Source organism: Pseudomonas sp. BR20, from assembly GCF_050780135.1.
Taxonomy (GTDB): Bacteria; Pseudomonadota; Gammaproteobacteria; order Pseudomonadales; family Pseudomonadaceae; genus Aquipseudomonas.
In genome coordinates this window covers 4,197,336-4,312,013 of record NZ_CP172012.1, presented here as the reverse complement: position 1 = coordinate 4,312,013, position 114,678 = coordinate 4,197,336, and the positions used below count along the sequence as shown (strand labels likewise).

General features: G+C 61.6%; 96 protein-coding genes, 4 tRNA genes and 1 pseudogene (2 of these 101 running past the window's edge). 52 read left to right on the top strand and 49 right to left on the bottom strand.

The window, feature by feature from the left end; all coding sequences use genetic code 11:
- Together ACHPFG_RS19630 and ACHPFG_RS19625 are read right to left on the bottom strand one after the other, a co-directional pair.
- Positions 1–499, bottom strand: partial view of an efflux RND transporter periplasmic adaptor subunit gene (locus tag ACHPFG_RS19630; RefSeq protein WP_431700208.1) — the beginning only. The gene continues 668 nt to the left of window position 1, outside the view; the window shows 499 of its 1,167 coding nt (coding positions 1–499); its start codon is at positions 497–499; its stop codon lies beyond the left edge, outside the window.
- Positions 489–3,710, bottom strand: a complete 3,222-nt coding sequence (locus ACHPFG_RS19625; RefSeq protein WP_431700207.1) for an efflux RND transporter permease subunit — start codon at positions 3,708–3,710, stop codon at positions 489–491. Before ACHPFG_RS19625 ends, ACHPFG_RS19630 begins: the two co-directional genes overlap by 11 nt.
- A 207-nt stretch (positions 3,711–3,917) precedes the next feature.
- Here ACHPFG_RS19625 and ACHPFG_RS19620 point away from each other — a divergent pair, with 207 nt between their 5' ends.
- On the top strand, positions 3,918–4,328 hold the full coding sequence (locus tag ACHPFG_RS19620) for a hypothetical protein (RefSeq protein WP_431700206.1): 411 nt from the start codon (positions 3,918–3,920) through the stop codon (positions 4,326–4,328).
- Here the strand turns inward: ACHPFG_RS19620 and ACHPFG_RS19615 are convergent.
- Positions 4,325–4,486: a hypothetical protein gene (locus ACHPFG_RS19615; protein WP_162844269.1), complete on the bottom strand. Its 162-nt coding sequence runs from the start codon at positions 4,484–4,486 to the stop codon at positions 4,325–4,327. The genes ACHPFG_RS19620 and ACHPFG_RS19615 overlap by 4 nt on opposite strands.
- A 211-nt stretch (positions 4,487–4,697) precedes the next feature.
- Between ACHPFG_RS19615 and ACHPFG_RS19610 the strand changes: the two genes are divergently transcribed.
- Positions 4,698–5,360, top strand: coding sequence for a C39 family peptidase (locus ACHPFG_RS19610; RefSeq protein ID WP_431700205.1), 663 nt, complete (start codon positions 4,698–4,700; stop codon positions 5,358–5,360).
- 65 nt (positions 5,361–5,425) lie between these two features.
- On the opposite strand, the pseudogene ACHPFG_RS19605 reads toward ACHPFG_RS19610, so the two are convergent.
- The 5 genes and pseudogenes from ACHPFG_RS19605 to ACHPFG_RS19585 form a co-directional block, all read right to left on the bottom strand.
- Positions 5,426–5,599: pseudogene (locus ACHPFG_RS19605) on the bottom strand (VIT1/CCC1 transporter family protein); the annotation flags it as partial.
- Between the two features lie 13 nt (positions 5,600–5,612).
- Positions 5,613–6,602: an FAD:protein FMN transferase gene (locus ACHPFG_RS19600; protein WP_431703499.1), complete on the bottom strand. Its 990-nt coding sequence runs from the start codon at positions 6,600–6,602 to the stop codon at positions 5,613–5,615.
- On the bottom strand, positions 6,592–8,772 hold the full coding sequence (locus ACHPFG_RS19595; RefSeq protein WP_431700204.1) for a PepSY domain-containing protein: 2,181 nt from the start codon (positions 8,770–8,772) through the stop codon (positions 6,592–6,594). The genes ACHPFG_RS19600 and ACHPFG_RS19595 overlap by 11 nt, the downstream gene beginning before the upstream one ends.
- 25 nt (positions 8,773–8,797) lie before the next feature.
- A complete protein-coding gene (locus tag ACHPFG_RS19590; RefSeq protein ID WP_431700203.1) occupies positions 8,798–9,268 on the bottom strand; it encodes a DUF2271 domain-containing protein in 471 nt (156 codons plus the stop codon).
- Positions 9,269–9,351: 83 nt separating this feature from the next.
- Positions 9,352–9,675, bottom strand: coding sequence for a PepSY domain-containing protein (locus ACHPFG_RS19585; RefSeq protein ID WP_431700202.1), 324 nt, complete (start codon positions 9,673–9,675; stop codon positions 9,352–9,354).
- Positions 9,676–9,806: 131 nt separating this feature from the next.
- Here ACHPFG_RS19585 and ACHPFG_RS19580 point away from each other — a divergent pair, with 131 nt between their 5' ends.
- From ACHPFG_RS19580 to ACHPFG_RS19570, 3 genes are all read left to right on the top strand, one after another.
- Positions 9,807–10,472 carry a response regulator transcription factor gene (locus ACHPFG_RS19580; protein ID WP_431700201.1) on the top strand — a complete coding sequence of 222 codons (666 nt, stop codon included), beginning with the start codon at positions 9,807–9,809 and terminating at the stop codon, positions 10,470–10,472.
- A 445-nt stretch (positions 10,473–10,917) separates the two neighbouring features.
- Positions 10,918–12,348 carry an IS1182 family transposase gene (locus ACHPFG_RS19575; protein WP_431700200.1) on the top strand — a complete coding sequence of 477 codons (1,431 nt, stop codon included), beginning with the start codon at positions 10,918–10,920 and terminating at the stop codon, positions 12,346–12,348.
- A 164-nt stretch (positions 12,349–12,512) separates the two neighbouring features.
- Positions 12,513–13,853, top strand: a complete 1,341-nt coding sequence (locus ACHPFG_RS19570) for an ATP-binding protein (protein ID WP_431700199.1) — start codon at positions 12,513–12,515, stop codon at positions 13,851–13,853.
- A gap of 156 nt (positions 13,854–14,009) precedes the next feature.
- Here ACHPFG_RS19570 and pbpG read toward each other — a convergent pair whose 3' ends face one another.
- Positions 14,010–14,933 carry a D-alanyl-D-alanine endopeptidase gene (gene pbpG, locus ACHPFG_RS19565; protein WP_431700198.1) on the bottom strand — a complete coding sequence of 308 codons (924 nt, stop codon included), beginning with the start codon at positions 14,931–14,933 and terminating at the stop codon, positions 14,010–14,012.
- A 207-nt stretch (positions 14,934–15,140) separates the two neighbouring features.
- Entirely contained in the window at positions 15,141–15,995 is an 855-nt protein-coding gene (gene folD / locus ACHPFG_RS19560; RefSeq protein ID WP_090402619.1) for a bifunctional methylenetetrahydrofolate dehydrogenase/methenyltetrahydrofolate cyclohydrolase FolD, read from the bottom strand.
- A 275-nt stretch (positions 15,996–16,270) separates the two neighbouring features.
- On the opposite strand from folD, the gene ACHPFG_RS19555 reads away from it, so the two are divergent.
- From ACHPFG_RS19555 to ACHPFG_RS19505, 11 genes are all read left to right on the top strand, one after another.
- Positions 16,271–16,347 (top strand) — tRNA-Arg (locus ACHPFG_RS19555).
- 32 nt (positions 16,348–16,379) lie between these two features.
- Positions 16,380–16,455, top strand: a tRNA-His gene (locus tag ACHPFG_RS19550).
- A gap of 56 nt (positions 16,456–16,511) precedes the next feature.
- Positions 16,512–16,596 (top strand) — tRNA-Leu (locus tag ACHPFG_RS19545).
- A gap of 77 nt (positions 16,597–16,673) precedes the next feature.
- Positions 16,674–16,749 (top strand) — tRNA-His (locus tag ACHPFG_RS19540).
- A gap of 398 nt (positions 16,750–17,147) precedes the next feature.
- Positions 17,148–18,458 carry a trigger factor gene (gene tig / locus ACHPFG_RS19535; RefSeq protein WP_431700197.1) on the top strand — a complete coding sequence of 437 codons (1,311 nt, stop codon included), beginning with the start codon at positions 17,148–17,150 and terminating at the stop codon, positions 18,456–18,458.
- 91 nt (positions 18,459–18,549) lie between these two features.
- Complete coding sequence (gene clpP, locus ACHPFG_RS19530) at positions 18,550–19,185, top strand: ATP-dependent Clp endopeptidase proteolytic subunit ClpP (protein ID WP_003174822.1); 636 nt, start codon at positions 18,550–18,552, stop codon at positions 19,183–19,185.
- Between the two features lie 112 nt (positions 19,186–19,297).
- Positions 19,298–20,581 carry an ATP-dependent Clp protease ATP-binding subunit ClpX gene (clpX, locus tag ACHPFG_RS19525; RefSeq protein WP_003238279.1) on the top strand — a complete coding sequence of 428 codons (1,284 nt, stop codon included), beginning with the start codon at positions 19,298–19,300 and terminating at the stop codon, positions 20,579–20,581.
- Positions 20,582–20,743: 162 nt separating this feature from the next.
- The gene (gene lon, locus ACHPFG_RS19520; protein ID WP_431700196.1) at positions 20,744–23,140 is read left to right on the top strand and encodes an endopeptidase La; all 2,397 of its coding nucleotides are present in this window, start codon (positions 20,744–20,746) and stop codon (positions 23,138–23,140) included.
- A 149-nt stretch (positions 23,141–23,289) separates the two neighbouring features.
- Positions 23,290–23,562, top strand: coding sequence for an HU family DNA-binding protein (locus ACHPFG_RS19515; RefSeq protein WP_003174819.1), 273 nt, complete (start codon positions 23,290–23,292; stop codon positions 23,560–23,562).
- 230 nt (positions 23,563–23,792) lie between these two features.
- Positions 23,793–25,667 (top strand): SurA N-terminal domain-containing protein, encoded by a 1,875-nt coding sequence (locus tag ACHPFG_RS19510; protein ID WP_431700195.1) that lies wholly within the window; start codon positions 23,793–23,795, stop codon positions 25,665–25,667.
- Positions 25,668–25,766: 99 nt separating this feature from the next.
- Positions 25,767–26,291, top strand: coding sequence for an N-acetyltransferase family protein (locus tag ACHPFG_RS19505; protein WP_431700194.1), 525 nt, complete (start codon positions 25,767–25,769; stop codon positions 26,289–26,291).
- On the opposite strand, the gene ACHPFG_RS19500 is transcribed toward ACHPFG_RS19505, so the two are convergent.
- On the bottom strand, positions 26,238–27,443 hold the full coding sequence (locus ACHPFG_RS19500; RefSeq protein ID WP_431700193.1) for an MFS transporter: 1,206 nt from the start codon (positions 27,441–27,443) through the stop codon (positions 26,238–26,240). The genes ACHPFG_RS19505 and ACHPFG_RS19500 overlap by 54 nt on opposite strands.
- 119 nt (positions 27,444–27,562) lie before the next feature.
- Here ACHPFG_RS19500 and ACHPFG_RS19495 point away from each other — a divergent pair, with 119 nt between their 5' ends.
- Both ACHPFG_RS19495 and ACHPFG_RS19490 read left to right on the top strand, forming a co-directional pair.
- On the top strand, positions 27,563–28,459 hold the full coding sequence (locus ACHPFG_RS19495) for a LysR family transcriptional regulator (RefSeq protein WP_431700192.1): 897 nt from the start codon (positions 27,563–27,565) through the stop codon (positions 28,457–28,459).
- A gap of 89 nt (positions 28,460–28,548) precedes the next feature.
- Positions 28,549–29,331 carry a DUF2242 domain-containing protein gene (locus tag ACHPFG_RS19490; RefSeq protein ID WP_431700191.1) on the top strand — a complete coding sequence of 261 codons (783 nt, stop codon included), beginning with the start codon at positions 28,549–28,551 and terminating at the stop codon, positions 29,329–29,331.
- Position 29,332: 1 nt separating this feature from the next.
- Here ACHPFG_RS19490 and aceE read toward each other — a convergent pair whose 3' ends face one another.
- Positions 29,333–31,993, bottom strand: a complete 2,661-nt coding sequence (gene aceE, locus ACHPFG_RS19485) for a pyruvate dehydrogenase (acetyl-transferring), homodimeric type (RefSeq protein WP_431700190.1) — start codon at positions 31,991–31,993, stop codon at positions 29,333–29,335.
- A gap of 145 nt (positions 31,994–32,138) precedes the next feature.
- Here aceE and ACHPFG_RS19480 point away from each other — a divergent pair, with 145 nt between their 5' ends.
- Both ACHPFG_RS19480 and ACHPFG_RS19475 read left to right on the top strand, forming a co-directional pair.
- Positions 32,139–32,615, top strand: coding sequence for a MarR family winged helix-turn-helix transcriptional regulator (locus ACHPFG_RS19480; RefSeq protein WP_431700189.1), 477 nt, complete (start codon positions 32,139–32,141; stop codon positions 32,613–32,615).
- Between the two features lie 76 nt (positions 32,616–32,691).
- Positions 32,692–32,949 carry a hypothetical protein gene (locus ACHPFG_RS19475; RefSeq protein ID WP_431700188.1) on the top strand — a complete coding sequence of 86 codons (258 nt, stop codon included), beginning with the start codon at positions 32,692–32,694 and terminating at the stop codon, positions 32,947–32,949.
- 8 nt (positions 32,950–32,957) lie between these two features.
- Here the strand turns inward: ACHPFG_RS19475 and ACHPFG_RS19470 are convergent, their stop codons facing one another.
- Complete coding sequence (locus tag ACHPFG_RS19470; protein ID WP_431700187.1) at positions 32,958–33,992, bottom strand: AraC family transcriptional regulator; 1,035 nt, start codon at positions 33,990–33,992, stop codon at positions 32,958–32,960.
- 4 nt (positions 33,993–33,996) lie between these two features.
- Positions 33,997–35,127, bottom strand: a complete 1,131-nt coding sequence (locus ACHPFG_RS19465) for a carbon-nitrogen hydrolase family protein (protein ID WP_431700186.1) — start codon at positions 35,125–35,127, stop codon at positions 33,997–33,999.
- 211 nt (positions 35,128–35,338) lie between these two features.
- On the opposite strand from ACHPFG_RS19465, the gene ACHPFG_RS19460 reads away from it, so the two are divergent.
- Together ACHPFG_RS19460 and ACHPFG_RS19455 are read left to right on the top strand one after the other, a co-directional pair.
- Entirely contained in the window at positions 35,339–37,378 is a 2,040-nt protein-coding gene (locus tag ACHPFG_RS19460) for an FAD-dependent oxidoreductase (RefSeq protein WP_431700185.1), read from the top strand.
- Positions 37,379–37,435: 57 nt separating this feature from the next.
- On the top strand, positions 37,436–38,326 hold the full coding sequence (locus ACHPFG_RS19455) for a 1-aminocyclopropane-1-carboxylate deaminase/D-cysteine desulfhydrase (protein WP_431700184.1): 891 nt from the start codon (positions 37,436–37,438) through the stop codon (positions 38,324–38,326).
- On the opposite strand, the gene ACHPFG_RS19450 is transcribed toward ACHPFG_RS19455, so the two are convergent.
- From ACHPFG_RS19450 to ACHPFG_RS19440, 3 genes are all read right to left on the bottom strand, one after another.
- Positions 38,316–38,873: a cytochrome b gene (locus ACHPFG_RS19450; RefSeq protein WP_431700183.1), complete on the bottom strand. Its 558-nt coding sequence runs from the start codon at positions 38,871–38,873 to the stop codon at positions 38,316–38,318. The genes ACHPFG_RS19455 and ACHPFG_RS19450 overlap by 11 nt on opposite strands.
- A gap of 113 nt (positions 38,874–38,986) precedes the next feature.
- Positions 38,987–39,814 carry a phosphonoacetaldehyde hydrolase gene (phnX, locus tag ACHPFG_RS19445; protein WP_431700182.1) on the bottom strand — a complete coding sequence of 276 codons (828 nt, stop codon included), beginning with the start codon at positions 39,812–39,814 and terminating at the stop codon, positions 38,987–38,989.
- Between the two features lie 27 nt (positions 39,815–39,841).
- Positions 39,842–40,951, bottom strand: coding sequence for a 2-aminoethylphosphonate--pyruvate transaminase (locus tag ACHPFG_RS19440; protein WP_431700181.1), 1,110 nt, complete (start codon positions 40,949–40,951; stop codon positions 39,842–39,844).
- 113 nt (positions 40,952–41,064) lie between these two features.
- Between ACHPFG_RS19440 and ACHPFG_RS19435 the strand changes: the two genes are divergently transcribed.
- Both ACHPFG_RS19435 and ACHPFG_RS19430 read left to right on the top strand, forming a co-directional pair.
- Entirely contained in the window at positions 41,065–41,922 is an 858-nt protein-coding gene (locus tag ACHPFG_RS19435) for a LysR substrate-binding domain-containing protein (RefSeq protein WP_431700180.1), read from the top strand.
- 99 nt (positions 41,923–42,021) lie between these two features.
- A complete protein-coding gene (locus tag ACHPFG_RS19430; RefSeq protein ID WP_131698122.1) occupies positions 42,022–42,729 on the top strand; it encodes a YebC/PmpR family DNA-binding transcriptional regulator in 708 nt (235 codons plus the stop codon).
- A gap of 74 nt (positions 42,730–42,803) precedes the next feature.
- On the opposite strand, the gene ACHPFG_RS19425 is transcribed toward ACHPFG_RS19430, so the two are convergent.
- The 4 genes from ACHPFG_RS19425 to ACHPFG_RS19410 all read right to left on the bottom strand — a co-directional run bounded on the left by ACHPFG_RS19425 (position 42,804) and on the right by ACHPFG_RS19410 (position 46,546).
- Positions 42,804–44,108, bottom strand: coding sequence for a protein kinase (locus ACHPFG_RS19425; protein WP_431700179.1), 1,305 nt, complete (start codon positions 44,106–44,108; stop codon positions 42,804–42,806).
- 40 nt (positions 44,109–44,148) lie between these two features.
- Complete coding sequence (zapE, locus tag ACHPFG_RS19420; protein ID WP_431700178.1) at positions 44,149–45,243, bottom strand: cell division protein ZapE; 1,095 nt, start codon at positions 45,241–45,243, stop codon at positions 44,149–44,151.
- Positions 45,244–45,305: 62 nt separating this feature from the next.
- Complete coding sequence (locus ACHPFG_RS19415; protein WP_431700177.1) at positions 45,306–46,043, bottom strand: anti-sigma factor family protein; 738 nt, start codon at positions 46,041–46,043, stop codon at positions 45,306–45,308.
- The gene (locus ACHPFG_RS19410) at positions 46,040–46,546 is read right to left on the bottom strand and encodes an RNA polymerase sigma factor (protein ID WP_431703498.1); all 507 of its coding nucleotides are present in this window, start codon (positions 46,544–46,546) and stop codon (positions 46,040–46,042) included. The genes ACHPFG_RS19415 and ACHPFG_RS19410 overlap by 4 nt, the downstream gene beginning before the upstream one ends.
- 168 nt (positions 46,547–46,714) lie before the next feature.
- On the opposite strand from ACHPFG_RS19410, the gene ACHPFG_RS19405 reads away from it, so the two are divergent.
- On the top strand, positions 46,715–47,797 hold the full coding sequence (locus ACHPFG_RS19405) for a catalase family peroxidase (RefSeq protein WP_431700176.1): 1,083 nt from the start codon (positions 46,715–46,717) through the stop codon (positions 47,795–47,797).
- On the top strand, positions 47,794–48,333 hold the full coding sequence (locus tag ACHPFG_RS19400; protein WP_065940125.1) for a cytochrome b: 540 nt from the start codon (positions 47,794–47,796) through the stop codon (positions 48,331–48,333). The genes ACHPFG_RS19405 and ACHPFG_RS19400 overlap by 4 nt, the downstream gene beginning before the upstream one ends.
- Positions 48,334–48,351: 18 nt before the next feature.
- Here the strand turns inward: ACHPFG_RS19400 and ACHPFG_RS19395 are convergent, their stop codons facing one another.
- Entirely contained in the window at positions 48,352–49,503 is a 1,152-nt protein-coding gene (locus tag ACHPFG_RS19395) for a M14 family metallopeptidase (protein WP_431700175.1), read from the bottom strand.
- Positions 49,504–49,970: 467 nt separating this feature from the next.
- Entirely contained in the window at positions 49,971–50,321 is a 351-nt protein-coding gene (locus tag ACHPFG_RS19390) for a DUF6124 family protein (RefSeq protein WP_431700174.1), read from the bottom strand.
- 131 nt (positions 50,322–50,452) lie between these two features.
- On the opposite strand from ACHPFG_RS19390, the gene ACHPFG_RS19385 reads away from it, so the two are divergent.
- Positions 50,453–51,088, top strand: coding sequence for a LexA family protein (locus tag ACHPFG_RS19385; RefSeq protein WP_431700173.1), 636 nt, complete (start codon positions 50,453–50,455; stop codon positions 51,086–51,088).
- Here the strand turns inward: ACHPFG_RS19385 and ACHPFG_RS19380 are convergent.
- From ACHPFG_RS19380 to ACHPFG_RS19365, 4 genes are read right to left on the bottom strand one after another with little or no spacing between them, the layout of a single operon-like run.
- Entirely contained in the window at positions 51,085–53,010 is a 1,926-nt protein-coding gene (locus tag ACHPFG_RS19380) for an acetyl/propionyl/methylcrotonyl-CoA carboxylase subunit alpha (protein ID WP_431700172.1), read from the bottom strand. The genes ACHPFG_RS19385 and ACHPFG_RS19380 overlap by 4 nt on opposite strands.
- Complete coding sequence (locus tag ACHPFG_RS19375; RefSeq protein WP_431700171.1) at positions 53,007–53,813, bottom strand: gamma-carboxygeranoyl-CoA hydratase; 807 nt, start codon at positions 53,811–53,813, stop codon at positions 53,007–53,009. Before ACHPFG_RS19375 ends, ACHPFG_RS19380 begins: the two co-directional genes overlap by 4 nt.
- A gap of 15 nt (positions 53,814–53,828) precedes the next feature.
- Positions 53,829–55,436 carry a carboxyl transferase domain-containing protein gene (locus ACHPFG_RS19370; protein WP_431700170.1) on the bottom strand — a complete coding sequence of 536 codons (1,608 nt, stop codon included), beginning with the start codon at positions 55,434–55,436 and terminating at the stop codon, positions 53,829–53,831.
- Positions 55,437–55,447: 11 nt separating this feature from the next.
- Entirely contained in the window at positions 55,448–56,611 is a 1,164-nt protein-coding gene (locus tag ACHPFG_RS19365) for an isovaleryl-CoA dehydrogenase (RefSeq protein WP_431700169.1), read from the bottom strand.
- A 150-nt stretch (positions 56,612–56,761) separates the two neighbouring features.
- On the opposite strand from ACHPFG_RS19365, the gene ACHPFG_RS19360 reads away from it, so the two are divergent.
- The gene (locus ACHPFG_RS19360; protein WP_431700168.1) at positions 56,762–58,399 is read left to right on the top strand and encodes an AMP-binding protein; all 1,638 of its coding nucleotides are present in this window, start codon (positions 56,762–56,764) and stop codon (positions 58,397–58,399) included.
- A 542-nt stretch (positions 58,400–58,941) separates the two neighbouring features.
- Here the strand turns inward: ACHPFG_RS19360 and ACHPFG_RS19355 are convergent.
- The 3 genes from ACHPFG_RS19355 to ACHPFG_RS19345 form a co-directional block, all read right to left on the bottom strand.
- Positions 58,942–59,841, bottom strand: coding sequence for a hydroxymethylglutaryl-CoA lyase (locus ACHPFG_RS19355; RefSeq protein ID WP_431700167.1), 900 nt, complete (start codon positions 59,839–59,841; stop codon positions 58,942–58,944).
- A gap of 16 nt (positions 59,842–59,857) precedes the next feature.
- Positions 59,858–60,250, bottom strand: coding sequence for a MerR family transcriptional regulator (locus ACHPFG_RS19350; protein ID WP_090402693.1), 393 nt, complete (start codon positions 60,248–60,250; stop codon positions 59,858–59,860).
- Between the two features lie 115 nt (positions 60,251–60,365).
- Positions 60,366–61,301 carry a LysR family transcriptional regulator gene (locus ACHPFG_RS19345; RefSeq protein ID WP_027606275.1) on the bottom strand — a complete coding sequence of 312 codons (936 nt, stop codon included), beginning with the start codon at positions 61,299–61,301 and terminating at the stop codon, positions 60,366–60,368.
- Positions 61,302–61,467: 166 nt separating this feature from the next.
- Between ACHPFG_RS19345 and ACHPFG_RS19340 the strand changes: the two genes are divergently transcribed.
- Positions 61,468–62,697: an acyl-CoA dehydrogenase gene (locus ACHPFG_RS19340; protein ID WP_259193298.1), complete on the top strand. Its 1,230-nt coding sequence runs from the start codon at positions 61,468–61,470 to the stop codon at positions 62,695–62,697.
- A 97-nt stretch (positions 62,698–62,794) separates the two neighbouring features.
- Positions 62,795–63,787 (top strand): hypothetical protein, encoded by a 993-nt coding sequence (locus tag ACHPFG_RS19335; protein WP_431700166.1) that lies wholly within the window; start codon positions 62,795–62,797, stop codon positions 63,785–63,787.
- Here ACHPFG_RS19335 and ACHPFG_RS19330 read toward each other — a convergent pair.
- Positions 63,753–65,087, bottom strand: coding sequence for a substrate-binding domain-containing protein (locus ACHPFG_RS19330; RefSeq protein ID WP_431700165.1), 1,335 nt, complete (start codon positions 65,085–65,087; stop codon positions 63,753–63,755). The genes ACHPFG_RS19335 and ACHPFG_RS19330 overlap by 35 nt on opposite strands.
- Positions 65,088–65,242: 155 nt before the next feature.
- On the bottom strand, positions 65,243–66,055 hold the full coding sequence (xthA, locus tag ACHPFG_RS19325) for an exodeoxyribonuclease III (RefSeq protein WP_145337632.1): 813 nt from the start codon (positions 66,053–66,055) through the stop codon (positions 65,243–65,245).
- A gap of 168 nt (positions 66,056–66,223) precedes the next feature.
- Here xthA and ACHPFG_RS19320 point away from each other — a divergent pair, with 168 nt between their 5' ends.
- From ACHPFG_RS19320 to ACHPFG_RS19290, 7 genes are all read left to right on the top strand, one after another.
- Positions 66,224–66,868 (top strand): GNAT family N-acetyltransferase, encoded by a 645-nt coding sequence (locus ACHPFG_RS19320; protein WP_053138360.1) that lies wholly within the window; start codon positions 66,224–66,226, stop codon positions 66,866–66,868.
- A gap of 64 nt (positions 66,869–66,932) precedes the next feature.
- Positions 66,933–68,660: an autotransporter assembly complex protein TamA gene (locus ACHPFG_RS19315; protein ID WP_431700164.1), complete on the top strand. Its 1,728-nt coding sequence runs from the start codon at positions 66,933–66,935 to the stop codon at positions 68,658–68,660.
- Positions 68,660–72,331: a translocation/assembly module TamB domain-containing protein gene (locus ACHPFG_RS19310; protein ID WP_431700163.1), complete on the top strand. Its 3,672-nt coding sequence runs from the start codon at positions 68,660–68,662 to the stop codon at positions 72,329–72,331. Before ACHPFG_RS19315 ends, ACHPFG_RS19310 begins: the two co-directional genes overlap by 1 nt.
- Positions 72,332–72,536: 205 nt before the next feature.
- Positions 72,537–73,010: a MarR family winged helix-turn-helix transcriptional regulator gene (locus ACHPFG_RS19305; RefSeq protein ID WP_431700162.1), complete on the top strand. Its 474-nt coding sequence runs from the start codon at positions 72,537–72,539 to the stop codon at positions 73,008–73,010.
- Positions 73,007–74,458, top strand: coding sequence for an efflux transporter outer membrane subunit (locus tag ACHPFG_RS19300; protein WP_431700161.1), 1,452 nt, complete (start codon positions 73,007–73,009; stop codon positions 74,456–74,458). The genes ACHPFG_RS19305 and ACHPFG_RS19300 overlap by 4 nt, the downstream gene beginning before the upstream one ends.
- A 15-nt stretch (positions 74,459–74,473) precedes the next feature.
- A complete protein-coding gene (locus tag ACHPFG_RS19295) occupies positions 74,474–75,673 on the top strand; it encodes an efflux RND transporter periplasmic adaptor subunit (protein WP_431700160.1) in 1,200 nt (399 codons plus the stop codon).
- Complete coding sequence (locus tag ACHPFG_RS19290) at positions 75,673–77,202, top strand: DHA2 family efflux MFS transporter permease subunit (protein WP_131698098.1); 1,530 nt, start codon at positions 75,673–75,675, stop codon at positions 77,200–77,202. The genes ACHPFG_RS19295 and ACHPFG_RS19290 overlap by 1 nt, the downstream gene beginning before the upstream one ends.
- 94 nt (positions 77,203–77,296) lie before the next feature.
- On the opposite strand, the gene lpxH is transcribed toward ACHPFG_RS19290, so the two are convergent.
- Together lpxH and ACHPFG_RS19280 are read right to left on the bottom strand one after the other, a co-directional pair.
- On the bottom strand, positions 77,297–78,046 hold the full coding sequence (gene lpxH, locus ACHPFG_RS19285) for a UDP-2,3-diacylglucosamine diphosphatase (RefSeq protein ID WP_027606286.1): 750 nt from the start codon (positions 78,044–78,046) through the stop codon (positions 77,297–77,299).
- Positions 78,043–78,546 carry a peptidylprolyl isomerase gene (locus tag ACHPFG_RS19280; RefSeq protein WP_065927032.1) on the bottom strand — a complete coding sequence of 168 codons (504 nt, stop codon included), beginning with the start codon at positions 78,544–78,546 and terminating at the stop codon, positions 78,043–78,045. The genes lpxH and ACHPFG_RS19280 overlap by 4 nt, the downstream gene beginning before the upstream one ends.
- Positions 78,547–78,795: 249 nt before the next feature.
- On the opposite strand from ACHPFG_RS19280, the gene ACHPFG_RS19275 reads away from it, so the two are divergent.
- On the top strand, positions 78,796–80,496 hold the full coding sequence (locus ACHPFG_RS19275; RefSeq protein WP_131698096.1) for a glutamine--tRNA ligase/YqeY domain fusion protein: 1,701 nt from the start codon (positions 78,796–78,798) through the stop codon (positions 80,494–80,496).
- A 20-nt stretch (positions 80,497–80,516) separates the two neighbouring features.
- Entirely contained in the window at positions 80,517–81,905 is a 1,389-nt protein-coding gene (gene cysS, locus ACHPFG_RS19270; RefSeq protein ID WP_431700159.1) for a cysteine--tRNA ligase, read from the top strand.
- Between the two features lie 199 nt (positions 81,906–82,104).
- On the opposite strand, the gene ACHPFG_RS19265 is transcribed toward cysS, so the two are convergent.
- From ACHPFG_RS19265 to ACHPFG_RS19235, 7 genes are all read right to left on the bottom strand, one after another.
- On the bottom strand, positions 82,105–82,443 hold the full coding sequence (locus ACHPFG_RS19265) for a Na+/H+ antiporter subunit G (protein ID WP_431700158.1): 339 nt from the start codon (positions 82,441–82,443) through the stop codon (positions 82,105–82,107).
- A complete protein-coding gene (locus tag ACHPFG_RS19260) occupies positions 82,440–82,718 on the bottom strand; it encodes a K+/H+ antiporter subunit F (RefSeq protein ID WP_005789171.1) in 279 nt (92 codons plus the stop codon). The genes ACHPFG_RS19265 and ACHPFG_RS19260 overlap by 4 nt, the downstream gene beginning before the upstream one ends.
- Positions 82,715–83,203 carry a Na+/H+ antiporter subunit E gene (locus ACHPFG_RS19255; RefSeq protein ID WP_431700157.1) on the bottom strand — a complete coding sequence of 163 codons (489 nt, stop codon included), beginning with the start codon at positions 83,201–83,203 and terminating at the stop codon, positions 82,715–82,717. The genes ACHPFG_RS19260 and ACHPFG_RS19255 overlap by 4 nt, the downstream gene beginning before the upstream one ends.
- Entirely contained in the window at positions 83,200–84,882 is a 1,683-nt protein-coding gene (locus tag ACHPFG_RS19250) for a monovalent cation/H+ antiporter subunit D (RefSeq protein ID WP_167655684.1), read from the bottom strand. Before ACHPFG_RS19250 ends, ACHPFG_RS19255 begins: the two co-directional genes overlap by 4 nt.
- Entirely contained in the window at positions 84,879–85,223 is a 345-nt protein-coding gene (locus ACHPFG_RS19245; RefSeq protein WP_003192163.1) for a Na+/H+ antiporter subunit C, read from the bottom strand. The genes ACHPFG_RS19250 and ACHPFG_RS19245 overlap by 4 nt, the downstream gene beginning before the upstream one ends.
- A complete protein-coding gene (locus tag ACHPFG_RS19240) occupies positions 85,223–88,144 on the bottom strand; it encodes a monovalent cation/H+ antiporter subunit A (protein ID WP_431700156.1) in 2,922 nt (973 codons plus the stop codon). Before ACHPFG_RS19240 ends, ACHPFG_RS19245 begins: the two co-directional genes overlap by 1 nt.
- Positions 88,145–88,268: 124 nt before the next feature.
- Positions 88,269–89,198, bottom strand: coding sequence for a DMT family transporter (locus ACHPFG_RS19235; RefSeq protein WP_131698090.1), 930 nt, complete (start codon positions 89,196–89,198; stop codon positions 88,269–88,271).
- Positions 89,199–89,291: 93 nt separating this feature from the next.
- Here ACHPFG_RS19235 and ACHPFG_RS19230 point away from each other — a divergent pair, with 93 nt between their 5' ends.
- From ACHPFG_RS19230 to ACHPFG_RS19180, 11 genes are all read left to right on the top strand, one after another.
- The gene (locus ACHPFG_RS19230) at positions 89,292–89,855 is read left to right on the top strand and encodes a helix-turn-helix domain-containing protein (protein WP_431700155.1); all 564 of its coding nucleotides are present in this window, start codon (positions 89,292–89,294) and stop codon (positions 89,853–89,855) included.
- Between the two features lie 154 nt (positions 89,856–90,009).
- Positions 90,010–91,206 (top strand): SfnB family sulfur acquisition oxidoreductase, encoded by a 1,197-nt coding sequence (locus tag ACHPFG_RS19225; protein ID WP_145337645.1) that lies wholly within the window; start codon positions 90,010–90,012, stop codon positions 91,204–91,206.
- A 12-nt stretch (positions 91,207–91,218) separates the two neighbouring features.
- Entirely contained in the window at positions 91,219–91,545 is a 327-nt protein-coding gene (locus ACHPFG_RS19220; RefSeq protein ID WP_431700154.1) for an acyl-CoA dehydrogenase, read from the top strand.
- Complete coding sequence (locus tag ACHPFG_RS19215; RefSeq protein WP_431700153.1) at positions 91,545–92,978, top strand: LLM class flavin-dependent oxidoreductase; 1,434 nt, start codon at positions 91,545–91,547, stop codon at positions 92,976–92,978. The genes ACHPFG_RS19220 and ACHPFG_RS19215 overlap by 1 nt, the downstream gene beginning before the upstream one ends.
- Before the next feature lie 126 nt (positions 92,979–93,104).
- The gene (locus tag ACHPFG_RS19210) at positions 93,105–93,953 is read left to right on the top strand and encodes an AMP-binding protein (protein ID WP_431700152.1); all 849 of its coding nucleotides are present in this window, start codon (positions 93,105–93,107) and stop codon (positions 93,951–93,953) included.
- Complete coding sequence (locus ACHPFG_RS19205) at positions 93,950–94,720, top strand: ABC transporter ATP-binding protein (RefSeq protein WP_431700151.1); 771 nt, start codon at positions 93,950–93,952, stop codon at positions 94,718–94,720. The genes ACHPFG_RS19210 and ACHPFG_RS19205 overlap by 4 nt, the downstream gene beginning before the upstream one ends.
- Positions 94,720–95,601, top strand: coding sequence for a branched-chain amino acid ABC transporter permease (locus tag ACHPFG_RS19200; RefSeq protein WP_027606301.1), 882 nt, complete (start codon positions 94,720–94,722; stop codon positions 95,599–95,601). Before ACHPFG_RS19205 ends, ACHPFG_RS19200 begins: the two co-directional genes overlap by 1 nt.
- Before the next feature lie 4 nt (positions 95,602–95,605).
- Complete coding sequence (locus ACHPFG_RS19195) at positions 95,606–96,655, top strand: branched-chain amino acid ABC transporter permease (protein WP_431700150.1); 1,050 nt, start codon at positions 95,606–95,608, stop codon at positions 96,653–96,655.
- Positions 96,656–96,673: 18 nt separating this feature from the next.
- Positions 96,674–98,014: an ABC transporter substrate-binding protein gene (locus tag ACHPFG_RS19190; protein ID WP_431700149.1), complete on the top strand. Its 1,341-nt coding sequence runs from the start codon at positions 96,674–96,676 to the stop codon at positions 98,012–98,014.
- A gap of 3 nt (positions 98,015–98,017) precedes the next feature.
- Complete coding sequence (locus ACHPFG_RS19185) at positions 98,018–98,785, top strand: ABC transporter ATP-binding protein (protein WP_090402747.1); 768 nt, start codon at positions 98,018–98,020, stop codon at positions 98,783–98,785.
- Positions 98,786–98,797: 12 nt separating this feature from the next.
- On the top strand, positions 98,798–100,192 hold the full coding sequence (locus ACHPFG_RS19180; RefSeq protein ID WP_431700148.1) for an FAD/NAD(P)-binding protein: 1,395 nt from the start codon (positions 98,798–98,800) through the stop codon (positions 100,190–100,192).
- Between the two features lie 20 nt (positions 100,193–100,212).
- Here the strand turns inward: ACHPFG_RS19180 and ACHPFG_RS19175 are convergent, their stop codons facing one another.
- The 4 genes from ACHPFG_RS19175 to ACHPFG_RS19160 are packed head-to-tail and all read right to left on the bottom strand — an operon-like array spanning position 100,213 to position 104,818.
- Complete coding sequence (locus ACHPFG_RS19175; protein WP_431700147.1) at positions 100,213–101,457, bottom strand: efflux RND transporter periplasmic adaptor subunit; 1,245 nt, start codon at positions 101,455–101,457, stop codon at positions 100,213–100,215.
- Entirely contained in the window at positions 101,447–102,925 is a 1,479-nt protein-coding gene (locus tag ACHPFG_RS19170; RefSeq protein WP_184742783.1) for a TolC family protein, read from the bottom strand. The genes ACHPFG_RS19175 and ACHPFG_RS19170 overlap by 11 nt, the downstream gene beginning before the upstream one ends.
- Positions 102,918–104,117 (bottom strand): ABC transporter permease, encoded by a 1,200-nt coding sequence (locus ACHPFG_RS19165; RefSeq protein ID WP_431700146.1) that lies wholly within the window; start codon positions 104,115–104,117, stop codon positions 102,918–102,920. Before ACHPFG_RS19165 ends, ACHPFG_RS19170 begins: the two co-directional genes overlap by 8 nt.
- The gene (locus ACHPFG_RS19160; protein ID WP_431700145.1) at positions 104,114–104,818 is read right to left on the bottom strand and encodes an ABC transporter ATP-binding protein; all 705 of its coding nucleotides are present in this window, start codon (positions 104,816–104,818) and stop codon (positions 104,114–104,116) included. Before ACHPFG_RS19160 ends, ACHPFG_RS19165 begins: the two co-directional genes overlap by 4 nt.
- 362 nt (positions 104,819–105,180) lie before the next feature.
- Between ACHPFG_RS19160 and ACHPFG_RS19155 the strand changes: the two genes are divergently transcribed.
- Complete coding sequence (locus ACHPFG_RS19155) at positions 105,181–105,939, top strand: TetR/AcrR family transcriptional regulator (RefSeq protein ID WP_131698079.1); 759 nt, start codon at positions 105,181–105,183, stop codon at positions 105,937–105,939.
- A gap of 299 nt (positions 105,940–106,238) precedes the next feature.
- Positions 106,239–110,810, top strand: a complete 4,572-nt coding sequence (locus tag ACHPFG_RS19150; protein ID WP_431700144.1) for an Ig-like domain-containing protein — start codon at positions 106,239–106,241, stop codon at positions 110,808–110,810.
- A 183-nt stretch (positions 110,811–110,993) separates the two neighbouring features.
- Here ACHPFG_RS19150 and ACHPFG_RS19145 read toward each other — a convergent pair whose 3' ends face one another.
- From ACHPFG_RS19145 to ACHPFG_RS19130, 4 genes are all read right to left on the bottom strand, one after another.
- Positions 110,994–111,593 carry a helix-turn-helix transcriptional regulator gene (locus ACHPFG_RS19145; RefSeq protein WP_431703497.1) on the bottom strand — a complete coding sequence of 200 codons (600 nt, stop codon included), beginning with the start codon at positions 111,591–111,593 and terminating at the stop codon, positions 110,994–110,996.
- Between the two features lie 26 nt (positions 111,594–111,619).
- Positions 111,620–112,753: an NAD(P)/FAD-dependent oxidoreductase gene (locus ACHPFG_RS19140; protein WP_431700143.1), complete on the bottom strand. Its 1,134-nt coding sequence runs from the start codon at positions 112,751–112,753 to the stop codon at positions 111,620–111,622.
- Positions 112,750–113,685, bottom strand: a complete 936-nt coding sequence (locus ACHPFG_RS19135; RefSeq protein ID WP_431700142.1) for an ornithine cyclodeaminase family protein — start codon at positions 113,683–113,685, stop codon at positions 112,750–112,752. The genes ACHPFG_RS19140 and ACHPFG_RS19135 overlap by 4 nt, the downstream gene beginning before the upstream one ends.
- Positions 113,686–113,754: 69 nt before the next feature.
- On the bottom strand, positions 113,755–114,678 hold the 3' portion of the coding sequence (locus tag ACHPFG_RS19130; RefSeq protein ID WP_431700141.1) for a LysR family transcriptional regulator. 15 nt of this gene lie beyond the right edge of the window; only the last 924 of its 939 coding nucleotides appear in the window; its start codon lies off the right edge, out of view; the stop codon is at positions 113,755–113,757.

Genomic DNA, 114,678 nt, shown 5'->3' with positions numbered 1-114,678 from the left:
TGGCGGCAGCGGCATTGGAGGTTTTTTCATCGGCCTCCTGGCGCGAGACCGAATGGCTGGCCAGCAGGTTTTGCCAACGCGTGGCGGTGGTTTCGGCCAGGCGTGCGTTGGCCTGTTCCTGCACCAGGCGTGCATGGGTCTGCGCCAGCTGTTGATCAAGGTCGGGGCTGTCGATTTCCGCGAGGACTTGCCCGGCGCTGACGTGGCTGCCGATATCGACTTTCCAATCCTTCAGGTAACCGCTGACCCGGGCATGGATCGGCGCCTTGCTCCACGCCTCAAGGTGCGCCGGCAGGCGCAAGGTATCGCCGGCCACATTCTGCTTGGGCTGGAACACCATCACGTGCGGAATGGCGGCGGTCTCGGTCCAGGCGGTGACCGATTGTTCGTGCAGCGTGCGGGCATGCAGGCCGTTGGCGACCAGCAGGGCGGCCAGGGTCAGGCCGCCGACACCCATGAGCATCAGACGCTTGCGCGAGGGTTTGTGATCAGACGACATGTGGGGTTTCTCCTGCAACTGCGCGAGTAGGGTGACGACCGTGGACCAGGCTGAAGACCACGGGAACAAACAACAACGTGGCGAGAGTGGCGAAGATCAAACCGCCGATAACGGCGCGCCCGAGCGGGGCGTTCTGCTCCTCGGAAATCGCCAGGGGCAACATGCCGATGATCATCGCCAGGGCGGTCATGCACACCGGGCGGAAGCGCGTGTAACCGGCCTCCATGGCGGCCTTCAACGCATCACCATGTTCGGCCAGGCGCTCACGGCAGAAGCTCACCACCAGGATCGAGTTGGCCGTGGCTACGCCCATGCACAAGATGGCGCCGGTGAGCGCCGGCACCGACAATGAGGTACCGCTGAGGAACAGCATCCACACGATCCCCGCGAGCGCCGCCGGCAACGCGGTGATGATTACGAATGGGTCGGCCCACGACTGGAAGTTGACCACGATCAGCAGGTAGATCAGCACCACCGCACCCAGCAGGCCAAAGCTCAAGCCGCTGAAGGCTTCATGCAGCGCATCGATCTGCCCGTGCAGGCTGATCGTCGCGCCTTTGGGGCGCATATGCGCGGTGTCATCCAGCACTTTTTGCACGTCGCGGGCCACGCCGCCGAGGTCGCGGCCCTGCACGTTGGCGTACAGGTCCAGGGTCGGTTCGATGTTGTAGTGCGTCACCACTGCCGGGCTTTGCACGCGGGAGATGGTTGCCACGCCGCCGAGGATCTGCGACTGCCCATCGGCGCCGGTAACGGGCAGGGCTTCCAGTGACGGCAGACTGTCGAGGCGGTATTGCGGGGTGGCGGCGACGATGGAATAGGACACGCCGTTGGCCGGGTTGAGCCAGAAGGTCGGCGCGGTCTGCGAACTGCCGGCGAGGGAGGCAACCATGCTGTTGGTCACGTCGCGCTCGGTAATGCCCAGGCCGTTGGCGCGCATGCGGTCGACATTCACCTGCAGCGACGGGTAGCCGGTGGACTGCTGGATGCGCAGGTCGGCGATGCCGGGTACGTGTTGCAGGCGACGTTCCAGCTCGACGGCATAGGCGCGGTTTTCTGCATCGCTGCGCCCGGAGATTTTCACGTCCAGCGGCGCCGGCGCGCCGAAGTTGAGGATCTGGCTGCTGATGTCCGCCGGCAGGAACGCGAAGTGGCTGCCGGGGAAGCTTTGCGGCAGCGCTTCACGCAGTTTTTTCACGTAGTCGGCGGTGGGCGCGTGGTGTTTTTTCAGGCTGACCTGAATGTCGCCATCCTGCGGGCCGATGGTGCCGCTGCTGCTGTAGGCCATGTCGATGCCGCTGAGCGGGATGCCAATGTTATCGACGATGGTGTCCAGTTCCTCGGCAGGGATGACCTCACGGATCCGCGCTTCGATGCGGTCGAAGGCGGCGGCGCTTTCTTCGATGCGCGTGCCCAGCGGCAGGCGCACATGCAGGGCCAGCGCACCGGCATCCGTTGCCGGGAAGAAGTCCTGGCCAAGGCTGGGCAACAGCAGGAATGAGGCGAGCACACAGGCCAGAAAGCCCACGATAAAGCGCTTGCGATGACCCAGGGCCAACGTCAGCAAGCCATGGTAGGTGTCGCGGATATTCGAGAAGTGGCGCTCGAAACCTTGCTGGAAATTCAGCACGGCTTGCAGCGCGGCATTGCGCGGTTTCGTGTGCTGCTCGCCCTCATGGTGGTTGATGAATGCATCTTCAGGATGATGCCCGGCACCTGGCTCCGGTATATGTGGCTTGAGCAGGAACATCGCCAGCGTCGGCACCAGGGTGCGCGAAAGGATGAATGAGCTGGCCATGGCAAAGATCACCGCCAGCGCCATCGGTCGGAACAGATACCCGGCGATGCCTTGCAGCAGGAACATCGGCACGAACACGATGCAAATGCACAGCAGCGAGACGAACGCCGGGCCGACAATTTGCGCGGCGCCGTCGAGGATCGCGGTCTTCACCGCCTTGCCTTGTTCCAGGTGCCAGTTGATGTTTTCGATGGTCACCGTGGCGTCGTCCACCAGGATCCCCACCGCCAACGCCAGCCCGCCGAGGGTCATGACGTTGAGGGTTTGCCCGCTGACCGCCAGCAGCGCAATGGCCGACAGCACCGCCAGGGGAATTGACGCCGCGATAATGAGCGTGGAGCGCCAGCTGCCGAGGAACAGCAGGATCATCGCACTGGTCAGCAGCGCGGCGATGATGCCTTCCTGGGCCACGCTGCCCACCGATTGCTTGACGAATACCGAGGCGTCGCCCAGCAGCGAGGTCTTCAGTGACGGCGGCAGGGTTTCGTTGATGCGCGGCAGCATCTGGCGGATACCGTCGATGATCGACAGGGTGGAAATGCTGCCGTTTTTCAACGCCGGCATCAGCACCGCGCGATGGCCGTCGACGCGCACGATGTTGGTCTGCGGCGGCGAGCCGTCGCGCACGTGGGCGACCTGGCCGATGGTGATCAGCGCGCCGTCGACGGTCTTGATCGGCAGGTCGTTGAGCTCATCGATGGCCTTGGGGCTGTTGTTGAGCAGGATCGTGTATTCGTTGGGGCCGAGTTTGGCGGTGCCCACCGGAATGATCTGGTTTTGCAGCGCCAGGGCATTGCCCACGTCCTGGGCCGACAAGCCTTTGGCGGCCAGCGCCTGGGGGTCGAGGTCGAGGGTGATCTGCCGCTGTTTGCCGCCCATTGGCGTGGGCATGGCCAGGCCGGGCAGGGCGCTGAGAGGCAGGCGGATATTGTTCTGCACCAGGTCGCGAATCCTGGCTTCCGACAGCGTCGGGCTGGAGAACGCCATTTGCAGGATCGGCACCGTGGAGGCGCTGTAGTTGAGGATCAGCGGCGGCGTGATGCCCGGTGGCATCTGCTTGAGCACAGTTTGTGACACGGCGGTCACTTGGGCGTTGGCGGTGCGGATGTCGACGCCGGGCTGGAAGAAAATCTTCACGATGCCCATGCCGGGCAGGGATTGCGATTCGATATGTTCGATGTCGTTGACGGTAGTGCTCAGGGAGCGTTCGTAGGTGTAGATCACCCGACCGGCCATGGCGTCCGGTGACAGGCCGTTGTACTGCCAGACCACGGCGACCACAGGGATGCCGATATCGGGAAACACGTCGGTGGGGGTTCGCAGGGCCGCCATCGGCCCGATGATGCAGATGAATATGGCCAACACGATAAACGTGTACGGCTTTTGCAGTGCGGTCTTTACCAGCCCGAGCATGCGTGAACCTCCGAGGGAGCAGGATTGCAAACCCCGGCAGTCTCGTCCGACCCACCTAACACGCGCCTTTCAGCCAGGTGAAGGAACATTTAGTTAAGGGCTGAAGATCGTTTCATATGCATTCATTTGTTCTGCAACACGTGGTTGCCCAAGCTTGCACCCCATCGGACGACTTGTCTTTTTACTGATGTTCTTTGGAGCCCTGCCATGTCACTCAAACCTTTATTGTTGATCCCCGCCCTGGGTGCTGTTTTGTTGTTGTCGGCCTGTGCCGGCCCGATCCCCAAGGCGGACCCCAGCGAAGCCTGGATCGGCTTGAAAGAAGAAGCGCCGAACGACCTGATGGCCGAACGTGTGGACGGCAAGCGTGTAGATGACGGGCGCTTTTTCGAAGTGACCCCCGGGGATCACCGCTTGGACGTGACGTTATTCGAGGAAGAGGCAGGCGACGACAACCAGCAGGACTGCCAGGGCCGGGTCGAGTACAAGGATTTCAAGGCGGGTGAGCATTACACCCTGGTGGAGTCGAGCCTGGGCACCACCGTGCGCGCATCCCTGAGGGATGGGCACGGTAAGGAAGTTGCGGCGACTCAGGATTTCAATTGCATGCCTGGCTAGGCGTGGTGCACCGCCGCTCTATGGGGCTTGGCAGGTGCCGCAGGTTTGACGTGGGGGTGGTGGTGCCGACGGGTAATGCGCAACACCCCCCACAACATGGCGCCGGCTACCGCCAGCCATCCGCAGATCAACAGGAAAATCGTTGTTGCAAGGCTCATTTTGGCCTCCTTTCGCCCCGCAGGGGGCACACACAGTCTTCTCAATGGACAGTCTAGCTACCCGGTGGTTGCCTGCTATTGACCAATGGTCGTGTTCGTCCAACTCGTTTGCTCTATCCGCGACGCTTTACTGAGCCTATGGGCTATACCCGCGTGGCAGAGCGTCCTATGATCAGGGCCCTCACCGGCAGTTGATCAAGAGAGTAAAAAATTGCGGTTACGGTCGAACCTTAAAACATCCTTGTTGCTGGCCTGTGCCCTGGGGCTCGCGGCCTGTTCCGGGCACCCGTCGAAACTTCCGGGCCTGCCGGAACGTGTCGAACTCAATGGTGTGCCGACCTTTCGCAGCGAGGCTTATCAGAGCGGTCCTACAGCGTTAGCCAGCATGCTGTCGCAACAAGGCATTGTGATGACACCGGGCTTGCTGGATAAGCCGTTGCATTTGCCGGGCGGTGAAGCGGACCTGGAGCGCAACATGCAGGTGCTGGCCCGTGAGTACGGGCTGATGGTGTACCCGCTGGATGCCAAGCTGACCGCGGTACTGGCGCAGGTGGCGGCGGGTTACCCGGTGATGGCGCGGATTGGCGGAGGCCTGTTGTCTGACGCGCACTACGTGGTCGTGGTGGGTTTCAACCAGCAGAAAAGCACGGTGCTGTTGCGCTCAGGCATGGACCGACGCCTGCTGATGAGCTTCAGCGACTTTGAGTCGAAGTGGAATAGCGCCGGGCACTGGGCCATCCTCACCCAGCGCCCGAGCCAATTGCCAGCCAATGTGGATGCACAGCGCTGGCGGGATTCGGCGAACGCAACGGCCCAGGCCGGGCAGGAGCGGGCGGCGGCGCAGGCGCTTAAAGTGTTGGCCGAAAGAAAGTAAAACCAACTGCGTCCACTCCATGGGGCGCGGGTTTTGCGCTAGGCCACGGTGCATATAAATGTGGGCAGGCTCGCTGTGCCGGTGACGATCAGCGAGGCATGGCTGGCGTTGGCGGCGGCTACGCCGATCAGCAGGCTGGCGGTTGGAACGATACCGTCATTGGCCCCCAGGACTGCGGCGCGCAGCCAGCCGATACGGTCACTGCGGTGGTATTCGGTGTGCCGGTGCATGAATTTCATGGCGGTGCGGGACTCACGTTCGTGGGTGGGCTTGGGGCGGACGGCTTTCAATCTGCGCCTGCAAAATGCCGCCGACAATGGATATCTCTTTGAGCTGGTCACCCTCGCGCAGCACGAATAGTGCGTCCAGCCCGCGTACCTGGGCCAGGCGGGGGCCTTCGATCTCGCCCAGTACCATCAATGCCGTGGCCCAGGCATCGGCGAGCATGCACGAGGTTGCTACCACCGTGACGGCCGCGACCGTATTGCACAACGGTGCGCCGGTGGCCGGGTTCATGGTGTGGGCATACTGTCGTCCCTTGACGTCAATCCAGTGCCGGTAGTCGCCGGAAGTGGCGATGGCCGCATCGCTGAGTTCTATGACCCCCATCACTTCACGCTGGCCCCGGCACGGTTTTTCTACGGCCACGACCCAGGGTTGAGCATCCGGCTTGACGCCTCGCGCACGCATCTCGCCATCGATGCCGACCAGGTAACGGGTCAGCCCTAAGCCATCCAGGCAGCGTGCCAGTTCGTCCACGCCAAAGCCTTTGGCGATACCGTTGAGGTTGAGCTTGAGCGGCGCGCGTTTACACACCAGATGGCGTTGCGGGTCCACCGTCAACGCCCCATTGGCCGACAGAATTTGGCGTGGCGGCGAGGCGTCGATGGTCTGCTCGGTGACTGATGGTGCGCCGGGCCCGAAGCCCCAGGCGTCAACCAGATCACCGACGGCAATGTCGAAAGCCCCGCCGGATTGCTCGCTGACTCGGAGCGCGGTGGTCAGCACCGTAGCCAGCTCTTTGGGCACCGGTACCCATGCCCCCTCGGAAGCGGCGTTGAGGCGATTGAGGTCGGAGTCGGGCTTCCAGGTGGACATCTGCTGGTCCACCCGGCTCACGGCCTGGGTCAGGCTGCGGTTGATCGCGTCGGTGTCGATGCCGGGTTCGGCATAGAACACGGCGGTGTAGCGGGTGCCCATGGTCTCGCCGTTCAGGCTGTAGCGTTGGGTCTCAGTACACATCTTCACGGTAGCGTCCTTGTGTCTTGAGGGTTTGCACACTCAGGTTAAGCGGCATGAGCACTTCATCCAGGGCGTGCATCACGCCTTTGGCCATGTCGCGGCTGCCACACACCAGCACCTGGGCGCCTTTTTCAATCAACCGCCGCAATGCCAGGGCATCGCTGATCAATCGGTCTTGCACATAGCTGCCGTCTTGCACCTGGGAAAACGCGGCGCGCAACGTGGTCAGGCGGCGGTCGGCCAGGTAATGCTTGAGCTCTGGTTCATAGAGGAAGTCCGAGGCCGGATTACGCCCGCCCCAATACAGGTGCATCGGGTGTCGGGCTTTGTTGTTGCGAATAAAACCGGCCAGGGGGCCAATGCCGGTGCCCGCACCAATCAGGATCACCGGGTGCGCGCCCGATGCCGGACGAAATTGCGGGTTGGGCTGGATAAAGGCATCGATCGACGCGCCGATCGCCAAGCCATGCAGGAAGCCTGAGCACAGGCCGTCCTCGTGTTTGCGCACGCAAATCTCCAGCACCCCGTCGTCGCTGCTGCTGGCCAGCGAGTAAAAGCGTGGCAGCGGACTACTGGGTGGGTAGATGCCGACCAGGTCGCCGGCCTGGAAGCGCGGCAGTTTGCCGCGCGCCTTGAACCGCAGGACGTGGGTCGGGGCCTGCACTTGCTCGCCATAGACGGTGCGTTCCGCCAGCATCAGTTGATGGGTGTGCCGACGTTCGGGGCTGTGGACCAGTTTCAACGGCTGCCCCAGGACTTCGCCCAGGTCCAGGCCCCAGCGCGCGAACGCTTGAGAAGACTGGCGGTTGATGGTTTCCAGTGGCAATAACGCCACGCCGCTGGCCTGCTCCATGGCGGCCTGTACCGTGTGAGCGTACTGACAGAATTGCGCGAACTGTCGATCGCCAAAACCCAAGACGGCAAAGGGCAGGTCGGGTTTGATCCCACAGTGCGCCAGCAGCTTCAGGAACTGTGTGGCAGAGGCGGGCGCGTCGCCGTCGCCGTGGGTTGCCGTGAGGATTACCACCCGCTGCGCGCTGCGGTAATCCCCCTGCCATTCATTCATCGCTGCGCTGTGCACCTGATGACCGGCCTGGTGCAGCGCGTCATGCAAGGCACTGGCAAAGCCCCAGGTGGAGTTGTTTTCACTGCCGACCAGAATCACGCTGTCGGCGCAGTGGGCGGGGCTGTTATGGCGAATGTGCGGGCCGGCCTTGCGGCGACGCCACCACAGCAGAACACCGGTCACGCTCATTAACGGTACGCTCAGGGCGCTGAGGCCAAGGAGCAAGCCCAGCCACCAAAGGCTTTCTCCGGTATGCAACTGATAGATCAATTGATAAAGGTTGTGCAGTGGGTCATGGGCTTGATACGACAACAGCGCGCCGCTGATCGGGTCCACGTAGCCGTCGCCCTGGGCCGTGCGCAGGGAAAACACATCCTGGGGGTTGCCGGGGCTCGGGTACACCAGCTCGCGCAAGTCATTCAGGTCGGTGGCCTGCAACGCCTGCAGGTTGGCCACGGGCTGTGCCGTGCCCGCGCTGGTGCTGGCCGGGAAGGCTGGTTCAGACTGACTGCCGTCGGCGATCAAACCAAAGGTCGTGGCCGACATGTAGAACCCACTCAAGGCCGAGAGCAGCAGCCCGAGCAGGGCCAGGCGCCCGATTTCGGCATGCCAGCGCTGGCTGAATGTGCCGCGCAGCGGCCGCAACAGGTTGCGCAGGCCACCCAGGCGGCGGGCCAGCAACAATGCGCCGGACACTGAAAGCATCAACATGAAGAGTGCGCCGACACCGCTGACCCCATGACCTGCGGTGCCCATGAACAGCGAACGGTGCAGGTCTTTTACCCAGCGCGAAAATGCCGATGGCTCATAGGGGCCGAGCCCTAGCCCGGTGAGTGGGTCGACTGTTTGCGCACCAGCCTGGCCGTCCTGGTTGTAGTAGATGGTCAGCGTCCCGGAGGGGCTGCGCTGGATCTGCTCCACCCCCGGAAAGTGCTTGGCAATGCGTCCTGCCAACTGGCCGACATTGAGCTGCCCGGTCGCAGTCGATGTGCTGTGCAGGCGTTCCAAAGCCGGATTGACGGACAAAACCGCACCGCTGATGGCCAATATCATGACCAAGAGGGCGGCGATCAGACCGGGCAGTGAATGGAACTGGCGAAGCATGTTCAGCCTCCAGAAAGCGCAATGGCTACAGGTCGTAGGTAAAGGACTCGACATAGATGTTGCCGCTGACCGGCTTGCCCGAGCCGCTCGATGTCAGGGGAACACTGACGTCGGCACGGCTATCGCGTTTGTCTTCCACGGCGCTGTCGATACGGATCTGATACCCGGCGTCGATCAAGGTGTCGGCCAGTTCCACGCTGACGTTGAGGGTGCGGCCGCTGCCCACACTGGCGCCGCTGAGCCCGTCAAACTCACTTGGCTTCATGCCGCTGCCGCGCGCCCAGTCGCTCAGGTGCCGGTAGTACTTGGCCTTCTTGCCGGCGACCCACAGGGTCTTCTGGTATTGGCCGTTGGCATCGGTGAGATAAATCGCCAGGTACGCACCGTTGCCGCTGTAGTCCTTGAGCTGGGTGGTCAGGGTCACTTCGCGGGCCTGGGCCAACCCCGGCAGGGCAATGGCGCCGGCGAGGCAGGTTGCAGCGATTAGCTTTTTCATAAAATTCTCCTGATTGAGCAGTGTGGCGAGAGCCTGGACCTGCTGGCTGACAGCAACCTGAAAGCCGTGGGAAAACGTGAAGATCAGTGCGCTTCAGGGCGGTTGAGGTAGTCCCGGGCGTCGCCGCTGTCGCCAAAATGGATTTCCAGTTTGCGCAGACGAAGGGAGGCCGGTGTATAGCTGGCTTCGATTGCATTGCCTTTACGGTCGGTGCCCTTGAGCTCGTAACAGCCGTCGTCGACCTTGATGCGCTGCACGCTCCAGCCATATTGCTGCTCCACTTGCTGGCGCAGGGTTTCGCGTGGTTGCCAGTCGCTGACCGGCTCGCTGCAATCATCATCGGCCAAGGCGTATCCACCGAGCAGGACGCTCAACAATGCGGTGCTGGTAATAAAAGCTGATTTCATGATCTGTCTCCGACCGAGTTGGCATGTACGGCATACCCTAAGTCGCATTCCTGACAACCAGCTGAATCTTCAGATTCACGTCAGGTAAGGCCGCTAGGGTGCTGCACGACAACCATCAGAGGAGGTGACAGATGCGGGTTTTATTGGTGGAGGACGCGCCAGGATTGGGGGAGGCGGTGCGCGAACAGATCGCCGATGACGGCCACGCGGTCGACTGGGTGCAGCTACTGGATCACGCCAGAGCCAGCGTGCGCACCACGCCGTATGACCTGATCCTGCTGGACCTGATGCTACCCGACGGTCGCGGGCTGGACTTTTTGCGCGAACAACGTTCGGCCGGCAATGTGACCCCGGTGATAATCCTCACGGCCCAGGACCAGATATCCGATCGCATCGCCGGCCTCAATGTCGGTGCCGACGATTACTTGGTCAAACCATTCGACCTGTTTGAGCTTTCGGCCCGGGCGGCCGCTGTGGCCCGGCGTTACAGCGGAAACCCCAACCCGCAGATCAAGCTCGGTGAGCTACAGATTGACCTGAGCGCGCGCACCGTACAGCGCGCCGGCGTCACCATCGACCTGACGGCGCGCGAATGGGCGTTGTTCGAGGCGTTTGTGCAGCGCCCTACGGCGTTGCTGTCGAAGGGCCAGCTCGAAGAGCGCTTGTATGCCTTTGGCGCGGAAATCGAGAGTAATACCATTGAGGTCTATATCAGCCGCCTGCGTAAAAAGCTGGGACGCGAGCTGGTGGAAACCGTGCGCGGCATGGGGTATCGGTTGATGGCCCAGAGTGTGTAAAAACGTATTCGATCAGCAGCATCGTAAGGCGCGGGGTCAAACCACGTTCTGTGTAGATGCCCGACAGACCGAAAACCATCGAACGATGGGGTCGTCTAAAACCAGTGCTCGTTCATTTTCGAAAGAAACTCTGGGTTAACCGGCGCGCTGGATGCTGAGCCGATGACCGCGTCAATCCCACACTTCGGACACAAAGCGGTGGTATCCAGATCGACCCACTCTGTGATTTCTGCGGACGAAAACACACTTAAGCAGTAAAAACAGCCACAACGATCACTTGCTTCAATTTGGGCTCGGTGATTTTTACAAAATCGGTGCGCTGAAATTACATCCATGGGTAAGCCCTTCAACTTCAAATTCAGTAGCATATCGTGCTTACGTCAGAGTACGTGAAGACCCGGCTAACGTTGCTATGATTACCCAAAGTGTTAACGCAGGATTGCCCATGAAACGTTTCATTCAAGGTGAGCATCGCGGACAAAGCACTTTGCTTCCCGAAAGCCTTGACGACTACGTCAGTGACACAAATCCGGTGCGAGTAGTCGACGTTTTCGTCGACGAACTCGACCTGGTCAATCTACGTTTTGAAGGCGTCATTCCAGCTGATACCGGCCGACCTGCTTACCACCCCGCAATCTTGCTGAAGATCTACATCTACGGCTATCTCAACCGCATTCAATCGAGCCGGCGTCTTGAACGAGAAGCCCAACGCAACGTCGAGTTGATGTGGCTGACAGGGCGTTTGATGCCCGATTTCAAGACCATCGCCAACTTCCGAAAAGACAACAGCAAGGCCATCCGAGGCGTCTGCCGCCATTTCGTGGTGCTGTGCCAGCAGTTGGGACTGTTCGGAGAAAATCTGGTTGCCATTGACGGCAGTAAATTCAAGGCCGTCAACAACCGCGACCGCAATTTCACCAGCGCCAAGCTGAAGCGGCGGATGGAAGAAATTGAATCGAGTATCAATCGGTACCTGAATGCGCTCGACGAAGCCGATCGGCAAGAACCCTCGATTGCTCAGCCCACGGCTGCTCGTCTGCAAGAGAAAATCGACAAGCTCAAAGCTCAGATGAAAGAGTTACGGGTCATTGAAACTCAGCTCAACGAATCGTCGGATAAACAGGTCTCACTGACCGATCCAGACGCCCGCTCCATGATGACTCGCGGCACGGGCATCGTCGGTTACAACGTGCAGACAGCGGTCGATACCCAGCACCATTTGATCGTTGCGCATGAGGTGACCAACGTCGGTTACGACCGCGACCAACTCAGCTCGATGGCCAAGCAGGCCCGCGAGGCGATGGCGTCAGAAACGCTGTCGGTAGTGGCTGACCGAGGTTACTTCAAAAGCGAAGAAATCTTGGCTTGTCACGATGCAGGAATCACTGCCTATGTGCCTAAGCCGATGACCTCTGGAGCCAAGGCAGACGGGCGCTTTAATAACGATGCCTTCATCTATGACGCGGCAAAAAACGAATACATTTGCCCGGCTGGAGAAACACTGATCTGGCGCTATACCAACGTTGAAAAAGGCCTGACGTTGCACCGTTACTGGAGTTCGAAATGCCGGGGCTGCGTAATGAAACCGCAGTGCACACCGAGCACGGAACGACGGGTTCGGCGCTGGGAGCATGAAGCCGTACTGGAGGAAATGCAGAATAGGCTGAGCAACGCGCCGGAAATGATGCGGATCCGAAAACGAACGGTTGAGCATCCCTTCGGGACGCTCAAGCAATGGATGGGCGCGACGCACTTCCTGACCCGAAAGCTTAACGGGGTGAGTGCAGAGATGAGCCTGAATGTGCTCGCCTACAACCTGAAACGGGTGATGAAAATCATCGGCACCACTGGCTTGATGAAAGCGTTAACGGCGTAAAAACCGGTCTTTTTTACCCCATCCGAAGGACCTTAAGAGGCTACTGAGCCGTTTTAACTGTTCTTGAAAACGTCGTGGCCTTGATCAGTTTGCAAAACCCGAGCACGGTCTCCTGGCGTCGCTATAGAAAACCCGATTTAGCGTTTTTACACACCCTGGGCCGTATGAAGTCGTCGATCAGCCTGCAAAAGCGTCTGGGCTTGGGGTTGACCCTGGGCATGACCGTGCTCTGGCTGGGGGCGACCGTCGCGGCTTGGCAGGTGGTGCAACATGAACTCAACGAGACATTCGACAGTGCGCTGGAAGAGACCGCGCAACGGATCCTGCCCTTGGCCGTGCTGGAAATCAGCAATCGTGAAGAGCCCCGGACCGCGCAGCATGTTGCCACCCTGAAAATGCACAAGGAATACCTGGCGTACGTGGTGCGCGACGCCCAGGGCCAGATTCTGATGCAATCCCATGACGCCAACCCGAAGATCTTCAACGAACACCCGCGCGAGGGGTTCTCCACCACGCGAAAATACCGGCTGTATGGCGCGAGTGCACTGCGCAGCAGCCTGTTCATCGAAATCGCCGAGCCGCTGAAGCATCGCCATGAAGCCGCGCGGGAAGCCTTGTTGGCGTTGCTGGTGCCGTTACTGGCGCTGATCCCCATCAGCCTGCTGGGCACTTGGTTGTTTATACGCCTCAGTCTGCGCAGCGTATTGGCCTATCGCCGTGCCGTAGAAGCTCGTGGTGCAGGGGATTTGTCGCCGATCCGCGTGGCGCGCCTGCCGGCTGAAATCGACCCGTTGGCCGACGCGGTCAACCGCCTGCTGGAGCGCTTGCGCAAGGCATTGGAGGCCGAGCGCAGTTTCACCGCCAACAGCGCACATGAGTTGCGCACGCCGCTGGCGGCGACGTTGGCGCAGATTCAGCGCTTGCGCCAGGAAGCGCCGGAAGGCCCGTTGCGCGTGCGAGCGCTAAAGATCGAACACTCCCTGCGCGAGTTGGCGCGGCTATCGGAGAAGCTTATGCAGTTGGCCAAGGCTGAGGGCGGCGGGCTGCTGTCCGAGGCACCCCAGGATCTGATTCCCTTGCTGGCCCATGGGGTCGATGAGTGGAATCGCAGCAGCGGGCAGCGCATTCGCTTGCACCTGCCCACTGAGTGCAGCGTGTACTGCGCGATCGACCCAGACGCGTTCGGGATTCTGCTGCGCAACTTGATCGAGAACGCCTTGAAGTACGGCGCTACTGACCAACCTATCGACGTCAGCCTCACGGACCAGGCGTTGCTGCGTGTAGTCAATGGCGGACCCGCCGTCCCGGGAGCGGTGCTGCGGCGCCTCACTGAACGCTTTGTACGCGGCAGCAGCGAAGCCAGCGGCACAGGGCTGGGTTTGGCAATTGCCCAGGCGATCGTGCAGGGGATCAAGGCGCGTATGACCCTGGCGTCGCCAGCGACCGACAGGCAGGACGGATTTGAGGTGGGTATTCAGTTTGCGTGCCTGCCGTCTGTTGAATGAGGTGGCGTGACGCTTTTGAGAGGAGATTGGGCGAGACGGATACCTGACTACAGCGTTTATCCAGAGCGTCAACTGAGGGGCAAGCCCTGCTTTTGGTGGTGCGTCCATATAAAAAGCCCCGAGCAAATCGGGGCTTAGGGGCTTTAGGCGGGGTGTTTAGCGACGGACTTCTGCGGCGTTCGGACGGCTTTTCAGGTTTTTGTCAGCCTTGTAGCGCAACGCGACGTCCGGCACCGAGCCACCCTTGCCGGTCTCGACCCAGCTACGGATTCGGCTGGCATCGGCAAAGTGGGTGAATTTGCCGAAAGCATCCAGGATCACCAGCGATACCGGACGGTTACCCATGCTGGTGACCAGCACCAGGCAATGACCGGCCTGGTTGGTAAAGCCGGTCTTGGTCAGCTTGATATCCCAGTTGGCGCGGTTGATCAGGTGGTCGGTGTTAGAGAAGCCCAGGGTGTAGTTGGGCTTGCGGAACGCCACGGTCTTTTCCTTAGTCGTGCTCAACTGGCTCAGCATCGGAAATTTTTGCGCATAGGCCAGCAGCTTGCTCAAGTCGCGGGCGGTGGACACGTTGTGGATCGACAGGCCGGTGGGCTCGACATAATGGGTGCTGGTCATGCCCAGGGCCTTGGCCTTGGCGTTCATCGCAGCAATGAAGGCCGCGTAGCCGCCCGGATAGTGGTGCGCCAGGCTCGCGGCGGCACGGTTTTCCGATGACATCAGGGCGATCAGCAACATCTCCTTGCGCGGCATCTGGCTGCCGATTTTCACGCGGGAGAACACGCCTTTCATTTCCGGCGTGTCGGTGATGTTGATGTCGATGTACTCGTCCATGTTCTGCTTGGCTTCAAGCACGATCAGGCCCGTCATCAGCTTGCTCACCGAGGCGATAGGCACCACCACGTCGGGGTTGCTGGCGTAGATGACCTTGTTGGTTTGCAGGTCCACCAGCATGGCGCTGCCGGAAGCGATCTGGAGTTTGGATGGATCCCGCGGCGCCAGGGCGGATTCGGCAGCGTGTGCAAAGGTGCCGGTGAAAGCAAAAAATAGGCTGACAATAGAAAGACGAATTTTCACGCGGATGAACTCGCTAAAAAGTAAGAAATACCGTTGGGAAACGGGTTTTGTGACAAATGGCGTTACATTTTAGGAGTATGGACGAGAGACTGTCGAATGTTCTTCTAAAACCAGACGAAAGTGCTTAAAAACTAAGAAAAAACAGGTTTTCTTCCGGGCAATAAAAAGCCCTGCGATAAGGCAGGGCTTTTTCAGTACGGCTGGTTATTAACCGTGCAGGGTTTCTGCGGCGTACAGGGTGTTTTCCAGCAGGCAGGCACGGGTCATCGGACCAACGCCACCCGGCACCGGGGTGATCCAGCCGGCGCGGGGCAGGGCGGTCTCGTACACCACGTCGCCGACCAGCTTGCCGTCTTCCTGGCGGTTGATGCCCACGTCAATGACGATGGCGCCTTCCTTGATCCATTCGCCCTTGACCAGGCCTGGCTTACCGGCGGCCACGACGACCAGGTCGGCACGGCCAACGTGGCCTGCGAGGTCCTTGGTGAAACGGTGGGTCACGGTGACGGTGCAACCGGCCAGCAGCAATTCCATGGCCATGGGGCGGCCCACGATGTTGGACGCGCCGACGATGACGGCATCGAGGCCGTACAGGTCGACACCGGTGCTTTCCAGCAGGGTCATGATGCCTTTGGGCGTGCACGGGCGCAGCAGCGGGATACGCTGGGCCAGGCGGCCGACGTTATAAGGGTGGAAACCGTCGACGTCTTTGTCAGGGCGGATGCGCTCGAGCAGCTTGGACGCGTCCAGGTGCGCGGGCAATGGCAATTGCAGGAGGATGCCATCCATCGCCGGGTCGTCGTTGAGGCTGTCGATCAGGTCGGTCAGGGCCTGCTGGGTGGTGTCGGCAGGCAGGTCGTAGGCCTTGGAAATAAAGCCGACCTCTTCACAGTCTTTACGCTTGTGCGAGACATAAACCTGAGAGGCAGGATCGCTGCCGACCAGGATCACCGCGAGGCCAGGCGTGCGCAAGCCTTGCTGGCTGCGCTCGGTGACTCGTTTGGCGATCTGCTGGCGCAGGCTGGCGGCGATTGATTTGCCGTCGATAAGTTGTGCAGTCATTACGCGTGATTAACCATCGAGAGGGGGAGGAAAAGTGCGCGCATTCTCGCACGCCACGGCGTGAGGGCAAAGGCGCTTGGTCCGCAAATTGGCCTAACCCCTTAAATAAAATGAATTTTTTTCAAAAAAGATTTGACGGGTTTCCAGGCCCTCTATACTATTCGTCGCACTTGTCGGGCACAGCCTAGCACTGGTTAAGAAGGTCGAGCAGAATCGTTGTTCTGCAAGGCTGGAAGCACTTAGTTTGTAATCCTCCAAGAGTACAGATTAATAAGGCGCCCGTAGCTCAGCTGGATAGAGCATCCGCCTTCTAAGCGGATGGTCGCAGGTTCGAGTCCTGCCGGGTGCGCCATTAGGCAGCTTTGGCACAAGTAGCGTTATATGGTGGGCGTAGCTCAGTTGGTAGAGCACGGGATTGTGACTCCCGTTGTCGAGGGTTCGATCCCCTTCGTCCACCCCATATTTTGAAAGGCGCCAGATTAATCGTCTGGCGCCTTTGCTTTAAGAGCTTCAAGCGCGGATGTGGTGGAATTGGTAGACACACTGGATTTAGGTTCCAGCGCCGCGAGGCGTAAGAGTTCGAGTCTCTTCATCCGCACCAAATAAAGCTTTACTCGGTCTATGCGCAGGGTAAGGCTCGACAAAGAAGTAGTTTGGTTTCTTTGTTAACGCAATATGGTGGGCGTAGCTCAGTTGGTAGAGCACGGGATTGTGACTCCCGTTGTCGAGGGTTCGATCCCCTTCGTCCACCCCATATTCGAAAGGCGCCAGATTTAACAGTCTGGCGCCTTTTTTGGTTTTGGCGGTTCGGTTTTTCGTGGCTGCGGGTTCTGGGTCGCGATGGCGGTGCGTTTCATCGTATTTATGTGTCTCGATGATGCTGCGTTGTCTATCTGCCCTTATTGCGGGGTGGGGCGTCAGGGAGGTCAGCGACGATCCCTTCTATATATAGAGGGGCGGCGCAGAGCCCTGGCGTGTTTGGCTTTATTTGTCACCGGGGCGGGGCGCGACAGTGCCTTCGTACCGATAAATTGCCGGCTGTTTACGGGCGTATTTCCAGTAGGGTGACTTCTTGAGTTTGACCCACTAGAATGCATGCCCTTGATTGGGGTCGGAAATGGCCGGCTAACGTCTGTGCAACGAGGAATATCCATGCAAGTTTCTGTTGAAAATACTACTGCTCTCGAGCGCCGCATGAGCATCACCGTGCCGGCTGAGCGCATCGAGACTGCGGTCAACAAGCGTCTGCAGCAGACTGCCCAAAAGGCCAAGATCGCTGGTTTCCGTCCGGGCAAGGTGCCAATGAGCGAAATCAAGCGCCGTTTTGGTGCTGATGCGCGCAATGAAGCCGTCGGTGACGTGATCCAGGCTTCTTTCTACGAAGCAGTGGTTGAGCAAAAGCTGAACCCGGCTGGTTCGCCTTCGATCGAACCTAAGTCCCTGGAAGCGGGCAAGGACCTGGAATACGTTGCCGTATTCGAAGTGTTCCCCGAGTTCGAAGTGGCCGGTTTCGACGGTATCGCCATCGAGCGCCTGAGCGCCGAAGTGGCTGATTCGGACCTGGACAACATGCTGGAAATCCTGCGCAAGCAGAACACCCGTTTCGAAGTGGCCGAGCGTGCTGCCCAGAACGAAGACCAACTGAACATCGATTTCGTTGGCAAGGTTGACGGCGAAGCATTCGCTGGCGGCTCCGCCAAGGGTACTCAGTTGGTGCTGGGTTCCAACCGCATGATTCCTGGCTTCGAAGACGGCCTGGTTGGCGCCAAGGCTGGCGAAGAGCGGGTCCTGAACCTGGAATTCCCTGCTGACTATCAGAATCTGGACCTGGCTGGCAAAGCCGCCGAGTTCACCGTGACCGTCAATAGCGTTTCCGAGCCTAAGCTGCCAGAGCTGAACGAAGAATTCTTCAATCAGTTCGGCATCAAGGAGACCGGCATCGAAGGCTTCCGCACCGAAGTTCGCAAGAACATGGAGCGCGAGCTGCGCCAGGCTATCAAGTCCAAGGTCAAGAACCAGGTTATGGACGGTCTGCTGGCCTCCAATCCGATCGAAGTGCCTAAGGCCCTGCTGTCCAACGAAGTGGATCGTCTGCGCGTACAGGCTGTTCAGCAGTTCGGCGGCAACATCAAGCCAGACCAACTGCCGGCCGAGCTGTTCGAAGAGCAAGCCAAGCGCCGTGTGGTACTGGGCCTGATCGTGGCTGAAGTGGTCAAGCAGTTCGACCTCAAGCCTGACGAAGACCGCGTCCGCGAAATGATTCAGGAAATGGCTTCGGCCTACCAGGAGCCTGAGCAGGTCGTGGCTTGGTACTACAAGAATGACCAGCAACTGAACGAAGTACGTTCGGTTGTGCTGGAAGAACAAGTTGTGGATACTGTTCTGCAGAAGGCTAAGGTGACCGATAAAGCGGTCTCTTACGAAGAAGCAGTCAAGCCGGCGGAAGCAGCACAAGCCGACTGATTGTCCAACTCGTTGGAAATTCAACCATAAGCCAGCCTCGCGCTGGCTTATGCGTTTTCAAGACATGACTATTTGGGAGTAACTGCAGAGCATGTTCCGTAATTCCTATATTCAGCAGAACTCTGATATCCAGGCCGCAGGCGGCCTGGTCCCGATGGTTGTCGAGCAGTCCGCCCGTGGCGAGCGCGCCTACGACATCTACTCGCGCCTGCTCAAGGAGCGAGTGATCTTTCTGGTGGGCCCGGTAGAGGACTACATGGCCAACCTGATCTGTGCGCAACTGCTGTTCCTTGAAGCGGAAAACCCGGACAAGGACATCCATCTCTACATCAACTCACCGGGCGGTTCGGTGACCGCGGGCATGTCGATCTACGACACCATGCAGTTCATCAAGCCGAACGTATCGACTACCTGCATTGGCCAGGCCTGCAGCATGGGCGCGTTCCTGCTGACCGCAGGTGCCGAGGGCAAGCGTTACTGCCTGCCTAACTCGCGCGTGATGATTCACCAGCCACTGGGCGGTTTCCAGGGCCAGGCGTCGGACATCGAAATCCACGCCAAGGAAATCCTCTTCATCCGCGAACGTCTCAACACGCTGATGGCCAAGCACAGCGGGCATACCCTGGAAGAAATCGAGCGCGACACCAACCGCGATAACTTCATGAGCGCCGAAGCCGCACGTGAATACGGGTTGATCGACGCAGTGATCGAAAAGCGCCCCGCTTAATATAAGCCGCTCAAAATAGGGCTGGTCGGGTTTTCCGATCACCTGTGGGCTTGAAAAAGCCCGCATAAGCCTTCATCTTGTGTTGCAAGCCTATCGGATTTGGATCGAACGAATGACTGACACCCGCAACGGCGAGGACAACGGCAAGCTGCTCTATTGCTCCTTCTGTGGCAAAAGCCAGCATGAAGTGCGCAAATTGATTGCCGGCCCCTCGGTCTTTATCTGCGACGAGTGCGTCGACCTGTGCAATGACATCATCCGTGAGGAGGTGCAGGAAGCCCAGGCCGAAAGCAGCGCGCATAAATTGCCTTCGCCTAAAGAAATCAGCGGCATCCTTGATCAGTATGTGATTGGTCAAGAGCGTGCAAAGAAGGTTCTGGCCGTAGCGGTATACAACCACTACAAGCGCTTGAACCAGCGTGACAAGAAAGGCGACGAAGTCGAACTCGGCAAGAGCAACATCTTGCTGATCGGTCCTACAGGCTCGGGTAAGACCCTGCTTGCGGAAACCCTCGCTCGCCTGCTGAACGTTCCGTTCACCATCGCCGACGCCACCACCCTCACCGAGGCTGGCTACGTTGGCGAAGATGTCGAGAACATCATTCAGAAACTGCTGCAGAAGTGCGACTACGACGTAGAGAAGGCCCAGATGGGTATTGTCTACATCGACGAAATCGACAAGATCTCGCGCAAGTCCGACAACCCGTCGATCACTCGGGACGTTTCCGGTGAAGGCGTGCAGCAGGCCCTGTTGAAACTGATCGAAGGCACGGTAGCTTCCGTACCGCCACAAGGCGGCCGCAAGCACCCGCAGCAGGAATTCCTTCAGGTTGATACGCGCAACATCCTGTTTATCTGTGGCGGTGCATTCTCCGGCCTGGAGAAGGTTATTCAGCAACGGTCTACCCGTGGCGGCATCGGTTTCAGTGCAGAAGTGCGCAGCAAGGAAGAAGGCAAGAAGGTGGGTGAGTCCCTGCGTGAAGTCGAGCCTGACGATCTGGTCAAGTTCGGTCTGATCCCGGAATTCGTTGGCCGTCTGCCGGTCCTGGCCACGTTGGACGAGTTGGATGAGGCGGCTCTGATTCAGATCCTCACCGAGCCGAAAAACGCCCTGACCAAGCAATACGCCAAGCTGTTCGAGATGGAAGGTGTAGACCTCGAGTTCCGTACCGATGCGCTCAAATCGGTGGCCAAGCGGGCACTGGAGCGCAAGACCGGTGCACGTGGCCTGCGTTCCATCCTCGAAGGTGTATTGCTCGACACCATGTACGAGATCCCCTCGCAGTCCGAGGTGAGTAAAGTGGTGATCGACGAAAGCGTTATAGAAGGTAAGTCCAAGCCACTGTATATCTACGAAAACAGTGAGCCGACTGCCAAAGCTGCGCCAGACGCGTAAGCGTTTCGCAGTTTTGGTACAAACGAAGGGGCCTCTAGGGGCCCCTTTGTTTTTCATAAGGATTTTTACTGCGTGTAACTGCCCGCATTGAGCTTGTTTTTTTTACACGCAGCCCCCATCTTGGTTTCAAGCTTATTTTTCAACTGTCATAGAGGCGAAATCATGAAGACAACCATCGAATTGCCTCTCCTGCCGTTGCGTGATGTCGTCGTCTATCCGCACATGGTTATCCCGCTGTTCGTGGGGCGCGAGAAGTCTATCGAAGCCCTCGAGGCCGCGATGACGGGCGACAAGCAGATCCTGCTGCTGGCCCAGAGAAATCCTGCCGATGATGATCCAGGCGAAGATGCCCTGTATCGCGTCGGTACCATTGCCACTGTCCTGCAACTGCTCAAGCTGCCCGATGGCACCGTCAAGGTGTTGGTGGAAGGCGAGCAGCGTGGTGCGGTAGAGCGTTTCATGGAGGTGGACGGCCACCTGCGCGCTGAAGTGGTGCTGATCGAAGAAGTCGAGGCCCCTGAGCGCGAGTCCGAAGTGTTTGTGCGCAGCCTGCTCTCGCAGTTTGAGCAGTATGTGCAGTTGGGCAAAAAAGTCCCGGCTGAAGTCCTGTCTTCCCTCAATAGCATCGATGAGCCAAGCCGCCTGGTCGATACCATGGCCGCGCACATGGCGCTGAAGATCGAGCAGAAGCAAGACATCCTCGAAATCATCGACCTGTCGGCCCGTGTCGAACACGTGCTGGCATTGCTGGATGCCGAAATCGATCTGCTCCAGGTTGAGAAGCGCATCCGTGGTCGTGTCAAAAAGCAAATGGAGCGCAGCCAGCGCGAGTACTACCTGAATGAGCAGATGAAGGCCATTCAGAAAGAACTCGGCGACAGCGAGGAAGGCCACAACGAAATCGAAGAGCTGAAAAAGCGCATTGATGCTGCCGGCCTGCCGAAAGACGCCCTGACCAAAGCCACCGCCGAGTTGAACAAGCTCAAGCAGATGTCGCCGATGTCCGCCGAGGCCACCGTGGTGCGCTCGTACATCGACTGGCTGGTGCAGGTGCCGTGGAAGGCCCAGACCAAGGTACGCCTGGACCTGGCGCGTGCTGAAGACATTCTCGATGCCGACCACTATGGCCTCGAAGAAGTCAAAGAACGCATCCTCGAATACCTCGCCGTACAAAAGCGTGTGAAGAAGATTCGTGGCCCAGTGTTGTGCCTGGTTGGCCCGCCTGGCGTGGGTAAAACCTCCCTGGCCGAGTCCATCGCCAATGCCACCAACCGTAAATTCGTGCGCATGGCCCTCGGTGGTGTGCGCGATGAAGCGGAAATTCGTGGTCATCGCCGGACTTACATCGGTTCGATGCCAGGAAGATTGATTCAAAAAATGACAAAGGTGGGCGTACGCAACCCGCTGTTCCTGCTCGATGAAATCGACAAAATGGGCAGCGACATGCGTGGCGATCCGGCATCGGCCTTGCTGGAAGTGCTCGACCCTGAGCAGAACCACAATTTCAACGACCATTACCTGGAGGTCGACTACGACCTGTCCGATGTAATGTTCCTGTGCACCTCCAACTCCATGAATATTCCGCCGGCATTGCTGGACCGGATGGAGGTGATTCGTCTGCCGGGTTACACCGAAGACGAGAAGATCAATATCGCCGTCAAATACCTCGCGCCCAAGCAGATTTCGGCCAACGGCCTGAAGAAGGGCGAGATCGAATTCGACGTCGAGTCGATCCGCGACATCGTGCGCTATTACACTCGCGAGGCCGGTGTACGGGGCCTTGAGCGCCAGATCGCGAAGATTTGCCGCAAGGCGGTCAAGGAGCACGCGCTGGAAAAACGCTTCTCGGTGAAAGTCACTGCCGATGCGCTTGAGCACTTCCTGGGCGTGCGTAAATTCCGTTACGGCCTGGCTGAGCAGCAGGATCAGGTAGGGCAGGTGACTGGTCTGGCGTGGACCCAGGTGGGCGGCGAATTGCTGACCATCGAAGCTGCGGTGATCCCCGGCAAAGGCCAGTTGATCAAGACCGGCTCCCTCGGTGACGTGATGGTCGAATCCATTACCGCCGCGCAGACCGTGGTGCGCAGCCGCGCCAGGAGCCTGGGGATCCCCCTGGACTTCCACGAGAAGCACGACACCCACATCCACATGCCGGAAGGGGCTACACCGAAAGATGGCCCTAGCGCCGGCGTAGGCATGTGCACGGCCCTGGTATCGGCATTGACCGGCATTCCGGTGCGTGCCGATGTAGCGATGACTGGGGAAATCACCCTGCGTGGCCAGGTATTGGCCATCGGTGGCCTGAAAGAGAAATTGCTGGCTGCACACCGGGGTGGCATCAAGACTGTGATCATTCCTGAAGAGAATGTTCGCGACTTGAAGGAAATTCCTGACAACATCAAGCAGGATCTTCAGATTAAACCGGTTAAATGGATTGACGAGGTCCTGCAAATTGCGCTGCAATACGCGCCGGAGCCCTTGCCGGATGTGGCTCCGGAGATAGTTGCAAAGGACGAAAAACGAGAGTCTGATTCCAAGGAAAGAATTAGCACGCATTAATGTGAATAAGCTTGGAGGCTTCCTTGACAGCTTTTTAGAGCCCTTGTTATAAAGCGGCTCTTAAGTGTCTGTAGGCCATTCAGCACTGATTTTTGCTGTTTACCAAAAAACTTAGAATCATACTCAATAGATATATAAGGGGACTTAGAGTGAACAAGTCGGAACTGATTGATGCTATCGCTGCATCCGCTGATATCCCGAAAGCTGCTGCTGGCCGTGCGCTGGATGCAGTAATCGAATCCGTCACTGGCGCTCTGAAGGCCGGCGACTCCGTGGTACTGGTAGGCTTCGGTACTTTCTCTGTGACTGACCGCCCAGCTCGCACTGGCCGCAACCCACAGACTGGCAAAGCACTGCAAATCGCTGCTGCCAAGAAACCAGGTTTCAAAGCCGGTAAAGCCCTGAAAGAAGCAGTTAACTAAGCTTCGATCAAGCCTTTGCTACCCGGGTCGGACGCAGGTCTGGCCTGGCAGCGGAGCGAAAGCTGACCCAGGTATCTATCGGGTCGCCAAGCCGGGGGTGTAGGTTCAACCCCCCGTCCGCTCCGCCAGTTACGAGAAGGCGCATCCTCGGATGCGCCTTTCTTCTATCCGGACTCTACCCACGCTCCACGGTTGCCAATTTTTGAAGTTCAACCGTTTCTGGGGGACGCATGCTGCAAAATATCAGGGACAATTCACAAGGCTGGATTGCCAAGACCATTATCGGGATCATCGTCGCATTGATGGCGTTCACCGGTATCGAGGCCATTTTCCAGGCTTCGACCAACACCAAGCAGGACGTGGCCAAGGTCAACGGTGAAGAAATCACCCAGACTGAACTGAGCCAGGCCGTCGACATGCAACGTCGCCAGCTGATGCAACAGCTGGGCAAGGATTTCGATGCTTCGCTGCTGGACGAAAAACTGCTGCGCGACGCGGCCCTCAAGGGTCTGATCGATCGCAAGCTGCTGCTGCAAGGCGCCGCCGATTCCAAGTTTGGCTTCTCTGAAGCTGCACTGGACCAGGTAATCCTGCAGACGCCGGAATTCCAGGTGGACGGCAAATTCAACGCCGAACGCTTTGACCAGGTGATCCGTCAACTGGGCTACAGCCGTCTGCAGTTCCGTCAGATGCTGACCCAGGAAATGCTGATCGGCCAGGTTCGCGCTGGTATTGCCGGCAGCGGTTTCGTGACCGACGCCGAAGTGCTGGCATTCGCCCGTCTGGAAAAGCAGACCCGCGATTTTGCCACCGTCAATATCAAGGCCAACCCTGCGGCGGTGAAACTCACCGACGACGAGGTCAAGGCTTACTATGACCAGCACGCCAAGGAGTTCATGACCCCGGACCAGGTGGTCATCGACTACCTGGAACTGAAGAAGTCGTCCTTCTTCGACCAGGTCAGCGTGAAGGACGATGAACTGCAGGCTGCCTATCAGAAAGAAACCGCCAACCTCGCTGAACAGCGTCGTGCCGCGCACATCCTGATTGAAGTCAACGACAAGGTCACCGACGCGCAAGCGAAGGCCAAGATCGAAGAAATCCAGGCGCGCCTGGCCAAGGGTGAGAAGTTCGAAACCCTGGCCAAGGAGTTCTCCCAAGATCCAGGTTCGGCTAACAGTGGCGGTGATCTGGGCTTTGCCGGCCCGGGCGTCTACGACCCGGACTTCGAAGCCGCCTTGTACGCGTTGAACAAGGACCAGGTTTCGGCGCCGGTGCGCAGCACCTTCGGTTGGCACTTGATCAAGCTGTTGGGCGTTGAAGCACCGCAAGTGCCGACGTTTGCCAGCCTGAAAGACAAGCTGACCCGCGAGCTCAAGACCCAACAGGTCGAGCAGCGTTTTGTCGAAGCAACCAAGCAATTGGAAGATGCGGCATTCGAAGCCTCCGATCTGGCCCAACCGGCGTCTGACCTGAAGCTGACCGTACACACCTCCGCGCCGTTTGGCCGTGACGGTGGTGACGGTGTTGCGGCCAACCGTGCCGTGGTCACCGCTGCGTTCAGCCCGGAAGTGCTGGATGAGGGGGCCAATAGCAGCGCCATTGAACTGGACCCGGAAACCATCATCGTGCTGCGTGCCAAAGAGCACCGCAAACCTGCGCAACTGCCGCTGGAAAGCGTTGCTGCGGCGATCCGCACACAGATGGCCAAGGAGCGCGCCAGCGCGGCTGCCAAGACTCACGCTGATGAGCTGATCGCCAGCCTGCGTGATGGCAAGACCCCGCTGAACCAGCCGGTCGACGGCCAGGCCTGGAAAGTCACTGAAGCGGCTACCCGTAGCCAGGAAGCGATTGACCCGGCCGTGCTGCAAGCCCTGTTCCGCATGCCCAAGCCTGCGGCCAAGGACAAGCCGACCTTCACCACCGTGACCCTGGCTGATGGCAGCCTGGTGATCGTGCGCTTGAACGGCGTCAACGAAGCGGCTGCCCCAACGGACGAAGAAAAGGCGCAATATCGCCGCTTCCTCGCTTCCCGTGTTGGCCAGCAGGACTTCGCGGCGTACCGCAAGCAGTTGGAAACCAAGGCTGATATCAAGAAGTACTGATGTTGGTTTGAACAAGAAGCCCCCGGCCTGAAAAGACCGGGGGCTTTTTTATGTGCGCTAGACTGGGTGCTCGGTATCGTCGACCCAGGAGTTCCAAGCGTGTTGATTCTAGGAATGGATGGCTTGCTGATCCGCCGCGCCAGTGCGGCGGACGTTCCTGCCGTGCTGCAGGTGTTCGACGAGGTGGTCGCCTGGTTCGTTGGCATGGGCAATACCCATCAGTGGGGCACCGAGCCTTGGTCGGCGTCGCCCCGGCGGGTCGCGCAAGTGGCTGAAGCCTGCGCGTTGCCCGGGGCATGGGTGGTAGAAGAGCCCGCAGGCCGTATCTGTGGAGCGCTGGTGTTGGGCGATCCCATGCCTTATGTACCGTCGGCGACTGAGCCCGAGGTGTATGTGCGCTTGTTGATTGCCGCGCGTGATCCCCGTGTTCGCGGCCTTGGCCGGCGCATGATGGCCTTTGCCGATGACCAGGCCCGTGCAGCAGGAGTGACGCGTTTGCGTGTGGACTGCTACGGCGGCGGGACAGGGGATCTGGTGCGTTTTTATGAGTCCTGTGGCTACGAGCGCATTTCAACGTTCGACTTGGCGGGGTGGCCGGGCCAGCTGTTGGGGCGCTGTCTGTGATGCGCCGGCCCATGCCAGTAGCATCAGTAGCATAACGGCCCATGGAAAGCCCGCGACGCCCCAGCCCTGAAGCAACACGCCTCCTGCCAGTCCGCCACCGGCTATCCCCAGGTTCCACACGGTCACCAGCATTGATTGTGCGGCATCCGCCGACTCGCCCGCCGATTGGGCCAGTGCGGTTTGCAACAGTGCCGGCAGGCCGCCGAACGACAGGCCCCATAACGCCACGGCGGTATAGATGACTGCTGGCACATCGATCCAGAACGCCAGCGCCAGGGCGATCAGGCCAAACAGCGCACAACTGATCAGCAGCAAGGCGCGCAGCCACCGGTCAATCAACACGCCTGTCAGCCAGATGCTCAGCACCGCCGAGACGCCAAACACCAGCAGCACTCGGTCAACCTCCGCATCGATCCCTGCGGGCACCAGCAACGGGGCGATGTAGGTGTACAGAATGTTGTGGGCCAGTACGTAGGTAAACGTTACCCACAACACCGGACGAATGCCTGGCAGGTTCAGCACCTGACGCAGCCCCAAGCGTTTATCCGTCCGTTCGCCCGCAAAGTCCGGCAGCTGCCAGCGCGCCCAGGCCAGTAACACCAAGGTCAGCCCGGTCATGATTGCAAAACTCAGGCGCCAGCCAACGGCAGTGCCGAGGAAGGTGCCCGCAGGCACACCCAGTGACAGCGCCAGCGGTGCACCCAGCATCGCCACGGCAATGGCGCGACCTTGCAGGTGTGGCGCCACCATTCGGCTCGCATAACCCGCCAGCAACGCCCAGAGCAACCCGGCGAAGACCCCGGCAAAAAAGCGCGCCACGAGCGTCAGTCCGTAGTGGCTGGACAGTGCGGTCACGCTATTGACCAAGGCAAAGCCGCCAATGGCCAGCAGCAGCAACGGCCGTCTGCGCCAGCCGCGGGTCAGCAGCGTCAGGGGGATGGCCGCCAGCAACGAGCCAAGGGCGTAGACCGTGACCAGTTGACCGACCAAGGCGGGCGACACGCCGAGGCCTTCGCCTATCTGTGGTAGCAACCCGGCGGGCATGGCTTCGGTGAGGATGGTGATAAAGCCAGCGCTGGCCAGGGCCAGTAGACCGCCCAGCGGTAATGAATCCCGCTGGGCTGATGCGGTGAGTGAAGGGCTGCTGCTCATGAGGTTTTATCCAGGTAAAAGGGCAAGCAGGCAGAGTAGGGGGCTGTGGTTGGCGGAAAAACAGGCTAAGGTTCCGAACTTATCGGACGTCGGTGTCCGCAATCGTTAAAGGCGGGATCATGGACAGCTTGGGCAGCCTTTCGGTATTTGTGCAGGTGGCGCAGACGCTCAGCTTCACCGCCGCCGGCCGTGTGCTGGGGGTGTCGTCGTCGGCCGTGGGCAAAAGCATTGCGCGGATGGAAGAGCGCCTGGGCGTGCGGCTGTTTCACCGCAGCACGCGCAGTATCACCTTGACCAGTGAAGGCTCGCTGTTCCTTGAGCGGTCGCGGCGGATTCTCGCTGAGGTGGAAGCGGCCGAGCAGGAACTGACAAACGCCAGTGCAACGCCACGCGGCAAGCTGCGCATCAGTGTGCCGCAGGTGCGGGGCTTGTTGATGCCAGTACTCAGTGACTTTATGCGCGCCTACCCGGATATCGAGTTGGATGTGGATTTCTCTGACCGTATGGTGGACGTGATCGAGGAAGGTTTCGATGCGGTGATTCGCACCGGCAAGCCGGAAGATTCGCGCTTGATGGCGCGCCACCTGGGCCACTACCAGCTGGTGCTCGTCGCCACACCGGGCTACTTCGCCCAGCACGGCACCCCGCAGCAACCACAGGACCTCAATGGCCACGCCTGCCTGCGCCACAAGTTCTGCGCCACGGGCAAGCTCGAGCCCTGGCCGTTGCGTCTTGCCTTGGGTGTTGCGGAACCGCTGTTGCGTACGCCGTTGGTCAGTACCACCATCGAGTCTCTGAACCATGTGGTGCTCGAGGGATTGGGCATTGCCTGCCTGCCGGACTACATGGTCAACCAGGCCGTGTGTGAGGGGCGCTTGCAGCGGGTGTTGGATGATTACCTGGAACACCGGGGCAATTTCTGGATGTTGTGGCCCGGTCGCCATACCTCGACCAAGGTACGCGTGTTTATTGACCATATGTGCGCCGGGCTTTTCCCTGCAGGCCCCGTTGCGTAACCCTGTGACGTTTTACCGACAGGAATGCGCGCGCCAAGGCCTCGTTCTGTTGCACAATACCGCCCAGACCGTTTTCCTCAGGATTATCAATGTCGACATCATTCCACTTGCGTAGCCTCGGGCTGGCGCTGGTGCTGGCGGGCGCCGCGGGCTGCTCGTCACCCAAGACCGCTATTTATGAACATGAGAACTTCGACGACTCCGGCACATTTTCCCGGGATTACCCGGTTAGCGATGTAGCGGCGTGCGAGGCCGCGCGGCGTGCGTTGCTGAGCCAGGGCTACATCATCACCAGCAGCGATCCGAAACTGGTCGTGGGCAACAAGAGCTTCCAGCAGACCGGCGAAACTCACCTGCAGATCAGCTTCAACGTGGTGTGTGCCGATGATGGCAAAGGTAAAAAGCATTCGACGATGTTTGCCAACGCCCTGCAGGATCGTTATGCGCTGAAGAAGGTCAACAACTCCGCGAGCCTGGGTGTAGGCGTGCTGGGGTCGGTGTCGATGCCGATCGGCTCCACCGATGACTCGATGGTGAAGGTGGCCAGTGAGACGGTGTCCGCGCCGAAGTTCTACGAGCGCTACTTTGCGCTGGTGGACGTCTTCCTGCCCCAGGAAGTGAAGAAGGCTGAGCATATCCCCGAGCAGCCAAAGGCCGACCTGGGTGTACCGGAGCCGAAGGCCGCACCGGCTGCGGAGAAAGTCGAGGCGCCGAAGGAAGAGCCTGCCGCACCGGCTGCTTCGGAGCCGGTTGTGCCCGCGCCTGAACCCGCACCGATTGCGCCGCAGGCCGAGCCCGCACCCGCCACGACCACGCCGGACCTGCCGGCGCCGACAGAAGCGATTCCGCCCCTGCCGACGCCTGCGCAGTAGCTCAGACCGCTACGGGATTCACCTTGTCGACGTTGATCCCGTAGCGTTTGATCGCTTCACTGACCTTGTCGCGACCGATCGCGCCGTCATCCGCCAGCGCCTTCAGGGCAGCCAGGGCGATGAAGTGGCGATCCACCTCGAAGAACTCGCGCAAGGCTTCCCGGGTGTCTGATTGCCCGAAGCCATCAGTGCCTAGCGCGACAAAGCGCCGGCCCGGCACGAACGGACGAATCTGATCGGCGAACAGCTTCATGTAGTCCGTCGCGACCACCACCGGCCCCGTTTGCCCCTCCAGGCATTGCTCGACGTAACTCACGCGCGGCTCACTCTCGGGGTGCAGCAGGTTCCAGCGTTCCGCCGCGTGCCCGTCACGGCGCAATTCGGTCAGGCTCGTCACACTCCATACGTCGCATTGCACGGCGAAATCGTTGGCGAGCAGCTCGGCGGCCGCGATCACTTCTCGCAGGATCGAACCACTGCCCATCAGTTGCACCTGTGCCTGAGGGTTGGCGCTGAGCCGGTACATGCCTTTGAGTATCCCGTCCTCCACGCCTTCGGGCATCGCCGGGTGCGGGTAGTTTTCGTTGAGCAGGGTGATGTAGTAGTAAATGTCCTCTTGCTCGACATACATTCGCCGCATGCCCTCGCGAATAATCACCGCCAGTTCGTAGGCAAAGGTCGGGTCATAGGACACACAGCACGGAATCACCGACGACAGGATATGGCTATGACCATCGTCATGCTGCAGGCCTTCGCCCATCAGCGTGGTGCGCCCGGCTGTGGCGCCGAGCAGGAAGCCGCGTGCTCGTGCATCGCCCGCCGCCCAGGCCAGGTCGCCGACGCGCTGGAAGCCGAACATCGAGTAGAAGATATAGAACGGCACGGTCATCAGGCCGTGGTTGCTGTAGGACGTACTTGCTGCGATCCACGAGGAAATGGCGCCGGACTCATTCAGGCCTTCCTGCATGATCTGTCCGTCTTTGCTCTCCTTGTAATAGCTCAGTTGCCCCGAGTCCTGTGGGGTGTAGAGCTGGCCGACGGCGGAGTGGATGCCGATCTGACGGAACAGGCTTTCCATGCCGAAGGTGCGGGATTCGTCCGGCACGATGGGCACGATCAGCTTGCCCAGGTGCGGGTCTTTCAGCAGGGTGCCGAGGATGCGCACAAAGGCCATGGTGGTTGAGATCGCGCGCTCGCCGGTGTCCTTGAGCTGAGTGGCGAAGGCGCTCAGTTCGGGAATCTGCAACGGTTCGACCGCAGTGTGGCGCGAAGGCACATAGCCGCCCAGGGCCTGGCGACGTGCGGCGAAGTAACGGGCTTCTTCGCTGTCGGCTGTGGGCTTGAGGTAAGGAATTTCAGCGAGTTGCTCATCGGGCACTTCCAGGCCGAAGCGGTCGCGGAAGGCTTTGACGGCGTCGGCGCCCATCTTCTTCAATTGGTGGTTGATGTTCTGGCCTTCACCGGCCTCGCCCATGCCAAAGCCCTTGACGGTTTTTGCCAGGATCACCGTCGGTTGGCCACTGTGACGCACGGCGGCGGCATAGGCGTTGTAGACCTTGTCCGGGTCATGCCCGCCCCGTGAGAGTTTCCAGATGTCGTCGTCGGACAGGTCCGCAACCAGTGCCAGCAATTCCGGGTATTTGCCGAAGAAATGTTCGCGCACGTAGGCGCCGTTCTGGGATTTGTAGTTCTGATAGTCACCGTCCACGCATTCCATCATGCGTTGGCGCATCAGGCCGCTTGTGTCTTTTTCCAGCAGTGCATCCCAGCCACCGCCCCAGATCACTTTGATCACATTCCAGCCGGCGGCACGGTACAGGCTTTCGAACTCCTGGATCACCTTGGCGTTGCCGCGTACCGGGCCGTCCAGGCGTTGCAGGTTGCAGTTGACCACGAAGATCAGGTTGTCGAGCTTCTCGCGCCCGGCCAGGGAAATGGCGGCCAGGGATTCCGGTTGGTCCATTTCACCATCACCCAGAAATGCCCAGACCTTGCGGCCCTGGTGTTGCTTGAGGTCACGAAACTCCAGGTAGCGCATAAAACGGGCCTGATAGGCCGCCGTGATCGGCCCGAGGCCCATGGACACGGTGGGGAATTGCCAGAAATCCGGCATCAGCCGTGGGTGGGGGTAGGACGAAATGCCCTCACCACCGGCTTCGCGGCGGAAGTTATCCAGTTGCGCTTCGCTGATGCGGCCTTCGAGGTAGGCGCGGCCGTAGATGCCTGGCGAAGAGTGCCCCTGGATGTACACGAGGTCGCCTTCGAAGCGGTCGGTGCGGCCACGGAAGAAGTGGTCGAAACCTACGTCGTACAGCACAGCGGCTGACGCATAAGTCGCAATATGCCCACCCACGCCTGAGTGCTTGCCAGCACGCAAGACCATGGCCATGGCGTTCCAGCGGATAAACGCATTGATGCGGCGTTCGATGGCCAGGTTGCCGGGGTAGGGCAACTGGCGATCCACCGGGATGGTGTTGACGTAAGGCGTGGTCACCCGCCCGTAGAAGTCGCCATGCCGCGCCACGTCGAAATCCAGCAACTGATCGATCAGGTAATGGGCGCGCGGGCGGCCTTCGGTGGACAGCACCGATTCGATGGACTCCAGCCACTCGCGGGTTTCCTGTGGATCGACGTCGCGTCTGACTGCGTTATTCGGGGTCATGTGAGGCTCCAGGGTCGGCGGATTTCTAGTGGCGGGCTCCTTGTGGGAATGCCGCCAAAGTGATTGCAATTGCAACTACATGACCGAATTTAGCGCGGGATGAGCTACTATTGCAACCTTCTTGAAATCCACCGGATGGTGTTGCATGTCGTCGAAAGAGCCTGATGTATGGTTCCGTTTTGTCAGGGCCCACAGGACGGTCATTCGTGAAATCGAGCGCCGCCTGGCGGCCGCCGACTTGCCGCCTTACGCCTGGTACGACGCACTGTGGGGCCTGGAAAGCGGCCCCGATGGCACTCGCCGCATGCACGAATTGGCCGATGTGCTGGCCATTGAGCGCTATAACCTCACGCGGCTGGTAGACCGCCTGGAAAAGGACGGCCTGGTGGTGCGCTCCCGCTCCGACGGCGATGGCCGCGCGGCCTTTGCGTCGATCACCGACGCCGGCCGAGCGTTGCGCAAGAAAATGTGGAAGATCTACGAAAGTACGGTGGACGAGTTGTTCCTTTCGCAGATCGAGCCGGAGCAACGCCAGGCGTTTGCCGATGCGTTGGAGCGCACTGCCGGGATGGCGATGGAGGCGGGTGTTCAAACCCGTGGTCGACGCAAGTCTGAAACTTGATGCAGATCCAATGTGGGAGGGGGCAAGCCCCCTCCCACATTGGAATGCATTCCCGTCCATTTCAGTGCATGCCTGATTGCAATCGCGCCTCAAAACCCCGGTGCTAAATCCGCATCACGCTGCTACGTTTAATCCTGGAGTGCAGGAACGTCATGACGTCGACATTTTTTCGTCATCACGGCACTTTAGGCTGGCTTTGCAGGTCATTTATCTGCAGCCGCTTTTAATTCAAAACAAGGAGCCCACCATGGACGAATATCAGGAAGAACTGCTGGAGTACCAGGCGTTTGAACTGGATCCTCTGGATCCGGCCGATGACGCCACCGAGCTGTAAGACCGACTTCAGGCGGAATGCCGCTGACTGCGGCGAAATTCCCCTGGGGTCTGGTTGTTCCACCGCCTGAACGCCCGTTGAAACGCCTGGGCCGAGGCAAAACCGAGCAAGTAGGCGATTTCGCCGAATGCCAGTTCCGTATCGCGAATGTAGGTCATGGCCAGGTCGCGACGGGTATCGTTGAGAATTGCGCGAAACTGCGTGCCTTCTTCGGCCAGTTTGCGGCGCAGTGTCCAGGTCGGCAGCTTCAAGCGTGCCGCCACTTCTTCCAGGTCGGGTTCCCGGCCGCCATTGAGCATCGGCCCGAGCAAGCGGGTAATGCGCTCGCGCAGGCTGCGGGTGCGGGTCAACTGCTCCAACTCGTGTTCACAGAGCTTCAACAATAGCTGCCAGGTGCTCGGGCAATGCTGCGGGTTACGCAGCGCCAGGGTTTGCTGGCTCAGGCGCAGTTGATTGACCTCGGCGCCGAACTGGATCGGGCCATCGCCCAGCACCGCGTACCGTTCGCTGTAATCCGGCGCTTCAAATTCGATTTCAATCCGCTGCGCCTGTATCGGTTGCTGGGCCAGGCTCGACAGTTGCTGCAGCCAGCCGGCGATGATCGAGTCCACCACGAAGCGGTTGTAGGCGTTATAGGGGCTGATGGAATAGAACCGCAGCCAGGCACCTTCGGCGTCCTCGTGAAAACTCGATTGCCCACGGTAGTTGGAACCGTACAGCGCTTCGAAGCGGGTCAGCGTGCGCGCCGCCTCGCGCACGTTGGGCGCCTGGGCGGCGGTGACCCCGGCCAGTCCGGCCTGGCTCAGGCGGCTGAGCTGGCCCATGCGCAGGCCCAGGCCGGGGTCGCCGGTGAGTTGGATGGCCGCATGGCCCAGGCGCATATAACGGGGAATCGACAAGCGTGCACCCGCTTCGGCGAGGCGCGCGGGGTCGAGGCCGTATTGCAGCAGCAGCGGTTGCGGGTCGAGGCCGTGGCTGTGGATTGCGTCGGCCAGGGTGTGTACGAAGCCCACCGACAGATCACCCAGGCGCACCGGCTTCACGGGGTTACAGCCAGATATTCAGCAGGCGCGCGCCACGGGCGTCGCCGTCGGCGCTGATCTGCCCGTTGCTGCTGAGAAAACTGCGCCCGGCCGTGCCCAGGTCCCAGAACTGCCCACGCAGGAAAACGCTCATGCCAGCGGTTGCCTGGCTGACGGGGTGTTGGCTGATCAGCGTAAGGCGGCGCCAGGCTTCACCTTCGCTGAGTTCTTCAGGCTTGAGGCTGATTTCCGGCGGCGTGGACACGCTCTTGAAGCCGCGCCATGGTCGATCCCAGGTATCGCGACCGAGCACAAAGGCCGGCACTGCAATCAGTTGCGCACCTTGCTCGTTGAGCTTGCGATAGTTGTCCGGGTACCAGCTGTCACTGCCGACCAACACGCCGAGGCGCCCGGCCGGGGTGTCGACCACGCTGACGACGTTTTCGTCACCGGGTTCGATAAAGCCGCGTTCATCGTAGATCGGATAGAGCTGGCGCTGTGGCTCGCCGATGGGCAAACCATCTGCCGCAAACACCACGCTGGCGTTGTACAAGGCGCCATGGCCGACCTGCAGTTGTCCCTGGCTTACGCTCGGGTTGGGCAAGGCGATGGAACCGGCCACCAGCGTGACGCCAAACTCCTTGGCCAGGCCGCCGAACAGCACCTGATAGTCCCGCGCCATGCCGGAGGCTTTCATACGCAGGTAGGCGTCATCGGTGCGGTTATCGCCGGTGGCGCTGATCCAGGCCCGCGCAAAGAGCAGCGGGTTGCTGACCGACAGCCAGTTCATCGCATCCTTCACGTGCAGCGCCTGGTACACCTCATTTTTTTCACCGGTCAACATCAGCCAGGTGCCGATATGTTCAGGCAGCACTACGATGGTTTTTTCGTTGATCAACCCCTGATCCCGGGCCTTTTGCAGATAGGCCGAGAGCTTCAGGTGCAGGCGTTCCAGGCTCTGGTAATCAGCCGGAAACAGCTCTGGCTGGATGCCCAGCAGGTTGCCGCGATCAGCAGGCAGGCCTTCATTCACGGCCAGGGTGATGCGCAGGTCCGACAGGTAATGCCCCACGGGGCGCTCCTGGGTCCAGACCAGATACGCGGCGACGGCGGCAACCAGGGCCATGGAGACGGTAAAAGCTAGAAGTTTACGCATGGGGCAACAGACAACAGACCGGGTGCAGGGTTCGCGACTAGGGTAGGGCCCATGCGGCGGCTTGCCAAGGGGCGCTGTGCATTTGGATCAATAACTTGTCAGTTTCAGTCATTGAGCCGTCGTCCACCGCCTCTTAGTCTGTGGGACATAACCCGATGGGGTGCCATTCGAGCCCCCCACGTCCCGTGATGATCCGTTGTGGAGCTGTACCATGACCGCTGCTGCCTACCCGCACCTGCTGGCCCCGTTGGACCTGGGTTTTACCACCTTGCGTAACCGTACCCTGATGGGCTCGATGCACACGGGCCTGGAAGAAAAGCCCGGTGGTTTCGAGCGCATGGCGGCCTACTTTGCCGAGCGTGCTCGGGGCGGCGTGGGGCTGATGGTCACCGGCGGCATTGGCCCGAATGATGAAGGCGGGGTGTATTCCGGCGCGGCCAAGCTCACCACCGAAGAAGAAGCGCAGAAGCACAAGATCGTCACCAAGGCCGTGCATGAGGCGGGCGGCAAGATCTGCATGCAGATCCTCCACGCCGGCCGTTATGCCTACAGCCCCAAACAGGTCGCGCCGAGTGCGATCCAGGCACCGATCAACCCGTTCAAGCCCAAGGAGCTGGACGAGGAAGGCATCGAGAAGCAGATCCAGGATTTTGTCACCTGTTCGCTGCTGGCCCAGGTCGCCGAGTACGACGGCGTGGAAATCATGGGGTCCGAAGGCTACTTCATTAACCAGTTCCTCGCCGCCCACACCAACCACCGCACCGACCGTTGGGGCGGCAGCTACGAAAACCGCATGCGCCTGGCGGTGGAGATCGTGCGCCGCGTGCGTGAAGCGGTGGGCCCGAACTTCATCATTATCTTCCGCCTGTCGATGCTCGACCTGGTGGAAGGTGGCAGCGTCTGGGAAGAAATCGTGCAGTTGGCCAAGGCCATCGAGCAGGCGGGCGCGACCATCATCAACACCGGCATCGGCTGGCACGAAGCGCGTATCCCGACCATTGCCACCAAGGTGCCGCGTGGCGCGTTCAGCAAAGTCACGGCCAAATTGCGCGGTGCGGTGCAGATCCCGCTGATCACCACCAACCGCATCAACACACCGGAGATTGCCGAGCAGATCCTCGCCGAAGGCGATGCCGACATGGTCTCGATGGCGCGGCCGTTCCTCGCCGACCCGGAGTTCGTCAACAAGGCCGCCGCCGGCCGCGCCGATGAAATCAACACCTGCATCGGCTGCAACCAGGCCTGCCTGGACCACACCTTTGGCGGCAAGTTGACCACCTGCCTGGTCAACCCGCGGGCCTGCTATGAAACCGAACTCAACTACCTGCCGGTCAAGCAGATCAAGAAAATCGCCGTGGTCGGTGCCGGCCCCGCAGGCCTGGCCGCTGCGACCGTGGCGGCTGAGCGTGGCCACCAGGTGACCTTGTTCGATTCGGCCAGTGAGATCGGCGGCCAGTTCAATATCGCCAAGCGCGTACCGGGCAAAGAAGAGTTTTTCGAGACCCTGCGCTACTTCAATCGCAAGTTGCAGACCACCCACGTCGAGCTGTGCCTTAACACCCGCGTTGACACCGCACACCTGTTGGCGGGCGGTTATGACGAGATCATCCTGGCCACCGGCATTGCGCCGCGCACGCCGGCGATTCCGGGCGTTGAAAACGCCAAGGTGCTGAGCTACCTGGACGTGATCCTCGAGCGCAAGCCGGTGGGCAAGCGCGTGGCGGTGATCGGCGCCGGCGGCATTGGTTTTGACGTGTCGGAATTCCTCGTGCATGAAGGCGTGTCCACCAGCCTCGACCGTGAAGCGTTCTGGAAAGAGTGGGGCATCGACACCCAGTTGCAAGCCCGTGGCGGCGTGGCCGGGATCAAGCCGCAACCCTATGCCCCGGCCCGTGACGTGTTCCTGTTGCAACGCAAGGCTTCCAAGGTCGGCGACGGCCTGGGCAAGACCACCGGTTGGATCCACCGTACCGGCTTGAAGAACAAGCGCGTGCAGATGCTTAACAGCGTCGAATACCTGAAGATCGACGATGACGGCCTGCATATCCGCATCGGCGCCGAGGGTGAGCCGCAGCTGCTGGCCGTGGACAACATCGTCATCTGCGCCGGGCAAGACCCGCTGCGCGAGTTGCAGGATGGCCTAGTCGCCGCAGGGCAGAACGTGCACCTGATCGGCGGCGCCGATGTGGCGGCCGAGCTGGATGCCAAGCGCGCCATCAACCAAGGCTCGCGCCTCGCCGCCGAGCTGTAAGGCGACGCAAGGGGCGGTGTTAGACTACCGCCCCTTTTTCCATGCAGATGCCGCCCGATGGGTCCCTTTGACTGGCTTCCCCACGCCCCCCTTGAAGCCATGCAGCTCGATTGGCTTAATGACGTCGAGCTGGCCGTGCTGCGCCTGGACCGCATCGACCCGCTGATCAGCGGCAACAAGTGGTTCAAGCTCACCGAGCATCTGGCCCAGGCGCAGCAAGCCCGTGCCCGCGGCATCATCAGCCTTGGCGGCGCTTACTCCAATCATCTGCACGCGCTGGCAGCGGCGGGCAAACGCTTTGGTTTCCCCACTGTCGGCTTGTTGCGCGGCCATCCCCAGGACACACCCACTATCCTCGACCTGAAAGCCTTTGGCATGCACCTGCATTGGTTGGGGTATGGCGGCTATCGCGCGCGCCATGAGCCGGGTTTCTGGTTGCCGTGGCGCGCGCAATATCCCGATCTTTACCCCGTGCCAGAAGGCGGCGGCGGGATGGCCGGGGCGCGGGGATGCGGGGTTTTGGTCGAGCAGGTGCGCGGGCAATTGAACACCCTGGGTTGGGCCGATTACGACGCCTGGTGGTTGGCGGCAGGCACCGGTACGACGTTGGCGGGGTTGGCGCTGGCGGAGGCGGGCGCGCATCCGGTGTACGGCGCCATGGCGGTACCGGATGATCATGGTGTGGCGCAGAACGTGAGTGCCCTGGTGCAGGGCGGTTATGAATTGCTGGATGCCAGCCGGGGTGGCTTTGCGCAGGTCGATCCGCTGTTGCTCGAATTTATCGACACCACCGAACAGGCCTGCGGTATACCGCTTGAGCCGCTCTATACCGGCAAAGCGTTGCTGGCGTTGAAGCAGCAGGTCGAAGCCGGGCGTTTCGCGCCCGGCACTCGCCTGATCTTTGTGCATACCGGTGGCTTGCAGGGCCGCCGAGGGTTTACAGCCTAGCGCGCTTACCCGGCATCATCCGCAGCGCCGTGTTATCACGCATCACATAGTGATGAAAGATCCCCGCCAACGCATGCAGGCCGATCAGCCAGTAACCGACCTTGCCGAACCACACGTGCCAGCCTTCAATCTCTTTGGCCAGCGCCTTGTTTTCAGCGATCAGCGGCGGCAGCTCGATCCCATAGAACATCACCGAATGGCCCTCGGCACTGACGATCAGCCAACCGGCAATCGGCATGCCGATCATCAAGGCGTACAGCGCGAAGTGCATCAGCGTGGCGAGCAGGCTTTGCCATTGCGGCGGGGCGGGGACGATCTTCGGCGCAACCCCCAGGCTGCGCGCGAACAGGCGCAGCCACACCAGCACAAACACGGTGAGGCCGAACATGAAGTGCATCTCGACGATCAACGTGCGTGCGCCGCTGCCTTTGGGGAACTGGCCGCGTAACTCAATGCAGGCGTAGACCACCGCCAGCAGCACCACCATCAACCAGTGCAGCGCAATCGACATGGAGCTGTAGCGCGTATCGGAGTTTTTCCACGGCATCGCTGGGTTCCTCACTCATCAGGGCAAACCTTCGTTCTTTGGCGACGAAGTCCTTTTACTGTAAGCCTGTTTTGTGCGGTTTGCCCGACGCGATGCCTTTGTCTTGACCTCTATCAGTAGCTTTGCGGCATTTCACCACGGGCCAGGCGCTGGTTGATGTCGGCGATGACGGCCGGCAGGTCGGTAATGGTATCGATCAGGTAATGGGGGCGGGAGCCTGCGAACATCGCTTCGATACGCGTGCGTTCGCTGGCCAATGTGGCGCTGTCCAGGGCGCGGAACTGCGCGTAGGTCAGGCCCAGGGCGTTGCCGGAGCAGGTCAGGGCCACGGTCCACATCCCGGCGCGACGGCCTTCGAGGATGCCCGGCACGGTGTCGTCGACCTTGACGCACGCCGCCACATCGTCGATGCCCAGCGCGATCACGTTGGCGAGGGCCTGGGCTGGCCATGGGCGGCCGTTGGGCACTTCGTCGGTGGCGACCACGTGGTCGGCGACGTAGCCGTTGGTGGTGGCCAACGCGACGACCTTGTCCATGACTTGCTTGGGGTAGCCGGAGCAAGAGCCGATCTTGATGCCTTGCACACGCAGCCGGGCGAGGGTGTCGAGGGCGCCGGGGATCAGCGCCGAGTGTTCGGCGATCTTCTCGATCTGCAACGGCATGAAGCGCTGGTAGATGGCCGTCACGTCGTCATCGGTAGGCGTGCGACCGAACGCCTGGCGGTAACGCTCGGCGACTTGCGGCTGGTCGCACAGGGTGCGGATATGGTCCCACTTGCCCATGCCCATCGGGCCACGGGCTTCTTCGATGGAAACCTGCACATCGAACTCGGCGAAGGCCTCGACAAAAATCTGCGTGGGGGCGAAGGAGCCGAAGTCGACCACGGTGCCGGCCCAATCGAGGATGACGGCCTGGAGGGTGTTGGGGTTTTGATAGTTCATGGTTCAGATCCTGTGGGTAAGGGGCAATCAGATGTCCAACACTTCCATTTCTTCCAGCACCTCGCCGATCGCCTTGACCGCAGTGCGCATGCCGGCCGCGTCGACATGGCCGATACAACCCACGCGGAACGTCTCCACCTGGGTCAATTTGCCGGGATACAGAATGAAACCCTTGGCCTTGACCCGTTCGTAGAAATCCTTGAACTGGTAGCGCGGGTCTGTCGGGGCATGAAAGGTCACGATGATCGGTGCTTGGATCGCCGCCGGCAGGAAGCTGCGCAGGCCCAGTGCGGCCATGCCGTCGAGTAATGCCTGGCAGTTGTCGGCATAGCGTCGGTGGCGCGCGGGCAGGCCGCCTTCTTCCTGGTATTGCAGCAGCGCTTCGTGCAGGGCGGCGACCACATGGGTTGGCGGTGTAAAGCGCCATTGGCCGGTCTTGGTCATGTAGTTGTGCTGGTCGAACAGGTCCATCGCCAATGAGTGGCAGTTGCCCTGGGCGGCGGCCAGCGCCTGTTTGTCGGCGAAGATGAAACCCATGCCCGGCACACCTTCCAGGCACTTGCCCGAAGCGGCGATCAGCGCGTCGAACGGCACCTCGCGGGCATCGATCGGCAGCGCGCCGAATGAGCTCATGGCGTCGATGATCAGGCGCTTGCCGTGGTGTTTGACGACTTGGGCGATCTGCGGCAGCGGGTTGAGGATGCCGGTGCTGGTTTCGCAGTGGATCAACGCAACGTGGGTGATGGCGCTGTCTGCCGCCAGCAGGCGGTCCACATCGGCGGCGGTGGTGGGCTCGTCCTCCGCGGTTTCATAGGTGCTGAAATCACGGCCGAGCACTGCGCAGATCTTGGCCAGGCGCTTGCCATACGCGCCGTTGATCAGCACCAGCACCTTGCCGTCGCGCGGTACCAGGGTGCCGATGGCGGCCTCGACCGCAAAGGTGCCGCTGCCTTGCAACGGCACGCACTGGTGGCTGCCTTCGCCGTGGAGGATCGCCAGCAATTGCTCGCAAACGCTGGTGGTGAGTTGGTTGAAGCGGTCATCCCATGAACCCCAGTCCACCATCATGGCCTGACGGGTGCGGTTCGATGTGGTCAAGGGGCCAGGGGTCAGCAGAATCGGCGCGGCAGGGGGCATCTCAAGTCCTCGCAAGGCATCAGGGGTTGAAGCTACGGCGCCTAAATTGCAGTTTGGCTTGTCATCAATCAAATTGTTTGTTGTTATGCGAGCTATCAGTGAGGCCGATAGCTATGAACCTGTTCCAACTACGCGCATTCGATGCTGTGGCCCGTGAGGGCAGTTTTACCCGTGCTGCCGCGCGGCTATTCATCAGCCAGCCGGCGGTGACCGGGCATATCAAGGCCCTGGAGGAGCACTACCAGATTCCGTTGCTGCGGCGCACCGCGCGACGGGTGGAGTTGACCCAGGAGGGCGCGCGGCTGGCGGCGATCACACGGGCCATCTTTGGCTTGGTGGACGAAGCCCAGACGATGCTGGAGGCCAACCGCCAACTGCTGACCGGGCGCCTGGAAGTCGCGGCGGACGGCCCGCACCTGGTGATGCCGATGATTGCCAGCCTGCGCGCGCGCTACCCCGGGATTACCGTCAACCTGCGCCTGGGCAATGCCCAGGAAACCCTGGCTGCGCTGTTGTCCGAGCATGCGGACGTGGCGGTGCTCACCGAAGTGGAGCCGCGCAATGGCCTGCACCTGCAACCGTTGAACGAGTCGCGGATTTGCGCACTAGTGCCGGCCAGCCACCCGTGGGCGCAGCAACCCGAGGGTATTCGCCTCGAGCAACTCAACGACGTGATCATGGTGCTGCGCGAGCCCAGTTCCATCACCCGGCGTACCTTCGATGACGCCTGCGTGGCCGCGAATGTGCAGCCCAAGGTGCTGCTGGAACTGGACAGCCGCGAGGCGGTGACCGAAGCCGTCGCCGCTGAGTTGGGGGTGGGCGTGGTTTCGTCCATGGAAGTCAGCCCCGACCCGCGCGTGCAGGCCGTGGCGATTGAGGGCGATGGGCTGGTCAACCGACATACGCTCGGTTGCATGGAGCGGCGCCGTTCGTTGCGCCTGATTCAGGCGTTCTTCGAGTTGGCACCCTGAGGGTTTTTTGGTGGAACGATGCGTTCTTGCGCTATAAACTCTGCCCCCAAAGCGCCGGCCAGCAGACGTTTCGGCGCGATGTATAGAAGAGAGTGAGTCATGGGCGCACAGTGGAAAGTCAAACATAAAGAAGCGGCAGCCAATGCCAAGGGCAAGATCTTCGGCAAGCTGGTGAAAGAAATCACCATCGCCGCCCGCAACGGTGCCGACACCGCGACCAACGCTCACCTGCGTCTGGTGGTGGAACAGGCCAAAAAGGCCTCGATGCCCAAGGAAACCCTGGACCGTGCCATCAAGAAGGGCGCCGGTCTGCTCGGTGAAACCGTGCAATACCACCGCGTGACCTACGAAGGGTTCGCCCCGCACCAGGTACCGTTGATCGTCGAGTGCGTGACCGACAACATCAACCGCACCGTGGCGGAAATCCGCGTGGCGTTCCGCAAGGGGCAGTTGGGTGCTTCCGGCTCCGTGGCCTGGGATTTCAACCATGTCGGCCTGATCGAAGCCTCGCCGGACACCCCGGATGCCGACCCGGAAATGGCAGCGATTGAAGCCGGTGCGCAGGACTTTGAAGACGGCGAAGAAGAAGGCACCACCCTGTTCATCACCGAGACCACCGACCTGGACGCCGTGCAAAAAGCGTTGCCGGAACAGGGTTTCACCGTGCTGTCGGCCAAGCTGGGCTACATCTCGAAAAACCCGGTAAGCGGCCTGACCGATGAGCAGATGGCTGAAGTCGAAGCCTTCCTCGAAGGCTTGGACAACCACGATGACGTGCAGGACATGTTCGTCGGCCTGGCGGGCTGATTTATCCGCTGAAGAAACGCGATCCATGTGGGAGAGGGCAAGTCGAATCGTCGCACCGCCCCTCCCACATTTGCTTAGTGGTGCTGGATGGATTGCAGCAAGGCGTTGATTTCTTCGAAGCTCGGCCGTGCCAACACGTCGGGCTGGCAACAGCTTTTCTGCAAATCCAACAGCGCCTCGTCAATCAACCCCGCCTCAACCCGCTCCAGCAATTCCCCCAGCAACACCCCGAACGCGCGCACTTCAATGCGTTGCAAGGCTCGCGTTTCCAAGGTGTCTGCCTTGGCATGAAACGACGCTGCGCCAAAGTCCCCGAGCAAACACTCTCCCGCTTCATTCCACAGGATATTGTGGCCATACAGGTCGCCATGGGTAATGCCGTGCCGGTGCAAATGCGCGGCCACGGAGGCGATGCCCCGGGCCATGCGCAAGGCTGTGTCGACGCTGAAACGGGTGGCGGGGTCGTAGACATCGCGGGTGCACGAGGCCAGGCTCGGCAGGGCGGCGAGGTTGCGGTAGCTCGGGTCGATCAGGTCCATGACCAATGCGGCCTGACCCTCAGGGGCACCCACCACGCGGCCTTGCACCTTGATCAGGTTAGGGTGCAACCCGGCGGCGATGCAGGCCTGCATTTCGTGCAGCGGCGAGCCGTCGCTGGTGATCGTGCCTTTGTACAGCTTGACGGCGACGGGCTTGGCCGTGGGGGCCCACAGGGCCTTGCGAATCACCCCGGAGGCACCTTCGCCCAGCACGTCGGCCAGTTCCAGTTCCGTCCAGGGAATATCCGCTGTCGCGTCGTCCGCCCCCACATCCACTGCCATTTCTACCGGGTTGCCCGCATAGGCCAGCCACGTCAGGCTCGGCAGCGTCAACAGCCATTCGGGCAGGCGCGTGAGGCGGTTGGAGGCGATGCGGATCAGCTCCAGGTTGCTGCAGTTGGCCAGGCTTTCCGGCAACTGCGTCAGTTGGTTCCCGGCGAGCATCAGTTTCTGCAGCAGCGGCCGCTCGCCCAATTCGCGGGGTAACTGGCTGATGCGGTTGTCGGTGAGGATCAGCCAGCGCAGCAACGGTGGCAGCGCGGCGGCGGGCACGTGGCTGATCTGGTTGGCCTTGAAGCCGATCATGCTCAGTTTGGCGCACTGGCCCAGGCATTCCGGCAGTTCGGTAAAGGCGTTGTCCGAGCAGAACAGCACGCGCAGGTGCGGCAGGCGGTGCAGGTCGTCGGGCAGGCGGCTCAGGGCGTTGCCGCTGAGGTTGAGGATTTCCAGGGAGTCGGCCAGCCCGAAGATTTCCTCAGGGAATTCGGTGAGCCCGCAGGACAGGTCCAGGCGCGTAATGCCGGCCAATTGGCCGGCCTTGAGTTGGGCGAGGGTATTCATGAACGGCGCAGTCACTCGGCAAGGGGGGCGTAAATGGCGTTCATGATACCGGGTCGCGCACCCGTTGCGGGTTGGCCTGTTGCAATTGGCTCAGGCGGCTGGCAGTGCGCGCCAGGTCGATGGCCTGGCCGCTCATTGCCTGGGCCAGCGGTTGTTCGCCGATCAGGATCAGGTGCTTGTCCTTGTCGTAAAGCACGTCCACCAGGTTGATAAAACGCTGCTGCACGGCGATCGGACACTCTGCCAGGTGGGGCAGGCCGTCGATGACCCAGTGATCGAACGCCTCGCACAGCAACAGGTAGTCCATCACCGCCGTCAGCTGTTCGCACAGGTCGTTGAAGGTGAATACGATGGTGCGCGCTTGATGCTGGCGGCAGATCAATCTCCGGTTGCCCACCGTCAGCGTCTGCGTCGGGCCGCCGCTGACAGGCAGGCCGAGCGCCGCACGCTGGGCCTGCGTGCCCGGCCACAGGTAACAGCCGGTGGTAAAGCGCTGCACGGCATGGGCCTGGGGCAGGCTGCGAAAGTCCTCGGGCGAACTGACTTCCAGCACGTCCATACGCGCGGCAATCAAGTCGATCACCGGCTTGAAACGCTCGTGGTACAGCGGGTTGGGCAACAGCCCTTCGGGTGGATAGTTGGAGGTGACCAGCACCCACACGCCACGCTGGAACAGGGCCTTGAACAGCCGGGTAATCAACATGGCATCGCCGATGTCGTGCACGTGGAATTCGTCGAAACACAGCACGCGGCAGCCCTCGAGCAGTTCGTCCAAGGTCATGGCCAATGCATCGTCCGTTGCCTGGTGCGTGAACATACCGCGGTGCAGTTGGGCGAAAAACTCATGGAAGTGCACGCGTTGCTTTTCGGCGATGGGCAGCGCCTGGAAGAAACCGTCCAGCAGCCAGCTTTTGCCGCGCCCCACCGGGCCGTGCAGGTACAGGCTGCGGGTAGGCTGGCTGGCGAGCAGGTGCCGGGTCTGGCGCGCCATGGCGTTGATGGCCTGGGTTTGGCCAGCACTGAGGGTGTAACCCAGTTGCCGGGCTTTGTTCTGAAAGAACGTCTGGATGGGCGTGTCGTCCAGTGTGTCGGTTTTTTTACCGAACAAACGACGGATAAGGGGGAGCACGGCCAATGCGAGTCACTCTGTAGTGCGGTGGTCGCTTACTTTAGGGCGCCGGTGGCGATTTGACCAATCTAGAACGGCTGCAGCGGCGGCGTCGGCTGGTCCGTCGGGCTGACCACCGCATAGTTGTAGCCGCCGCCGGACCAGTATTGCGCTTGCAGCCCATCCGCCGTGCGCTCGCCACGGGGCAGGAAACCGTTGTCCGGGCCAGGTGGGCGGATGTAGAAGCTGATGCGCCGGCCTTGTGCGTCCTGGTACAGCACCATGGCGGCGGCGCCTTGATCGGTGGTGAGCAGTCGCCCGCTGACGGGCGTGTAGCCCGCTTGGCTCAAGTCCGGCAAGCGATCAGCTTGATTGAAGTAGCGGTCGAGCCACGCCTGCATCGTGCCGCGGTCCTGGCCGTTGTAGTCGGCGGGCATGATGCCCTCCTGGGCAAACAGGCGGAACGCTTGCATCGCGTCGGCCATCGGTAACAGCGGCGGTTGCGTGGCTTCACGGGCATGCCAGCCGCCGAGGCCGCCGAGGCTGACGGCAATCAGCAGCACTGCGGCCGTGGCAACGTGGCGGCGCGATTGATGCTTGAGGCGCTGGCGAATCAGCGTCGGGTCCAGCGCCGGGTTGGTCGGTTGTTGCAGGGCGCCGCTCAATGACGCGCGCAGCAATTGCGCGTCCTGCTGCCAGGCCTGCACTTGGGCCGCCAGCTCGGGATGGGCGGCCAGGTAGGTTTCGAGCACACGGCGATCACTGTCCAGGAGTTGGTGATCGACGTAGGCATGCAGGTCGCGTTCGCTGGGGGGCAGGCTGATCATTTGAGTATCCGCAGGGAAGGGCTGGCGATGTCGCCATCGCTGAGTTGACGCAACGCTTGGCGCGCCCGGGACAGGCGCGACATCACGGTGCCGATCGGCACCTCGAGTATTTGCGCGACTTCCTTGTAGCTCAAGCCCTCCACCGACACCCACAACAGCAGCGCGCGTTGTTCGGTGTTGAGCTGGTCGAAGGCTTGCAGGGTCGCCTGGGCGATGACGGTGCGCTCCACCGACGGCTGCGCATCATCGCGGCCGGTAAAAAATTCCAGCATGTGTGCATAGCGTCGGGTGCGGCGGTGGGCATCGAGGAACTGCCGGTAGAGGATCGAGAACAGCCAGGCGCGCAGGTCGCCCTCGATGCGTTTATCGGCCCAACGGGTGATCGCCCGCTCCAGGGTCGCCTGCACCAGGTCGTCGGCGCTGCTGGCGTTACGGGTCAGGGACACAGCGAAACGCCGCAGCCTGGGAATGAGTTCACGTAACGGTTCGTCGAGTTCATGCATGGGTGTCTGGCTGGTCATACGCTGGGACTAGAGAGACGTCCGGCGTGAACGGTTATTCCCGACCGTGGAAAATAAATCCAGGGCCTGGGAATAGAGCGGATCGGCGTTCGTCTTAATACTCCGACCTTATGTGTACCCCCAAAGGCCTTCAGGCCCTGGAGTTTGTTCATGGTAGATCACTCATCACCGCCACGTCCCCCGTTAAGCACGGCGAGCCTGATCGCGCGACTTGCGGGTATTGGTGCCGTGGTTGCGGTTTTGGCCGGGGCATTTGCCTACGTCAATGGCAGCCTCGACCCACAACGCCTGCGCCCGAAAACCCTGGTCAATGCCCTGGAAACCAACAACGGCGTGCACCCTGGATTCCGGCGTAACCACGCCAAGGGCGTGTGCGTGGCCGGGTACTTCGAAAGCAGTGCCGAGGCCCGTGCCTACTCCAGCGCCCAAGTGTTCAGTGAGGCCAGGACCCCGTTGATCGGCCGCTTCGCCTTGCCCAGCGGCAACCCCTATGCGCCGGACAGCAGTGTGCCGATCCGCAGCTTTGCCGTGCAGTTCAGCCTGGCCAACGGGCAGCAATGGCGTACCGGCATGAACAGCATGCCGGTGTTCCCGGTGGGCACGCCCGAGGCGTTCTACCAGATGCTCAAGGCCGGCGCGCCGGACCCGGCTACCGGCAAGCCGAACCCGGCGAATATGCCGGCGTTTTTTGCCGCACACCCTGAGGCCGCGCCATTCCTGGCGTGGGTCAAGACGGCCAAGCCATCGGCCAGTTATGCGACCGAAACCTATAACGGTATCAACGCGTTTTACTTGGTGAGTGCCGAGGGCAAGCGCCAGGCGGTGCGCTGGGGCGTAGTGCCCGAGCGTCAGGATGCGGCGGGGGAGACCGCACCGGCCGGGGGCGATTTTCTTGAGAAAGACCTGGTGCAACGCCTGGCCTCAGGGCCTTTGCGTTGGCAGTTGAATATGACCCTGGCCAACCCCGGCGACCCGCTGGAGGACGCGAGCAAACCCTGGACCGGTGAGCACAAGGTGCTGAATGCCGGCACCCTGGTGCTGCAAAGCAGCCAACCCCAGGCCGACGGTGATTGTCGCGACATCAATTTCGATCCGTTGATCTTGCCCAGCGGCATCGAAGCCTCCAATGACCCGCTGCTGGCTGCACGTTCGGCGGCATATGCCAGTTCTTACCTGCGCCGTGCCGGTGAAGTCAGCCCCTTGCACAGTGCCCCAGCGGAGTCCAAGCCATGAATGCACAACCTCGGTTTTTTGCGCCCCTGGCGCGCCTGCTGCACTGGTTGATGGCGCTGATGGTCATCGCCATGTTGTTTATCGGCGCAGGCCTGGCGGCGTCAGTGTCGGAGCGGCATGAGTGGTTGATCCACCTGCATAAGCCGCTGGGGATCGCGATCCTGGTGCTGGTGATCGTGCGCCTGGCGGTGCGCTTCTCCACCCGCCAGCCGCCGTTGCCGTCTGACTTGCCGCTGTGGCAAGTGCTGGCGGCCAAGGCGTCCCATCTGGTCTTGTATGGGTTGATGCTGGTATTGCCGCTGCTGGGCTGGGCGATGATTTCGGCGGCGGGCGACCCGGTGATGCTCAGCAGTTCGGTACAGTTGCCGGCGTTGGTGGCGGCGGATGCGCCGCTGTTTGCGCTATTGCGCAAGGCCCATGGGTATCTGGCCTACCTGCTGTTCCTGACGGTGCTGTTGCACCTGGCGGCGGCGCTGTTCCATGGGTTGATTCGGCGTGATGGGGTGTTGCAGAGCATGACCGGCACCAAGGACTGATGCCGGGGGCAAAGGGCGTTAGCGCAGGACCGTGACGATATCGGCCACGCTGCTCAATACGTTCTTGGCCAGTTGTTTGGAGCGTTCGCCTGACCAACCGGTTTGCGGGTTGGGCGCGTCGTCGTTGTCCTTGAACGGCATTTCCAGGGTCAGGGACAGGCAGTCGTATTGCTCGCCGACGGCGTTGCAGGCCAGGGTCATATTGGCTTCACCCGGCAAGTCACGGGTGTAGCCGTGGGTGGTTTGGAAGTCACGGGTCAGCGAACTCAAATGGCTGCGGAAGCGTTTTTCCAGCGCTTCGATACGCGGGGTGTAGCCGGGGTTGCCTTCGCAGGCGGCGGTGAACACGTAGGGGATTTCTTCGTCGCCGTGGATGTCGAGGAACAGGTCGACGCCGTACTGGTGCATTTGCTGTTGCACGAACAGCACTTCCGGGCTGATCTCCTGGCTGGCGCTTTGCCAGGCGCGATTGAGGTCCTGGCCCATGGCGTTGGTACGCAGGTGACCGTGGAAGGCGCCGTCGGGGTTCATGTTCGGCACCAGGTACAGGTCGGCAACGGCCAGGAGTTTTTTCATTTCGGCATCGCCATCCTGTTGCAGGCGTTCGATGATGCCTTCCATAAACCATTCGGCCATGTGTTCGCCGGGGTGCTGCTGGGCGATGATCCAGATATTGCGCCGGCCTTCGCCGCCTTTGCCACGCCGTAACAGTTGAATATCGCGGTCCTCGACACTTTTGCCGGTGGCCAGCAGTTGGGTGCCGGCGTACTTCAGGGACTGGTCGATCAGCCAGTCGTGGCGTTCGCGGCTGTAGGGCTCGAAGTAGGCCAACCAGGCATGCTTCTCACGGGTTTCGAGGCTGATGTGCAGGATCTCGCCGTCAAAGCGCGTAGGGACTCGGAACCAGTTGACGTGATCATAAGACGCGACAGCGTTGTAGCCGCTCCAGGCGTGCTTATACGAAGAGCCACCGGCGTTGCTCAGGCGAAAGTTATGGGTGTGGCCCACGTGCATGCCTTCGGCTTTGAAGTGGAACCATTGGTAATGGTGGCTGCGGGTATCGGGCTGGATGGCAAGCAGCAAATTGTAGGCATCGCTGGCGTCGAGCACTTGGATATTGCCACTGTCGAAGTCGGTACTGATCTTGATGGAGGTCAAGGCCACGGTCATAGTCTGGTTGCCTGAATATGAGTGTTGTGGCGGCTATATTACACAGGAGTCTGGTAAAGCCTGGATGCAAAATTGTTGCGGGGAGGGGGGGGGGCGTCATCCGTGACGCCGCCGCAGCTTAGGGTCTATGAGATTGATTCTCAAGCGCTATTTCCCAGAGATGTGCGCCAGAACGTTGTACTGGCTTTCTTTTGGCGATGGTCTTTTGCTACCATGCGCGCCATCAAGCAACACACAGTCTTCATTAGCCTGAAGCCATGCCAGGGAAACTGGCAAAAAAAAGACCCGGCCAAAGAGCCGGGTCAAAAACCGTGATTAGCCTGATGAGGAGATATTCCAAGAGTCCGACCTAAGGTCTCTTGGTCTATCGACTGATCTCGCGATCAGCTGATCCCAATAATAATCATTATCATTTGCAAGTCAAATGTTTTTATCCATCGGATGGAAATATTTTTCTTCTGCGCCTGTTATCCGTTCGCCCGAACCTCCGTTGCCTGCAACGACCGCTCCACCATCGCCTTCGCCATATCAATCAAATACACCACTGAAAACGCCAGGTCGCGCTGATTGCCCTGATGGCTGCTCGCTGATTCGTAGGCCGTGGCAGCGGCACTGCGCAACAGGTCCGAGGCGTGCACCAGGGCTTCCTCCTGGCTGATGCCAGGCTTGATGGCGAAAAAGCTGTCATCCGGGACGGGTGCTGACATATTTTCTTTCAAGTAAAAGTCCAGCGCGCGCTGGGCAGCACCGCTGCTGCGCAGGTTTTGCACGTCATCGTTTTCAGGGGGTTCAGGCAGGAGATACGGGCTCGTCGTCATAAGGGGCGGTACTCTGGGTGGGTGTCGAAAACCTTATGCTCGATGATAGTACGTATCGTATTTATGTCGTTTTATGGATTACTACAAACTGTTTATTGCCCTGGAAAATACCTGACGTATTGTCGGCGCCCATGGATAAATGGATAGCGTTGGTCAAGGCCAGCATGAAAGACCGCAAGGTCACCCAGGGGGAGTTGGCTGAACGCTTGGGCATGTCCCAGGGTGGCGTCGGCCATTGGCTCAACAAGCGCCGCGTGCCGAGCCTGGTGGACATGAACCGGGTGCTGGCAGCGCTGGGGCTGGGCGACCTGGAAGTGGTGCAGGAGCTGCGTGAGAAGGCCGACGAAGTCCGTGGCCCGGCAAGACAGTACACGTCGTACTTTCGCTACCCGGTCAGCGAGTGGAAAGGCCTGTGCGAAATTCGCGAAGAGCGCCCGGCCTATGGCGCCGCACGCTTCGAGCTGACGGATTACCACGCCCAGGGTGACGCCTTCTGGCTGCCGGTGAGAGGTGACGCCATGACTGCGCTCAGCGGCCCGAGCATCGCCGCAGGGATGATGATCCTGGTGGATCCGGCCATCGCCGCCGAACCCGGCAAACTGGTAGTCGCCCAACGGGCCGACAGCCCCCACGCGACCTTCCGCCAGTTGATGGAGGAGAGCGGCCAGCTCTACCTGGTGCCGCTCAACCCCACCTACCCGAAACTGCTGTTCACCGCGGATTGCCGCATCCTGGGCGTCGTGGTGCAGGCCACGGCGAAGTTCTAGTCCGCGGTTTCGAGTTCCACCAACGCGCACCCTTCGGCAACCATTTCGCCTTCCTGGCAGAACAGCGCCTTGACTACCCCGGCCTGGGGCGCGCGGATGCTGTGCTCCATCTTCATCGCTTCGAGCACCACCAGTTGCGTGCCGGCCTCGACCGTTTGGCCGACGTCCACCAGCACCCGTACGATGCTGCCGTTCATCGGCGCCGTGAGGCCACCCTGGTGCGACTGGTTGGCCTCGACCGCCGCAATCGGATCGAACAGGCTCACGCCCTGCATCTCGCCGTCCCAACGCAGGAAAACCGCGTGCCCGTTGCGCACTGCCAGATGTGAACGACGGACGCCCTGGTGTTCGATCACTAGCTGTTCGCCCTGCAATTTCGCGGCGTCTGCGGCCAGTGTCACCAGGCGGTCCTGGCCATTGCAGTTCAAGTGCAGCGAGACCTCGGCGGGCAGCCCTGCACGGAATCCACGGGTGTCCGCCCACGGCCCATCACCCGCAGGCAAGCTCTGCATGAAGGCCGAACCTGCGGCCTGCCAGAATTCATCGCTCAACGCCCCGGCCACCGGCAGAAGTTCGTCCTGGTAGCGCGGAATAAATCCGGTATCCAGCTCAGCTGCCGCAAATGCCGGATGGCCAATGATGCGCCGCAGGAAGCCCAGGTTGGTCTTCAGCCCACCCACGGCAAACTCATCGAGCATGCCCAGCAACCGCAGGCGCGCCTGTTCACGGTCTTCGCCCCAGGCAATCAGCTTGCCAAGCATCGGGTCGTAGAACGGCGAAACGTTGTCTCCTTGCTCGACACCACTGTCCACGCGACGCCCCGGGCCGGGGGCGGATTCGCGGTACAGCGCCAGGTGCCCGGTGGCGGGCAGGAAGTCGTTGGCGGGGTCCTCGGCATACAAGCGCACTTCAATTGCATGGCCGATCAGCGGCACCTGTTCCTGGGTGATCGGCAGCGCTTCGCCCTGGGCGACGCGAATCTGCCAGGCCACCAGGTCCAGGCCGGTAATCGCTTCGGTGACGGGGTGTTCCACCTGCAGCCGCGTGTTCATCTCCATAAAGAAAAACTCGCCACGGGCGTCCAGCAAAAACTCAACGGTGCCCGCGCCGACATAACCGATGGCCTGGGCCGCACGCACCGCCGCTTCGCCCATGGCCTTGCGCTGTGCAACGCTCAGCCCCGGTGCCGGCGCCTCCTCGACGACCTTTTGATGGCGGCGTTGGATCGAGCAATCCCGCTCATTGAGGTACAGGCAATGCCCATGCTGATCGGCAAACACCTGGATCTCTACGTGGCGTGGCTTGAGCAGGTATTTCTCCACCAGCATCTGCCCATTGCCGAAGGACGACAGCGCCTCACGCTGGGCCGAGGCCAGGGCTTCGGCGAGTTGGCTGACATCCTCCACCACCTTCATGCCCTTGCCGCCGCCACCGGCCGTGGCCTTGAGCAGCACCGGATAGCCGATGCGCTCGCAGGCATCGCGGAAGGTGTCCAGGTCTTGCTCTGTGCCGTGATAGCCCGGCACCAGGGGCACGCCGGCGGTTTCCATCAGGGCCTTGGCCGCGGATTTACTGCCCATGGCGTCGATAGCCGAGGCGGGCGGCCCGAGAAAGATCAGGCCCGCCGCTTCGATCGCACGGGCGAACCCGGCGTTTTCCGACAGGAAGCCGTAGCCTGGGTGTATGGCCTGGGCGCCGCTGGCCTGGGCGGCGGCGATCAGTTTGTCGATTTGCAGGTAGCTCTCGGTGGCCTTGCTGCCCCCCAGGTCGACGCGAATATCCGCCTCGCGGCTGTGTCGCGCATCACGGTCGACGGCGCTGTGCACCGCGACGGTGGTCAGGCCCATGGCCTTGGCGGTACGCATCACCCGGCAGGCAATCTCGCCGCGGTTGGCCACCAGCACGGTGGTCAATGTGCTCATGAACGTGGCTCCTGGGGCTGCCAGCTGGGCGGGCGTTTTTGCAGGAACGCGCGCAAACCTTCCTGGCCTTCGGCGCTGACACGGATGCGCGCAATGGCATTTTCGCAATAGCGGCGCAGGGCAGGGGTGAGCGCGCCGTTACCGACTTCGCGTAACAGGTCCTTGCTGGCGCGCATCGCCGCCGGGCTGTTTTGCAGCAGGTTGGAGATCCACTGTTCCACCTGCTGGTCCAGTTCGCCAATCGGGTAGCTTTCCGCCAGCAGGCCGATTTCCCGTGCACGCTGGCCGCCAAACCGCTCGGCGGTCAGGGCATAGCGCCGCGCCGCACGTTCGCCGATGGCCTGCACCACGAACGGGCTGATCACGGCCGGGGCCAGGCCGATGCGCACTTCCGACAGGCAGAACTGCGCATCATCGGCGCCGATGGCCATGTCGCAACAACTGATCAGGCCCAGCGCGCCACCGTAGGCCGCGCCTTGCACCACCGCCAGGGTGGGGATTTTCAGTTTGGCCAGGTTGTACATCAGCTCGGCCAGTTCGCGGGCGTCGTCCAGGTTGGTGTGGTAATCCAGTTCGGCCGACTGCTGCATCCAGGCCAGGTCGGCACCGGCGCTGAAGTGCCTGCCGCGCCCACGCAGCACCAGGAAACGCAGGGACGCATCAGCTTGCACATGGTCGAGGGCGATGATCAGTTCGCGGATCATCTCGGCGTTGAACGCGTTGTTCTTGGCTTCACGGCTGAGCCACAGCGTGGCAAAGCCACGGCTGTCGGTGATCAGTTCGAGGGTGTTGAAATCGCTCATGGGGGACAACTCCATTTACATGCGGAACACACCGAAGCGGCTCGGCTCGATGGGGGCATTCAGCGCGGCGGACAAGGCCAGGGCCAGCACGTCGCGGGTCTGCAACGGGTCGATGACGCCGTCGTCCCACAGGCGTGCGCTGGAGTAATAAGGGTGACCCTGGGTTTCATACTGGTCGAGGATCGGCTGCTTGATCGCGGCTTCCTCTTCGGCGCTGAACCCGACGCCTGCACGTTCAGCCTGCTCACGCTTGACCTGCACCAGTACGCCCGCAGCCTGTTCGGCGCCCATCACGCCAATCCGCGCGTTGGGCCACATCCATAAAAAGCGCGGGTCATAGGCACGCCCGCACATCCCGTAATTGCCGGCGCCGAAGCTGCCGCCGATGATCACCGTGAATTTCGGTACCTTGGCACATGCCACCGCCGTCACCAGCTTGGCGCCGTGCTTGGCAATGCCCCCGGCTTCGTATTTTTGCCCGACCATAAACCCCGTGATGTTCTGCAGGAACAGCAGGGGTATCCCGCGTTGGCAGGCCAGTTCGATAAAGTGCGCGCCTTTTTGCGCGGCCTCGGCGAACAGAATCCCGTTGTTTGCCAGGATCGCAATCGGGTAGCCGTGCAAGTGCGCGAAGCCGCACACCAGGGTGGTGCCGAACAGCGCCTTGAACTCATCGAACACCGAGCCATCCACCAGCCGTGCGATCACTTCGCGCACATCGAACGGCTGCTTGGCATCGGCCGGGATTACGCCGTAGAGCTCTTCGCTGCTGTACAGCGGCGCCACGGGCGTGCGTTTCAGCAATTGGCCCTGCTTGCGCCAATTGAGGTTGGCCACGCTGCGACGTGCCAGGGCCAGGGCGTGTTCGTCACTGTCGGCATAGTGGTCGGCCACGCCGGAGATCTTGCAGTGCACATCGGCACCGCCGAGGTCTTCGGCGCTCACCACTTCACCGGTAGCGGCTTTCACCAGCGGCGGGCCGGCCAGGAAGATGGTGGCTTGGTTGCGCACCATGATCGCTTCGTCGGCCATGGCTGGCACGTAGGCGCCTCCGGCGGTGCACGAGCCCATTACTACGGCGATCTGCGGGATGCCCTGGGCACTCATGTTGGCCTGGTTGAAGAAGATCCGCCCGAAGTGTTCGCGGTCGGGAAACACTTCATCCTGGCGCGGCAGGTTGGCGCCGCCGGAGTCCACCAGGTAAATGCACGGCAGGCGGTTTTGCTCGGCAATGGTCTGGGCGCGCAGGTGTTTTTTCACCGTGAGCGGGTAGTAGGAACCGCCTTTCACGGTGGCGTCGTTGGCGACGATCATGCATTCGACGCCTTCCACGCGGCCGATCCCGGCAATCACGCCGGCCGCCGGCACGTCTTCGCCATACACCTGATGAGCGGCCAGTTGGCTCAGTTCAAGGAACGGCGAGCCCGGGTCCAGCAGGCGATTGATGCGCTCGCGCGGCAGCAGTTTGCCACGCGAGGTATGGCGCTCCTGGGCCTTGGCACCGCCGCCTTGCTGCACGTGGGCAAGCAGGGTGTGCAGGGCGTCGACCTGTTGGCGCATCGCTGCGCTGTTGCTGGCGAACTCCGCGGAGCGTGGGTTGAGCTGGGTATGCAAGGTGGCCATGGGGCGCTCCTTCAGCGGGTTTCGTTGAAGAGTTCGCGACCGATCAGCATCCGCCGAATTTCACTGGTGCCGGCGCCGATTTCATACAGCTTGGCGTCCCGCAGCAGGCGCCCGGCGGGGAATTCATTGATATAGCCATTGCCACCGAGGATCTGGATCGCGTCGAGGGCCATTTGCGTGGCGCGTTCGGCGCTGTAGAGGATTACACCGGCCGCATCCTTGCGCGTGGTTTCGCCGCGCTCGCAGGCCTGGGCCACCGCATAGAGGTAGGCGCGGCTGGCGTTGAGTTGGGTGTACATGTCGGCGACCTTGCCCTGGATCAGTTGGAATTCGCCGATGCTTTGGCCGAACTGCTTGCGATCGTGGATGTAGGGCACGATCAGGTCCATGCACGCCTGCATGATCCCGGTGGGACCACCGGACAGCACCACACGTTCGTAATCGAGGCCGCTCATCAGCACTTTTACACCGCCGTTGAGTACGCCAAGGATGTTTTCCTCCGGCACGTGCACGTCATCGAAGAACAGCTCGCAGGTGTTGGAGCCGCGCATGCCGAGCTTGTCGAACTTGTTGCTGCGGCTGAAGCCTTTCCAGTCGCGCTCGACGATAAACGCGGTGATGCCGTGCGGGCCCTTTTCCAGGTCGGTCTTGGCGTAGATCACATAGGTGCTGGCGTCGGGGCCGTTGGTGATCCAGGTCTTGCTGCCGTTGAGCACATAGTGGTCGCCGTGCTTGTCGGCGCGCAGTTTCATCGAGACCACATCGGAACCGGCGTTCGGCTCGCTCATGGCCAGGGCGCCGACGTGTTCGCCGCTGATCAGTTTGGGCAGGTACTTGAGTTTCTGCTCGTGACTGCCGTTGCGGTTGATCTGGTTCACACACAGGTTGGAATGAGCGCCGTAGGACAGCGCCACCGAGGCCGAGCCACGGCTGATTTCTTCCATGCTCACCACGTGGGCCAGGTAGCCCAGGCCGGCGCCGCCGTATTCTTCCGGCACGGTGATGCCCAGCAGGCCCATATCCCCGAACTTGCGCCACAGGTCGGCGGGGAACAGGTTGTCGATGTCGATCTGTGCTGCACGGGGCGCGATTTCCTTGGCCACGAAGGACTGCACCTGGTCGCGCAGCATGTCGATGGTTTCACCGAGGGCGAAGTTCAGGGACGGGTAACTCATGGACAGGCACCTTAATGTGAGCTTTGTTGTTGTGTGGATGGCGCGCCAGGGAAGGGCACTCACCTTTACGTTAACGTAAGCTTGCGTTACGGTGCTGTCAATCGTAGTTTACGTATACGTCAACCTACAAAAAAGACAACAGGGGTCGTTATGGATCAACCGCATCCGAGCTACAGCCGTGGCTCCCAGGACAAGAGCTTGTTGGCCATGACGATTGGCCAAGCCTTCGATCACACCGTGGCGCAATACCCCGATGGTGAAGCCCTTGTGGTGCGCCATCAGCAGCGCCGCTACACCTGGCGGCAACTGGCCGAGACCGTCGATGTGCACGCCCGTGCGTTCCTGGCCTTGGGGATGCAAACCGGCGATCGCCTGGGCATCTGGGCGCCCAATTGCGCCGAGTGGTGCATCAGCCAGATCGCCAGCGCCAAGATTGGCGTGATCCTGGTCAATATCAACCCGGCGTACCGCAGCAGTGAACTGGACTACGTGCTCAAGCAGTCCGGCTGCGAGTGGCTGGTGTGCGCCGGCTCGTTCAAGACCTCTGACTACCACGCGATGTTGCAGGAACTGCGGCCTGAGCTGCGCGGCATGATCAGCCTCGACCCCAGCCCGCCCCCGGGATTCCTGCCCTGGTCGGAACTGGCGGCCCTCGGTGCAGGCCTGCCGCCCGAGCAGTTGCACAGCCGCCAGACCGGCCTGTACTTCGATCAAGCCGTCAATATCCAGTACACCTCCGGGACCACCGGTTTCCCCAAGGGCGCCACCCTCAGTCATCACAACATCCTCAATAACGGCTATATGGTCGGCGAAAGCCTGGGCCTCACCGCGCAGGACCGCCTGGTGATCCCGGTGCCGCTGTACCACTGCTTCGGCATGGTGATGGGCAACCTGGGCTGCATCACCCACGGCACCACCATGATCTACCCGAATGATGGCTTCGACCCGCTGCTGACCCTCACCGCCGTGGCCGAAGAGCGCGCCACCGGCCTGTACGGCGTGCCCACCATGTTCATCGCCCTGCTCGATCACCCGCGCCGGGGCGAGTTCGAGCTGTCCACCCTGCGCACCGGCATCATGGCGGGCGCCACGTGCCCCATCGAGGTGATGCGCCGGGTCATCGGCGAATTGCACATGGGTGAGGTGCAGATTGCCTACGGTATGACCGAGACCAGCCCTGTGTCCCTGCAAACCGGTGCGGATGATGACCTGGAGCGCCGCGTGACCACCGTCGGCCGCACCCAGCCGCAACTGGAAAGCAAGATCATTGATGAAGCCGGTAACACGCTGCCCCGTGGCCAGGTCGGCGAACTGTGCACCCGTGGCTACAGCGTGATGCTCGGCTATTGGAACAACCACGAGGGCACCCGCGAGGCTATCGACGACGCCGGCTGGATGCACACCGGCGACCTGGCAACCATGGATGCCCACGGCTATGTGTGCATCGCCGGGCGCAACAAGGACATGATCATTCGCGGTGGCGAGAACGTGTACCCGCGCGAGGTGGAAGAGTTTTTCTTCACCCACCCGGCGGTGGCCGATGTGCAGGTCATCGGCATTCCGGATGAGCGCTACGGCGAGGAGATCGTGGCCTGGGTCAAGTTGCATCCGGGCCATGTGGCCGACGACCTGGAACTGCAGGCCTGGTGCAAGGGCCGCATTGCACACTTCAAGACGCCCCGGTATTTCAAGTTCGTGGAGGAGTTTCCGATGACGGTGACGGGCAAGATCCAGAAATTCCGCATGCGTGAAATCTCGATCCAAGAGCTGGGGGCGGGGCAGGATTAAATGCCGGAAAGCACAAAGGGGACCCGGAGGTCCCCTTTAATTTGTCGTTGCGTGCTCTTTTTTTATTATTGAGGGGCGGTCTATTGTTGTTTTTGGCAACCGTTACCCTTTACCGCTGTTTTTGGCGACCCCCATTCGGGGTCAAGAGCAAACGTATTTTTTTGAGCGCTGATCTGCTTCTTCGTTAACGATCCAACCAGTGGATAGCTACCTGAGGTAGTTTTATTTTTCTCTAACCGGTTGCGGGTTTCGGCATGCCGGACCCTGCGAAGCACATCTTCTCCAAAAAAATCTGTTAGCTGCGTCTCTGCCGTGTTGTTTTTGTTATGTCAGAGTCGTTTCGTCTTATTTTTATTAGGTTTGGTGCTTTTTATTCTTGTTATGCCATAGAGATAGCAGAAGGCGTGCCAACTTTTAAAATCTCTTTAAAATCAATAAGTTAACTTTTTAGTAAGATTTTTGCTGCGGCAGATGCGACTAAATATGTTCCCGTGTTACTCGATGTGTAGCCGTGCGGTAACACATTGTCACGGCCGCGCTACTCAAACGGCGTTACGTGCCTTGGCCACGCGCGAACCCGTGGGGCGGCCCAGCACGTGACTGATTTGCAGGCCTGCGCGAATCAATGCGTCCAGGTCGATACCGGTGTCGATCCCTAGGCCATTGAGCAGGTACAGCACATCTTCGGTGGCAACGTTACCGCTGGCGCCCTTGGCGTAAGGGCAGCCGCCGAGGCCCGCAATAGAGCTGTCGAATACCGTGATGCCTTCCAGCAGGCTGGCATAGATATTGGCGATGGCCTGGCCATAGGTGTCATGGAAGTGGCCCGCCAGTTTGTTCCGTGGCACCTGCGCACCGACCACGTCGAACAGCCGCCGCGTGGTGCCCGCCGTGCCGGTGCCGATGGTGTCGCCCAGGGAAACCTCGTAGCAGCCCATGGCATACAACTCCCGCGCGACCGCCGCTACTTGCTCGGGCGCGATCTCACCTTCGTAAGGGCAACCCAACACACAGGACACATAGCCGCGCACGCTGATGCCGTGCTGCCTGGCTGCGGCCATGATCGGCGCAAAGCGCTCCAGGCTTTCGCTGATGGAGCAGTTGATATTGCGCTGGGAAAACGCCTCGGAGGCCGCTGCAAACACCGCCACTTCCTTTACGCCCGCCGCCAACGCGTCCTCAAAACCACGCAGGTTTGGCGCCAGCGCACCGTAGGTCACGCCGGGCTTGCGCTGGATCTGCGCGAACACGTCGGCAGAGCCGGCCATTTGCGGCACCCATTTGGGCGAGACAAAACTGCCGACTTCGATATAGCTCAAGCCCGCCGCGCTGAGGGCGTCCACCAATTGGACCTTGTCGGCCACGCTGATGGGTTGGGCTTCGTTCTGCAAACCGTCGCGCGGGCCGACTTCCACCAGGCGTACATGGGAGGGGAGGGACATGGCAGCTACCTTCTGATCAATGGCCAACCTGGCCCATGGTGTGGGCCAGGGCCTGGGTGCAACGCTCTTCGGCGGTGTCCAGTTCCAGCTTCATTTGTTCGATGTCCAGCAGTTGCTGTTCCAACTGCTCACGGCGCTCGGCGATCTTGGCCAGCATGCTGTTGAGTTGGATCTGGTTGCCGCCGGTGGGGTCGTAGAGTTCGATCAGCTCGCGGCATTCCGCGAGGGAAAAACCGATGCGTTTGCCCCGCAGGATCAGCTTCAGGCTGACCTTGTCCCGTGCCGAATAGATGCGCTCCTGGCCCCGGCGTTCCGGGGCCAGCAAGCCTTGTTCTTCATAGAAGCGAATGGCGCGGGTGGTGATGTCGAGCTCGCGGGCGAGGTCGGAGATGCTGTAGGTCGTGCTCATGGGGGCGCTCAAGAAGGTCTTGGCGCTAAGCTAATGGCAGGTTGACGTGAACGTCAAGGGCCGCTGCGCAGCCCATCGGGGGCAAGCCCCCTCCCACAGGTAGCGTTCTTCAACCTCAGGCCTGTTGTTTATCCAGCTTCTTTTCGTGGGCGGTCACTTGCTGGCACAACTCGATCATCTGCTCGCGCATCCAGCGGTTGGCCGGGTCCTGGTCTGTGCTTTCGTGCCAGTACAGGTGGGTTTCCACCGGTGGCACATCATTGACCGGCAGGTTGAACCAGTGCAGTTCATGGCGGCGGGCGAAACGTTCGGGCACGGTCATGACCATGTCGGTCTGCTGCAACACTTGCGAGGCCATCAGGTAATGCTGGGAGCGCAGGGCGATCTTACGCTGGATGCCCATCTTGCCCAGGGCCAGGTCGACGTGGCCCAGACCGTTGCGGCGGCTGGAGATATGGATATGGGTCAGCGACAGGTAGTCATCCAGGGTGAATTTGTCCTTGCCCGCCATGGGATGGCCCTTGCGCATGGCGCACACGTAGCGGTCTTCCATCAGCTTGACGTGGCGCACCTGCGGGTCGGTGTTGAGCGGCGCATCCACGGCAAAATCCAGGCGCCCGGCCGCCAGTTCCTTGGTGGTCTCGCGGCGTTTGGACAGGAAACTCTCGATCACCACGGTGGGCGCCAGGCGGCGCAGGCGTTGGAACAGCAGCGGCAGAATCACCGCTTCGGTGAGGTCGGTCATGCTGATGCGGTATGTCTTGGCCGCCTGCTGTGGGTTGAAGATGCGGCTTTCCTGCACCGACACCCGCAGCAACGACAACGCATTGCGCACCGGGCCGATGATGTTCTGCGCCATCGGCGTGGGCACCATGCCCTGGGCGGTGCGCACGAACAGCGGGTCGTTGAACGTCTCGCGCAGGCGGGCCAGAGCGTTGGACACCGCCGGCTGGGTGATGCCGACAATCTGCCCGGCGCGGGTCAGGTTGGCTTCGGTGTAGATCGCGTCGAAGACGATAAAGAGGTTGAGGTCGACCTTGCTCAGATTCATTGGGTTGCGCTCTTATTATTAGGTGGCGATTTGTTACGTGCTCATACGTCGATCATATATCGGTGATGAATGTTAATACACGCCGAGAATAGGCTAGGTAAATTATCAGCGCTGTTCTAGCATCGATTGCATGACCTAAACAACCTCTCAAAGAAGGGAGCTGCTCATGGATTTCGCCTATTCGCCCAAGGTTCAGGAACTGCGTGAACGCGTCACCGCGTTCATGGACGCTTACGTCTACCCGGCCGAGCCGGTGTTCGAACGCCAAGTCAGCGAAGGCGACCGCTGGCAGCCCACCGCCATCATGGAAGAGCTGAAAGCCAAGGCGAAAGCTGAAGGCCTGTGGAACCTGTTCCTGCCCGAATCCGAACTGGGCGCCGGCCTGACCAACCTTGAATACGCCCCCCTGGCCGAGATCATGGGCCGCTCGCTGCTGGGCCCGGAGCCGTTCAACTGCTCCGCCCCCGACACCGGCAACATGGAAGTGCTGGTGCGCTACGCCAACGAAGAGCAGAAACAACGCTGGCTCGAGCCGCTGCTGCGCGGTGAGATCCGTTCGGCCTTCGCCATGACCGAGCCCGATGTCGCCTCCTCGGACGCCACCAACATGGCCGCCCGCGCCGAGCGCCAGGGCGACGAGTGGGTGATCAACGGCAAGAAGTGGTGGACCTCCGGCGCCTGCGACCCGCGCTGCAAGATCCTGATCTTCATGGGCCTGAGCAACCCGGATGCACCGCGCCACCAGCAGCACTCGATGATCCTGGTGCCGGTGGACGCCCCCGGCGTGAAAATCGTACGCCCGCTGCCGGTGTTCGGCTACGACGACGCGCCCCACGGTCACGCCGAAGTGCTGTTCGACAATGTCCGTGTGCCGTACGAAAACGTACTGCTGGGTGAAGGCCGAGGCTTCGAGATTGCCCAAGGCCGCCTTGGCCCAGGCCGTATCCACCACTGCATGCGCTCCATCGGCATGGCCGAGCGCGCGCTGGAACTGATGTGCAAACGCTCCGTCAGCCGCACCGCGTTCGGCAAGCCTTTGGCGCGCCTGGGCGGCAATATCGACAAAATCGCCGACTCACGCATGGAAATCGACATGGCGCGCCTGCTGACGCTGAAAGCGGCGTACATGATGGACACCGTGGGCAATAAGGTGGCGAAAAGTGAAATCGCCCAGATCAAGGTGGTGGCGCCGAACGTGGCGTTGAAGGTGATCGACCGCGCGATCCAGATCCACGGCGGCGCCGGCGTCTCCAACGACTTCCCGCTGGCCTACATGTACGCCATGCAACGTACCCTGCGCCTGGCCGACGGCCCGGACGAAGTGCACCGCGCGGCCATCGGCAAGTTCGAGATCGGCAAGTATGTGCCTAAGGAGTTGATGCGCGGCGGTCAATAAAAGTGCAGTGGTTGTTGCGCTAAAGACAAAGCCTACAGTCGCGGGCGGCAGCATTGGATTAGTTTTCGAAGGAGACCACTCTTTAAAGGAAGACTCAATGTTGAGTATATCCCCGACATCCCATGCTGTTGCCCGACCATCGATTGCAGATGCACGCGATGTGAGTGGACGGACTGCGGATGTCGGGGCCGGCTCAGATGCACTGCAAGGCAGTCGCCAGCAAAAAACAACGTTGGACAGACAGCTTCATGACCATCTTCTGGAATACAGGAAAGGTCGTCACGGTCACGTAACTTATCGCGGGCTTGCGAGCATAGAAAAATCCGAACCCTTGATGGCTGACAATCTGCGCCAAGGGTTTCATCGGGCGAGTGAAATTCTTCGCAACGCTCTGCAAGCTCTGGGCGAGCCCTCCTCATATCATGGAACCGTCGCGGGTTACCTGGGATGTAACACCGAGCCCACCCTCAACACGTTGCGCAAGAAATTTCTGCAAATGGAGCGGGGAGTTGAGTTCTACGCCAATAATCCTCAGAAGATAGTAGCTGTTGGCGGCGCGGATAAACCCGATATTTCCTATAACGGGTGTGTACTGGAACCTAAAGAAAAAACCAATTTATACCTGAATATTCGCTCCGTACTCGATCGGGACATTGAAACAACTGCAAGTTTGATTCTCCATGAAGTTTCCCATGCCTATGCCAAGACGTCAGACCATTACTACATAAAATCCGAAGCCGACTACATGTGGGCATCTATGTTCAAGAATAAACAGTTGAATCCAGAGTTGCTGCGCCAGGCCCAAGCCACGGCGGCGACTGAGATTGACAACAAGGCCAGGGCGATTGTCGAGGGCAAGGCGACAGGCAAGGTATCATCACCTGCAGCCTACTATGGAATGAGCTCGACAGACCTTAACGCCTATGTGCGAATGCGCAGGCTTCAACTAGATCCGACACGAAGAATAGACGCAGCAATAAATAACGCTGATACGCTGGCTTACTTGGCATGTGCATTGAGCCGTGCGCATTCGAACCGGAATGTTGCACCCGGCCTCAGTACACCCAAACCTCCACCCGTCGGTTCTTGATCCGCCCCTCATCCGCCGTGTTCGCCGCCACCGGCATCTGTGCGCCGAAGCCGCGAATATCGCGCAATACCACGCCGTTCTTGACCAGCTCCCGGCGTACCGCCATCGCCCGCAGCTTCGACAGCAGCGCCGCCCGTTGCGGGTCATTCTTGGCGTCACCGAATCCCACCAGCGTTACCTGCTTGTCGAGTTTGTCGTGGCTCTTTATATAGGCCACGACGCGCTGCACATCCTGGCGCGCCTTGTTGTCCAGGCTGGCGCTGCCTTCCTCGAAGCGAAAATTCACGGTCAAACGCTGGGCGTCACGGGCAATCGCTTGGTAGTCGTCAGGCATCGAGGGACGGGGTTGCACCGTCATCGCCTGCACCTGCTGGGCGATAAACCCGTTGGCCGCCACAATCGCCTGGCCTTTGCTGCTCTGGGCAAAGTCCACCAGGGCCTTGGCCCACGGGTTGCTGGAGGACGGCGGCAGGTAGAAGAACAGCCGACGTGACAGCGGGTAATCCTCGGTGGCAATCAGGCTGTTCAATGGCAGCATCGGTTGCGAGTCGCCATCGACAATCGCCACCGCCTTGGCCTGGCGCACGTAGGGCAAGCCGATAAAGCCGATGCCCTGGGGATCCCGGCTCACCGCATCGGACAACGCTTCGCTGGACTCGAAGCGCTTGGCGGACGCGGCCAGGGGCTTGCCGCGCAGGCGCAACACCAGTTCCTTGAAGGTGTCATAGGTGCCGGATTGGTCATCCCGCGCGTACAAATGAATGGCACCGCCGATACCGCCCAGCGCTTCCCAGGTGTCGATCTCGCCATTGAAGATCTGCGCCAGTTGCTCGGTGTTCAACGTATTCAGTGGGTTGTGCGGGTTGAGGATAATGGCCAGGCCGTCGATGGCGATCACCTGCTCGGCCTCGGGGCTTTTAAGATCGCCCAGGGGTTCGAGGTCCACCAGTTCGCTGTCCTTGATCGGACGGGAAGACGCAGCCAGGTCGGCGCTGGCTTTTTTCAGCGCGGCAAACCCGGTGCTGGAGCCATGGGCCGCCACCTCGACGGTCACTGTCTTGCCCTGGCGCGTCTTGCCGACCACGCGCTGTTCATTGGCGCCCTCGGTCGGTTCGCTGTGCACCGCCTGCAGGCCCTGATGCTCCATCAAGCCCTTGACCAGCGCCGGCCCCAACGCCGCGCCAATGGTGTTGGAACCCTGGATGCGCAAAGCCGGGCCTTGGTCGGGAACGGGTAGGGGGGCAGCCACAACGGAGAGGGAAAACGCGCCACACAACAGGAACAGAACGCGCAGCATCATGCCGGCACCTTCTCAAGCCAAAGGGAGTGCTGCGAGATTAAGTCAGTTGGGTTGCATAAATATGACTGGCATGCCCCAAATCAAAACTGTGGGAGGGGCGGTGCGACGATTCGAATTGCCCCCTCCCACATTTGACCCGAATACAGTCAGGGGGATCAGCTCAGTTCAAGCCAGATCGGTGCATGGTCCGACGGTTTCTCCAAACCCCGCAGGTCATAATCCACGCCCGCATCCTTGACCCGCGGCACTAGGCCGGTTGATGCCATGATCACGTCAATGCGCAGCCCACGCTTGGGCTCATCCTCGAACCCACGGCTGCGGTAGTCGAACCAGCTGAAACGGTCGGCCACCTCGGGGTTGAGGTGCCGGAAACTGTCTACCAGGCCCCAATTCTTCAGGCGCGCCATCCACTCGCGCTCTTCAGGCAGGAAGCTGCACTTGCCGGTTTTCAGCCAGCGCTTGGCGTTGTCGGCGCCGATGCCGATGTCGCAGTCTTCCGGGGAAATATTTACGTCGCCCATCACCACCAGGGCCTGGTCGTTGCTGAACTGGCTTTCCAGCAGGTGCTGCAAATCTGCGTAGAAGCGCTGCTTGGCCGGGAACTTGGTCGGATGGTCGCGGCTTTCACCTTGTGGGAAATAGCCGTTCATGATGGTGATCGGTTGGCCGTTTTCATCGGCGAAGGTGCCCCAGATAAAGCGGCGCTGGGCGTCTTCTTCATCGCTGGCAAAGCCCTTGTGCACGCTCAATGCTTCTTTGCGCGAGAGCAGCGCTACGCCGTAGTGGCCTTTTTGCCCGTGGTAGTACACGTGATAGCCCAGGGCCTGCACTTCGGCCAGGGGGAACTGGTCGTCGTGGACCTTGGTTTCCTGCAGGCCGATGACGTCGGGTTGGTGTTTTTCAATCAGTGCCGCCAGCTGATGAGGGCGGGCGCGCAGCCCGTTGATATTGAAGGAGACGATTTTCATGGTCGGCGGTCCAGTCTGGCAAAAGGGCGATGCTAGCGGACAAGTCGGACGGGGGCCAGCGTGGCGGTAGGACAGATGCACTGCTAATGTCTGGGAACGACTGGTGCTGCGTAGGTTCGTACCCATAAGAACGCCATCTATTGAGTGGCGCCCAGGGAGATTGACTGTATGACTGACACTGCCATTGGCGAAGTTCGCTTGCTTAACAGCGGCTATTCCCGCGAAGCCCGCTCTCTGCTGTACCAGGCCTATCGGCATGAGCCGACGTTTGCCTACATCTTTGAAGCTGAACGCGCAGGCTATGAACAACGGGTACGCGCCACGGTGCGCGAACTCGTCAAGCAGCACTTCTTCCAGAAACTCCCGGCGATTGGTCTGTTCGTCAACGACCGTCTGATCGGCATCGCGCTGATCGCGCCTCCGCAGCGGCGCCTGGGGATTACCGAAAGCTGGGCCTGGCAATTGCGCATGTGGTTGAGCACCGGCGTGCGCGGCACCCGGCGCTACTTGGACTACCACTATGCGGTAATGGCCTGCTTACCCAACGAGTCTGTGCATGTGTTGCCGCTGATGGGCATTCACCCGCAATTCCAGGGCAAGCACTACGGTGAACAGCTGCTGGAAGCGGTGCACAACTGGTGCGCGGAAGACCCGCACTCATCCGGTGTGGTGCTGGACACGGGGAATTCGCGCTATCTGGAGTTCTACAAGCGCCAGGGCTATGAAGAGATCGGCGAAGTGGCGGTAGGACCGATTCTGGAACACGTATTTTTCCACCCCAATCCGCAGGTGTTACATGCTGCAACGGCTTAGCGCAGAATTTTTCAGAATCGTCTGAGTTCTAAGTTTCTCCCCAGCTCGTGTAGCATCCGCGCCTATGAAGTTTCCAGGAAGATTTACCAGCGGCTTGGTTCTGCTGTTCACAAGCTGCGGCGCATTCGCGCAAAGCGAATTGGACGTGCGGATCAAGCCTTCAAACGACGCGTTGAAAGCCAACATCGAAGGCTATATCGGCGGCGTTGGCGAGCGTGATGAAGAGGCTTTGCTGCGGTTCAGCCGTGGTGCCGAAGAGCAGGCGCGCAAAGCCGCCCAGGCACTCGGTTTCTATCAGCCCCGGATCGAAAGCGATGTGAAGGGCGGCAAGAACCCGCGCCTGATCCTCACCATCGACCCCGGCGAACCGGTGCATTTGCGCAACGTGACCATTCGGGTCGACGGCCCTGCCGCGAACCTCAAGGCCTTTCGCGTGCCCGCCAGCGACGACCTCAAATCCGGCGCCGTGCTCAACCACGGCCACTACGAAGACGCCAAGCGTCTTATCCAGAACCAGTCCTCGCGCTACGGCTTTTTCAGCGGGCGCTTCACCAGTCAGAAACTCTCGGTAGACCCCCAGGCCGGCGTCGCCGATATCGAGCTCATCTATGACAGCGGCCCGCGCTACACCTTGGGCAAGGTCAGCTTTGCCGGCGATACGCCCTTTGACGAAGAGCTGCTGCAACGCATGGTGCCGTTTAAAAGTGGCGCCCCCTACGATTCCGAACTGATCGCCGAACTTAACCAGAACCTGCAAGCCAGCGGCTTTTTCGAAGGCGTGCGCGTCGACGCGGCACCCGCGGCTTCGGCCAATGATGTGATTCCGGTGGCCGTCAACCTGGAGACCCGCAAGCCTCGCACCATGGGCCTGGGCCTGGGGTTCTCCACCGACGTCGGCCCGCGCGGCAAGGCCAACTGGACGCGCCACTGGGTCAATCCCCAGGGCCACAGCTATGGCTGGGAAGCCGAGTTGTCGGCGCCACGGCAGAACGTTGGGCTGTGGTACGACATCCCGCTCGACCCGCCGCTCACCGATAAGCTGCGTTTCGCCGGCGGTTACCAGAATGAAGAAATCGCCAACACCGACACCTTGAGTAAATTGCTCACCCTCGGGCCCGAATGGCACAGCAAGTTGCCCAGTGGCTGGACCCGGGTGATCTCGCTCAAATACCAGCGCGAAGAATATCGCCTGGGCAATGACTCGGGCCTGAGTAACCTGGTGATGCCGGGGATCAGTTATTCCTACCTGCGCAGCGATAACCGCATCGACCCCCACCACGGCTACCGCCTGCAATTCGACAGCAAGGTGGCCAAGGAGGGGTTGGGGTCCGACACCAACCTGCTTTACGGCACGGCCATGGTCAAGGGCCTGACCACCCTGTGGGACAACCACCGTTTCCTGGCACGGGCGCAGGTCGGCGGCAGTGCGACAAACGGCTACAAGTCGGTGCCGCCGTCATTGCGCTTCTTCGCCGGTGGCGACCAGAGCGTGCGCGGTTACGAGTACCAGACCCTGTCACCCGAGAATGACCGGGGCGACCGTATCGGCGGCCGCTACATGGTGGCCCTGAGCGCCGAGTATCAATATTCCATCGCCGAAAAATGGCGGATCGCGACGTTTATCGACCAGGGCAACTCGTTCAACTCCCTGGACTTGCCCAGCCTGAAAACCGGCGTCGGCGTCGGCATTCGCTGGGTCTCGCCGGTCGGCCCGATCCGCTTGGACCTGGCCCATGCCCTGGAAGACCCGGGCGGCGTTCGATTGCACTTTTCCATGGGGCCTGAGCTGTGATGCGTGGTGTGAAAATAGCGGGGCTGGCCGTGTTGGCCATCCTTGCCGTGCTGTTGCTGGCCCTGTGGGCGGTCCTCGGTACCCAGGCGGGCAGTCGCTGGGCGCTGGGGCGTGTACCGGGGTTGAGCGTGGAGAATTTCCAGGGCCGTCTGGGCGGCCAGTGGAGCGCCGATCATCTGGTGTGGGCGCAAGACGGCAGTCGCGTCGAACTCAATGCGCCGACGTTTGACTGGTCACCGGCGTGCCTGCTGCGCATGACCCTGTGCATCAATCGGCTGGACGTGGAGCAAGTCCGCCTGGACGTTGCGCCGAGCACCGAAGAAAGCAGCGGGCCGATTCAATTGCCGGACCTGAAGCTGCCCGTTTCCATTCAGTTGGGCGACGTTCGTGTCGGCAGCCTGCTGTTTAACGGCAGCGAAGAACTCAAGGGCCTGCAACTGGCCGCGCACTGGACCGCCGCCGGCATGCAGATTGACGCGTTGCACCTGCAACGGGACGGCCTGGTGCTGGACCTGAACGGCCTGTTGCAACCCAGCGGCGACTGGCCGCTGACCGCCAGCGGCAACCTGAGCCTGCCCTACGCCCCCGGCGGCGCGCCGTGGACGGTGGCGCTCAAGGTCGAGGGCGACCTGCTCAAGACCCTCAGACTCGACGCCGACAGCAGCGGCTACCTGCCGGCCAAACTCAAGGGCGAGCTGCAACCCCTGGCGGACAACCTCCCGGCCCAGGTGCATATCACCGCCGATGGCTTCAAACCCAGCGCCGATCTGCCCGACACCCTGCAACTCAATCAACTGGACCTCACCGCCAAGGGTGACCTGGGCAGTGGCTACCAACTGCTGGGCAAGGCTGTGCTGCCGGCGGAAAAAGGCCCGGTGGACCTGCTGCTGCAAGGCAAGGTCGACGCCAAGGGCGCGCAGATCGCTGGCCTGGACCTGAATGCCGGCGACAAACAAAGCCTCAAGCTCACGGCGCAGTTGGATTGGCAACAAGGCTTCAGTGCCGAGGCCAAGATCGATTGGCTGGATTTTCCCTGGCATCGCCTCTATCCGCTGATCGACGAGCCACAGGTGGTAGTGCGCACCTTTAACGGTGAGATTTCCTACAAAGACGGCAACTACCTCGGCAACCTCAAGGCCGACCTCGACGGCCCGGCCGGCAAATTCGATGTGGTCACGCCGTTCAGTGGCGACCTCACGCAAGTCTTCCTGCCGGAGCTGAAACTGACCGCCGGCCAGGGCAAGGCCGAAGGGCATCTGAACCTGCAATTTGCCGATGGCATTGCCTGGGATACCGCGTTGGACCTGTCGGCGCTGAACCCGGCTTTCTGGGTGGCGGAATTGCCGGGCACGCTGGCTGGCCCCTTGCGCAGCCAAGGTGAATTCAAAAACGAACAGCTGAAACTCAACGCCGATCTCGACCTCAAGGGCCGCCTGCGCGGGCAAACCGCAGTGCTGGCGGCCAAGGCCGAAGGCGCGGGCGAGCAATGGACCCTGGCCAACTTGGATATGCGCCTGGGCGACAACCGCATCAACGGCAGCGGCAGCCTGCAGCAACGCCTGGCCGGGCAGATCGACATCAAGCTGGCGCGCCTGGCCCAGCTGTGGCCGCAGCTGCGTGGGCAGGTGAATGGCCGACTCGACGTGGCCGGCAGCCTCAAGGCGCCCCAAGGCAAACTCGACCTCAAGGGCCAGCAACTGGCGTTCGCCGATAATCGCCTGCAAAGCCTGAGCCTGGACGCGAACCTGGACAGTGCCCAGCGCGCGAAAATCGACCTCAAGGGCAGCGGCATTCAAAGCGGCGACACCCAGGTCGGCACGCTCACCGCCAGCGCCCAGGGCGACATCAGGAGCCAGAAGGTCCAACTCGACCTGGCCGGCCCCTTGGTCAAACTGGCCCTGGCCCTGGATGGCAACCTCGACAAAGGCAACTGGCGCGGCCGTCTGGCCAGTGGCGATGTGCAAGCGGGTGGCCAGGACTGGAGGCTGCAAGCGCCGGCAAAAATCGAGCGCATGGCCGACGGCAAGCTGACCTTCGCGGCCCACTGCTGGGTCTCCGGCGCCGCCAGCCTGTGCGGTGAAGACCAGCGCCTGATGCCCGAACCCAAGTTGCGCTACCACCTCAAGCAATTCCCCATCGACAGCCTAGCGGCGTTTCTGCCCAAGGACTTCGCCTGGCAGGGCAAGCTCAACGCCGACATCCAACTGGACTTGCCCGACAGCGGCCCCAACGGCGTGGTCTCGGTGGATGCCAGTGGCGGCACCCTGCGCGTGAAGGACAAGGACCAGTGGCTGGATTTCCCCTACGACACCCTCAAGCTGGAAACCACCCTCAACCCCAAGCGTATCGACACCCAGCTGAACTTCCGTGGCGGCAAGCTCGGCGAGTTGCTGTTGCAGGCGCAGATCAACCCGTTGCCGAAAAACAAGCCGATCAGCGGCAATTTCAGCCTGACCGGCCTCGATCTCGCCGTGGCGCGGCCGTTTGTGCCAATGGTCGAGAAACTCAACGGCAAGCTCAACGGCAGCGGCCGGATCTCCGGAGGATTGCTGGCGCCACAGGTCAACGGCAACCTCAACCTGGTGGGCGGCGAAGTCTCCGGGCCGGAGCTGCCCATCAGCCTTGAAGGCCTGAACGTGCAGGCGCTGATTGCCGGTGAACGCGTGCAGTTGAACGGCGCATGGCGCAGTGGCAAGGCCGGGCAGGGCAGCCTCAAGGGCCAGATCGACTGGGACCAGGCCCTGGCGGTGGACCTCAGCCTGCAAGGGTCGCAACTGCCGGTCACGGTGGAACCCTACGCCACGCTGGAAGTGGCGCCGGACCTGAAAATCAGCCTGAAGAACGACAAACTGGCGATTGCCGGCAAGGTGCGGATCCCACGCGGCGACATTACCGTGCGTGAGTTGCCGCCTTCCACCGTCAAGGTCTCGGATGACACCGTGATCGTCGGCAGCCAGACCGAAGAGGGCAAGCCGCCGATGGCCATGGCCATGGATATCGACGTGGCGGTGGGCGAAGACCAGCTCAACTTCTCGGGCTTTGGCCTGACCGCCAAGGTGCAGGGCCATGTGCACATCGGCGACAACATGGATACCCGTGGCGAGTTGTGGCTCAACGACGGTCGCTATCGTGCCTACGGGCAACGGCTCGATGTGCGCCGCGCACGCCTGCTGTTCGCCGGGCCGCTCGACCAGCCCTATCTGGATATTGAGGCGATCCGCAAGACCGATGATGTGGTGGCCGGCATCCGCCTGAGCGGCAGCGCCGAGCAGCCCACCACGCAAATCTTCTCGGAACCGGCCATGAGCCAGGAGCAGGCGCTGTCCTATCTGGTGCTGGGTCGCCCGCTGAGCACCACGGGTGAAGACAACAACATGCTCGCCCAGGCCGCCCTTGGCCTGGGCCTGATGGGCAGCGCCGGGGTCACCTCGGATCTTGCCAACAAGCTGGGCATCCAGGACTTCGACCTCGACACCCAGGGCAGCGGCACCACCACGGCGGTGGTGGCCAGCGGCAAGATCACCGAGAAACTCAGCCTGCGTTACGGCGTGGGGGTGTTCGAACCGGCCAGCACCATCGCCTTGCGCTACCTGCTGAGCAAGAAGGTGTACCTGGAAGTGGCGAGTGGTGTGGCCAGTTCTCTCGACATCTTCTACAAGCGCGATTTCTAGATCCTGTCGCGGTACAAAATGTGGGAGGGGGCTTGCCCCCGATAGCGGTCGTTCAGTCAACACATCAGTGACTGACCCAACGCTATCGGGGGCAAGCCCCCTCCCACATTAGCAAGCAAGCTAATTATTCCATTTGACTTTCGCTGCCTAGGCAGTAACATCTCGTCATACATTCACTGCCTAGGCAGTAATAAGGTGACTTCCGATGCCTCACTTCACCCCCGAAAACTTCCACAACTGCCACCTTGGCCTGTTGCTGGGCCGCGCGGCGATCCTAAAGGACCGCATCATCGACACCCACATGGAACCCCACGGCATCACTGCCGCGCAGTTCAAGGTGTTGATCATCATGGCCCAGTTCGGCGTCGACACCCCGGCGGAGCTGTGCCGCAACCTGTCCCTGGACAGCGGTTCGATGACCCGCATGCTCGACCGGCTGGAGCAGAAAAAATTGCTCAGCCGCCAGCGTTCCGAGCTGGACCGTCGCCAGGTGCAATTGGTGCTGACTGCCGACGGCCAGCGCCTGGCAGACATGCTGCCGCACATAGGCGCCCAAGCGTTGAACCAGCTGGCGGGCGTACTTGAGCCCGGTGAGTTGCAAACCCTGGAAAATATCCTCAAGAAAATTCTGATAGCTGCCGGTGATCCCATCACCCTGCAGCGGGTAGGTAAAGAATGAACACACGTGCCCTATGCCTGGTGCTTGTGGCCATGAGCATGGCCGGTTGCGCCAACTTCAGCGGCCTCGACACCCAGGGCAAGCGCCTCGACGCCAACACCTTGCAAACCGGCAAATCCCTGAGCGGCGTGACCCTGTCGAGTGCCGCCTGGCCCAGCGCCGACTGGTGGAAAAGCCTCGGCGACCCGCAGCTCGACGGCCTGATCCAGGAAGCCCTGCAAAACAGTCCCGACATGCAAGTCGCCAGCGCCCGTGCCCATCAGGCCGAAGCTGCCGCCTATGCCGCGAATGCCGCGCGCATGCCGACCCTGGATGCCAGCGCCGGCGTGAGCCGTTCACGCCTGGCCAGGGACCAGGACCCGCGCGGCGAGGGCGATGCCTATTCGACCGTGCGTAATATCGGTGCCAGCTTCAATTACAACTTCGACCTCTGGGGTGGCCAGCGCGCCGCCTGGGAAGCCGCGTTGGGCCAGGCCCGCGCCGCCGAAGTCGACCAGCAGGCCGCGCGCCTGACCCTCGCCGCCGACGTGGCCAAGGCCTACAGCGACCTGGGCCAGGCGCATATCGTGCGAGACCTGGCCAGCGATGACCTCAAGCGCACCCGGCAAATGCTCGACCTGAGCAAGCGTCGCTTAGCTGCGGGCATCGACAGCCAGTACCAGTACCAGCAGACCGAGAGCCTGGAAGCCAGCTCCCAGTCGCAACTGATCGACGCGGAAAAACAACTGCAGAGCGCCAAGATCGCCCTGGCGGTGTTGCTTGGCAAAGGTCCGGACCGTGGCAGCGAACTGGCCCGACCGAATGTGCTCAAGCCCGCCGCTGTCGCCGTGCCTTCGGTGTTGCCCGCCGAATTGCTGGGCCGCCGCCCGGACCTGATCGCCGCACGCTGGAGGGTCGAGGCCGCCAGTAAGGACGTCGCCGCCAGCAAGACGCGCTTCTACCCCAACCTCAACCTCAGCGCGAGCGCCGGGGCCGAGTCGTTGCTGGGCGATGCGATGTTCGGCTCGGCCAGCCGCTTCTTCAACATTGCGCCGACGATCTCGTTGCCGATCTTCGATGGCGGCCGCCTGCGCGCCGACCTCGATGCGCGCGATGCCGACTACGACCTGGCGGTAGCCCAGTACAACAAGACCTTGGTGCAGGCCTTGGGCGATATCGGCAACACACTTTCGCAACTGCGCGAAACCGGCCGGCAGATCCAGGCCCAGCAACACGCCACGGACATTGCCCAGCAGTCTTACGACACCGTGGTTCAGCGCTATGGATCAGGGGTCGGTAACTACCTGGACGTGCTCAGCATCGAGCAGCAATTGCTGCAGGCCCAGCGTCAGCTGGCGACCCTGAATGCCGGGCAAATCGATCTGTCGATTCAATTGATGCAGGCCCTGGGTGGCGGATACAGCGCCGACAACGTGGCGTCGACCACCCCAGCCACACGCACGGAATAATTTGAGGTATTTGTCATGGCCACTGCCGAAAACACTAACGCTAAAGAACAACCCAAAGACAACAACCCACGCAAACGCAAAATCATGCTGATCGGCCTGGCGCTGATCGTCATCCTCGGCGTGGTGGGCGTATGGGGCTGGTATGAGCTGTACGGTCGCTTCAACGAAAGCACCGATGACGCCTATGTGAACGGCAACGTGGTGGAAATCACCCCGCTGGTCACCGGCACCGTGGTCAGCATCGGCGCCGACGATGGCGACCTGGTCCACGAAGGCCAGGTGCTGATCAACTTCGACCCCAACGACGCCGCCGTCGGCCTGCAAAGTGCCCAGGCCAACCTGGCCCGCACCGTGCGCCAGGTGCGTGGCTTGTACAGCAATGTCGATGGCATGAAAGCCCAGGTCAACGCACAGAAAGCCGACGTGCAAACCGCCCAGGACAATTTCAACCGCCGTAAGACCCTGGCCCAGGGCGGCGCGATTTCCCAAGAAGAACTGTCCCACGCCCGTGACAGCCTGACCGCCGCCAAGAACGCCCTGACCAACCTTGAGCAACAACTCAAGACCAGCAACGCGCTGGTGGATGACACCGTGATCTCGTCCCACCCGGACGTGCAAGCGGCCGCTGCGCAACTGCGCCAGGCGTACCTGGCCAATGCCCGCAGCACCTTGATCGCACCGGTCACCGGCTATGTGGCCAAGCGCACCGTGCAACTGGGCCAGCGTGTGCAGCCGGGTACTGCGCTGATGGCGGTGATTCCGCTGAACCAGCTGTGGATCGACGCCAACTTCAAGGAAACCCAACTGCGCGATATGCGCATTGGCCAGCCGGTCGACATCGAGTCGGACATCTACGGCAGCGATGTGAAATACAGCGGCACCGTCGACAGCCTCGGCGCCGGTACCGGCAGCGCGTTTGCCCTGCTGCCGGCGCAGAACGCCACCGGTAACTGGATCAAGATCGTGCAACGGGTGCCGGTACGCATCCACATCAATGCCGAAGAACTGGCCAAGCACCCGCTGCGGGTCGGTTTGAGCACCGTCGTGAATGTGGACCTGCATGACCAGAGCGGCCCGGTGCTGGCGCAACAGGCGCCGCAGAAGGCTTCGTTCACCACCAACGTATATGACCGCCAATTGGCCGAGGCTGACGCCATGATCACCCAGTTGATCCATGACAACAGCATCGCCGCGCCCAAGGCTGTGCAACGCTGATGAGCAATAACGCCTCCTTCACGCCGCCCAGCCTGTTGATGGCCACTATTGGCCTGTCGCTGGCGACCTTTATGCAGGTGCTCGACACCACCATCGCCAACGTGGCGTTGCCGACCATTTCCGGCAACCTCGGCGTGAGTTCGGAGCAGGGCACCTGGGTCATCACCTCGTTTGCGGTGAGCAACGCCATCGCCTTGCCGCTCACCGGTTGGTTGAGCCGGCGTTTTGGCGAAGTGAAGCTGTTTTTGTGGGCCACCATTCTGTTTGTGCTGGCCTCGTTCCTCTGCGGTATTTCCACCTCGATGCCCGAGTTGATCGGCTTCCGGGTGCTGCAAGGCCTGGTGGCCGGGCCGTTGTACCCGATGACCCAGACCTTGCTGATCGCGGTCTACCCGCCGGCCAGGCGTGGCATGGCCCTGGCGCTGTTGGCGATGGTCACGGTGGTGGCGCCGATTGCGGGGCCGATCCTCGGTGGCTGGATCACTGACAGCTACAGCTGGCCGTGGATCTTCTTTATCAACGTCCCCATCGGTATCTTTGCGGTGATGGTGGTGCGTTCGCAGCTCAAGAAACGCCCGGTGGAGACCAGCTACCAACCGATGGATTACGTTGGGCTGCTCAGCCTGATCGTGGGCGTCGGCGCGTTGCAGATCATCCTCGACAAGGGCAACGACCTGGACTGGTTCGAATCCAACTTCATCATTGTGGGTGCGGCGATTTCGGTGATTGCCCTGGCGGTGTTCATCATCTGGGAAATGACCGACAAGCACCCGGTGGTCAACCTGCGGCTGTTTGCCTACCGTAACTTTCGCATCGGCACGATTGTGTTGATCCTGGGGTACGCGGGCTTCTTCGGCATTAACCTGATCCTGCCGCAATGGCTGCAAACCCAGATGGGCTATACCGCCACCTGGGCCGGCCTGGCGGTGGCGCCGATCGGCATCCTGCCGGTGCTGATGTCACCGTTTGTGGGCAAGTACGCGCACAAGTTCGACCTGCGCCTGCTGGCAGGCCTGGCGTTCCTGGCGATTGGCCTGAGCTGCTTTATGCGCGCGGGCTTCACCAATGAGGTGGACTTCACCCACATCGCCTTGGTGCAGTTGTTCATGGGGATTGGCGTGGCGCTGTTCTTCATGCCGACCTTGAGCATCCTGATGTCCGACCTGCCACCGCACCAGATTGCCGACGGCGCTGGTCTTGCGACCTTTCTGCGGACCCTGGGCGGCAGTTTTGCGGCCTCGTTGACCACCTGGATCTGGATTCGCCGGGCAGACCAGCACCATGCGTACATGAGCGAGAACATGACCACCTATGACTCCGCCACCCGCGACGCGCTGCAGGCGCTCGGTGGGGCAGGGCACAAGGCCTACGCGCAACTGGACCAGATCCTCACCAGCCAGGCGTACATGATGTCCACCGTGGATTACTTCACGTTGCTGGGGTGGATGTTCATGGGGTTGATGCTGCTGGTGTGGCTGGCGAAGCCGCCGTTTGGTGCCAAGGCAGGGCCGGAAGCGTCTGGCCACTGATTGGCAAAGACTGAAATGCAATCAATGGTGGGAGGGGGCAAGCCCTCTCCCACATTTTGATCTCTGTTCACATTGGATCAGTGGGATTCGAGGATCAGGCGCCAGGCAACGCCAGCTGCGGATTGACGAAGTCAAACGCCGCCAACTGAAACCCTTGCTCATCTGCCTGCAACGCCCAGCCCTGCTTGTCCCAATCCCCCAGCACAATGCGCTTGGCCGCCTGGTCACCAATCTGCAACTTGTGGATCGCCGGGCGGTGCGTATGGCCGTGGACCAGGGTGCGCACGCCGAACTGCTGCATCACCCGGGGCACTTCCTCGGGCGTGACATCGACAATGTCGTTGGCCTTCATGCGCGTTTGCGCGCGGCTTTCACTGCGCAGCTTGCGCGCCAGCCGATGGCGGGTGCGCAACGGCAAGTGACGCAGGATAAACAGCACAATCGGGTTACGCAGGATGCGCCGCAGCTTCATATAGCCAAGGTCGCGGGTGCAGAGGCTGTCGCCGTGCATCAACAGCACGGGTTCGCCTGCGAGCTGCACGACACTCGGATCCTTGAGCAAGGTGGCGCCTGCCGCTTTGCAGAACGCCTTGCCGAGCAGGAAGTCGCGGTTGCCATGCATGATGAAAATCGGGGTACCGCTGTCGCTCAGCTCGCGCAGAGCCTCGCAGATCGAACGCTGGAAGGGCGTCATCCCATCGTCGCCAATCCAGGCTTCAAAGAAGTCCCCCAGAATGTACAACGCCTGGGCGCCACGGGCGCGGTTGTGGAGCAGATCCAGAAACGCCCGGGTAATGTCCGGGCGTTCCTCTTCCAGATGCAAATCTGAAATCAGTAGTATCACTCAACGATCTCGGCTTTCTCGACGATCACGTCTTCGACCGGAACGTCCTGGTGACCGGCCTTGGAGGTGGTCGACACGCCTTTGATCTTGTCGACAACGTCCTGGCCTTCGGTGACTTTACCGAACACGGCGTAGCCCCAGCCCTGTACGTTCTTGCCGCTGTGGTTCAGGAAGGCGTTGTCGGCCACGTTGATGAAGAACTGCGCGGAGGCCGAATGCGGCTCCATGGTACGGGCCATAGCGACGGTGTACTTGTCGTTGGAAAGGCCGTTGTCCGCTTCGTTCTGGATGCTTGGGCGCTTGTCTTTCTTTTCTTTCATGCCCGGCTCGAAACCGCCGCCCTGGACCATGAAGTTACCGATGACACGGTGGAAAACCGTGTTTTCGTAGTGGCCGGCCTTAACGTACTCGATGAAGTTGGCGACGGTGATCGGCGCTTTCTCGGCGTTCAGCTCGATGACGATGTCACCGTGGTTGGTGGTCAGTTTGACTTGGGTCATGTTCACTACTCTTTTCAGGGAATTCGTGGGTTTGGACGCCTGGGGCGCCTTACCTGTCTGGCTAAACGGCGGCCAAGGCGCGCAGTTTAGCGTGCCCGGCAGGAATTTCGAGGTGGTTTTTTACCGCCCGGTTAATTAAAGCAGCAGTTTTTGGTCGTGACCTGTCAGTGTCTTGACAGCATCAGCTATGATATCGCCTTTGTTTTATCTGGCCCCAACCGGCCACGAACCTGTCTGTTCAAGGATCCTATGAGCAAGCCCACTGTCGACCCTACCTCGAATTCCAAGGCCGGACCTGCCGTCCCGGTCAATTTCCTGCGCCCGATCATCCAGGCGGACCTGGATTCGGGCAAGCACACGCAGATCGTCACCCGCTTCCCGCCAGAGCCCAACGGCTACCTGCACATCGGTCACGCCAAGTCGATCTGTGTGAACTTCGGCCTGGCCCAGGAGTTCGGTGGTGTCACGCACCTGCGTTTCGACGACACCAACCCGGCCAAGGAAGACCAGGAATACATCGACGCCATCGAAAGCGACATCAAGTGGCTGGGCTTCGAGTGGTCCGGTGAAGTGCGCTATGCCTCCAAGTACTTCGACCAGCTGTTCGACTGGGCCGTCGAGCTGATCAAGGCCGGCAAGGCCTACGTCGACGACCTCACTCCGGAGCAGGCCAAGGAATACCGTGGCACGCTGACCGAACCGGGCAAGAACAGCCCGTTCCGCGACCGTTCGGTAGAAGAGAACCTCGACTGGTTCGCCCGCATGCGCGCCGGTGAGTTCCCGGACGGCGCCCGCGTGCTGCGCGCCAAGATCGACATGGCCTCGCCGAACATGAACCTGCGCGACCCGATCATGTACCGCATCCGCCACGCCCACCACCACCAGACCGGCGACAAGTGGTGCATCTACCCGAACTACGACTTCACCCACGGCCAGTCGGACGCCATCGAAGGCATCACCCACTCCATCTGCACCCTGGAGTTCGAGAGCCATCGCCCGCTGTACGAGTGGTTCCTGGACAGCCTGCCGGTACCGGCGCACCCGCGTCAGTACGAATTCAGCCGCCTGAACCTCAACTACACCATCACCAGCAAGCGCAAGCTCAAGCAACTGGTGGATGAAAAGCACGTCAATGGCTGGGACGACCCACGCATGTCGACCCTGTCGGGCTTCCGCCGTCGCGGTTACACCCCGGCGTCGATCCGCAACTTCTGCGAGATGGTCGGCACCAACCGCTCCGACGGTGTGGTCGACTACGGCATGCTCGAGTTCAGCATCCGCCAGGACCTCGACGCGAACGCGCCGCGCGCCATGTGCGTGCTGCGTCCGTTGAAAGTTGTGATCACCAATTACCCGGAAGACAAGGTCGACCACCTCGAACTGCCGCGTCATCCGCAGAACGAAGCACTGGGCGTGCGCAAGCTACCGTTTTCGCGTGAAATCTACATCGACCGCGATGACTTCATGGAAGAGCCGCCAAAAGGCTACAAGCGCCTGGAGCCGAACGGCGAAGTGCGCCTGCGCGGCAGCTACGTGATCCGTGCCGACGAAGCGATCAAGGACGCCGATGGCAACATCGTCGAACTGCGTTGCTCCTACGACCCGGAAACCCTGGGCAAAAACCCTGAAGGCCGCAAGGTCAAGGGCGTGATCCACTGGGTGCCGGCCGCTGCCAGCATCGAGTGCGAAGTGCGCCTGTACGATCGCCTGTTCCGTTCGCCGAACCCTGAGAAGGCCGAAGACAGCGCCAGTTTCCTCGACAACATCAACCCTGACTCCCTGCAAGTTCTCACCGGTTGTCGTGCCGAACCCTCTTTGGGCGACGCACAGCCGGAAGACCGTTTCCAGTTCGAGCGCGAAGGCTACTTCTGCGCGGATATCAAGGACTCGAAACCTGGTCAGCCGGTATTCAACCGTACCGTGACCTTGCGTGATTCGTGGGGCCAGTGATTCTGTTTTAAGGAACTGTCGTGCTAACGATCTACAACACACTCAGCAAGACCAAAGAAGTCTTCAAGCCGCTGGATGGCAACAAGGTGCGCATGTACGTGTGCGGCATGACCGTGTACGACTACTGCCACATCGGCCACGGCCGCAGCATGGTTGCCTTCGACCTGGTGACCCGCTGGTTACGTTTCAGCGGCTATGACTTGACCTATGTGCGCAACATCACCGACATCGACGACAAGATCATCAACCGCGCCAATGAAAACGGCGAGTCGTTCGACGCGCTGACCGAGCGCATGATCGCCGCCATGCACGAGGACGAGGCGCGCCTCAACATCCTCAAGCCGGACATGGAGCCGCGTGCCACGGACCACATCCCTGGCATGCACGCGATGATCCAGACCCTGATCGACAAGGGTTATGCCTACGCCCCAGGCAACGGCGACGTGTACTACCGCGTCGCCAAGTTCATGGGCTACGGCAAGCTGTCGCGCAAGAAAATCGAAGACCTGCGCATTGGCGCGCGTATCGAAGTCGACGAAGCCAAGCAGGATCCGCTCGACTTCGTGCTGTGGAAAGGCACCAAGCCCGGCGAGCCGAGTTGGGAATCGCCCTGGGGCGCCGGGCGTCCGGGCTGGCACATCGAATGCTCGGTGATGTCCACCTGCTGCCTGGGTGAGACCTTCGACATTCATGGCGGCGGCAGCGACCTCGAGTTCCCGCACCACGAAAACGAGATCGCCCAGAGCGAAGCCGCCACCGGCAAGACCTACGCCAACGCCTGGATGCACTGCGGCATGATCCGCATCAATGGCGAGAAGATGTCCAAGTCCTTGAACAACTTCTTCACCATCCGCGACGTGCTGGAAAAGTACCACCCGGAAGTGGTGCGTTACCTGCTGGTGTCCAGCCACTACCGCAGCGCCATCAACTACTCGGAAGACAACCTCAAGGACGCCAAGGGCGCCCTGGAGCGGTTCTACCACGCGTTGAAAGGCTTGCCCGCCGTTGCACCGGCGGGCGGCGAAGCGTTCGTGGCACGGTTCACCGAAGTCATGAACGACGACTTCGGCACCCCCGAAGCCTGCGCCGTGCTGTTCGAGATGGTGCGCGAGATCAACCGCCTGCGCGAGAGCGATCTCGGCGCAGCGGCTGGCCTGGCGGCGCGCTTGAAAGAACTGGCGAGCGTGCTGGGTGTGTTGCAGATGGAAGCCGACGACTTCCTGCAGGCCGGCGCTGAAGGGCGTGTGGATGCGGCTGAGGTCGATGCGCTGATCCAGGCGCGTTTGGCGGCGCGTGCCAACAAGGACTGGGCGGAGTCCGACCGTATCCGTGACCAACTGACCGCGATGGGCGTGGTGTTGGAAGATGGGAAGGGCGGGACGACGTGGCGGTTGGCTGATCAGGCCTGATTGGCAAACGCCGGATGAAAAACGCCCCGACTGGTTCGGGGCGTTTTTTTGCATACCGTTTTAGTGAGCGGCTCACCCGGTCCAGTGTGGGAGGGGGCTTGCTCCCGATAGCAGTGGACCAGTCAGCTTATCTGTAGCTGGCCCACCGTCATCGGGAGCAAGCCCCCTCCCACATTTTTTACTGTGTCAGCTTCATAAATCAGCGACGGCTGCTGACCTCGGCCGGTACATCATCACCGGCCATACGCTTGCGAAACAGCGCCGTACGCGCCAGCAGCAACGTGGTCACCGGCACGGTGATCGACAGCAAAATCGGTATCAACCACCCGTGCAACACCGGCCCGGACTTGAGCACCGAAAAGTAGATGATCGACGCCAACGCCACGCACCACGCGCCCAGCGTCGAGGCCAGTGCAGGCGGGTGCATGCGCTGGAAGAAGTCTTTCGTGCGCAGCAAGCCAATCGCGCCGATCAGTGCGAACACGCTGCTCAATACCAGCAGGATCGCGACGACGATTTCCATCCATAACGGCATCATTCAATCACCTCCCCACGCAGCAGGAATTTCGCCAGGGCAAACGAGCCCACGAAGCCGAACAGCGCAATCAGCAGCGCCGCTTCAAAGTAGGTGTCACTGGCATAACGAATACCGAGCACCAGCATCATCAGCATCGCCAGGATATACAGGTAGTCCAGCGCCAGGACCCGGTCCTGGGCTGACGGGCCTTTGAACAGGCGGATTAACGTCAGCACCATGGCCAGTGAGAACAGGAACAGGCTGAACAGGATCGCATTGGAGAGCAGGGCGCTCATTCGAAGATCTCCATCAGGGGCCGTTCGTAGGCGCTTTTGAAATGTTCGATGAAGGACGCTTCATCCTCCAGGTCGAATACGTGCAACAGCAGGATGCTGCGGTCCAGCGCCAGTTCCGACCAGATGGTGCCGGGCACCACGGTGGTGATCATCGACAGGGCGGCGAGGCCGTTGGGGTCGCGCAGGTCCAGGGGGATTTTGACGAAGTGCGAACGCGGCGGGCGTGAACCGCACATCAGCACGCCCCAGGCCACTTGCAGGTTGGAGACGATCACATCGCGGCCGACCACGAAGAACAGGCGGATGATCACGCCAGGGCGGCGGATGCGGATCGGCAGCGGGCGCAGCGGCGCCATCAGCAGCGGTGCGAGAAAGCCCAGCAGCGCGCCCAGCAGCAGGTTGCCGGGGCTGACGGACAGGTTCAGCACCAGCCACAGCAACCACAATGCCAGCGACAACCACGGGGCAGGCAACAGGCGCTTCATGGTTGCACCTCCAGCGCGGCGGTCTTGGCTTCGGGGCTTGGCACCGGGCGGGTCGCCATCACCGCCATGACGTAGTTCTCCGGATTGTTCAGGCTCTGGGCAGTGGCCTGGGTGTAGCGCATCAGCGGCTCGGCCTTGAAGGTCAGCAGGATGCTCAGGCCCAGCAGGAAGAAGATCGGCACGCATTCATAGCGGCGCAGCAAGGGCGATGGGCGCTCTTCCGGGGTCCAGAAACGCTGGATGCCCAGGCGGGCGAAAGCGATCAGCGAGGCCAGGCCAGAAAGGATCAACAGCGCCACCAAACCCCAGGCCGCAGGACGAACAGGTTCATCCACACTGACGCCCAGGCCCAGAGGATTAACCAGCGCACTCAGCAGGCTGAGCTTGCCGATAAACCCGGACAGCGGCGGCATGCCGATAATCAGCAGGGCGCAGGCGACAAAGCTCAAGCCGAGGAAGGCCATGGTCCACGGGATCACCTGGCCGACCACGGCTTTCTGCTCGTCATCCAGGTTGACGCCAGGGCGCGGATGCAGGGATTCCATGGCCTTGGGCAGTGCGTCGATCTCTTCATCCAGCGGCAGGTCGTTGGCCGAGCGCGAACGCTCGATCAATTCGGCCAGCAGGAACAGCGCGCTCAACGCCAGCGTGGAGCTGACCAGATAGAACAGCGCTCCGGCGGTCAGGCTTGGCTGGGCGAAACCAACGGCCGACAACAGGATCCCGGCCGAGACCAGGATGCTCAAGCTGGCCATGCGCTCCAGTCGCTGCGCCGCCAGCATCGCCAGCGCCGCGCAGATGATCGTGGCCATGCCGCCGTATACCAGCCAGTCGCCGCCAAACAATGCCGACGCGCCGGCCTGGCCGGAGAACAGCAGGGTCCACAGGCGCAGCACGGTGTACACGCCGACCTTGGTCATGATCGCGAACATCGCCGCCACCGGCGCACTGGCCGAGGAGTAGGCGGGGGCCAGCCAGAAGTTCAGCGGCCACATGCCGGCCTTGGCCAGGAATGCGGTGGCGAGGATCGCCGCACCGGCATGCAGCAGGCCGCGATCGGCCTCGGGCACGAGTGGGATTTTCAGCGCCAGATCAGCGAAATTCAGCGTACCGGTGACGCCGTAGATCATCGCCGCGCCAATCAGGAACAACGACGACGCCAGCAGGTTGATCGCGATGTAATGCAGGCCCGACGACACCCGCGCCCGGCCCGAGCCGTGCAGCATCAAGCCGTAGGATGCCGCCAGCAGCACCTCGAAGAAAACGAACAGGTTGAACAGGTCCGCCGTGAGGAACGCGCCGTACAGGCCCATCATCTGGATCTGGAACAGCGCATGGAAACTGGTGCCGGCACGGTCCCAACGGGCCATGGCGAACAGCAGCGCACTCACGCCAATGATCCCGGTGAGCACCAGCATCAATGCCGAGAGTTGGTCCACCACCAGCACGATGCCGAACGGCACCTGCCAGTTGCCCGGCAGGTAGACGCCAATCGAGCCGGGGCCACCTTGTTGCGTCCAGTACAGCAGCAAAACGGCAATGCCCAGACCGATCAGGCTGGAGAACAGATTGATCTTGGCTTTGAGCGGGCGGCGTTTTTCGCCGAGCATCAGCATCAGCGCGGCGGTGAGCAACGGCAGCAGGATGGGGGCGACGATCAGTTGGTTGACCCAATTCATTCCTTGGGCTCCCGGCCGTCCACATGGTCAGTGCCGGTCAGGCCCCGTGACGCCAGCAGCACCACCAGGAACAGCGCAGTCATGGCGAAGCTGATCACGATGGCCGTGAGCACCAGGGCCTGGGGCAGGGGATCGGTGTAGTTGAGCAGATCCTGCGGCACGCCGTCCTTGATGATCGGCTCCTTGCCGATAAACAGGCTGCCCATGCTGAAAATGAACAGGTTGACCCCGTAGGACAGCAGGCACAGGCCCATCACCACCTGGAACGTCCGTGGCCGCAGGATCAACCAGACGCCGGAGGCTGCCAGGACCCCAATGGCAATTGCGATGACTTCTTCCATCAGGCGGCTCCTTCGGTGGCGGCGACTACTTTGGCCTGGTTGCTCGGTTTATGCGCACGCACCGACTGGTGACCGAGGGCGGTGAGCATCAGCAGCGTCGAGCCGACGACCATGGCGTACACGCCGACGTCGAAGAACAACGCGCTGGCGATATGAATATCGCCCAGCAGCGGCAGGCTGAAATGCCAGGTGTGGGTGGTGAGGAACGGGTAGCCGACAAACAACGCGCCGATCCCGGTCAGCGTCGCCGAGAACAGGCCGAAGCCCATCCAGCGCATCGGCCGCAGGCTCATCTGCGCCTCGACCCACTGGGTGCCGGCGACCATGTATTGCAGGATAAACGCCACCGACATCACCAGGCCCGCGACAAACCCGCCGCCCGGTTGGTTGTGGCCGCGCATGAACAGGTAGAACGACACCACCAGCGCAATCGGCAGCAGCAGGCGCACCAGCACCGCCGGCACCATCATGAAGCCCAGTGCGGTGTCGCTGGCCTGGCGCGGGTTGACCAGGTCGGTGGCCACGTCGGGTGCCAACTGCCGCTGTTGCGCGGGCAGTTGCATACTTTCCTTGGACGGGCGGAAGCGCCGCAGCAGGGCGTACACGGTCAGCGCCACGGCGCCGAGCACGGTGATTTCGCCGAGGGTATCGAAGCCACGGAAGTCCACCAGCATCACGTTCACCACATTGCTGCCACCGCCCTCGGGAAGGGCGCGGCTCAAGTAGAACGAGGAAATATCGTTGGGCGTCTGGCGCGTCAGCATCGCGTAGGACAGCAACGCCATGCCGCCGCCCACTATGGTGGAGAGCAGGAAGTCGCGCAGACGACGGATGCGGGCCTTGCGCAGCGAACCGGGCAGTGGCGATACCTCTTCGATCCGCCGAGGCAACCAGCGCAGCCCCAGCAGGATCAGCACCGTCGTGACGACTTCTACCACCAACTGCGTCAGCGCCAGGTCCGGCGCCGAGAACCACACGAAGGTGATGCAGGTCATCAGGCCGCACACGCTGACCATGGTCAGGGCCGCGAGCCGGTGGTACTTGGCTTGCCAGGCAGCGCCCAGGGCACAGGCAATCGCCAGCAGCCACAGGGTGACGAACACGATGGAACCCGGGATCTTCGGCCGGTCGCCCCAGGTAAGGCCGCTGTTGATCATCGGGATCATGGCGCCGATCACCGCGACGATCACCAACAGGAACAATTGGGTCTGCAGGCGCTTGGTGCTGATGCGTTTCTCGATCTTGCGCACGCCGCGCATCATCACCACCAGGCTGCGTTCGAAGCCGCGCTTGCCGTTGAAGTAGCTGATGACCGGCGGGTACTTGAAGCGGCCGCGCTTGAGTTGCTTGCGCAACAGCAGGTAAAGCACCACGCCACCGGACATGGCCACCAGGCTCATGATCATCGGCGCATTCCAGCCGTGCCAGATCGCCAGGCTGTACTCCGGCAGCACACCGCCGACCACTGGCAGCGCGGCGGCCGCGAGGATCGAACCGACCACCTGGGCCGGGAAGATCCCCACCAGCAGGCAGGTAAATACCAGCAGCTCAACCGGCGCGCGCATCCAGCGCGGGGGTTCGTGAGGCGTGTGGGGTAAGTCGGTGGCGGGCGGGCCGAAGAACACATCCACGGTAAAGCGCAGGGCGTAGGCCACGCTGAACGTACCGGCAATGGTCGCGATCAACGGCAGGGCGAACTCCACCCAGGCGGTCGAGGTGATGAACACGGTTTCGGCGAAGAACATCTCTTTGGACAGGAAACCGTTGAGCAACGGCACCCCCGCCATGGATGCGCTGGCCACCATCGCCAGGGTCGCGGTAAACGGGATCAAGCGCACCAGCCCGCTGAGTTTGCGGATGTCCCGCGTGCCGCTTTCGTGGTCGATGATGCCCGCCGCCATGAACAGCGAGGCCTTGAAGGTGGCGTGATTGAGAATGTGGAACACGGCGGCGACAGCGGCCAGCGGGCTGTTGAGGCCCAGCAGCAGGGTGATCAGCCCGAGGTGGCTGATGGTGGAATAGGCTAAAAGGCCTTTGAGATCATTCTGGAACATGGCGCAGTAAGCGCCGAGGAGGAGGGTGAGCGCGCCGGCACCGCCGACGATCCAGAACCATTCTTCGCTGCCGGACAGCGACGGCCACAGGCGGGCCAGCAGGAACACGCCGGCTTTCACCATCGTCGCCGAGTGCAGATAGGCTGACACCGGAGTCGGTGCGGCCATGGCATGGGGCAGCCAGAAGTGGAACGGGAACTGCGCGCTTTTGCTCAGGGCGCCGATCAGCACCAGGGCGAGCATCACCGGGTACAGCGAATGCGCGCGAATCTGGTCGCCGGCGGCCAGCACCCGATCCAGGTCATAGCTGCCGACGATATGCCCCAGCAGCATCACCCCGGCCAGCAGGCACAAGCCGCCCGCGCCGGTGACCATCAACGCCATGTACGCACCACGACGCGCATCGGCGCGGTGGTGCCAGTAGCCGATCAACAGGAACGAGAACAGGCTGGTCAGTTCCCAGAAGAACACGATCTGGATCAGGTTGCCGGAAATCACCAGCCCGAGCATCGCGCCCATAAAGGCCAGGAAAAACGCGAAGAAACGCGGCACCGGATCGTCCGGTGACATGTAGTAGCGCGCATACAGAGACACCAGCGCGCCGATACCGAGCACCAGCATCGAGAACAGCCAGGCAAACCCATCCATGCGCAGCACGAAGTTCAGCCCAAGGCTGGGCAACCACATGAATTCTTCGCGGATCACGCCACCGTGGGCGATCTGGGGGTAGAGCAGGGCGACTTGAACGGTTCCGACCAGGGCCACAAGGCCGGCCAGCAGGGATTCGGTGTTACGTGCATTGTGCGGCAGCAAGGCCGCCAGACAGCTGCCAATGAACGGCAGAAGCAGTAGAACTATCAGGGACATAGGCTTCTAATCTGCGGGAGTTTGGGATGCATCATACGTGCCGCTTTCACGATCACCAAACGGCAAGATGTGGCAGGATCCTACAAGATAGGTCGAATAAGCCCATTTGGCAGTGTTTCGGACCCTAGCCCTGTTGCTCCTGTTCCCTCGCATCCTGCAGCTCGATGGCTTTTTGCCCTTTTGTCTTCATCTCACTCACAATCACCGCCACCACGATCAACGCCGCCCCCAGCATCGCAATCGGCGGGAACCGCTCGCCGGCGATACGCCCCACAACGCCTGCCCACACCGGCTCACCGGCATAGATCAACGTGGCTCGCGTCGGCGAAACACTCTGCTGCGCCCAGTTCATTGCGACCTGGATCACCGCACTGGTCAGGCCCAGGCCCACCGCGCTGAACAGCAGCAGCCACGAGAACCCCGGCAACGCTTCGCCCATGGGCACCACCATCAGGAACGACAGCAGCGACGCCGTTGCCAGTTGCACCACCGTCACCCGGCGTACGTCCACTTGCCCGGCGAACGCACTGATCAGGATGATCTCTGCCGCTATCGCCACGGCACCGATAAGGGTGGCGATTTCACCTGGGCTGAAATTCAGCGAAGCCCCCGCCGGTCCGGTCAACAACATCAACCCGGCAAACGCCAGCATGATGCCAATGCTCGGCATCAACCCCGGGCGACGGCCCAGCACCAGCCATTGCAGCAGCGGCACAAACGGCACATACAGTGCAGTGATGAACGCCGACTGGCTGCTCAAGATCGTCTGCAGGCCAATGGTCTGCAAGCCGTAGCCGAACATGATCGCCACGCCGATGAACACGCCCGCCTTCAATTCGAACAACGTCAGGTCGCGCAGGGTACGCAAGGAAAAGAACCCGACCACAATCGCCGCCGCCGCAAAGCGCAGGCCCACGAAAAACATCGGCCCGCTGACGGTCATGGCATGCTGGACCAGCAAAAACGTACCGCCCCAGATCATGGTGATAAACACCAGGATGCATTCGGCTTTGCTGAAGCGGTTGAAACGCGAAGGGGAGGTCGGGGCAGTCATGGCGGCTCTGGTCTTGCATGGGAAAGGCACGGACCGCACAATGCGCCGCACGCTGGGCAGTATACTGCGCACACCCACCCAATGAGCAATATAGTGCACAAAGAAAATCCACAACGGGCCTCGGTCCTGCAGCACGTCAGCCAGAACGTTCGTCGCCTGCGCCATGCCGCCGACCTCAGCCAGACCGCACTCTCGGAAAAGTCCGGGGTCAGCCGGCGCATGCTCGTTGCCATCGAGGCGGGGGAGAAGAACGTCAGCCTGTCCACCCTCGATCGCGTGGCCGAAGCATTGGATGTGGCGTTCAGCGACCTGATCCAGGCGCCGGATGTGCGCGATCACAGCCGCATCAATGAACTGGCCTGGGCGGGTGAGATTCCCGGCAGCAAGGCGGTGTTGCTGGCCAAGGCTACGGCGCGGCGCGAGGTCGAGTTGTGGGAGTGGCGCCTTGAACCGGGCGATCGTTATTGCCCGGACCCCGACTTGGAGGGGTGGAGTGAGCAACTGTTCGTCTTCGAGGGCAGCCTGACGTTGGTGGTCGGCGACCAGGAAAATACCATCGGCACCGGTGAATTCTTCATGTTCGCCAGCCACCAGCCCCATGCCTATCGCAATGACGGCGACGTCGCCGTGCGCTTTGTGCGCAATGTGGTGATCTAACTGTTTGCCAGCCAACAGTGGATGGACACTTTGCTGGTTTGAAACTGCGGTTGCGCGCCTGTTTGCGCAGCAACCGGCTGATTTTACTGACGATTAAATTCAGGCACGACTCCTGCAAACACCCCAGTATCCCATCGGAGCCTGGAGTCGGCCCATGTCTGCCCACCCTCAACAACCTGCCCATATCATCCGCTCGGACGCGGAGGCCATCGAGGTCGCCAAGCGCCTGGCCGAACGCTTTGCCGTCGACGCCAGCGAACGTGACCGTGAGCGTCGCCTGCCTGTCGCCGAGCTGGACGAATTTTCCGCCAGCGGCCTGTGGGGCATCACCGTTCCCAAGGCCTATGGCGGCGCCGAGGTGTCCTATGTGACGGTGGCCGAGGTGATCAAGTTGATCTCCGCCGCCGACCCGTCCCTGGGGCAAATCCCGCAGAACCACCTGGGCGTGGTGGACATCCTCCTGCAAACCGCCACCGAGGAACAAAAGCGCCACTACTTCGGCAAGGTCCTGGCGGGTTATCGCTTCGGTAACGCCTTCTCCGAGGCCAAGAGCAAAAACGCCGGCACCTTCGATACGCAGATCCGCTTTCACGGCGACACCGCGCAAATCAACGGCGAGAAGTTCTACTGCACCGGCGCGTTGTTCGCGCATATCGTGCCCACCGTGGGTAATAACGAAAAGGGTCAGGCGTTCATCGGCCTCGTCGAGCGCGATGCGCCAGGCCTTACCGTCATCGACAACTGGGACGGCTTCGGCCAGCGCACCACCGCCAGCGGCGGCGTGACACTCGACGGCGTGACCGTGCCCTTGAGCGCGGTGATTCCCGCCCACCTGGCGTTTGACCAACCCACAGCCGATGGGCCGATTTCGCAAATCATCCAGGCTGCTGTCGACACCGGCATTGCCCTCGGCGCCCTTGAGCAGGCAAAAATTTTCGCGCGCCAGGCCCGTCCGTGGATCGACAGCCAGCAGGATCACGGTTGGCAGGACCCGTTCACCATCGCCGCCATCGGTGATTTGCAATGGCGTGTGCACGGCACCGAAGCGATCCTCGCCAAGGCCGGTCTGGCCGTCGACCGCGCCCTCGCCGAACCGAATGAGGACACTGTCGCCCAAGCCTCGCTGGTCGTCGCCCAGGCCAAGGTCCTGTCGGCCGAAACCGCTTTGCTCGCCAGCAGCAAACTCTTCGAACTGGCCGGTACCCGCTCGGTCACCGCCAAGCACAACCTCGACCGCTTCTGGCGCAACGCGCGGACCCACACCCTGCACGACCCGGCCCGCTGGAAATACCACCTGATCGGCAATTACGTGCTTAACGGCGTCAAGCCTGCGCGCCACGCCTGGAACTGAGGAGCCTTATCCATGACTGCCCTGAATCAAGCGCGCCAATTGCTGGAAAGCACCCGACGCATTGTCGAAAAAAGCGACGACCCCTACGTGATCAGCCGCTTCGGCGATTGGCAGATTCGCGTGGATGTAGCGGCCGCCTTGCTGGAACGCGCCGAAACCGACCCAAGCCCGGTCGCCGCCACCGAAGCGCAGATCGCCGCCGCCGAAGCCTTGCTCTTTGCCAGCAACACCGAATTCGAACTGACCGGCCAACGCACCGCGCTGCCACCGACCCTGGATGATCCGTTGCGCTGGAAATACCAGGTCGTCGGCAACTACCACCTCAACGGAGTGCTGTGATGTCCCGTCAAATCCGCTTGAACGCCTTCGACATGAACTGTGTCGGCCACCAATCGCCGGGCCTGTGGGCGCATCCGCGTGATCGCTCGTGGCAGTACAAGGACCTTGAGTACTGGACCGACCTGGCGAAGATTCTTGAGCGCGGCAAGTTCGACGGCCTGTTTATCGCCGACGTGCTTGGCATCTACGACGTGTATAACGGCAATGGTGACGCGGCGATTCGCCAGGCGACCCAGGTGCCGGTCAACGATCCGTTGTCGCTGATCGCGCCCATGGCGCTGGTCACCGAACACCTGGGTTTTGGCCTGACCGCGTCGCTGTCGTTCGAGCACCCGTATCCGTTTGCCCGCCGTCTCTCGACCCTCGACCACCTGACCAAGGGCCGCATCGGCTGGAACATCGTCACCTCCTACCTGGAAAGCGGCGCCAAGAACCTTGGCCAGAAAGCCCAGACCGAACACGACGCACGCTACGACTACGCCGAGGAATACCTGGAGGTCTGCTACAAGCTCTGGGAGGGCAGTTGGGAAGAGGGCGCGGTACTGCGTGACCGCGAACGTCGGATTTTCAGCGACCCGAGCAAGATCCACGAGATTCGCCATGTCGGCAAACACTTCCAGGTGCCCGGCATCCACCTGTGCGAACCCTCGCCGCAGCGCACGCCGGTGCTGTACCAGGCCGGTGCCTCCAGCCGTGGCAAGCAGTTCGCCGCCGAGCAGGCCGAATGCGTGTTCGTTGCCGCCCCGTCCAAGGTGCTGCTGAAAAAGACCGTCGCCGACATCCGCCGCCGTGCGGCCGAAGCCGGGCGCGACCCGAAGAAAATCCTGATCTTCAACTTGCAGACGGTGATCGTCGATGAGACCGACGCCAAGGCCAAGGCCAAGTTTGACGAGTACAAATCCTACGTCAGCTATGAAGGCGCGATGGCGCTGATCTCCGGCTGGACCGGGATCGATTTCAGCCAGTTCAAGCCGGATGAACCGCTCAAGCACGTGCACACCAATGCGATTCAATCGGCGGTGGAAGCTTTCTCCACGGCGGATCCGAACAAGGTCTGGACGCCCAACGAACTGGCCGATTGGGTCGGTATCGGCGGCTTTGGCCCGCTGTTCGTCGGCGGCCCGGAAACCGTGGCGGACCTGTTGCAGGAGTGGGTCGAAGAGACCGACGTCGACGGCTTCAACCTCGCCTATGCACTGACCCACGAAACCTTTATCGACGCCGTCGAGTGGCTGGTGCCGGAGTTGCAGAAGCGTGGCGTGTACAAGACCGAATACGCCCAGGGCACGTTGCGCGAGAAGTTGTTCGGCGACGGTGCAAGGTTGGGCGCGAACCACCCGGGCGCCAGCTATCGCGATCTATCGAATGCACATAAGTCCAATGTGGGAGGGGGCTTGCTCCCGATAGCGGTGGCTCAGTCAAAGGTGTTCTAACTGACCCACCGCCATCGGGAGCAAGTCGAATCGTCGCACCGCCCCTCCCACAGTTGTCCTGTATCGATCCAAATAATCAAGCCAGCGGACCACCGCACGCACACCCCCCAATAGGAGCAACCCCCTATGAGCGTGCACGAACCAACGGCCCTCCTGGAACACCTGCAACACTGGGCACAACTCACGCCGTTGCACATCGCCCTGCGCCACAAGCGCCAGGGCCAGTGGTACGCCTGGCGCTGGATCGACATCTTGCGCGACGTCGAACGCCTGGCCGATGGTTTGCGCCAGCAAGATTTCAGTCAACAGTCACGCTTGGTGCTCAGTGGCGCCTTTGAGCCGAACCTGCTGTTGCTGGCGTTGGCGGCCCAGTCCGTCGGCGGGCAGGTGCTGACACTGGCCGATAACCTCGAGCCGCAGGCCTTGGAGCAGCAGCTGTGGCGTATTCATCCCAGCCACGCCTACGTTCAAGGTCGCCAGCGCGATTGGACGTTCACCCAGCGGTTGAATTTCGCCCAACTGCTCGGCCCCGTGGACCCGGCGCAACACCTGCAGCGTTGGTGGCAGCCAGCGGACGAAACCACGCTGTGGAGCGAAGAGGGCACCCAGTGGCAAGGCGGCCTGGCCGTGGTGCTCGAGCAGTGGCTGAACAGCGGCCACGGCCTGGCCTTTCCGGAAAGCCTGGCCTCGGCGCGGCGTGATCGCAGCGAAGTCGCGCCCACCGGCCTGCTGCTGTCGCCCGCGCGCCTGCAGCACCTGGCCGACGAGATCGAAAGCCGCCTTGCACCCCACGGCACCTGGCGTCGACGCCTGTGCGACTGGGCCATTGCCCACCCGCACAGAGGCCTGCGCCGCCTGCTGAAAAACCGTGTGCGCACACTGTTGGGCTTCCAGCGCCTGACCTATATCTGGCAGCCCCTCAAATCCAATGCTGAGCCGACATGGCTTACCGAATTCAAACGGGAACGCGCATGAGCCCAGCCATCCTCCAGGTGCGGGACATCTCGCTGTCGTTCAAGGGCGTCAAGGCGATCAATGGGTTGTCGTTCGAGGTGGCGCGCGGTGAGATCTGCGCGTTGATCGGGCCCAACGGCGCCGGCAAGAGTTCATTGCTCAACGTACTCAACGGCGTGTATCGCTTCGATGCCGGCGAGATCGTGTTCGAGGCGCAGCACTTCCACCGTATCGACCCGCTGGGCGCCGCGCGCCGGGGCATTGGCCGTACCTTCCAGAACAACGCCCTGTTCAAGAAAATGAGTGTGCTCGACAACATCCTCACCGGCCTGTCGCGGCATATGCGCACCAGCTTTATCGAACAGGCCCTCGGCTTGCCCCGTGCACGCCGTGAAGCCGAGGCGTTTCGACTGCGGGCCCAGGGCATCCTCGAATTCCTTGAACTGCAAGCCCACCGCGATGTGCTGGTGGGCAACTTGTCCTACGGCCTGCAAAAGCGCGTGGAGCTCGGCCGTGCGTTGATCGCCGGGCCGAGCCTGTTGCTGCTGGACGAACCCATGGCCGGCATGAACGCCGAGGAAAAACAGGAAATGGCGCGCTTTGTCGCCGACGTGAACCGCGACCTCGGCACCACCGTGGTGTTGATCGAGCATGACATGGGCGTGGTCATGGGCCTGTCCGACCATGTGGTGGTGCTCGACTATGGGCGCAAGGTCGGTGACGGCACACCCGCCGAGGTGCAGGCCAACCCCGAGGTGATCGCGGCCTACCTGGGAGTGACGCACTGATGACGTTCTTCTTCGAAACCCTGCTTGGCGGCCTGCTCGCCGGCACCATGTATTCCCTGGTCGCGATCGGCTTCGTACTGATCTACAAGGCCAGCGGCGTGTTCAATTTTGCCCAGGGCTCGATGCTGCTGTTTGCCGCGCTGACCTTCGTCAGCCTGCACGACCAGGGCGTGCCGTTTGCCCTGGCGTTGCTGCTGACGGTGATCGTGATGATCGTCGGCGCCTTGCTCATCGAGCGCCTGGTGCTGCGGCCGCTCGTGAACCGTTCGCAAATCACGCTGTTCATGGCGACGTTGGGCCTGTCGTTCATTATCGAAGGCCTGGCCCAGGGCGTGATGGGCTCGCAAGTGCGCGCCCTGGACCTGGGCATCGACGATGTACCGCTGTTCGTCGGGCCGCTGATGCTCAGCCAGTTCGACCTGATCGCCGCTGCCGTCGCCGTGGTGCTGGTCACGGTGCTGGCGCTGCTGTTCAACAAGACCCGCATCGGTGTGTCGCTGCGCGCGGTGGCGGATGACACCACGGCGGCGCTGTCCATCGGCATCAACCTCAACCGCATCTGGCAGATCGTCTGGGCGGTGGCCGGCATCGTCGGGCTGGTGGCGGGGTTGTTGTGGGGCGCGCGCCAGGGCGTGCAGTTTTCGCTGTCGCTGGTGGTGCTCAAGGCGTTGCCGGTGTTGATCATTGGCGGCTTCACCTCGATTGGTGGGGCGATTGTCGGCGGGCTGATTGTCGGCGCGGCGGAGAACCTCGCCGAGGTGTATATCGGCCCGCTGATCGGTGGCGGCATCACGCCGTGGTTCGCCTATGTCCTGGCGTTGTCCTTCCTGTACATCCGTCCCGCCGGCCTGTTCGGCGAGCGCGCCATCGAGCGAGTCTGAAAGCATGTCGATCCCTGTTGCTGAACACACCGCACCGTTGCTGTTGATCCAGCGGCGCGTGCCCTGGAGCCTGCTCGGCCTGCTGGCACTGGCGTTTATCGGGGTGCCGCTGTGGGGCAATGACTATTGGCTCAATGCGATCCTCATCCCGTTCCTGGTGCTGTCACTGGCCGGGCTGGGGCTGAATTTACTCACCGGCTATACCGGGCAAACCTCGGTCGGTGCTGCCGGATTCATGGCCGTCGGTGCCTTCGCCACCTATGGGTTTTTGCTGCGCCTGCCTGAGCTGGGCCTGCCGGTGGCGCTGCTCGGCGGCGGGATCATCAGCGCCCTGGTCGGGCTGCTGTTTGGCTTGCCCAGCTCACGGATCAAAGGCTTCTACCTGATGGTCACCACCTTGGCCGCGCAGTTTTTCCTCGAGTGGCTGTTCGTCAAATTCCCCTGGTTCTACAACTACGGCTCGTCCGGGACCATTTCGGCGCCGAAGCTGGCGCTGTTCGGCCATGACCTCAACACGCCGCTGGGCCGCTATTGGCTGACCCTGGTCACGGTGCTGCTGTTGACCTGGGCCGCGGTCAACCTGGTGCGCAGCCAGGTGGGCCGCAACTGGATGGCGATCCGCGACATGGACACCGCCGCCGCCGTGGTCGGCATCCCGGTGGTGCGCTACAAGCGCTTGGCGTTTGCGGTCAGTTCGTTCTACCTCGGCATCGCCGGCGCGTTGTGGGCGTTTGCCTACCTGGGCACGGCCAGCGCCAGCAGCTTCGACATCAATCGCTCATTCCAGATCCTGTTCATCATCATTATCGGCGGTATGGGCAGCATCGCCGGCAACTTCGTCGGCGCGGCGTTTATCAGTTTGCTGCCGATCTTCCTCAGCCATGCCGGGCAGGCGTTGTTCGGTGGTTCGGTGGATGCAGGGCAGTTGCAGAACCTGCAGAAAATCATTTTTGGTGTGTTGATCATCGTGTTCCTGATCAAGGAACCCGAGGGCTTGATTCGCCTGTTTCACAACCTTCGCGATCGGCTGCGTCAGTGGCCCCTACGTTTCTGACTGAATAAGAGAATCCCTATGCGTGCATCCTTGAAACGCTCCCTGGCCGGCGCCGCCTTCGCGCTGGCTGCCCTGGCCGGTGCCGTGCCCCAGGCAATGGCCTCGGCCGACCAGCAGTTCTTTCCCCTGGCCACCTACCGGGTGGGCGCCTACGCGTCCAGCGGCGTGCAGGTGTGGGCCGGAATGATCGACTACCTGCGCTATATCAACGAGGTCGAAGGCGGCATCAATGGCGTCAAGCTGGTGTGGCAGGAATGCGAGACCGAGTGGACGGCGGAGAAGGGCATCGAGTGCTACGAGCGCTTCAAGAACGGCCTGGATGGCGCGCCGGTCGCGGTGTACCAGCCCAACGGCGCACCGGCGGCCTATGCCCTCAGCGAAAGGGCAGAGGTGGACAAGATCCCGCTGATTACCCTCGGCTACGGTCGCACCGAAGCCACCGACGGCACGGTGTTCCCGTACAACTTCCCGGTGATGCTGACGTTCTACAGCGAGGCGTCGACCCTGGTGAACTACATCGCCCAGCGCGAAGGCGGCTTCGACAAACTCAAGGGCAAGAAGATCGCCACGGTCTACCACGACTCGGCCTACGGTCGCGAAACCCTTGGCCCGCTGAAGTTGCTGGCGGAAAAATACGGCTTTGAAAACATCCAGATTCCGGTGGCCGACCCGGGCAACGAGCAGTCCGCGCAATGGCGCCAGGTACGCCAAGCCAACCCGGATTGGGTGTTCCTGCGTACCTGGGGCGTGTCCACCCCGGTGGCGGTGAAAACCGCCGCCCGCTTCGGCTTCCCGGTGGACCATATCATCGGCGATATATGGGCCAGTTCCAGCGAAGACGTATTGCCCGCAGGCGCCGCCGCCAAGGGCTACCTGGCGCTCACGCCTTACCCGGCAGGTGCGGATTTCGAGATCCACAAACGCCTCAAGCAGTACATCCTCGACAAGGGCCACAGCGATCTCAAGGACCTGAAGAATTTCGGCAGCGTCTACTACAACTCCGGCTTGGTGAACGCCGCCGTAGCCGCGGAAGCGATCCGCACCGGCCAGGCCAAGTTCGGCAAGCGTCCGCTCAATGGTGAAGAAGGCCGCTGGGGCCTGGAACACCTGAATATCGATGACACGCGCTTGAAGGACATGGGTTACCTGGGCTTGATGCAGAACCTCAAGCTGTCGTGCCGCGACCACGAAGGCGGCGGCTCGGCGCGCGTGCAGCAATGGGACGGCGCCCACTGGACGCTGATCAGCGACTGGATCGCCGCCGACCGCGCCCTGTTGCGCCCGCTGATCGATGAAAAGTCCGCGGCGTTTGCCAAGGAAAAAGGCCTGACGCCACGCACCTGCACCGGGGATGAATAAATCATGAGCCAGCTCGCTACCGAAGCCACGCGCCCGTCGTTGTTGACGGTCAACGATATTGAAGTGATCTACGACGGTGCGATCCTAGCCGTGGCCGGGGTGTCGCTGAGCGTGCCCAAGGGCGCCATCGTCGCTTTGCTCGGGGCCAATGGCGCCGGCAAGAGCACCACCCTCAAGGCGATCTCCGGGTTGGTGCGTGCCGAGCGCGCCGAAGTCAGCCGGGGCGTGATCGAATACGCCGGCGTCGACCTGGCCGGCGTCGACCCCAGCCAGCGCGTGCGCCAGGGCATGGTGCATGTGCTGGAGGGCCGTCATGTATTCGGCCAGCTCACCGTCGAAGACAACCTGCGCAGCGGCGGCTTTGTGCGGCGCCTGAGCCGCAAGGCCATGGAGCAAGACCTGGAGCGCATCTACGCCTGGTTCCCCCGGCTCAAGACCAAACGCCACACCCGCGCCGGCCTGACGTCCGGCGGCGAGCAGCAAATGGTCGCCATTGGCCGCGCATTGATGACCCGTCCTACTTTGGTACTGCTCGACGAGCCGTCCATGGGTTTGGCGCCTATGATCGTGCAGGAGATCTTCGAGATCATCGCGCAGCTCAACCGCGAGCAGCAGGTGAGCTTCCTGATCGCCGAGCAGAACATCAACGTCGCGCTCAACTATGCGTCCCAGGGCTACGTGCTGGATACTGGGCGCGTGGCCTTGAGTGGCAGCGCCGCCGAGCTGTTGGCGCGGGGCGATTTGCACGATATTTATCTGGGTAAACAGTAAAGGCGAATATGCATGACTGAATCCCTCCGCAACGCTGATGTCCTGATCATCGGCGGCGGCCTGAGCGGCACGATGCTGGCGGTGCAACTGCTGCGCCTGCCTGGGCAGCGCCGGATCCTGGTGATCGAACCGCGCGCCGAACTCGGCCGTGGCGAGGCCTACAGCGCCGTCGAACTGGGCCACACCCTGAACGGCAATGCCGCGCGCATGAGCGTCGACCCGGACAATGCCGATGACCTGACCCAATGGCTCACCGACTACATCGGCGCCGGCGGTTGGCCCGAGTCGGACCAGCAGCACGTGCCCATCAGCGAACTGTTCCCGCCACGCGGGATTTTTGGCCTGTATGCGCAGCAACGGCTGGCTGAAGCCAAGGCGTTGTCGGCGTCCACCGTCGAGCATATCCGCGCCGAAGTCGTCGACCTGCAAGTTGGCGACGACTCAGTGTTGCTGACCCTCGACAATGGCCAACAACTGCGTGGTGCCCACGCGGTGTTGGCCACCGGCATGTTCCCGGCGGCGCGCACGCCGCAGACCGAATCCAGCGGGTTGAACGCCGCCGCCGTGGACCCCTGGGACGTGCAGGCCATGACCCACCTCGACCCGCAGGCGCCCGTGCTGATCATCGGCTCCGGGTTGACCATGGTGGACGCCGTGGTGTCCCTGGAACAGGCCGGGCACCGTGGGCCCATCGAGGTGTTTTCACGCCACGGTTTGTTGCCCCATGTGCGCCGGCAACCGCCGGGCTGGGACGATTTCCTCGCCGCTGACCACGCCTTGCGCAGCCCGCGACAACTGCTGCGCGAGGTGCGTCGCCAATGCCGCCTGGCGCTGGCGCAGGGTATCGATTGGCAGGCGCCACTGGACACGGTGCGCGCCCATATCGGGCGTTTGTGGAGCCAGGCCAGCGAGGGCCAGAAACGTCAGTTCGTGCGGCATGTACGGCCCTGGTGGGAAAGCCATCACCACCGCTCGCCGCCGTTGAGTGCGCAGTTGGTGGCAAGGCTGCATGAAGAGGGGCGGTTGCGGATTCGTGCGGCGTCGTTCAAGGGGCTGGAGCCTGCGGGTGAGGGCGTGACCATTCGTTTGCGTTATCGGGGCGAACAGGTGATCACCCAGGTATCGGGCGCAGCGCTGATCAACTCCAGCGGTATCGAATACGACTGGCGCCGCGTGGCCCGGCCGTTGCCGCAGCAGTTGCTCAAGCGCGGGCTGATCACGCCCGGGCCGTTGGCGTTGGGGATTGCGGCGGACACGTCCGGCGCAGTGCTGGATGCCCAGGGCCAGGTCAGCGCGCGATTGTTCGCCATGGGCCCGCCGTTGAGGGGGATGTGGTGGGAGAGCACGGCGGTAACCGATGTTGCCCTTCAGGCCAAGGCATTGGCATCGAAGTTGGCGCATTTCTAAATGTGGGAGGGGATCTCTATTTATCTTGAGGTCTTTACGAAGCCGGGTTTTAGGCCGAACACTTCCACCCCCTGCGGCGTCGATTGCCCGGTGGTCACCTTCACGCGCTCCACCGGCTTATCCATCGCTTCTCGATACTCCACCGTCCTATCCGCCTGGATCGCCTCGCTCGGAATCACCATCGCCTGCGCGTTGTTGTAAGTGACGATGGTCAATCGCGCACTCATCCCCAGCCGCACACGCTGCAACTGTTGCGGGGTCAGCCTGGGGATCGACAGGGTCACCGGAAACTGCGCGCTGCCCTGGCTGTCGCCGGCAATCGCCAGGCCGCTGACCACGCTCACCGAGCCGCTCAGCCGTTCGCCGTCAAAACCATCGCCCAGCACTTCCACCGCCTGGCCCTGATGCAACTGGTTGATGTCCAGCTCGGAGACCTTGGCGACGATCTTCAGCCGCTCGATATTGGCCAGGCCGAACAGCACCTGGCCCTGGCTGACCCTGCTGCCGGCCTGAATAGGCGCGTTCGTGTTGCCGCCGCCTTGGGGCGCATTATTGCCGGGCGCGGGCACCACGATGCCGGAGAACGGCGCCTTCACCTCTTTGCCTTCGAGCAGGGTGCGCAAGGCCTCGTATTTCACTGTGGCGTTGGTCAGTTCCATGTCGGCGATCTGGCGGTACTCGCCCTTGCCCTGATCAAGGGCCTGCTGCAGTTCGCTGCGGGCGGAGGCGAGGTCCAGCTGCTGTTGCTGGGTCTGTTGCTTGAGGTCGTCCAGCTCGTTGCGCGGGATGATGCCGCGCTTGAACAGATTTTCGCTTTCGGTGAGTTTGCGCTGGGTGTTGCCGGCGGTCATCTCGACGGTGCGCAGGCTGCGGCGCGCACGGCTGACGGTGGGGCCGCTGTCCCAGTCCTGCATTTCCTGCACGGTGCGCCTTGCCTTGAGCTGGGCGGAGAGGGCGTCGCGCAATTGTACTTCAAGGGTGGCCGGGTCCATGCGCAGCAGGACCTGGCCGGCCTCGACCCGCTGGCCTTGCTCCACCAGGTTGGCCTGCACATTGCCGTCGAACGGCGCGGTGAGGGTGAGGGTGGTGTCGGGTTCGATCTTGCCCACCAGGCCGATCTGGTGCACCAGCGGGTCGGGCTTGACCGCCAGCCATTGCTCGCCGGTGGCAGCCGGGCCTTCGGCCGGGCTGCGCAGGGCCAGCCCGGCGCCCGCCAGCAGCACAATCAATACAGCGCCCAGCAGGCCTTTCTGTTTAATAGTCATTGAGGGCGATTTCCCAACTTTCCAGCGTCATGCCCAGGGTCAAGTCGAGCTGGGTCTGGGCGTTCAAATAAGCGATCAGCGCGTTGAGCTGTGCGTTTTCGGCATTGCGCAGGTCGGTCTCGAAACTCAGCACCTGGAAGTTGGTGGAGCGCCCGGCGCTGAGCTTTTCCCGTTCGATCTCGATCTTGCGCCGCGACAACTCCACCGCGCGCTGGGAGATTTCATACTGGCGCCAGCGGGTGCCGAGGTCGCGCACCACGTCGTTGACGCTGCGCTCCAGTTCCTGGCGGGCGTCGGTGATGCGGATCTCCTGGTCCTCTACGTTGACCCGCGCACGCACTTCGGCCTGGCGTGTGCTGATGTCGCCGATGGGGATCTGCACCTGCACACCGGCGTAGCTGTCCCAGGTGCGGTTGTTGGTGCTGCCACCGTCGTTATTGTAGGCGTCGCGTATCTGGTTCGCGCCGGCCACCAGGTCCACCTGCCAACGCCCGGAGTCCTTGGCGATCACCAGGTTGAGGTCGGCCTGCTGGCTGCCGAGCAGGGCGGCGAGGTATTCCGGTTGTTGGGTCTGCGCCAGATTGAAAGCCTGGCGTTTGTCGATCTGCATGGGTTTGGCCTCCAGGGCTTCGCTGGCGCGAATCGGTGTGGACAGGTCCAGGGCCAGCAGGCGCAGCAGGGCGAGGCGGCTGGTGTCCAGTTGGTTCTGCGCTTCTTCGACGCCCAGTTGCTGGGTGGCGATGTCGGCTTCGGTCTGCACGATTTCGAACTCGGCCATGCGCCCGGCGCTGATCAACGCCTTGTTCACTTCCAGCAGCGTGCCGGAGCGCTTGAGGGCGTCCTGCACAATGCTCAGTTGCTCCTGGGCCCGCAGCAGTTCGCGGTAGGTGGCGATGATCTGGCTGATGGTCTGGGCTACCGTGGCCTTGAGGTTCAGGCGGTTGGCCTGCTCCGACAGGCGTGACAGGCGCAGCGGTGCGGTGGTGGCGTCCCAGCCGGCACCGCGCATCAACGGCTGGATGATCGCCAGGTCGAGGCCGTCGCTGCGGTAGCGGCCGGCGCGGTCGGCGTTGTTCAACTGCTGGGTCCAGGCCATGCTCAGGCGGGTGCCGTACTCACTGAGCAAACTGGTGGCCGGCGCCACGTTGGCATTGCGCGCACTGTCCTGGGAGCCGCGGGTGCTGCGGTAATAGCTGTTGAGGGTGAGCTTGGGGTTGAACACGTCTTCGGCGACACGCAGGTCGAATTTCTGCGCGACCCGCTGCAGGTAAGCGCTGCGGATCGCCGGGTTGTTGCGCAGGCCCAGGTACACGGCGTCACCCAGGGTCATGGTGGTGACCTGGGCATTCAAGGACACGCCCCGGTCGTAACCGCTGCGGGTGGTACTCGGCGCCGACGGCTTGATGACCACATCGGCCGCCCCGACGGGCAGGCTGATCAGTGCGAGTAGCCAGAGCCATTTATTCATCACGCAGGGCCTCCACCGGCTGCAACCGTGAGGCCGAGACAGCCGGGTAGATGCCAAAGAACAGGCCCACCAGCAACGTACTGCCCACCCCCAGGGGCAGGGCGGCGGCGGCCAGGTCGAATAGCCAGCCCGACAGCCAGGCGTAGAGCCACGCGGCGGTCATCCCGAGTACCGCGCCGCACAGCGCGCCGACGGCGGTGAGGGTAACGGCTTCGAGCAGGAACAGGTTGCGGATGTCGCGCTGGCGAGCGCCCAGGGCCATGCGAATGCCGATCTCACGACGGCGCTCCGACACGTTCATCAGCATCACGTTCATCACCCCCACACCGCCGCCTACCAGGGAGATGGCGCCGAGGGCCAGCAGCAGATAGGCGAACGTGCGGCTTTGCCGGGTCATGCCGTCGATCATTTGCTGGGGCACCTGGATGTCGACAGTGTGGTCGGTGAGCTGGGTCTGCAAGGCGCTGGCGGCTTCCTTGGCAATGCGCTCCATGTCCTGGCCGGGCGCGGCGCGGATGATCACATTGCCGATCTGCGGCATGGCATAGATGCGGCGCATGCCTTCGGCGGGAATGAACAACGAATCGTTGGCCTGTACCGGCATCAGCATTGCCCTGGGCTGGTTCTGCAGAATGCCCACCACCAGGAACAGGTAGTCGTTGATGCGCACGCGGTCGCCCAGTTGCAGCGGATCGCCCGGCGTTCCAAGGGCCTGGGCCACCTGGTCACCGATCACGCCATAGGTTTCGTTACTGTCGAAGCTCGACAGAAAGCGCCCCTGCTGTACCACCAGGCGCATTGCCGTCTGGACGTCCGGTGTGCTGCCGACGAAGTTGGCGTTGGTGGTTCGGCCATGGAACACGATGGGTCCGCTGAACAGGGTGAGTGCGCCGATATGGGCGATGCCCGGCACGGCATGGCGCACGGCGTCCAGGTCGAGCTTCGCGGGCGCCGGGACCGTGCTGCTGCCCTTGGGCGGGAACTGGGCGACCAGGGTGTCGGTGCCCATGTCCTTGAAAATCATCGCGGCATCCACCGCGGCGTTATGGCCGATATTGATCAGCGCCACCACCGACGAACTGCCGATGACGATGCCCAGCAGAGCCAGGATCGAGCGTTTGCCCAGGGTGCGCAGGCTGACGAAGGCTTCATGCAGCAATTGGCTGAAACTCTGTTCGACCCGCAGGCTCATAGGCGGCCCGTCTCGTGCACCATCCCGTTACGCACCAGGATCTTGCGCTCCAGGCGCTCGGCGATCTGTGGGTCGTGGGTGACGATGATCAGCGTCACCTGCTGCTCGCGGTTCAGCGCCAGGAGCAGGTCCATGATGTCCTGGGCGGTGCCGCTGTCGAGATTACCGGTGGGTTCGTCGGCCAGGATCACCGAAGGCTTGCCCACCAGCGCCCGGGCGATGGCCACACGCTGGCGCTGGCCACCGGAGAGGTCGGCAGGGCGGTGGTGGGCGCGCTCCGCCAGCCCGACCTGTTCGAGCATGCGCAGGGCCTGCTCCACTGATTCATGCCGGGACACGCCGCGATAACTCAGGGGCAGGGCGACGTTGTCCAGGGCGCTGAGGCGCGGCAGCAGGTTGAAGCTCTGGAACACAAAACCGATCTGCTGGTTACGGATCGCCGCCAGTTCGTCCGGGGAAGCACTGAAAATATCGTGGCCGGCAAAGTGGTACTGGCCGCTGTTGGGCAAGTCCAGGAGGCCGAGGATATTGAGCAGGGTACTTTTGCCGGAGCCTGAGGCGCCGAGGATGCCGCAGCTGTCGCCGCGAGCGATGGACAGGCACACCTCATTGAGAATGGTCAGTTCCTGCCCGGCGAGCTGATAGCGCTTGCCGATGCCTTGCAGGGAAATCAAGCCTGGGTGCGCACGGGTATCTGTCATCGTGACTACGCCTGCAGTCTCGACGCCGCCGTCCTGCCCCCTTTGTAAATCTTTGTAACAAGTTCGGGAGCTAGCTGGTTCGCGTCTCGGACTGGTTTTATTTCTTGTTTTTAAAATATTGTTTGAATACTAACCGTGTTCCCCGCGCTTCGCCAGCCGTGGGTGTAGAGCGGTTTTACGCTTTGAAATGATTTCACCCGTCGGTGTGGGGGGCTGCCAAAATACCTGGGGCTACCCTCAAAGTGCCCATTGGCAAAGGCTTTGGATAGTATGGCGGCGTGTCACTACTTGCTTTCGAACGGCCGCACCGGTATAAAAAATCAAATTATTTTTTAAAACAATATTTCCGCCGTGGAACCCTTATGGTCGCGAAGAAACTCAGCGCTCCAAACGTTACCAAGACTCGATTGCTGGATGCGACAGAGGCTCTCTTCATTAAGTACGGTTATGACGCGGTGTTGTTGCGGCAGATTACCGAGCGCGCCCAGGTGAACCTGGCCGCTGTGAACTACCACTTCGGGGACAAGGATTCCCTGATGAAGACCCTGCTGATGCAACGCCTGGAGCCGCTCAACGAGCAGCGCCTGGAACTGCTGGCGCGTTGTGAAGCCGAGTCCGATGGCCCGCTTGATTGCGACACCTTGCTCGGTGTGCTCTTCGCTCCGGCCATGGGCCTGGAGCGCAGCGACCCGGCCAGTGCCAGTGGGGAAGGGCGTTCGTTCATCCGTTTCCTCGGGCGGGTGTACAGCGACACCTCGCCGTTTATCCAGGAATACCTCAAGGTGCATTACCAGCCGGTGTTCCAGCGCTTCTTCGAAGCCTTCGCCCTGGCCTTGCCGGACTTGCCGCGCAATGAGCTGGGAGTGCGCCTGCAATTTGCCCTCAAGGCCATTTCCGGGGTCATGGCCGGTACCGAGCTGCGCCTGCTGATGAACTCCATGAGCCTGGGCCGCCCGGCGACCGATGCCGAAGTGATGGCCAAGCTGATCACCCTGGTCTCGGCGGCGATTCGTGTGCCGCAGCAAAGCCCGGAAGCCGAACACGCGCTGGCCAAGGTGCTGGATACCCAGCGCGCCATTCGTGAGCAAGCGGCTGCGCCGGCCGCGAAGGCCTCGCGTTAACTCAAATCCCAGGCAAAAAAAAGCCCGCTGGGGCGGCGGGCTTGATGTGCAACATTTGTAACGGATGAGGCTTCACACTACGTCTCGGGATGTGAATAAAACGTGAAAAAAATGTAAGAAAAAATGTGAGCGTGTGAAGTTTTGTCCAGGCGTTCATCTCTGATTTCCCTGTGTAATTCCCCGTTCGTCGCCACTGTCAATTCTAACAGCTAGACGCCCCTCCCCACCGGGTGTCTGATTTTCCTTGCCTGAACGCGCCCTTTTTACTCGCGCAATCCCTCCAGCAAGGAGTCTCTTTCATGTCCGACCGGCCCGTTGATCCAGCCTGCGATTGTCATTCGATGGATGACATCCCAACCCCGTCGCCCTCGCAAGACCTTGTCCCCTATACGCCTGCCACGGTGCCGACGACGCTCCCCCAACGGGTCGAAGACCTCGACCCACCTTATTCCGCCTACCCGTCAATCTCATTGCGCTCCACCCTGTATCCTGAAAACGCCCCCATCGGCCTGGGCATTCGCCATGTGCGTCCTTATGCGCATTTCATCTTTGAAAAGTGGCACCTCTGGTCGGCCTACGACTATTACGCCCTCTACCTCGATGACCTGCTCAATGCCGTGGCCGCGGACCTCGTCTTCGACGACTTGCCCCGTTACGATCTATTTGTGCCAGAAGAGCATGTGCCTGAAGGCGAAGTGTCGATGTACGGTCGGGTATTGCGCGCAGGTACCTTCCAGGAAAGCACCTCGCCGCTGCAAACTCTCCTGATCAAGACCACTCGCCCCGGCGGCACCGATCGCGACCCGGGCAGCGACTGGCACACCGGCCTGGTCATGACGGTTGAGGGCCTGCCCGAAGGTTCGACGATCGATCGATTGATTGCCGGTGCTGGCGTGTGGTGCCTGATTGAGCCGTATGAGCATAGCCGCCAGAACGACCGCATCGAGCTGTCCTGGGACGGTGTCAAGGTCATACACATCGTCAGCCTCGAAGAAGCGGAAAGCGGCGAGCCGATCCGGATTTTCGTCAGTGAGGCGATCATCCTCCAGGGTGGCCTGCTGGGAACCCTGACCTTGCGCTTTCGGGTACAGGACGTGGTGGGGAACTTTTCCGGGGAAAAGTACCAGTATTCCAAGTCTTATTTCCTGGTCAGCGAGCTGGACCCCAGCCTGCTCGGCGCGCCGATTTTCCTGGTGGATGGCGAGGAGTTCAGCCAGATCGATTTCGACACCCAAAGCAACTCGATCTTTGACGTGCTGGTGCTCACGCCCCGGCAATTCCCGGCACCGACACCCCGGCACCAGATTTTCGTCAGCCTGTTCGCCACCCTGGTCGATGGTTCAACCCAGCTCTTCCCGCTGCCGGCCGCAACGGACAACAACCTGGGTTTTACAACGGTTTCCGTTGACCGCGAAATTATCGAACAATTGGTCGGCGGCTCGTTCCGGGTTTCATTCATCTGGCAAAAGGCGAACGGTGATTTCCTTGGCCAGTCCGGCAGCGTCACCATCACCGTGATCGGCACGCCGGTGTCGATGCCTGGGGTGACGATCAACCCGATCGAGTTGGGCCTGATCGATCCAGACTACGATATCGACGTCACCATCCCGTTCTATGAACCTCAGAATCCGGACTGGCTGGAGACCCTGTACATCGAACACCGGGTACCCGGCGGCGGTGGCGAAATCTACTTCGAGTCCCAACTGGCAGGTCCCCAGGGCGGCAGTCGCCATGTGAGCAAGGAGGACCTGCAACTGTTCAACGGTCTGGGCATCGTTTATTTCTACTACGTGGTCACCGACGGTGAAGACACGCGCAAATCGTTGGAGGTGGGCGCCCAAGTCGGTGAGCGTATTCCCGAGCTGCCTCAGCCGCAGCTTCAAGGCACCGAAGGCAGCAATATCAACCCTGACCACATCGCCGGCCCCACCGTACTGCTGACCTTGCCCTATCTGGGCGCCCAAGAAGGCGATGTGTACCATTGGAACTGCATCGGCTCGGCCCTGGGCGGCTCGGCCAATGACACTATCCTGGTCAATGCGGCGACTGCGGGCCGACCACTGACGTTCCCGGTGACCCGCACCATCCTGGATTTCAACCGCAACGGCAGCCTGCGCATCAGTTACAGCCTGGAACGCAAGGGGCCGCCACGGCAGATCCTGCGCTCGGAGGTGCTGAACCTCAGCGTTGGCGTGGGGGTGGTGCTGGACCGTCCGGAAGTCGCCGAAGCCCAACGCTTTCCGGATCGCCTCGACCCGTTGGCGGCCTTGGCGGGCGCCACCGTGGTGGTGAAATTCCGGCCGATGCACGCCACCGATCGGATTTTTATCGACTGGCTCAGCCCGGATGGCAATGGCAGCTACGCCACAGAAGTGCAGGGCAACCCCGCCACCCACGAGGTGAGGGTGCCCATTCCAAGGGAGGTTATCGCCAAAGGTATTCGTGAAGACGGCAACCGCATCAGCGTGCAGTACCATTTTTTCCGGGGTGCCATTCCCTATGAGTCAGATGTACTGAGCCTGGAATTGCTGCGGCTGATCGGGTTGCCCACACCGACCATCGACGGGATCGGCGACAGCATGGTGCTGCAACTGTCCCTGCTCACCGACGCGACGCGTACGCGTATTTCGGTGTGGAGTTTCATCGCGGCCAACCAGCGCATGTGGATGACCTACGAGGGCACCTTTGACGATGGCACGCCGTTTATCGAGCACACCTACACGGCCAATCTGGTGACCGATACCGGTGTAGTCAGCGGCATTTCCCCGCCCGCACCGGTGGATAAACTGCGCCGGCTCAAGGACGGCTCGCGGCTGAGCATCCGCTTCTGGGTCACCTTGTCTGAAAGTTTCAGCAAGGACCAGGCGGTGCTGTTTGGCGTGCGCGAGCACATCGTACAGGCCATTCCCTCGACGTTGCCGGCACCGGCGTTCGCCAACCTGGTTGCCCCGACCCTGAGTATTTACCCGCTGGATTACGAGAACACCGCTTCGGTGACGGTGGCGTACGACGGGATGAATGGCACGCACCGTATTCATTTGCAGTGGATCTACCCCGACGGCAGCATGGCCACTATTCCCGCCAAGGATGGCCTGGATGGCGGTCGCGTCGACTTCGCCATCAGCCAGAAGATCATGGCCGACAGCGTGGGCAAAGCCATCGAGTTGCGTTATATCGCGACCATCAATGGCCAGCCGGTAGACTCCTTTGTCCAGGCCCTGACCGTTCAGCCCCTGCGCGAATCGGACTTGCCGAGACCGCTGATCAACGGCATTGCCAATAACGGCACGCTTGACCTCAATACCTTCACTGGCAACGCGACTGCGTCGTTGGCCAAATGGCGGTTGAGTGCTCAGGGACAACGGGTGTGGTTGAGGTGCAGCAGCGTCGGCGTAGATGACTTGCCGGTGCTTGACGGGGTGGCGATCACTTCGGCGGAAGCGGCGAACGGCTTGGTGAACAAGGCGGTACTGCGCAGTTGGCTGGCGGCATTGCCGGATAACCGGCAGATCACAGTCACGTGCAGAGTGAGTTTTGATGGCGGTTCAGTCGAGGCCAGTGCCCAGGAATTCCCAACGTCCACCTACTTCGTGCGCTCAGCACTCGGGGACTTGCGTCTGCCCGTGCTGCTTCAAGCTTCAGGCAGTGGTGCCTCGGTAATCCTGGCCCCATTGAGCGCCTTGAATGGGGGCACGGTGCAGGTGACCTACACCGGTATGCTGACCACCGATAGCATCAAAGTCATCATGGTAGGCAACGGTGCCGCGGGCTCTCCCAACATCCCCGCCAAGAACGGCAGCACGAGCGGCAGCGTTGACTTCCTGATTGCGGCGAGCGCTATTGCTGTCAATATCGGTAACAGCAACCGAACGTTTACGCTCAGGTATGAAGTGACCCGTGGCAGTGAGACCAGGTCTTCTGGAACGGTGACGGTGACGGTTACGCCGATCCCAGCAGCGAACCTGCCTCGCGCGGCCATTCATAACCTTCCCACGGGCGCGACGCTGGATCTGAACACGTTTACTGGCAATGCATGGGCAGCACTGGGGAGGTGGCCTTTTATTGCTGCCGGGCAACGGGTGTGGATTCTCTGCAGCAGTGCAGGAGTGGCCGATCTGTATGTGCTCAATGGCGTTGCCATCACGGCGGCCGAAGCGGCGAATGGGTTGGCCAATATAACGGTGCTGCGCACGTGGCTGGAGTCGGTGCCCAATAACCAGCAGATCCAGGTGAAGAGCCAGGTGACGCTCAATGGCAGCTTGAACCCTGAAGATGTGATTACTTTACCGACGACGACTTACACGTTAGCGAAAACCTTGGGAATTGATCAAACCACAATGAACTTGAATGGATTTGCGATCATTGCGTTCTGGGGACAACCTGCCGGGGATTATTCAGGTAATAACCAAACTCGCGTTGCCTCCGGCGGCCATCCGCCTTATAGCTACAGTTCCCGCAACCCTGCTGTCGCCTCGGTAACGGCGGCAGGGAAAGTGAGAGGGGTTGTCAATGGCAGTACAACAATTGATGTGAAGGATCAGGGAGGTCACACCGTGTCGTATAACGTTACCGTCAGCAATGTGTATTACTTACGTCAGTACGCGAGCGGTGTGAATTACTCCCAAGCTATTGCGTGGCGTAACTCGCTGCCGGGGGGCAGGGCAATGAGTTTTTACGGTGGGATTGATGAAATGGTGAAAGCCTACGGCCCGGTAACGACTTGGCCCGTTCCGGCAGATGGCGAGTATTGGTTGTGCCTGGAGACAGGCTGCAACGCGGCGAACAGGGCTCTATGGCGCCGGGCATGGAACGATGTCGGATGTGCGACACAAGGCACAGTTCGGTGGGCTTGGTGCTTACAGTCTTCGTAATATGATCATTCCCACGTTCGCGTGGGAGTACCAGTCAGTCAAGGTCGAACACTGTATCTGTGGCGAGGGAGCAAGCTCCCTCGCCACAGGTTACTTTTTACCCTTTCTACTTCTTAACTGACTGGCATCAGGGCAAGTCGAATCGCCGTATCGCTCCTCCCACATTTGCTCAGCGGTGTTCGATCAGCCCTTGAGCTCCTTCAAATGCTTGTAGACCGTGGCCCGCCCCATGCCCAGCACATTGGCCACATAGTTCGAGGCGCTCTTGCCCTTGAACGCGCCTTCGGCATGCAGCGCCAGCACCAGCTCGCGCTTGTGGTCACGGGTGAGCAGGTTCAGGCTCAGCTGGCGCTCGCGCATCCAGGCATGCAGGAACGTATTGATGCGCTCCTGCCAGTCATCGCGAAACAGCGAGTCCGGTTGCGGGATCAGCTTGCTCGGCGACAGGAACAGGTCCAGGGCGGCCTTGGCGTTTTCGAACAGTGAGATATTCAGGTTGATGCACAGCACCGCCAGACGGCGACCTGTGTGGTCATGCAGCACGGTGCTCAGGCTGCGGATTTTCTGGCCATCCCAATTGAGCTTTTCGTAGGGGCCGATATTCACTTCGCTGACGTCGGCGCTGAGCATGTCTTCCAGCGCCGAGTCGTCGCCAATGCCGCGTTTGGACAGGTTATTGGCGATGTAATCGACTTTTTGCGTGCGCAGGTCATGCAGCACCACTTCGGCGTGGGGGAAGAACAGCGTGGCGATTGCATCGGCAATCGCGCGGAAATTCTGCATGACTTTTTCGGGTTCAGTGGGGGTCATCAATGCGGCTCCAGGCGGGCGAGGGAGAGCATACCAGCGTCGAGGCCGAACCGTGTCAGTGGCTCCGGCAACGCTTCACCGCGCACCAGCGCTGCACTGGCCTGGCCCATGGCGGGCGATGTCTGGATCCCATAACCACCTTGCGCCGCCACCCAGAACAGGCCGGGCACCTGTGGGTCGAAGCCGCTGAGCAGATCTCCATCGCGCACAAAACTGCGCAGGCCGGCCCAGGTGCGCGTCGGGCGGCGGATGGTCAGGGTGGTGGCTTCTTCGATCTGGTAGATGCCCATGGCGATGTCCAGCTCTTCGGGCTGTACATCCTGGGGCTCTACCGGGTCGGCATTGGCTGGCGAGCCGAGGAACAGGCCAGCGTCGGGCTTCATGTAGAAGGCTTCGTCGAGGGCCACCAGCATCGGCCAGGCATGGCTGTCCACACCTTCGGGGCCGGCGAAGATAAACGCCGAGCGCCGCTTGGGTTGCAGGCCGATGGACGCGGCACCCGCCAGCCCGCCGATATGATCGGCCCAGGCACCGGCGGCGTTGATGATGATGGGCGCGGTGTAGGTCCCGTCCTGGGTGTTTACGTGCCAGAGGCCGGCGCTGTCACGGCTCAAGCCCAGCACGTGGCTGCCGGTGCGCACTTCGCCCTGATTGCGTCGGATACCGCGCAAATAGCCCTGGTGCAGGGCGTCGGTGTCGATGTCGCTGGCGGTCGGGTCATACAGCGCGCCATGGACTTTTTCCCGGCGCAGGATCGGCAGCCGCGCGCAGGCTTCATCCGCCGTAAGCCGTTCGACCTGCGGCACCGTGGCCTTGGCGCTCAGGTACTGGGCCTGCAATTCGGCAGCGTCGCCGTTGAAGTCCACGGTCATTTCGCCGCGCGGCGTCAGCAGGGGATGCTCGCAGAAACCCGGCGGCGGGTTATCGAAAAACGCGCGGCTGGCCTGGGTCAACGCACGCACCTGCGGGGTGCCATACGCCGCCGTGTAGAGCGCCGCCGAACGTCCGGTGGAGTGATAGGCCGGGTGGGATTCACGCTCCAGCACCAGCACCTTGCCATGCGGCGACAACCAGAAACCCGTGGACGCGCCAGCAATGCCGCCGCCGATGATGATGAAGTCTGCATGGCTCATAAGTGTCTCCAGAGGGCGTTGGCCAGTGCGATGTCTTCCAGGCCCAGGCCGATGGAACGGAAAAATACGTGGCGGTCATAGGCCGGGCGCTGTACCTGTTCACTGAGCAGTTCGGGCAGGTCGCCGACGATGGCACTTTTGTCCCAGCCGTGCTGTTCAGCCGCGATCAGCATCTCGCCAGCCGAGCCCGGCGTGGTCTGGCGATGGTCGCAGAACACCTGCATGGCGTTCAGGCTCTGGGGCGGCACTTCATGGGCACGCGGGGCGTTGGTGCTGATCGAGGTGATCAGCGCCGGCTTGCTCAAGCGCGACGGGTCGATCACCGGGCCGGCCGATGAGGTGCACAGCAGGATCACATCAGCGTCGGCCACGGCCGCATCGCAACTGTCGGCGATGCTCAAGCGTGGATCCAGGCGTTTGATGGCGTCGGTATTGGCAGTGGCCAGGCGTGGCGAAAACAGGCTGATGCCCTGCCAGTCCCGCAGACTCTTCACATAATGCAAATGTGCCAGCGCGACCTTGCCGCTGCCGATAATCGCCAGGCGCCGTGCCGCCTGCGGAGCCAGCGCCTCCACCGCCAGCGCAGTGGTCGCGGCGGTGCGCGCGGTGGTCAACTCAGCGGCATCGCACAGCAACAGGGGCTCCCCGGTTTGCATCGACATCAACAGCGTCCAGGCCGTCACCCGCGGCCCTTGCGCGCGCACGATATACGGCGAGGTCTTGACCCCGTACACCCCCTCTTCAGCCAGCACGCCCAGGTAATTGATGAAGTCGCCGGCGCCGTGCGGGAACTCCACTAACTGCTGCGCCGGTTGCACCGCGTGCCCGGCGGCCAGGGCGCGGAACAGCGTGCGCAGGATCTGCGGCACATCCACTTGAGCGAGCAATTCACGGGCCTGGGCCTGGTTGATGACATGGGGCGCGCTGGACATGGATATCTCCGATATCTGAACTTATTTGTCTATTATGGACTTTTAGTTCCGTTGGGCAAGCTAAAAACCTCAGCCCTCGAAGCGAAATCCCGTCGATAACTTCTCCTTCAAATACCCCACCAACGCACTTACCGACTTCGGCACATGGGGCGAATACGGCCGGATCAGGTAGATCTCATCGGCAAACGCGCCCTTGAGCGTCCAGCCCTTGAGCACCTGTACCAGCTTGCCGCTGGCCAGCGCCGCCTGGGCACTGAAGTCCGGGAGCAGGGCGATGCCCAAGTGGTTGAGCGCCGAATCACGCAGGGCTTCGCTGTTGTTGGTGGCGAAGCTGCCGGCGATGGGCACGGTGAGGCGTTCCACGGTTTTGTTGCCGCGCTCGAACGTCCACGCGGGCTGGTCGGTGCCGCGTGGGTAGAACAGGCAGTTGTGCGCGGACAGGTCGCCGGGTTCGCGCGGTTCGCCGTGGCGTTGCAGGTAATCGCGGGTGGCGACCAGCACCGAGCCGGTGTCGCACAGTTTCCACGCCACATGGGTTTCCGGCACCTGGAAGCCATGGCGCACCGCCAGGTCGTAGCCCTCGGCCGCCAGTGAACTCAGGGCATCCGACACATCCAGCTGGATACGCACCTGCGGGTACTGCTGCAGGAATTCCGACAAGTGCGGCACCAGCTGTTGCCGGGCGAATGCCACGGGGGCGGTCAAGCGCACCAGGCCGCGGATTTCCCCGGCGGAATCGCGCACCGACGAGAAGCTGCGCGCGATTTGCTCATAGGCACCGCGCACTTCACGGGTCAGCGACAACCCCGCATCGGTCAACCGCACACTGCGCGTGGTGCGCGTCACCAGCCGTGTGCCGGTGGCTTTCTCCAGGTCGGAAATGCGCTGGCTGACTGCGGATTTACTCACCCCCAGGCGCGCGGCGGCGGCGGTGTAGGTGCCGTGTTCCTCCAGCACTGAGAGCCAGTGAATGTGGGTCCACAGCCCTTCGAT

Excerpts from the sequence above, each read along its gene's own strand:
- ACHPFG_RS19625 (WP_431700207.1), bottom strand. The coding sequence starts at position 3,710 with ATGCTCGGGCTGGTAAAGACCGCACTGCAAAAGCCGTACACGTTTATC.
- ACHPFG_RS19620 (WP_431700206.1), top strand. The coding sequence starts at position 3,918 with ATGTCACTCAAACCTTTATTGTTGATCCCCGCCCTGGGTGCTGTTTTG.
- ACHPFG_RS19615 (WP_162844269.1), bottom strand. The coding sequence starts at position 4,486 with ATGAGCCTTGCAACAACGATTTTCCTGTTGATCTGCGGATGGCTGGCG.
- ACHPFG_RS19600 (WP_431703499.1), bottom strand. The coding sequence starts at position 6,602 with ATGTGTACTGAGACCCAACGCTACAGCCTGAACGGCGAGACCATGGGC.
- ACHPFG_RS19595 (WP_431700204.1), bottom strand. The coding sequence starts at position 8,772 with ATGCTTCGCCAGTTCCATTCACTGCCCGGTCTGATCGCCGCCCTCTTG.
- ACHPFG_RS19590 (WP_431700203.1), bottom strand. The coding sequence starts at position 9,268 with ATGAAAAAGCTAATCGCTGCAACCTGCCTCGCCGGCGCCATTGCCCTG.
- ACHPFG_RS19585 (WP_431700202.1), bottom strand. The coding sequence starts at position 9,675 with ATGAAATCAGCTTTTATTACCAGCACCGCATTGTTGAGCGTCCTGCTC.
- ACHPFG_RS19580 (WP_431700201.1), top strand. The coding sequence starts at position 9,807 with ATGCGGGTTTTATTGGTGGAGGACGCGCCAGGATTGGGGGAGGCGGTG.
- ACHPFG_RS19575 (WP_431700200.1), top strand. The coding sequence starts at position 10,918 with ATGAAACGTTTCATTCAAGGTGAGCATCGCGGACAAAGCACTTTGCTT.
- ACHPFG_RS19570 (WP_431700199.1), top strand. The coding sequence starts at position 12,513 with ATGAAGTCGTCGATCAGCCTGCAAAAGCGTCTGGGCTTGGGGTTGACC.
- folD (WP_090402619.1), bottom strand. The coding sequence starts at position 15,995 with ATGACTGCACAACTTATCGACGGCAAATCAATCGCCGCCAGCCTGCGC.
- tig (WP_431700197.1), top strand. The coding sequence starts at position 17,148 with ATGCAAGTTTCTGTTGAAAATACTACTGCTCTCGAGCGCCGCATGAGC.
- clpP (WP_003174822.1), top strand. The coding sequence starts at position 18,550 with ATGTTCCGTAATTCCTATATTCAGCAGAACTCTGATATCCAGGCCGCA.
- clpX (WP_003238279.1), top strand. The coding sequence starts at position 19,298 with ATGACTGACACCCGCAACGGCGAGGACAACGGCAAGCTGCTCTATTGC.
- lon (WP_431700196.1), top strand. The coding sequence starts at position 20,744 with ATGAAGACAACCATCGAATTGCCTCTCCTGCCGTTGCGTGATGTCGTC.
- ACHPFG_RS19510 (WP_431700195.1), top strand. The coding sequence starts at position 23,793 with ATGCTGCAAAATATCAGGGACAATTCACAAGGCTGGATTGCCAAGACC.
- ACHPFG_RS19500 (WP_431700193.1), bottom strand. The coding sequence starts at position 27,443 with ATGAGCAGCAGCCCTTCACTCACCGCATCAGCCCAGCGGGATTCATTA.
- ACHPFG_RS19495 (WP_431700192.1), top strand. The coding sequence starts at position 27,563 with ATGGACAGCTTGGGCAGCCTTTCGGTATTTGTGCAGGTGGCGCAGACG.
- ACHPFG_RS19490 (WP_431700191.1), top strand. The coding sequence starts at position 28,549 with ATGTCGACATCATTCCACTTGCGTAGCCTCGGGCTGGCGCTGGTGCTG.
- aceE (WP_431700190.1), bottom strand. The coding sequence starts at position 31,993 with ATGACCCCGAATAACGCAGTCAGACGCGACGTCGATCCACAGGAAACC.
- ACHPFG_RS19480 (WP_431700189.1), top strand. The coding sequence starts at position 32,139 with ATGTCGTCGAAAGAGCCTGATGTATGGTTCCGTTTTGTCAGGGCCCAC.
- ACHPFG_RS19465 (WP_431700186.1), bottom strand. The coding sequence starts at position 35,127 with ATGCGTAAACTTCTAGCTTTTACCGTCTCCATGGCCCTGGTTGCCGCC.
- ACHPFG_RS19460 (WP_431700185.1), top strand. The coding sequence starts at position 35,339 with ATGACCGCTGCTGCCTACCCGCACCTGCTGGCCCCGTTGGACCTGGGT.
- ACHPFG_RS19455 (WP_431700184.1), top strand. The coding sequence starts at position 37,436 with ATGGGTCCCTTTGACTGGCTTCCCCACGCCCCCCTTGAAGCCATGCAG.
- ACHPFG_RS19450 (WP_431700183.1), bottom strand. The coding sequence starts at position 38,873 with ATGCCGTGGAAAAACTCCGATACGCGCTACAGCTCCATGTCGATTGCG.
- phnX (WP_431700182.1), bottom strand. The coding sequence starts at position 39,814 with ATGAACTATCAAAACCCCAACACCCTCCAGGCCGTCATCCTCGATTGG.
- ACHPFG_RS19440 (WP_431700181.1), bottom strand. The coding sequence starts at position 40,951 with ATGCCCCCTGCCGCGCCGATTCTGCTGACCCCTGGCCCCTTGACCACA.
- ACHPFG_RS19435 (WP_431700180.1), top strand. The coding sequence starts at position 41,065 with ATGAACCTGTTCCAACTACGCGCATTCGATGCTGTGGCCCGTGAGGGC.
- ACHPFG_RS19430 (WP_131698122.1), top strand. The coding sequence starts at position 42,022 with ATGGGCGCACAGTGGAAAGTCAAACATAAAGAAGCGGCAGCCAATGCC.
- ACHPFG_RS19425 (WP_431700179.1), bottom strand. The coding sequence starts at position 44,108 with ATGAATACCCTCGCCCAACTCAAGGCCGGCCAATTGGCCGGCATTACG.
- ACHPFG_RS19415 (WP_431700177.1), bottom strand. The coding sequence starts at position 46,043 with ATGATCAGCCTGCCCCCCAGCGAACGCGACCTGCATGCCTACGTCGAT.
- ACHPFG_RS19410 (WP_431703498.1), bottom strand. The coding sequence starts at position 46,546 with ATGCATGAACTCGACGAACCGTTACGTGAACTCATTCCCAGGCTGCGG.
- ACHPFG_RS19405 (WP_431700176.1), top strand. The coding sequence starts at position 46,715 with ATGGTAGATCACTCATCACCGCCACGTCCCCCGTTAAGCACGGCGAGC.
- ACHPFG_RS19400 (WP_065940125.1), top strand. The coding sequence starts at position 47,794 with ATGAATGCACAACCTCGGTTTTTTGCGCCCCTGGCGCGCCTGCTGCAC.
- ACHPFG_RS19395 (WP_431700175.1), bottom strand. The coding sequence starts at position 49,503 with ATGACCGTGGCCTTGACCTCCATCAAGATCAGTACCGACTTCGACAGT.
- ACHPFG_RS19390 (WP_431700174.1), bottom strand. The coding sequence starts at position 50,321 with ATGACGACGAGCCCGTATCTCCTGCCTGAACCCCCTGAAAACGATGAC.
- ACHPFG_RS19385 (WP_431700173.1), top strand. The coding sequence starts at position 50,453 with ATGGATAAATGGATAGCGTTGGTCAAGGCCAGCATGAAAGACCGCAAG.
- ACHPFG_RS19380 (WP_431700172.1), bottom strand. The coding sequence starts at position 53,010 with ATGAGCACATTGACCACCGTGCTGGTGGCCAACCGCGGCGAGATTGCC.
- ACHPFG_RS19375 (WP_431700171.1), bottom strand. The coding sequence starts at position 53,813 with ATGAGCGATTTCAACACCCTCGAACTGATCACCGACAGCCGTGGCTTT.
- ACHPFG_RS19370 (WP_431700170.1), bottom strand. The coding sequence starts at position 55,436 with ATGGCCACCTTGCATACCCAGCTCAACCCACGCTCCGCGGAGTTCGCC.
- ACHPFG_RS19365 (WP_431700169.1), bottom strand. The coding sequence starts at position 56,611 with ATGAGTTACCCGTCCCTGAACTTCGCCCTCGGTGAAACCATCGACATG.
- ACHPFG_RS19360 (WP_431700168.1), top strand. The coding sequence starts at position 56,762 with ATGGATCAACCGCATCCGAGCTACAGCCGTGGCTCCCAGGACAAGAGC.
- ACHPFG_RS19355 (WP_431700167.1), bottom strand. The coding sequence starts at position 59,841 with ATGTCCCTCCCCTCCCATGTACGCCTGGTGGAAGTCGGCCCGCGCGAC.
- ACHPFG_RS19350 (WP_090402693.1), bottom strand. The coding sequence starts at position 60,250 with ATGAGCACGACCTACAGCATCTCCGACCTCGCCCGCGAGCTCGACATC.
- ACHPFG_RS19345 (WP_027606275.1), bottom strand. The coding sequence starts at position 61,301 with ATGAATCTGAGCAAGGTCGACCTCAACCTCTTTATCGTCTTCGACGCG.
- ACHPFG_RS19340 (WP_259193298.1), top strand. The coding sequence starts at position 61,468 with ATGGATTTCGCCTATTCGCCCAAGGTTCAGGAACTGCGTGAACGCGTC.
- ACHPFG_RS19335 (WP_431700166.1), top strand. The coding sequence starts at position 62,795 with ATGTTGAGTATATCCCCGACATCCCATGCTGTTGCCCGACCATCGATT.
- ACHPFG_RS19330 (WP_431700165.1), bottom strand. The coding sequence starts at position 65,087 with ATGATGCTGCGCGTTCTGTTCCTGTTGTGTGGCGCGTTTTCCCTCTCC.
- xthA (WP_145337632.1), bottom strand. The coding sequence starts at position 66,055 with ATGAAAATCGTCTCCTTCAATATCAACGGGCTGCGCGCCCGCCCTCAT.
- ACHPFG_RS19320 (WP_053138360.1), top strand. The coding sequence starts at position 66,224 with ATGACTGACACTGCCATTGGCGAAGTTCGCTTGCTTAACAGCGGCTAT.
- ACHPFG_RS19315 (WP_431700164.1), top strand. The coding sequence starts at position 66,933 with ATGAAGTTTCCAGGAAGATTTACCAGCGGCTTGGTTCTGCTGTTCACA.
- ACHPFG_RS19310 (WP_431700163.1), top strand. The coding sequence starts at position 68,660 with ATGCGTGGTGTGAAAATAGCGGGGCTGGCCGTGTTGGCCATCCTTGCC.
- ACHPFG_RS19305 (WP_431700162.1), top strand. The coding sequence starts at position 72,537 with ATGCCTCACTTCACCCCCGAAAACTTCCACAACTGCCACCTTGGCCTG.
- ACHPFG_RS19300 (WP_431700161.1), top strand. The coding sequence starts at position 73,007 with ATGAACACACGTGCCCTATGCCTGGTGCTTGTGGCCATGAGCATGGCC.
- ACHPFG_RS19295 (WP_431700160.1), top strand. The coding sequence starts at position 74,474 with ATGGCCACTGCCGAAAACACTAACGCTAAAGAACAACCCAAAGACAAC.
- ACHPFG_RS19290 (WP_131698098.1), top strand. The coding sequence starts at position 75,673 with ATGAGCAATAACGCCTCCTTCACGCCGCCCAGCCTGTTGATGGCCACT.
- ACHPFG_RS19280 (WP_065927032.1), bottom strand. The coding sequence starts at position 78,546 with ATGACCCAAGTCAAACTGACCACCAACCACGGTGACATCGTCATCGAG.
- ACHPFG_RS19275 (WP_131698096.1), top strand. The coding sequence starts at position 78,796 with ATGAGCAAGCCCACTGTCGACCCTACCTCGAATTCCAAGGCCGGACCT.
- ACHPFG_RS19265 (WP_431700158.1), bottom strand. The coding sequence starts at position 82,443 with ATGATGCCGTTATGGATGGAAATCGTCGTCGCGATCCTGCTGGTATTG.
- ACHPFG_RS19260 (WP_005789171.1), bottom strand. The coding sequence starts at position 82,718 with ATGAGCGCCCTGCTCTCCAATGCGATCCTGTTCAGCCTGTTCCTGTTC.
- ACHPFG_RS19255 (WP_431700157.1), bottom strand. The coding sequence starts at position 83,203 with ATGAAGCGCCTGTTGCCTGCCCCGTGGTTGTCGCTGGCATTGTGGTTG.
- ACHPFG_RS19250 (WP_167655684.1), bottom strand. The coding sequence starts at position 84,882 with ATGAATTGGGTCAACCAACTGATCGTCGCCCCCATCCTGCTGCCGTTG.
- ACHPFG_RS19245 (WP_003192163.1), bottom strand. The coding sequence starts at position 85,223 with ATGGAAGAAGTCATCGCAATTGCCATTGGGGTCCTGGCAGCCTCCGGC.
- ACHPFG_RS19240 (WP_431700156.1), bottom strand. The coding sequence starts at position 88,144 with ATGTCCCTGATAGTTCTACTGCTTCTGCCGTTCATTGGCAGCTGTCTG.
- ACHPFG_RS19235 (WP_131698090.1), bottom strand. The coding sequence starts at position 89,198 with ATGACTGCCCCGACCTCCCCTTCGCGTTTCAACCGCTTCAGCAAAGCC.
- ACHPFG_RS19225 (WP_145337645.1), top strand. The coding sequence starts at position 90,010 with ATGTCTGCCCACCCTCAACAACCTGCCCATATCATCCGCTCGGACGCG.
- ACHPFG_RS19220 (WP_431700154.1), top strand. The coding sequence starts at position 91,219 with ATGACTGCCCTGAATCAAGCGCGCCAATTGCTGGAAAGCACCCGACGC.
- ACHPFG_RS19215 (WP_431700153.1), top strand. The coding sequence starts at position 91,545 with ATGTCCCGTCAAATCCGCTTGAACGCCTTCGACATGAACTGTGTCGGC.
- ACHPFG_RS19210 (WP_431700152.1), top strand. The coding sequence starts at position 93,105 with ATGAGCGTGCACGAACCAACGGCCCTCCTGGAACACCTGCAACACTGG.
- ACHPFG_RS19205 (WP_431700151.1), top strand. The coding sequence starts at position 93,950 with ATGAGCCCAGCCATCCTCCAGGTGCGGGACATCTCGCTGTCGTTCAAG.
- ACHPFG_RS19200 (WP_027606301.1), top strand. The coding sequence starts at position 94,720 with ATGACGTTCTTCTTCGAAACCCTGCTTGGCGGCCTGCTCGCCGGCACC.
- ACHPFG_RS19195 (WP_431700150.1), top strand. The coding sequence starts at position 95,606 with ATGTCGATCCCTGTTGCTGAACACACCGCACCGTTGCTGTTGATCCAG.
- ACHPFG_RS19190 (WP_431700149.1), top strand. The coding sequence starts at position 96,674 with ATGCGTGCATCCTTGAAACGCTCCCTGGCCGGCGCCGCCTTCGCGCTG.
- ACHPFG_RS19185 (WP_090402747.1), top strand. The coding sequence starts at position 98,018 with ATGAGCCAGCTCGCTACCGAAGCCACGCGCCCGTCGTTGTTGACGGTC.
- ACHPFG_RS19180 (WP_431700148.1), top strand. The coding sequence starts at position 98,798 with ATGACTGAATCCCTCCGCAACGCTGATGTCCTGATCATCGGCGGCGGC.
- ACHPFG_RS19175 (WP_431700147.1), bottom strand. The coding sequence starts at position 101,457 with ATGACTATTAAACAGAAAGGCCTGCTGGGCGCTGTATTGATTGTGCTG.
- ACHPFG_RS19170 (WP_184742783.1), bottom strand. The coding sequence starts at position 102,925 with ATGAATAAATGGCTCTGGCTACTCGCACTGATCAGCCTGCCCGTCGGG.
- ACHPFG_RS19165 (WP_431700146.1), bottom strand. The coding sequence starts at position 104,117 with ATGAGCCTGCGGGTCGAACAGAGTTTCAGCCAATTGCTGCATGAAGCC.
- ACHPFG_RS19160 (WP_431700145.1), bottom strand. The coding sequence starts at position 104,818 with ATGACAGATACCCGTGCGCACCCAGGCTTGATTTCCCTGCAAGGCATC.
- ACHPFG_RS19155 (WP_131698079.1), top strand. The coding sequence starts at position 105,181 with ATGGTCGCGAAGAAACTCAGCGCTCCAAACGTTACCAAGACTCGATTG.
- ACHPFG_RS19150 (WP_431700144.1), top strand. The coding sequence starts at position 106,239 with ATGTCCGACCGGCCCGTTGATCCAGCCTGCGATTGTCATTCGATGGAT.
- ACHPFG_RS19145 (WP_431703497.1), bottom strand. The coding sequence starts at position 111,593 with ATGCAGAATTTCCGCGCGATTGCCGATGCAATCGCCACGCTGTTCTTC.
- ACHPFG_RS19140 (WP_431700143.1), bottom strand. The coding sequence starts at position 112,753 with ATGAGCCATGCAGACTTCATCATCATCGGCGGCGGCATTGCTGGCGCG.
- ACHPFG_RS19135 (WP_431700142.1), bottom strand. The coding sequence starts at position 113,685 with ATGTCCAGCGCGCCCCATGTCATCAACCAGGCCCAGGCCCGTGAATTG.